Genomic DNA, 115,343 nt, shown 5'->3' with positions numbered 1-115,343 from the left:
CGGTCGCCTGCTAGACCTCGCCAATCAACGTGCTATCGACCTTTCGCACGTAGAAATTTTGGTGCTGGACGAAGCCGACCGCATGCTCGACATGGGCTTTATCCATGACGTGAAAAAGGTTCTGGCCAAGCTGCCTACGCAGCGCCAGAACCTGCTGTTCTCAGCGACTTTTTCGAAAGACATTACCGACCTGGCCGGCAAGCTGCTGCACAACCCAGAGCGCATCGAAGTCACGCCACCGAACACCACGGTCGAGCGTATCGAACAGCGTGTGTTCCGCCTGCAGGCCAGCCACAAGCGCGCCCTGCTCGCTCACCTGATCACCGCGGGCGCATGGGAACAGGTTCTGGTCTTCACCCGGACCAAGCACGGCGCCAACCGCCTGGCCGAGTACCTGGACAAACACGGCCTGCCTGCCGTGGCGATTCATGGCAACAAGAGCCAGAACGCCCGCACCAAGGCCCTGGCCGACTTCAAGGCGAACAAGGTTCGCATCCTGGTTGCCACCGACATCGCCGCGCGTGGTCTGGACATCGACCAACTGCCTCACGTGGTCAACTTCGAGCTGCCCAACGTCGAAGAAGATTACGTGCACCGTATCGGCCGTACTGGCCGTGCCGGTCGTAGCGGTGAGGCTATCTCCCTGGTCGCCCCGGACGAAGAGAAACTGCTCAAGGGCATCGAGCGGATGACCAAGCAGAAGATCGCCGACGGTGATCAACTGGGCTTCGACGCCAGCAAGGTCGAGGCAGAACGCCCGGAAGTGCGTGAACCACAGAAACCACGCCCACCCCGTGGCGCCAAACCGGAAGGTGGCGGCCGCAAGGACAAGGGCAAGGACGGCGGCAAAACCAAGACTCAAAGCAAAGCCAGGCCTGCTCGCGAACAACAACCACGTGGCACGGCCCGCGCCAGCGCACCGGCCGTGCCTGCGTTGCCTCCGGATCGCGCCCCTGATGAGTTCCGCGATGACGAGATCGACAATTTCGGTAACCGTGCCGACTACGTAAGCCCGAACCAGAACAATGGTCAGGGCCGTGGCCGTCGCCCCGGTGCTGCCGCCAGTGGCCCAAGTGCCAGCAATGGCGTTGGCCAGGGGCCACGTGGTCAGGGCAAGGGCCCGCGCAGCACTGGCGGCGGTGCCGGTGCCGGTGCCGGTGCTGGCAAACGCCAGGGCCAAGGCCAGGGGCAAGGCGCCAACAAGGGTCGTAGTGGCGCGGGTAACCGCGGCCGCGGCCAGCAGCGCGATACCACCACCTCGCTGAACCGCGATGAATTGCCGCGTCAAGAGCCTGCCGTGCGCAGTAGCCGTGACAAGCAACCGGTCATCGTGCACAAGAGCTCGCGCAGCGATCGCCTACCGACGCCCGAGCAGCTCGACCAGCTACAAAGCAGCCGTCCACGCGGCGAGAAGCCTGCCCTGCTGACCCGCAATCGCGACAGCTGAGTATTGGCTCATTGAAAACGCCGGCCTAGTGCCGGCGTTTTCATTGGTGCAGCACGTTTAACCTCGCGGGTGATGACCCGCAGCGGCGCGCCAAGAATGCGGGGCAAAAAAACGCCGACCCAAGGGTCGGCGTTTTTCATGCAGCGCTCAAGCTTACTTGCGTACGCCTTCCACGGAGATGATCAGCTCGACTTCCTGCGAAGCCGGGCCCAGATCCTTCTCGATGTTGAAGTCTTTCAGCTTCAGCTTGGTGCTGCCTTCAAAACCAGCGCGGTAGCCGCCCCATGGATCGTCGCCCTGCCCCAGGAACTTGGCAGCAATCACCACCGGCTTGGTCACGCCATTGAGGGTCAGGTTGCCGGTGATATCAGCGGTATCCTTGCCAGTCGACTTGACGGCGGTGGACGCGAAGGTTGCAGTCGGGTTCTTGCTGACGTTGAGGAAATCGGCGCTGCGGATGTGCTTATCGCGCTCGGCATGGTTGGTGTCGACGCTTTCGGTCTTCAGGGTAACGTTGACCTTGCTGGCTTCCGGGTTCTTCTCATCGAAGCTGAAGCTGCCGTCGAAATCCTTGAAGGTACCGTACAGCCAGCTGTAGCCCAGGTGGCTGATCTTGAAATTGACGAAGGCGTGCTGACCTTGCTTGTCGATAGCGTAGTCAGCAGCCATTGCATGGCCAGCGCCCAACAGTGCGGTGCCCAGTGCCAGTGCAGCGAAAGTCTTCTTCAACATGGGAATTCCTTGAGAGATGAAATGAACGGCATTGCGGTGCAATGCCGAAACAGCTGAAGGATCAACGTCCGAAGATACGCAACAACGTGCGATCACGGTCGATGAAGTGGTGTTTAAGTGCAGCCAGACCATGCAGGACAGCAAAAATCACGATAGTCCAGGCCAGGTACTCGTGGATCAAACCGGCGACATCCCCCTGATTGGGGATGCTGGTCACGCTTGCCGGTACATCGAACAGCCCGAACACACTGATCGGACGGCCATCGGCCGTGGAGATCAGGTAGCCGGAAATCATCAGCACGAACAAGCCGAGATAGAGAAAGCTATGGCCCAGCTTGCTGGCCACTCGCGTCAGCCGACCATGCTCAGGGAGCGCCGGTGGCGGCGGGCTGATCCAGCGCCATAGCAGCCGGGCAGCCATGACCATGAACAGCAGGATGCCGATGCTCTTATGGATGTTCGGCGCGGTCTGGTACCAACCGCTGTAATAGCTAAGCCCGACCATCCAGAAGCCAAGCGCGAACAGGCCGAATACGGCAATGGCGACCAGCCAATGCAGGGAGACGCTGACAAGACCGTAACGAAACGTTGAATTACGCCACTGCATGGCCTGATTCCAAAAGGTGAGAGAACAGAGATTAGCAACAAACCTATCGACTTAAAGCAGAAATTGTTGCTTTGAAATATCGATAAAGGCGATATCTCCATGCGAATAAGCGGCGCAACCAGATTAGTGAAATTCCCCATGACGGAGTTCAACACCACCTACGCGAGCGGTTGATTTGCGGTGATCAACGGCCGACGACCTGCATCTGGTAGGCTTGCCCGCTGATGATTGGGAGAGCACGTCGATGAGTAACCAACACTGGATGCAGCGTGACCTGGAAGTTCTCTGGCACCCCTGTACGCAGATGAAGGATCACGAGCGGCTGCCGCTTATTCCCATCCGCCGTGGTGAAGGCGTCTGGCTGGAAGACTTCGAGGGCAAGCGTTACCTGGATGCCGTCAGTTCCTGGTGGGTAAACGTCTTCGGCCATGGCAATCCGCGTATCGGCGAACGCATCAAGGCGCAAGTCGATACGCTTGAACACGTGATGCTTGCGGGCTTCAGCCATCAACCCGTGATCGAGCTATCCGAGCGTCTGGTGCGCATTACGCCCGAAGGCCTGAACCGCGTGTTCTACGCTGACAACGGCTCCTCGGGGATCGAAGTGGCGCTGAAGATGAGCTTCCATTACTGGCTCAACAGCGGCAAGCCGGCGAAGAAGCGCTTCATCACCCTGAGCAACAGCTATCACGGCGAAACCGTGGCGGCGATGTCGGTCGGCGACGTGGCGTTGTTCACCGATACCTACAAGGCGCTGCTGCTCGATACTCTCAAGGTGCCCAGCCCGGACTGTTACCTGCGCCCGGACGGCGTGAGCTGGGAAGACCACTCGCGGACGATGTTCGCGGCGATGGAGCAAACCCTGGCCGATCATCACCACGAAGTCGCGGCGGTGATCGTCGAGCCGCTGATCCAGGGCGCGGGCGGTATGCGCATGTATCACCCCATCTACCTGACTCTGCTGCGCGAAGCCTGCGATCGTTATGGCGTGCACCTGATCCATGACGAGATCGCCGTCGGCTTCGGCCGCACCGGCACCATGTTCGCCTGCGAGCAGGCCGGCATCACGCCGGACTTCCTGGTGTTGTCCAAGGCCCTCACGGGCGGCTACCTGCCGATGGCGGCCGTGTTGACCACCGATGATGTCTACAGCGCCTTCTACGACGATTACGCCACCCTGCGCGCCTTCCTCCACTCGCACACCTACACCGGCAACCCGCTGGCTTGTGCGGCGGCCCTGGCGACGCTGGATATCTTTGAAGAGGACGGCGTGATCGAGGCCAACAAGGCGCTGGCCACACGTATGGCCAGCGCCACTGCACATTTGGTCGATCATCCCCATGTGGCTGAGGTACGCCAGACCGGTATGGCCCTGGCCATCGAAATGGTTCAAGACAAGGCTGGCAAGGTTGCCTACCCCTGGCAAGAGCGACGCGGCCTGCAGGTGTATCAGCACGCCCTGACCCGCGGTGCGTTGTTAAGGCCGCTGGGCAGCGTGGTGTATTTCCTGCCGCCCTACGTGATCACCGAAGAGCAGATCGACTTTCTTGCCGAAGTGGCCAGTGAAGGTATCGATCTGGCTACCCGTACCTCGGTCAGCGTGGCCACCGGCGATACCCGCTACCCGGGCTTTCGCGACCCGGGCTGAGCGATACGGCAGGCGGGCTTGCCCCTCCTGCCGTAATGCTGCGTTTAGAGCACGCTAAGCGGATACTCGACGATGAAGCGTACCTGGTCGGAGTCCACGTCCGAGGTTCCGGAGATGCGGTGCGTGGCCTGACGCAGACGGAACTTCAGATCCTTGGCCGCGCCACTCTGCACCACGTACTGCACGTTCACGTCACGCTCCCAGTGCTTCTCGCTGTCCGCATAGAGACCTGCATAGGCGCTGGTGGCGTCCATCTTGCTGCCATCGACATTGTCGCCGCGGATGTAGGACACGTAGAACGACAGCCCCGGCACGCCGTAACTGGCCAGATCCATGGCGTAAGTGGCGCGCCAAGAGCGCTCGCCCGGCCCGTTGAAGTCCACCAACTGCGAAGAGTTGGCCAGGTAGATGGAATCCTGAAAACCGCCGCCGCCCAGGGTCAGGTAATCGAACGGCTGATCGCCATGCACCCGCTGATGGGCGACGGTGAAGGTATGCGCGCCGACCGAGTAGGCGGTTGCCAGCGACCAGGCAGTGACATCGATGTCGCCAGCCAGGGACTTGCCGTTATCCCGGGTGTGGTAGATGTTGAAATCGAAATTCAGCGCCTGCTCGTCGGTGAGCGGCAAGTTATAGATGGCGTTGCCGTAGTACTGACGCCACAGATCCTCGTAACGCGAGGCATAGGCGCTGAAACTCAGGGCGTCGCTGGCCACCCAGTTGGCCCCCAGATAATCCACATTGCCGCCTTCGACGCCTGCGTAACCGGCATAGAAACCGTCACGACTGCCGGCCTGGTTGAAGTCCTTGGAAGCGGTGAAATGGCCAGCGTCGATGACCAACCCCTCGATCTCGGCGCTGGTCAGCTGGAAACCGGTGGCGGTGGCGGGTACCAGGCGGGCATCGGCAACCGCGATGACCGGGTTGTAGGGGCGCAGTTGGCCGTACTTGAGTTCCGAATTGGAGAGACGCATTTTCACCGCGCCGCCCAGGGTGCCGAATTCGTCATCGGCACGCCCGGTAGACGAGTCCACCGGCAGCAGCCCGGATCCCGAGCGCCCGCGACCGCTGTCCAGCTTGATGCCCATGTAGGCATTCAGATCGACACCGAAGCCGACGGTGCCCTGCGTGTAGCCCGAGCTGTAATTCAGATGAAACCCCTGACCCCATTCACGATTGTCCTGGGCGCCCGTGGCGTGACGATCCATGTGCCAGTAGACGTTGCGGGCCAGCAGATCCAGCGTGCTGTCTTCGAGAAACCCTTTGGATTCGGCCTGGCTTGCCTGAGCGGTGGAAATGGCCAGAACGCTGGCGCTCAGCGCCATCAACGATAATCCGGTACGTTGCACTTTCATTATTATTCCCTATGCGTGGAATGTGTCGGCGGATACTCCGCCCTTGGAACGGGGCAGGCTGCAGCGCCCACGACGATGCACGGCAACAGGTCTCCCCAGCCTGACGTGCATGTGTAAGCCACCCGCCCCTTAATCAGCCCTGCCGTGTTGAAGCGCCCCGGGAATGCAGCCCGGGAGCAGAGCCGTTCTTTTTTTACCCTATGGCTTATGGGCGTATAACCGCAACCCTTGATGACAGACAGCTCGCCCATATTGGCGCACGACGAACACCCCACGACTGTTCGCAGCGCGACCTGCAGCGATGTGCAAACATCCCTGACGGCCTGCAGAAAAAACGCCACCCGGTTATGCTTGCCCACCCTTAGCCCATACCCGTTACCGCCATGCGCCTTTCCCGTTTCTTCATCGACGCCCCTCTTTCCCTCGGCCAGCACGAGCTGCCGGAAGCCCAGGCCCACTACATCGGCCGTGTGCTGCGCCATGCAGCGGGCGATGCGGTGCAGCTGTTCGATGGCAGCGGCCAGGAGTTTCGCGGCGAGTTGATAGAGGTTGGCAAGAAAACCGTACGTGTCGAGCTGCGTGAACAGTTCGACGGGCAGGCCGAGTCGCCCCTGCACATTCACCTGGGTCAGGGTCTGTCGCGCGGCGAGCGCATGGATTGGGCGATCCAGAAAGCCACCGAGCTGGGTGCCCAGGTGATCAGCCCGATCGTCAGCGCCCGCTGCGAAGTGCGCCTGAAGGATGAACGGGCCGACAAACGCATGGCGCACTGGCGGCAGGTGGCGATCAGCGCCTGTGAGCAGTGTGGGCGCTCGGCGATCCCGCTGATCAATGCGCCCATTGCCCTGGACGAGTGGCTGCAGCAAAGCCAGGCCGACCTGAAGCTGGTGCTGCACCCGGTCGCCGAACCGCTGACCAGCCATGCCAGACCACAATCCCTGGCGTTTCTGATCGGCCCGGAAGGCGGCCTGAGCGATGCCGAGGTGGAACAGGCAAAGGGCGCCGGCTTCCATGCTGCGCGCCTCGGCCCGCGAGTGCTGCGCACGGAAACCGCGCCGGTGGCAGCGCTAGCGGTTGCCCAGCACCTCTGGGGCGATTTCTGAGCCCGGGATGGGCCGAGACCTTCCTTGAAAACTCATCGAAACCCGGGCTGTTTCTTTGACAGCACCCGGTTACAGCCGCTATGAATCAATGGAGACAAAACCACAAAAAACGTCTGGCCAAATGGGTATGATCGCGCGGTGAAAGCCGGCACGCAGCGGTGCCTGATGAGAGGCGAAACCATGAAAGATCGCTATTCGCGTGCCCAGATCGGCCTGCACTGGCTCACTGCCCTGCTGGTGCTCTGCACGCTGTTCCTTCCCTATGGCCAGGATCTGGTCGCCGACTTGCTCGGCGGCACGGGGGGTGTATTCACCCTGCATAAATCCCTGGGGCTGACCATTCTGCTGCTCACCGTGCTGCGCCTACTGGTGCGCGCCAAGCACGGCACACCGGATCTGCTGCTCGAGAGCGCAGTCTGGCAGCGCCGCGCAGCCAAGGCTGGTCACGTCGCGCTCTACTTGCTGTTACTGCTGATGCCATTGAGCGGCCTACTGTTCGGCAGACGGCCAGTAGAGCTGTTCTGGCTGGTACAAATTGACCCGTTGCCGCTTTCCGATGGCGCAAGAGCACTTGCCCGCCAGTTCCACTTGACGGCCAAGTACCTGCTATTCGCCCTGATACTCGGCCACACCGCTATCGCGCTCTGGCACCACTATCGGCTGCGCGATGGCGTGCTCAAGTCGATGCTACCGCGCCGCAGTTGAGCCCGCCCTGCGCCTCTATCAACAGCAGGCTACGGAAAAATCCTAGCCCTGTTTTTAGCGGCTACCGAAAGGCCGCGAGTCAGCCTGATTAGATCAGCTCGGCATCGGCGAGCAGCTGTTCCAGTCCTTCCAGATCCGGGATGCGCAGCACCATGTCGTCCACCTTGACAGCGGCTAGCTCTAGAGGAGCCAACGTGACATCTGCCCGCGGCAGATCCTCGGCAACCCGCAGCGAACGCGGAATACCCTGAACCAACAAGGCGATGAACTTGACGTTCGCACGCCCGCCCAACGCATTGAGAATAGCGATCCGTGGGCTATCACCGACGACCGCCTGGCCACCGGATGCCGCCTCGAACGACAGCAGTGGCAAGCTCAGGTCACGCCAGGCCACCTGACCGAGAAACCAACTGGGCAGGCCATGCATGGCTGGCGGGGCGCGGTAGGGGATCAGCTCGGCTACGGCCACGTTGGGCAGCAGCAGCGTGCGATCGGCCAGCGGCACGACCAGACCGGTCAGGCTGCTGACACTGTTCTGGGTAACGACGGCTTGGCTCATGAAGAAATCCTGTTATGCAGCGAAATTCAATGAAAGGAAGCCGCAGCCTATCAACGGCACTGTTCGGCGAGATAATCGACCAACGCAACGGCTAGCTCTCGCGGGTCAGCACTGAAGCTGCTGTAGCCGCCCTCGCGCAGGCTATCGGGCATGCTCGAACACACGCAGCTGTCCGCACGCTGCGTCCAGATCACTCCACCCTGGCGTTTCACGTAGGCAGCTGCCTCGCTGCCATCACTGCCCATGCCGCTGAAGGCGATCACGCCGCTGCACGCCGCGTAGTGCTGTGCCAGGTTGAGCATCATCTGGTCGATCGACGGGCTGTAGGGATCTGGCCAGGGGCGGGCGGTGACCTGCATGACGCCGTCATCGCTGAAGGTCAGCTCGTTACTGACCGGCACCACGACCACCTCACCACAGCGAACGCTGTCGCCATCGCGCACCGTACCGACACGCCATTGGCTGTGGCGGCCGACGGCCTGGGGCAGCGTCGTCTCAAAGCTGGGGTCGATATGCTGGGCATAAATGAAACCCACGGGCAGGCCGCCAGGCAGCGCATCGAGAAAGGCTTTTACCGCCGCCGGGCCGCCAAGGGACGCCGCCAGCAACCAGACCTGTTTAGCTGGCTCGCCGGCTTGCAGTGGCGTATTGGCCAGTACCGATGGAAGCTCTACGCGCCCAGGACGCTGCGCCTCAGCGAGCAGACCATCCAGACCTGCGCCCGCTGATAAAGCGGGATCACCCACCAGTTTTTTCAGTTTCCCGACCAGACGTCGCTCCCAGCGCGGATAGTGCTCGGAGCTGCGCTCAGGCGCATGGCCCTCGCCGAACAGTACCGGCACGGAGGAATCCGCCAGCAAGGCGTCGATCAGTGGCAGATCATCGGACTGCGCCAGGTCGACCACCCACAGCTCGGCATCGCACGCCCGCAGCGCAGCATCGTCGAGGCGCGCCGGATCACTATTGAGCACCACCTGATAACCATTGCTGCTCAGCGCCTGCTGCAACACATGACGCTGCAACGATGTATCGGCAATCACGGCGATACGTGCCGCGCTGCGCTCGCTCATGAACGCTTAGTCCATTTTTCGATAGCGCCCAGCAGCAGCGACTCCTGATAAGGCTTGCCGAGATATTCGTTGACGCCGATGCTCATCGCGCGCTCGCGGTGCTTCTCACCGGTACGCGAGGTAATCATGATGATGGGCAGATCCTTCAGCCCGTCGTCGTGGCGAATCAGGTTGGCAACCTCGAAGCCATCCATCCGCGGCATCTCGATGTCCAGCAGCATGATATCGGGGCGATGCTCCTGAAGCTGAGCGAGAGCGTCGACGCCGTCCTTGGCGGTCAGGACGTTCATGCCGTTACGCTCCAGCAAGCGGCTGGTCACCTTGCGTACAGTCACCGAGTCATCCACCACCATGACCAACGTTGGGCGCTCCACCTCGACCTCAGGCGCGGCACCAAAGTCGGCCGACAGCCGCGGCCGAACCAGATGCTGCAGATGCGCATGCAATTCGCGGATGGTCGCCAGCAGATCGAGAATGACCACTACGCGACCGTCGCCGAGAATGGTCGCGCCGGAAATGCCATGCACGGCGGCGAACTGCGGCCCCATGCTCTTCACCACGATTTCTCGCGAACCGGCCAGGGAGTCGACCTGAACGGCCACCGCGTGCTCACTGGAACGCACCAGAATCACCGGCAATGGCAAGCTCTGACCAACCAATTTTGGATGCTGCCCGTTATTGAGCAGGTCACCCAGATAACGCAGCTCGTAGGCCTGGCCGGCATACTCGAAGCGCGGAGCATCCGGCCCGTAATAGGCCTCCAGCTCGTAAGGCGATACCCGCACGATACCTTCGATGGTGTTCAGCGGAATGGCGTACAGATCCTCACCGGACAGCACCATCAACGCGCGGTTGACCGACACGGTGAACGGTAGGCGGATGCGGAATGTAGTGCCCTGGCCTACTGCAGAGTCGATGCTCATGGAGCCACCGAGCTGCTTGACCTCGGCATTGACGACGTCCATGCCGACACCACGCCCGGAAATCTGCGTGACTTTCTCAGCCGTGGAGAAACCGGCCTCGAGGATGAACTGCAGAATCTCGTGCTCGCTGAGGTCGGAACCGACGTCCATCAGGCCCCGCTCGATGGCCTTGCGGCGTACCGCGTCGAGGTTGATGCCGGCGCCGTCGTCGCTGAGCGTCAGTACGATGTCGCCGCCTTCGCGGGCCAAACCCAGGCGAATACGGCCCTGCTCCGGCTTGCCGGCCTCAAGGCGAGCGGCGGCGCTTTCGATACCATGGTCGACGGCGTTGCGCAGCATGTGCTCGAGTGGCGCAACGATGCGTTCAAGTACCGTACGATCCATTTCGCCATCAGCGTTGCCGACGATGAACTCGACCTGCTTACCCAGCTCGCTGGCGACCTGGCGGACGATACGCCGCAGGCGCGGCACCAGACGGTCGAAAGGCACCATGCGCGTACGCATCAGGCCTTCCTGCAGCTCGGTGTTGACCCGCGCCTGTTGCAGCAGCAGGGTTTCCGCATCGCGGTTACGCGAGGCCAGGGTTTCCTTCAGATCCAGCAAGTCGGAAGCCGACTCGAAGAGTGCACGCGACAGTTGCTGCAACTGCGAATGGCGATCCATTTCCAGCGGGTCGAAATCTTCGTAACCCGCCCGCTCGGCCTCGGCCTGATAGCGGCTGAGAATCTGCGCCTGAGTTTCAGTATCGAGGCGGCGCAACTGATCGCGCACCCGGTCGATGGTGGCTTCCATCTCGCTCAGGGTGAAACCGAAGTCGCTGACTTGCTGCTCGACACGACCACGGAAGATCGAGGTTTCACCGGCCAAGTTGACCAGGCCTTCGAGCAGATCCGCTGGCACCTTGACCAGCTCCTGCGGGGCACGTCGGGAGGCTGCCTCTTCAGCGGCCACCTCGGCACGCTGTACGAAGGGCAACACACGGCGCTGCGACGGCGCCACGGGCTGTTCGCTGGCGGCGACGATGGAGGTCAGCGCGCGAGCGGCAACGGGCTCCGGCTCGGCCGGGCGCTCGGCCAACGGCTGTTGCTGCAAACGCAGACGCAACTCGTCCAGGTTCTTCTGCAAGCCTTCGAAGCCGGACTGCACATCGAGGTACAAGCTTTCCGGCCAGGGCGCTCCCTGCGCCTGAGCTTCAGTGAGGTGCTGCTCAAGATCATGGCTCAGGTCACCCAGATGCTTCTGGCCCGCCAACCGTGCGCCGCCCTTCAGGGTGTGCAACACGCGCAGCAGGTCATCAATGGCGCTGACGTCATCACGACGCTCTTCCCAGCGGCCGATGCCCGCTTCCATGGCTTCGAGCAGCTCGTCGGCTTCCTCCAGGAAAATATCGAGAATGTCCTCCTCGGCATCGAACGCTTCGTCGTGGGCGGCACGCAGCGGCACCGCGGTCGGCATGCTCAGCTGTTCATCAGGGTTGGCGCGCAGCCGGCGAATGGTTTCGATCAGCTCATCGCCACCGGGTATCGGGCGATGGGCACGTACAGCATCGAGCATCTCCGCCAAGCGGTCGTGGCAAGCCTGAAGCAACTCGAACAGCACCGGGCTGGCGCGCAGGCGGCCATTGCCAAGATCCTCATAGAGGAACTCCAGCTCATGCGCCAAGTCGCCAATCTCGCGAATTTCAGCCATCCGCGCACCACCTTTGAGGGTGTGCAGATCGCGCTGCAGAGATTCCAGGTCAAGGCTGTTGTCGACGTCGTCCATCCAGTGCGACAGCGCCGCACCGGCACTGTCGATGATGTCGAAACCTTCTTCGAGGAAAATTTCCACCAGTTCTGGATCACGGTCGTCGTCCACCGCAGCCTGTTGTACAGGCTGAAGCTGCAGCGGTTCTGCGGGCTGGATGTTGCCAGCTGTGTTCAGTGGTTCGATGACGGGCTCTTCGAGCGGCAACTCATCCGGCCCGATCTGCGCAACGCTGTCCGGCTGCGTATCTTGCGCGTCGGTCAGCTCTGGCAACAGCGGCGCATCCGCCTCCACGGCCTGCTCGTCCTGCCCGCCGCGCTGACGGAACTGGCGAATCGCCGCGACCAGCTCATCCGCATGTTGCGCGGGCTGGCGCTGCTGCAGGCTGTTGAGCATGCTGACCAGCGAGGCATGGCCCTGCTGCAGGCTGTCGGTGACGAAGGGCGATACGCTGTAACGGCGATCTACCAGCCCCTCGTAAAGCGCTTCGAGCTCATGAGCCAGCTCGCCGATCGGGGCAACTCCGGCCATGTTCGCACCGCCCTTGAGGGTGTGCAGGTCACGTTGCAGCGAAGACAGTGCAGTGCGGTTGTCCGGCTCCGCCAACCAGCGTTCCAGGGCCCGACCGGCGCTGTCGAGAATGTCCACGGCTTCTTCGAGGAAGATGGACACCAGCTCGTCATCGGCGGCATCCACTGGCTGTGCCGATTCGCTGTTCTCGTCATTGGCCGCATCGACGACCAGCGACTCCTCAAGAGCGCGAGTAGCGTCTTCGAGTTCGACCACTTGCAAGCCGGGTATGTCACCCGACAGCAGTGCCAATTTGGCGGGATCGAGCGCCTCATTGAGTAGTGCCCGCAACGCGGCGACGCGCTCGGGGCTGGCACTGACCTCCAGACCGGCAGCGACCTGATCCATCATGCTGACCAGCGCTTCGTGGGCCTGCTCGGCTTCATCGAAGAAGCGCTCACTGACGGCCAGGCTACCCTCTTCCACGGCGCCGTAAAGATCGAGCAATGCTTCGCACAGCTCGTCGATCTGCGGCAGTTCGGCCATCTCCGCACCGCGGCCAAGGGTGGTCAGCTCCTCCAGTAGAGCGCTGAGTTCCTGGCGCTCGGACGGATGCTCGCGCCAACGGCGCAGCAGATCCTCGGCGTCCAACAGGATGTCCATACCTTCGGCGAGGAAGATGCTGATCAACTGAGGGTCGCGGCTTTCGCCTTGCATGTCCTGACGCTGGCTCTCGGCGTGCTCAAGGCGTTTATTGTGCAGCTGCCGCACGCGCTCCAGGTAGTCATCGATACCAGGAAGCGGTTGCAGCGGGTCGCTTTCCAGCTGTGCCAGGCCCTGACCGAACAGCCCCTGCGCCTCGACCAGCACTTCGGCCTCGGCGAGATCCAGCGGCAGTAGGTTGGCCTTGAACTCCTTGACCATCTTCTCCAGCGGCGCGGCGACTTCCGCCATCGGCAGGATTCCGGCCATGTAGGCGCTGCCTTTGAGCGTGTGCAGGGCACGCTGCAGATCATCGGTTACCGGCTGCGGGAGTTCCCGAGCGCAGTCATCGAGAAACGCAGACAGGGTTTCGAGGTGGGCTTGCGCCTCGTTGCGGAAAATCTCCAGCAACTGCGGATCCAGCACCTCGATCTCTTCGATTACTGGTGCGGCAGCCTCAATCTCGCCCGCGGGCTCGGCTACCGCGGCAGCCGGGGCGTCATGCTTTGGGAGGCTCAGCCCTTTGGCCAGCGCATGGGCGTTGGCGGCAAGGCGGTCGACATCATCACGCTGGCGCTGTGCCTGGGCGGCAAACTCGTCAACCAGTTCCGGCATCAGGGCAACAACCTGGCCAATCACCTGCTGTACCTCGGCACCCGGCTGGATGCTGCGGTCGAGCACACGATTGAGCAGATTCTCGATCGACCAGCCCAGCTCGCCGATCACCAGTGCACGCACCATGCGACCACTGCCCTTGAGGGTGTGGAAAGCGCGGCGCACTTCGATCAGCGCGTCCTTGTCCTCGGTATTGGCGCACCAGCGCGGCAGGAACTCGGCGATGGTTTCCAGCACCTCGCCCGCCTCTTCGATAAAGACTTCACGCAGCTCTTCATCGATAGGTTCTTCGTCGGCAGGTGGCGGCAGCAGGCTTGGCGGCACGTCCAGGGCAGGCGGGTTGATGGCCTGCACCGGAGCGGCCATCACGTCGGCCATGGAAATGGCCTTATCTGCGACTGGCTCTTCGAGTGCGACAGGGTCAGGCATGCCAGGCAATTCGACTTCCGGCAGCTGCATATCGGCCAGATCGACTTCGTCCCACTGCACGTCGCCGTCGGCGTTGAGCTCCAGCGATTCGAGATCGAGCGGCTGGTCTTCGAAGCCCTCGGCGGGCAGATCCAGAAGTGGCAATTCATTGGCAGGAGGGTCGATATCGACCAGATCCAACCGGGTCTCCAATTCCTCGAGCGACCACAGCGTATCGTCTGCAGCGCCTTGTGGCTGTTGCAGATCAGGTGTTTGCGATTGGGTTGTCGATTGTTCTTCGAGATCGAACGACCAGTCGTCATCAGCCAACGACGGCTTGCGATCCGCGGCAGGCAGAGCGTCAAGCTCGCCAAGATCCACAGGCTCGGCTGCAGACAGCTGCGCGTCATCCAGGGTCAAGGGCGCGCGAGCAGTCTCGTCGACGAGCAGATCACTGTCGTCCAGTGACCAGCTGTCGGCGGCGACCGACGCCTTCGCGTCGGCGTAAGGGTCTTCCTCCCGTTCGCCAAACTCGATGGCCTGCAGAGCAGCGTCGGGATCTACAGAGAGCGCTGCCTGAGGCAGCTCGTCGCTGTCCTGCGGCCAACTGCTGTCGGCCACCGATGCCTGCGCGTCAGCGTACGGATAATCAGCTTGCTGGTCAGATTCGGTGAGTTGCGTAGCGGGCGACTGCGCCGCCTCGGGCTCAACGGATAGAGGCGCCTGGGGCTGTGCGTCATCGCTCTGCGGCCAGCTGTCGTCGGCCACCGATGGGCTGTCGTCAGCAGGCGAAGCTGTGTTGGGCTCGCCAAACTCGAGCGATTGGTCATCGGCTACAGGCGCCTCGGCGCTCTGCAGCTCTTCGTAATGGGGTGAGGATTGATCTGCGGCAGCGCTATCGAGAGCTGGTGCGGCTAGCACGTCGATGTCGTGCAGCGGGTCATCCAGTGGCGCGGGCTCTTCCTCAACCGGCGCGGCATCGAGAATCGATGGTTTTTCCTGCAGCGGGTAGCCAAGAGCAGCGAGGCTTTCTTCGGCGACATCAAGAATAAGGTCGCCCTGGGTAGCGTGATCCTCAGAGAGGCGCTCCAGGTAGTACTCGACGCTGGTGATAGCGTCGGCCAGGGTATCGAGGTTCTGCCAGTTCGGCACGGCTTTGCGGGCCAGCAGTTGCTCCTGGATATAACGGTTGCAGGCATTGAGCAGTGCGGCGGCACGCGCCAGCGGGATCATGGCTAACCCGCCACGCACCTGGGTCAACAGCTCCGGCACACGGGCCAAGTGCTCGTGATTCCATTGCGAGGCGATGAATTCGATGATCGCGTCCTTGGCCTGTTCCAGGCCATTGCGCGCTTCCTTGATCACCAGTTGGTGAATCTGCCCCACATCGGTGGTGGGCAGATGACTTTCTTCACGCTTGGCGCTGTCGTTCTGACCGACCATGCCGGTCAGCGTGGCCTCGACATACAACAGCGCGCCAGCCACATCCATCAGCACCGCATCGCTGGGTTCCTGTGCTCCCTGAGCCAGGGCACGAACCACATCAAGCTGGTCGACGATCACCTTGCGTGGCTGGGCGAAACCCAGCACGGCGAGGGTATCGGCAATCTGCTTGAGCGGTACGAGCAGGGCTTCCAGATCCGCGACCTGTGCGCGATCACTGCGCACGAACAAATCGAGGCTGTCCTTGACCCGCACCAATTCTTCGCAGAGCGCCCCCACCACCGAACGCATGGCATCACGGTCAGGACCGGCCAGACGGGCACGTTCCTCATCGACGACGTCGTGGTCAGGCAGCGCGTCATCAAGGCTGTAGCGGTCACGCAGCACGCGATTGCGCGGCGATTGCGCGGAGGCCTTGGCTACATAAAACAGCAAATTCTTGGTGAGTTCGTCCGGCGCGGGTTGATTGATACCGTCAGCGCCCTGCTCGGCCAGACGTTTGAGTTCTTTGTCTACCTGACGCAACAGGGTGCGCACGGACGTACCGTTGGCCACGCTGCCATTGGAAAGCCCCTCGACCACGCCCGAGGCGATCTGCCAAAGCGACTCTTGGGGCGAGTCCTTGCACAAGGTCTCCAGGCGCGCGAAAACCCGTGCCATATAGCCAAGGTTGGTGGGTAGATCCTGCTGACGAATAACGCCAACCAGTGCGACCTGAAGCATCTGCCGCAACTTGCGCAGCAAGGCTGGCAGCTCGGCGGTGCGCAATTGAGTCAGCGACTCCGGCGACAGAGCGGCAGTTCGGGCGGACAGATCGGGAGAGAACAGGCTGGTTTCCGACAGCAGCTTCTCGCCCCGCGCAGCGCGCAGGTCGTTGAGCAGCGGCAGCACGACCATCGGCAGGTCGCGACGGGCAGTCTGGATACGATCCAGATAAACCGGCAGTTGCAGAATCGCCTGCATCAGCACTTCCAGGGCCTCGCCCTGGTTGGTCACACGACCGTCGATCAGTGCCTGGGACAGGTGCTCCATTTCTTCGGCGAGCAATGCCGCGCCGAAGAATTCGACCATCTGCAGGGTGCCGTGAACCTGATGCACATAGGTCTGGCAGAAGCGCATGCGCGTCGAATCCTGCGGATTCTCGACGAACGCCTCCAGAGCCTGTCGCGCCTGCTTCAGGGTTTCTGCGATTTCGCCCTTGACCCACTCCAGGGCGACATAGTCGTGCCGATCACCCATACACACTCCGTCTCTTAGCCCTTGCGGGTATACGCCAGCACTCGCTCATCGGCCACCGGAAGCATGTCCGGGTGCTGCCAACCGACCACCTCGCCCACTCCGACCACCAGCAAGCCACCAGGCGCCAGGCACTCGGCCAGGCGGTTGAGGATCTCGCGGCGCCGCCAGCGGCGAAAATAAATCAGCAAGTTCTGGCAAAAAATAACGTCCATGCCGGTCATTGGCGCTTTGTCCAACTCCAGCACATTGAGCTTGGCGCAGCACACTCGTGCGGCCAGCCCTGGTACTACCTTGAAACGCCCATCGACCTGCTGCTGGAAGTAACGCTCGCGCAGGCTCTCATCCATCTGTTGCAACCGGCGCACGTCGTACAGACCGTCTCGCGCCTTGCTCAGAGCACTGCGACTGATGTCAGTGCCGGTGACACCGAACAGCCCTTCAGCGCCCAGTACCTCACTGGCACCAATGGCCAGCGAGTAAGGTTCTTCACCACTGGAGCAACCCACACTCCAGATCGCCAGCGGTGCATCCAGCCCCTGCTCGTCGCGGCGGGCGATATAGGCCTCGTACACCTCGAACGACGGTGGATGACGGTAGAAGCGGGTTTCCTGAACGGTCAGCCGATCCAGCAGATTCGCCCACTCCACCGCACCGCGCGGGCCGTCCGTGACTTGCCGGTAATAGCTGGCGTAATCACTGATGCCCAGTTCGCGCATGCGGGTGCTGAGGTTGGTCTGCAGGAAAATCCGGCGCTGCTCGTTGAGCACCATGCCGAGCCGCGATTCCAGCAACTGTTGCCAGTCACGGAACTCCGTGGCGGACATGTCCGCCAGCGGTTGCAGAACCCAGACGCCTGGCTGCATGTCGTGCACCTCGCTCATGCCAACGCCCGCCGAACAGCGCATCGTTCAATGCGCCGCCCGTACAGTCGATCAGGCCTGCTCGCCGTCTTGTGGCAGGGTGAAGCCGGATACCGAGTTACGCATCTCACTGGCCATTTTGGCCAGGTTACCAATGCTCTTGGCGGTGGCCGTGGTACCGGACGACGTCTGCGAGGTGATCTCCTGAATCACGTTCATGGTGTTGGAGATGTGGCCGGCGGACGAAGCCTGCTGACGCGCAGCGTTGGAAATGTTCTGGATGAGCGCCGCGAGGGTCTTGGATACCTTCTCGATCTCTTCCAGTGCCACACCCGCATCCTGTGCCAGTCGCGCACCACGTACCACCTCGGAAGTGGTTTGCTCCATGGAGATAACCGCTTCGTTGGTGTCGGTCTGAATGGTTTTTACCAGTGCCTCGATCTGCTTGGTCGCGCCCGAGGAACGTTCTGCGAGGCGTTGTACCTCGTCCGCTACCACGGCGAAGCCTCGGCCTGCATCACCGGCCATGGAGGCCTGGATGGCGGCGTTCAGTGCGAGGATGTTGGTCTGGTCGGCGATGTCGTTGATGAGGCTTACGATGTCACCGATCTCCTGGGACGATTCACCGAGGCGTTTGATCCGCTTCGAGGTGTCCTGGATCTGCTCACGGATGTTATCCATGCCGGTGATGGTGTTGTGTACGACTTCGTTGCCTTTGTTGGCGATGGCTACGGAACGTTCCGCTACCGCGGAGGATTCCGAGGCGTTCGCCGATACCTGGTCAATCGACACGGCCATTTCGTTGATCGCCGCAGAAGCACCGGCGATTTCCTGGGCCTGGTGCTCGGAAGCCTCGGCCAGGTGCATCGCTGTAGCCTGGGTTTCCTGGGCAGCGCCCGCAACCTGAACGGCGGTCAGGTTGATCGTGGCTACCAGGTCACGCAGTTGGTCGATGGAGTAGTTGATGGAGTCGGCGATGGCACCGGTGAAGTCTTCGGTTACCGTCGCAGCTACCGTCAAGTCACCGTCGGCGAGGTCGGCGATCTCATCGAGCAGACGCAAGATCGCAGTCTGGTTACGTTCGTTCTTCTCAGCGGTTTCAGCAAGACGGCGGTTGGTCTCACGCACCATAACCAGGCCGATGATGAGAATCGAACCCAGCGCCAGTGCACCCAGCACGTAACCAGCGACAGTGTTCAGTGAACGACCGTCAGCCAGGCCTTCGAAACCTTCGGATAGAGTGGATGCCTTGTCCAGCAGGGTTTGCGACAGGGTGAAGATGGTGTTGGCCGATTCACGAACCTGGAACAATTCTGGCGACGTTTCGAGGATTTCATCCACCGAGCCGGAAATGAACTCGAACAGCTCGGAAATTTCCGCCAGACGCTCGAGGGCTTCCTGGTCGCTCACCTTGGCGATTTCCATCGCCGCGTTGCCTTCCTGCATGGCGCTCAGTACACGACCGAACAGGCTGGCGTCACGGCCGAACATGTCAGCGGCCTGAACCGAGTCCTGGTCACCGGCGAGAACCTTGTTCACCGAGCCGAGAATCCGTTCGGCGAGCAGCGACTGACGCTGAGCAACCGAAACCTGCGCAGCCGGCGCGCCACTTTCCAGCAGAATGTCGACAACCTCTTCGTACTCGACCTGCAATTGCGGGATGGTTTCCGCCAGAGTGGCGGCAACCTGGTGCAGCGACAGAACGGTCTGCTCGCTGGTCAGGATGGCGTCGGCGTTTTGCCGCAGGCCGTCCCAGTCCTGCTGCACAGCAGCCATTTGTTCCTGAACCGCCGCAGGCGCTGCTGGCAGACCGCTTTGTGCGTTGCCATCGGTCAGGTAAGACCAACGCTGTTCGAAGTCATTACGCGCATCGCGCAGCAATGCGAAAGCAGCGGGGGTACCCGCGGCAGCTTCGGTGGCGTTCTTGGCGATACGCTGAGACAGTACGCGCAACTCACCCGCGTGACCGATGTACTCGGTGTCATAGTTACTCTGCGTATTAACGTACGCAAAGTTGGCGAACAGCATCACGATCGAAATGATCAGGACGACGAACAGCCCTGCCACGAGTGCGCCAACACGTGTCCCCGCCAGCACATTGTTTGAGGTTTCTCTTTTCATCTTCTGGCCCCCGCCTGGGCCCTACCGCACTACGAATTCCATATAACATCAGAAGGCTGGCTACGCCGCCCCCACCGAAAAGCTCTCAAAACGCAACGTCGATAAACTCTGGAGCCTGTGCCAGCGCGTGAGGGCTGAACACCAACCAGGGCTGCTCGCGCTGGAACACCCCATGAATGAAGGGCTGAATGGACGCCTCGAGCGGTGGCAGCTGCTCGGAGAAGGTATCCACCGCAAAATGCTGCATCCCGAACACCTCGTCGACCGTCAGGCCAGCGAAGATATCCTGGTGGTCGACCACCAATACCCGTCTTTGCTTGCGCAGCGGTGACAGTTCACTGCCGAAGAAGCCACACAGATCCATTACTGGCAGCAATCGTCCACGGACGTTGGCCACGCCCTTGACCCAGCTCTTCACGCCCGGTAACAAGGTATGTCGCGGCTCGTGTAGCACCTCACCGACCTCTCCCATCGGTGCGACGAACAATCGTTCGCCCATACGAAAACCAATACCGCTCCAGGTCTGCACCGCAATTTTTTGCGATGGAAGACCAGCAGCCACCGCACGGCAGCGCTGCTCGATACCGAGAAGAATCTGAAAAGGAGTGCGTGTCTCTGACATGCCTGCCATGACCTTCTTCTTATGCCGCCCGCTGTCCGGCCTCAGCCGGCCAGCACCGCGTTCAGGGTTTTCAGCAGAGTAGCTTCGTCTACCGGCTTGGTCAGGTAATCCTTGGCGCCCTGGCGTTTGCCCCAGACCTTGTCGGTTTCCTGATCTTTCGTGGTGATGATGACCACCGGAATGTGGCTAGTCTCGGCATCCTTGGTCAATTGCCGAGTCGCTTGGAAGCCGTTGAGGCCAGGCATGACGATATCCATCAGCACGGCATCAGGCTTTTCCTGGCGCGCCAAGGCAACACCATCGGCGCCGTTCTCGGCCTTGAGTACCTGATGCCCGTGTTTTTCCAGCATGGCGGTCAGCTTGTACATTTCGGTCGGCGAGTCATCAACAATCAGAATTCGAGCCATGATGTTTTCCAATACATGAAGAAGGGGCGTTTTGGCGTCAGCCGGGCATCACGATGCTTGTTCGACCGGTGAGAAATTCGGCACATGGGTCTTGATCGCGCCGAGCAGCTCTTCCTTGCTGAAGGGCTTGGTCAAATATTGATCAGACCCAACAATGCGCCCCTTGGCCTTGTCGAACAGGCCATCCTTGGACGACAGCATGATAACTGGCGTGGATTTGAAGGCACTGTTGTTCTTGATCAAGGCACAGGTCTGATAGCCATCGAGACGCGGCATCATGATGTCGACGAAAATGATGTTCGGATGGGTGTCGGCGATCTTCGCCAAGGCATCGAAGCCGTCCACCGCCGTGATCACTTCACAACCCACCTTTTTCAGCAAGGTCTCCGCTGTACGACGAATCGTTTTCGAGTCGTCGATCACCATCACCCTCAAACCTTCGGAATGCTGTTCCATGTCTGCCCTGCCACCACTTCGGTGAGTCGTTGTGTTACGCCATATACAGTGTGCCCGAGGCCCTGAAACCAATGGGCCCGGCCTATCGCAGGGCCTTTTTAGCACACTCTCCCCATGCAAGCTATCAGCCCGGTTTTCCTTGACCGCCGGGCCCGGTCAGCGCCAACCTTGGCGCCATCCCTTTACCTCTGCGGCTGCTTTTTCACCGCCCTTCACGGAGACACCTCAATGAGCGTTCGCCTCGGCATCGTCATGGATCCCATCACGCAGATCGCCTACAAGAAAGACAGCTCGCTAGCCATGCTGCTGGCTGCCCAGGCGCGCGGCTGGAGCCTCTTCTATATGGAGCAGAAGGATCTCTATCAGGCCGCTGGTATTGCCCGGGGCCGCACGCGCGCCCTTCAGGTATTCGCCGATCCGCAGCGCTGGTTCGAGCTCGGTGAGGAGCAGGATCTACCGCTGGCCGAACTGGATGTGATCCTGATGCGCAAGGATCCGCCCTTTGATAACGAATTCGTTTATTCCACCTACCTGCTCGAGCAGGCCGAAGAAGCCGGCACGCTGATCGTCAACCGACCTCAGAGCCTGCGCGACTGCAACGAGAAATACTTCGCCACTCGGTTTCCGACGCTCACGCCGGAAACAATTGTCAGCCGAAGACCCGACATTATCCGCGATTTTGCGCAGCAGCACCGTGACATCATTCTCAAACCCCTCGATGGAATGGGTGGTTCGATGATCTTTCGTCACCGTGAAGGCGATCCAAACCTGTCGGTGATCCTCGAAGCGCTCACCGCCCACGGCAGCCAGCAAATCATGGCGCAGCGATACCTGCCGGCCATTCTCGACGGTGACAAACGTATTTTGATGATAGACGGTGAACCGGTGCCTTATTGCTTGGCGCGCATTCCTGCCAGCGGCGAAACCCGCGGCAACCTGGCCGCAGGCGGCCGCGGCGAAGCTCGCCCACTCACCGACCGGGATCGCGAGATCGCTGCCACAGTCGGTCCTAGCCTGCGCGAACGCGGCCTGCTGTTCGTCGGCCTTGATGTGATCGGCGACCGTCTTACTGAAATCAACGTCACCAGCCCAACCTGCATTCGCGAGATCGATGCCGCCTTCGGCACGCGCATCGGCGAACAGTTGATGGACAAGATTGCCGAAAAGCTCAATGCGCGGAGTGCTTCATAGACTTTTGCAAATCGCCTCGGCAGACTGCGCGGCAACCTAGGGTCTGCTGACGTTTCAGCACGGCCGTGCCAAAACGTTGATAGACCCTGACGATCGAATAGATGAACGCAGCAGCCACCCCACCCGATCTCACCGCCTCCGGCGTTCGCCCGGCGGATCGCCTGGGGTTCACCCTGTTCCTCGCGGCCGTGCTGCATGCAGCGCTGATCCTCGGCGTGGGTTTCACCTTCATCGAACCCGGGCAGATCAGCAAAACCCTGGAAATCACCCTGTCCACCTTCAAAAGCGATGAAAAGCCCAAGGAAGCGGACTTCCTCGCCCAGGACAACCAGCAGGGCAGCGGCACCCTGGAGAAAAAGGCAGCGCCCACCACCACCGAACAGGCGCAGTTCCAGGACACCGAAGTACGCAAAGTGACGCCTGCGGCGGCTCCACCACCGCCGGCTGTCGAACCGCAAGCGCCAAAGGCAGCCGTAACCACCAAAGCACCTCAGGCCCAAAAAGCGCCCGCCAAACGTGAGGAAAGCAAACCCACGCCGCCGGCACCTACGGCCCCCGCCTTCGACAGCGCTCAGCTTTCTGCCGAAATCGCCAGCCTGGAGGCAGAGCTATCCAACGAAGTGCAGCAGTATGCCAAACGGCCGAAGATCCACCGCATCAACGCCGCCTCGACCATGCGCGACAAGGGCGCCTGGTACAAGGACGAATGGCGCAAGAAGGTCGAGCGTGTCGGCAACCTCAATTACCCGGACGATGCGCGGCGCCAGCAGATCCACGGCAGCCTGAGGCTGCTGGTATCGATAAACCGCGACGGTAGTTTGTATGAGGTGCTGGTGCTGGAGTCATCAGGCCAGCAGGTGCTCGACCAGGCTGCCATGCGCATCGTTCGCCTGGCTGCGCCTTACGCGCCATTTACCGGCGACCTGGCCGACATCGATCGCCTGGAAATCATCCGTACCTGGCGCTTCGAGCGCGGCGACCGCCTGTCGAGCAACTGACTGCGCACGCCTATTACCCTGGAGCGCTTTTTGGCTATGCGCCTCCGGCCGCAGGCTTTAAGCTAGCGGCCATGAAAGACGCCAGCCCGAGCATCCTAAAACATCACTTTCTGATCGCCATGCCACACATGGCCGATCCGAATTTCGCGCAAACCGTCATCTATCTGATCGAGCACAACGACCAGGGTGCCATGGGACTGGTGATCAACCGCCCCAATGGCCTGAACCTGGCTGACGTGCTCGAGCAGTTGCGCCCCGATAGCGAGCCTTCCGTGCTCTGCCAGAGCCTGCCGATCTTCCGTGGCGGCCCGGTGCAGACCGACCGCGGTTTCGTGCTGCACCCCAGCGGCCCGCAGTTTCAGGCGACCCTCGATCTGGGCGATCTAGGCCTATCGACGTCTCAGGATGTGCTGTTCGCCATCTCCCAGGGGGAAGGCCCTACTCGGCACCTGATCGCCCTCGGCTATGCGGGCTGGGGCGCAGGACAACTGGAAGAGGAATTGGCCGACAATGCCTGGCTGACCTGCCCGGCGGATCAGGCGATCCTTTTCGAAACGCCCTATGACAAACGCCTGGGCGCTGCCGCCGCACTGCTCGGCGTCGATCTCAATCTGCTCACCGCCCAGGCGGGGCACGCCTGATGGCCGAGGCGAGCAGCAAACCGCTGCGCCTGCTGCTCGGTTTCGATTACGGCAGCAAGCAGATTGGCGTCGCCGTGGGCCAGCCGATTACCGGCTCGGCTCGCGAGTTGTGCATCCTCAAAGCGCAGAATGGCGTGCCAGACTGGCAGAAGGTCGAAGCACTGATGCGCGAATGGCAGCCTGACGCGCTGGTCGTCGGCCTGCCGCTGAACATGGATGGCACGCCCAGCGAGATGAGCGAGCGTGCGGAGAAATTCGCCCGCCGCCTGAACGGTCGTTTCAACCTGCCGGTTTTCACCCACGACGAACGCCTGACCACTTATGCCGCCAAGGGCGAACGCCTGCAACAGGGCCAGACTGGCGGTTATAGCCAGCGCCCGGTAGACGCCCTGGCCGCAGCCCTGCTGCTGCAGGGCTGGCTGGAAGAAAACAGCCCGGGCTGAATCAGCCACGGCCACAAGGAGCTTTTCGATGAGTCTACCCAACCCCGCCGAACTGCTACCGCAGATGGCGTCCTCGCTGATCAGTCACCTGAATCGACGGCAGATCGCCACGCCGCGCTTCATCGGCATCCGTACCGGCGGCGTGTGGGTCGCCCAGGCGTTGCTGGATCAACTGGGCCGCGATGAGCCTCTGGGCATCCTCGACGTTTCCTTCTACCGTGATGATTTCACCCAGAACGGCCTGCACCCGCAGGTGCAGCCTTCCGAACTGCCCTTCGAGATCGAAGGCCAGCACTTGGTGCTGATCGACGACGTACTGATGAGCGGCCGCACTATTCGTGCGGCTCTCAACGAGCTGTTCGACTACGGCCGCCCGGCCAGCGTGACCCTGGTCAGCCTGCTCGACCTGGATGCCCGTGAGCTGCCGATCCGCCCGGATGTGGTCGGTGCGACGCTGTCACTGGCAGCCGATCAGCGGGTAAAATTGTCCGGCCCCGCGCCCTTCACCCTCGAACTCCAGACGCTTTCCGACCAAGGCCGTCCGCAATGACCCCAATCGACGCCAAGCGCCCGCTGCAACTGAACGACCAAGGCCAACTGCGCCACTTTCTGTCCCTCGACGGCCTGCCTCGCGAGCTGCTGACGGAAATCCTCGATACCGCCGACTCCTTTCTCGAGGTCGGCGCCCGCGCGGTGAAGAAAGTACCGCTGCTGCGCGGCAAGACCGTGTGCAACGTGTTCTTCGAAAACTCCACGCGCACCCGCACCACCTTCGAACTGGCCGCCCAGCGCCTGTCCGCCGACGTGATCAGCCTCAACGTGTCGACCAGCTCGACCAGCAAGGGCGAAACGCTGTTCGACACCCTGCGTAACCTGGAAGCCATGGCCGCCGACATCTTCGTTGTGCGCCACGCCGATTCGGGCGCTGCGCACTTCATCGCCGAGCACGTGTGCCCCAACCTGGCGATCATCAACGGCGGCGACGGGCGCCACGCGCACCCGACCCAGGGCATGCTCGACATGCTGACCATCCGCCGTCACAAGGGCGGCTTCGAGAATCTCTCGGTGGCCATCGTCGGCGACATCCTGCATTCGCGGGTGGCCCGCTCCAACATGCTGGCGCTGAAGACCCTCGGCTGCCCGGACATCCGCGTGATCGCGCCGAAAACCCTGCTGCCCGTGGGTATTGAGCAATACGGCGTGAAGGTCTACAGCGACATGACCGAAGGCCTCAAGGATGTCGATGTGGTGATCATGCTGCGCCTGCAGCGCGAGCGCATGACCGGCGGCCTGCTGCCCAGCGAAGGTGAGTTCTATCGCCTGTTCGGCCTGACCGAGCAACGCCTAAAACTGGCCAAACCGGATGCCATCGTCATGCACCCGGGGCCGATCAACCGCGGCGTGGAGATCGAATCCGCAGTGGCCGACGGCGAACACTCGGTAATCCTCAATCAGGTCACCTACGGCATCGCTATCCGCATGGCCGTGCTGTCCATGGCCATGAGCGGCCAGAACACGCAACGACAACTCGACTCCGAGGAGCACAACTGATGCGTACCCGTATCCTCGGCGCCCGCGTCATCGACCCAAGCAGTGGCCTCGATCAGGTCGCCGATATCTATGTAGAAGGCGGCAAGCTGAGCGCCATCGGCCAGGCACCTGGCGGCTTCGAAGCCGATCAGACACTCGATGCCCAGGGCCTGATCGCCGCGCCCGGCCTGGTCGATCTGTCCGTCGCCCTGCGCGAGCCCGGCTATAGCCGCAAAGGCAGCATCGCCAGCGAAACCCTGGCGGCCGCTGCCGGCGGCGTCACCAGCCTGTGCTGCCCGCCCATCACCAAGCCGGTGCTGGATACCTCGGCGGTTGCCGAGCTGATTCTCGACCGCGCCCGCGAAGCGGGCCACACCAAGGTGTTTCCCATCGGCGCCCTGAGCAAAGGACTCGATGGCGAACAACTCGCTGAACTGGTCGCCCTGCGCGATGCGGGTTGCGTGGCGTTCGGCAACGGCCTGAACAATTTCCGCAACGCACGCACCCTGCGCCGCGCGCTGGAATATGCGGCGACGTTCGACCTTACAGTGATCATCCACTCTCAGGATCATGACCTCGCCGAAGGCGGTCTGGCCCACGAAGGTGCCACCGCCAGCTTTCTCGGTCTGTCGGGGATTCCGGAAACCGCCGAAACCGTAGCCCTGGCTCGAGACCTGCTGCTGGTCGAGCAGAGCGGCGTGCGTGCGCACTTCAGCCAGCTGACCAGCGCCCGTGGCGCACAGCTGATCGCCGACGCTCAGGCACGCGGCCTGCCGGTCACTGCCGACGTAGCGCTTTATCAACTGATCCTTACCGATGAAGCGCTGATCGACTTCTCCAGCCTCTACCACGTGCAACCGCCACTGCGCACCCGCGCCGACCGCGACGGCCTGCGTGAAGCGGTGAAGAGTGGAGTAATCAGCGCTATCTCCAGCCATCACCAGCCCCATGAGCGTGACGCCAAGCTGGCGCCTTTCGGCGAGACAGAGCCTGGTATGAGTGGCGTTCAGTTGCTGCTGCCGCTGGCGATGACACTGGTGCAGGACGGCCTGCTCGATCTGCCCACCCTGCTCGCCCGCCTGAGCAGTGGCCCGGCCGAGGCGCTGCGCCTGCCAGCTGGAAAACTGCAGGTCGGTGGTGCGGCGGATATCCTGCTGTTCGACCCACAGGCTTCAACCGTGGCTGGCGAGAGTTGGTATTCGAAGGGCCGCAATAGCCCCTTCCTTGGCCACTGCCTGCCTGGCCAGGTGCGTTATACGTTGGTGGATGGACATATCAGTTACGAGGGCTGAACCCCATGCGCCTGACGCCTACCGAGTCGCCATCACGAACGACAACTTCAAGGCAGAAGCGGACGTTCGCGTAACTTGTAGGAGGGGCTTTAGCCGCGAGCTTTTTATCAAGGCAAACAAAGAGCTCGCGGCTAAAGCCCCTCCCACAAAAGCAGCAGCGCCCGATGTCCGCTAGCGCCTTATTGCGGCCCCTGATCTAGCCCTCCCGCGCATTCTTGATCGACACCTGGTTATTCAGCGTCCAGAAATCGTAAAGCACACCGACCAGAAATAGCCCGCCGGTGAATAGATACAGGATGCCGGTGATCCACTTGCCTTGGTACATGCGGTGCACGCCGAAGATGCCGAGGAACGTCAGTAAAATCCAGGCGACATTGAAGTCGGTCTTTCCGGCGGTGAAACGCAGATCCGCTTCACGATCCATGGCGGGGATCAGGAACAGGTCGATGATCCAGCCAACGAACAACAAACCCAGGGTGAAAAACCAGATGGTGCCGGTGACCGGCTTGCCGTAATAAAAACGGTGAGCGCCGAGGAAACCGAAAATCCATAACAGATAACCGATGATCTTGCTGTGGGTGTCAGGACGCTGCATCGAGGTCTCCAGGAATAATGTCTCAAGCGCTTTGATCAATAACCACGCCGCAGGTTCTCCCCATGCGGCGACGAGACGATCTTGCATGTCAGGTAAGCTTATCCAATACTGTATATAAATACAGTTACCGAGCATGACCCATGGAACTGATCGACAAGCTTACGGTACTCGCCGACGCCGCCAAATACGATGTCTCCTGCGCCAGCAGCGGCGCCCCCAAGCGCAGTTCCAAAGGCCAGAGCGGCATGGGGGCCACCAACGGCATGGGCATTTGTCACAGTTTCACGCCAGACGGCCGATGCGTCGCATTGCTGAAGGTGCTGCTGACCAACTTCTGCCTGTACGACTGCCAGTACTGCGTCAATCGCCGTTCCAGCGACGTGCCCCGCGCGCGCTTCACACCCGAAGAAGTGGTCACGCTGACCCTCGATTTCTACCGGCGCAACTGCATCAGCGGGCTGTTTCTCAGCTCCGGAATCATCCGCTCAGCCGACTACACCATGGAGCAGTTGGTGCGGGTCGCCAAGCTACTGCGCGAAGAACACGAATTTCGCGGCTATATCCATCTCAAGACCATTCCCGATGCATCACCGGAGTTGATAGCCGAGGCCGGACGCTATGCCGATCGTCTGAGCGTCAATATCGAGCTGCCTACCGAAAGCAGCCTGATCCGCCTCGCGCCGGAGAAAAGCGTGGCTCCGATCAAGCTGGCCATGGGCACTATTCGTGATGGCGTCGAAGAAGCGAGCAGTGAAAAGCGCGCGCCAGCCTTCGCCCCCGCCGGGCAGAGCACGCAGATGATCGTGGGGGCCGATGCCACCGACGACAGCACCATCCTGCACACTGCCCAGTCGCTGTATGGCGACTTTCGCCTTAAACGCGTTTATTACTCGGCGTTCAGCCCGATCCCGCAAAGCCCCAAGAGCGTGCCCCTCGAGGCACCGCCGCTGCTGCGCGAGCACCGTTTGTATCAGGCGGACTTCCTGATGCGTGGTTATGGCTTCAAAGCCGCCGAACTGCTCGATGGCCCCGGCAACCTGGCCTTGGACATCGACCCCAAGCTGGCCTGGGCGCTGAACAACCGCCAGCACTTTCCCGTCGACCTGAATCGTGCCGACGTGACCATGATCGCCCGCATACCTGGCATCGGCGTGCTCAGTGCCCAACGTCTGATCGCCCTGCGTCAGCAAAAACGTATTCGCTTCGAGGATGTTGGCCGCCTGCGCTGTGCTCTGGAGAAAGCCAAACCCTTCATCGTCACCCAGGATTACCGCCCCGCTCAGGCCACCCGCGACTCCTTGCTGCTACGTCAGCAACTGAGCGAAGCGCCCCGGCAGATGGGACTGTGGTAATGCACCAGGTTCGCTTCGATGGCAGCTTTGCCGGCTGGCGTGAAGCCGCCAGAACACAGCTACGCCGCGGCCTGGCCCCGCATCAGTTGAGCTGGGTGCAGGACAGCCAGGAGAATCAGGATCTGTTCGGCCAACTGGATGAGCCACAACAGGCCGTGGCCTGTAATAGCCCGGTGCGCGTACCCCGCACTCTGCTCGATCAGTTGGAAAGCGCCGCACGCTTTCGCTGCGCCCAACGCTGGGCACTGCTGTATCGCATTCTCTGGCGCGTCGCCCAGGGTGATCAGGCCGCTATGCTGGCGGGCGATATCGATGGCAGCGAGCTGCATGCGCGCCTCAAGGCGGTGCGTCGTGAAGCTCACCATCTGCATGCGTTTCTACGTTTCAAACCACGCGATGCAGCGGCCGGGGGCCCGCAGCTGGTGGCATGGCACGAGCCAGCGCACGACATCCTGGCCAGCGCCAGCGGGCACTTCGCCGAGCGCCTGGGTCGACAGACCTGGATGATCGCGACACCCGACGATGGCGTGTTCTGGGATGGTGAACACCTGCATTACGCGAACCCTTGCCCGCCTGAATGGCAGCAGCTGGCGCAGGGTACCGATGACCGTAACGAAGCGATGTGGCTGGCGTATTACGGCAGCACCTTCAATCCGGCGCGGCTCAATCGCAGCGTACTGGAAACCAATATGCCGGTACGCTTCTGGCGCAATCTGCCAGAAGGCCCGTTGATTCCAAGACTGATGAGCCTGGCCCGGGCAGGCGCCCAAGCGGATGGCCAGGCGCAGGCAGTGGCAGCGAAAAGCGGTAAGCGCATACAGCGCCCGCCGCTTCGCCAGACGGCAATCAGCGAAAACGCTGCCCGGGATTCTCGTCCGTGACTTCCAGGGACAGCCCCTGGGACATAGTGGTCAGGTGCTCGCCATCGGTTTCCGAACCAAGCTTGATCATCAGGCGCAGATCATTCGCCGAGTCGGCGTATAGCAAGGCATCTTCGTAGGTGATCTCGCCCTGACTGTAGAGGTTGTACAGCGCCTGGTCGAAGGTTTGCATACCCTGCTCAGTAGAACGTTTCATCAGCGCTTTGAGCTCGTGCACATCGCCCTTGCGGATCAGGTCGGCGGCCAGCGGGGTATTGATCAACACCTCGATGACAGCACGACGCCCCTTGCCATCCGGCGTTGGAATCAATTGCTGGGCGACGATGGCCTTGAGGTTCAGCGACAGATCCATCCATACCTGATTCTGCCGATCCGCCGGGAAGAAGTTGATGATCCGATCCAGAGCCTGGTTGGCGTTGTTGGCGTGCAGAGTGGCCAGGCACAGGTGACCAGTCTCGGCGAAGGCCACGGCGTGATCCATGGTTTCCCGAGTTCGTACCTCACCGATCAATATCACGTCCGGCGCCTGGCGCAGGGTGTTCTTCAGCGCCACTTCGAAGGAATCGGTATCGATACCTACTTCACGCTGGGTAACGATGCAGTTCTGGTGCTGGTGAATGTACTCGATCGGGTCTTCGATGGAGATGATATGACCACTGCTGTTCTTGTTGCGGTAGCCGATCATCGCTGCCAGCGAGGTGGACTTACCCGTACCGGTGGCGCCGACGAACAGCACCAGACCGCGCTTGGTCAAAGCCAGCTTCTTGAGGATTTCCGGCAGTTTGAGGTCATCCAATGTCGGGATGTTGGTCTCGATACGGCGCAGCACCATGCCAGCCAGGTTGCGCTGGTAAAAGGCACTGACGCGGAAACGACCGACGCCTCGGGCACTGATGGCGAAGTTGCACTCGTGGTTCTCGGCGAAATCCCGGCGTTGCTGCTCGGTCATCACCGAGTGGACGGTCTCGCGGGTCATTTCCGGCGTTAGCGGCGTCTTGGTCACGGGCATGATCTTGCCATTGACCTTCATCGATGGCGGCACGCCAGCGGTGATGAACAGATCGGAGCCGCCTTTTTCGACCATCAGGCGCAACAGTTTTTCGAATTCCATGGAAGCCTACCTAGTATGCACTGGAGCGACGTTCAGCTACCGGTCGTGTGCATCGCCGGTGACCAGGAGCGGGGCGACCTAACATCGCCCGGCATGACCAATATGGTCTTAGAAGTTTTCAGGTGTCTTGGCTTTTTCCCGCGCACTCTCGCGGCTGACCAGCCCTTTGGAGACGAGGGTTTTCAGGCACGCATCCAGGGTTTGCATGCCCAGCGCACCGCCAGTCTGGATGGCCGAGTACATCTGCGCCACCTTGTCTTCGCGGATCAGGTTACGGATCGCTGGGGTGCCAATCATGATTTCGTGGGCGGCCACACGACCGCCGCCGATCTTCTTCAGCAGGGTCTGGGAAATCACCGCCTGCAGCGATTCGGAAAGCATCGAACGCACCATGGACTTCTCTTCCGCCGGGAACACGTCGACCACCCGGTCGATGGTCTTGGCCGCAGAGGTGGTGTGCAGGGTGCCGAACACCAGGTGACCGGTTTCTGCAGCGGTCAGCGCCAGGCGGATGGTTTCCAGGTCGCGCATCTCGCCGACCAGGATGATGTCCGGGTCTTCGCGCAGTGCCGAGCGCAGGGCTTCGGAGAAGCCGTGGGTGTCGCGGTGCACCTCACGCTGGTTGATCAGGCACTTCTTCGACTCGTGAACGAATTCGATCGGGTCTTCGACGGTGAGGATGTGGTGGTACTTGTTGCTGTTGATGTAATCGAGCATCGCCGCCAGGGTAGTGGACTTGCCCGAACCGGTTGGCCCGGTTACCAACACCAGCCCGCGCGGCACGTCGGAGACCTTCTTGAAGATCTCACCCATGCCGAGGTCTTCCATGCTCAGCACCTTGGAAGGAATGGTACGGAATACCGCACCGCTGCCACGGTTCTGGTTGAAGGCGTTGACCCGGAAGCGCGCTACACCCGGCACTTCGAACGAGAAGTCGGTCTCGAGGAATTCCTCGAAATCCTTGCGCTGCTTGTCGTTCATGATGTCGTAGATCAGCGCGTGCACCTGTTTATGATCCAGGGCTGGCAGATTGATCCGACGCACGTCGCCATCGACCCGAATCATCGGTGGCAGACCTGCAGAGAGGTGCAGATCCGACGCGCCTTGCTTGGCGCTGAAGGCAAGCAGCTCGGTGATATCCATGGAACTCCCTAATGACGGTAGAATGCCGCGTAACTCAGGATAGGGGGCCTTGGGGGATCGCCATGCGGCTGCGCGAGCACGCCCTTCGGAGACCACCACCAAGCCCGCAAAAACGCTCAGGCGGCAGGCACAGGTAATGTCCACGATAGCAAAGAATATTGCAAAGGTCGGTGTGCGTATCCGTGAGGCAGCGCAAGCCTCACAGCGAGATTTCGCCACTATTGGCCTATTAGCGGTGAGCAAGACCAAACCTGCTGACGCCATTCGCGAGGCTAACGCGGCCGGTCTGCACGATTTTGGCGAGAACTACCTGCAGGAAGCCCTCGACAAGCAAGTGCAACTGGCCGACCTGGCGCTGAGCTGGCACTTCATCGGCCCTATCCAGTCGAACAAGACCCGTCCGATCGCCGAACACTTTGCCTGGGTACACTCGGTGGATCGCCTGAAGATCGCCGAGCGCCTGAGCGACCAGCGCCCGCCTGAACTGCCGCCACTGAACATCTGCCTGCAGGTCAATGTCAGCGGTGAGGACAGCAAATCCGGCTGCCAGCCCGACGAGCTCGCGGCGCTGGCACAGGCGGTTACACAACTGCCCAACCTGCGCCTGCGCGGATTGATGACAATTCCCCAGCCCACCGACGACGTCGCCATGCAACGTGCGGCCTTCGCCCGCCTGCGTGAGCTGCGGGACGGCCTGAACCTCGACCTCGACACCCTGTCCATGGGCATGAGCCACGACCTCGAAGCAGCCATCGCCGAAGGCGCGACCTGGGTGCGCATCGGTACGGCGCTGTTCGGTGAGCGTGACTACAGCAAGACCTGAATAACCCGATCTCGACTCTATATAGATAGGAAACTCACCATGACCACTCCCCGCATTGCCTTTATCGGTGCTGGCAACATGGCTGCCAGCCTGATCGGCGGGATGCTCGCCCAAGGGCTGCCGGCCAGCGCGATCCGCGCCAGCGACCGCGGCGCCGAGCAACGCGAGAAGATCAATCGGGAACACGGCATCGAGGTACTGGCCAGCAATGCCGAGGCGTGCCGCGATGCCGACGTGATAGTCCTGGCGGTCAAACCCCAGGTGATGAAGGACGTATGCCTCGACCTGGCGCCACACCTGCAGGCCGGCCAGCTGATCGTGTCCATCGCCGCCGGTATCACCAGCGCCAGCCTGGAAAACTGGCTCGGCCCGCGCGCGGTGGTGCGCTGCATGCCCAATACGCCGTCGCTGCTGCGCTTGGGCGCCAGCGGCCTGTACGCCAACGCCCGAGTCAGCGCCGAACAGCGCCAGCAGGCTGAACAGCTGCTCAACGCCGTCGGCCTGGCCGTGTGGCTGGACGAGGAGAAACTGATCGACGCAGTTACGGCCGTCTCCGGCAGCGGCCCGGCCTATTTCTTCCTGCTGATCGAAGCGATGACCGCCAGCGGCGAAAAGCTCGGCCTGCCCCGTGACGTCGCCGCCAAGCTCACCCTGCAGACCGCCCTGGGCGCCGCGCAGATGGCACTGAACAGTGATGTGGATGCCGCCGAGCTGCGTCGCCGCGTGACCTCACCGGCCGGCACCACCGAAGCGGCCATCAAGACATTCCAGGCAGGCGGCTTCGACGCGCTGGTCGAGCAGGCCGTCAAGGCCGCCGATCACCGCTCGGCCGAGCTGGCCGAACAACTGGGTCAATAAGGAGACAATCAATGATCGGTCTGAACACCGCAGCCGTTTACATCCTGCAGACCATCGGCAGCTTCTACCTGCTGATCGTGCTGCTGCGCTTCGTCCTGCAACTGGTGCGAGCGGACTTCTACAACCCGCTCAGCCAGTTCATCGTGCGCGCCACCCACCCGCTGCTCAAGCCGCTGCGTCGCATCATCCCCAGCCTCGGCGGGCTCGACCTGGCATCCCTGGTACTGGCGCTGATCGTGCAGTTCGTGCTGATGGCGCTGACCCTGATGCTGATGGGCGTCGGCGTCGGCGATCCGCTGCTGATTCTGGTCTGGTCGATCATTGGCGTCACCGCCCTGCTGCTCAAGGTGTTCTTCTTCGCCCTGATCATCAGCGTGATCCTCTCCTGGGTCGCCCAGGGCTCGCACAACCCGGCTGCACTGCTGGTCAATCAGATCTGCGAGCCGCTGCTGACGCCGATCCGCCGCATCCTGCCTAATCTGGGCGGCCTGGATCTGTCGCCCATCGTGGCGTTCCTGCTCCTCAACCTGATCGACATGCTGGTGATTCGCAACCTGGCCGTCAGCACCGGCATGTTCAGCGGGCTGAGCCTGGCGATCTGAGCCCATGGATTTCCACCGCTGGGACGGTGATGCACTGATCCTCGACTGCCACCTGCAGCCCAAAGCCAGCAATGATGCATTCGCCGGGCTGCATGGTGAGCGCTTGAAGATCCGCCTCACCGCACCGCCGGTGGACGGCAAGGCCAACGCGCACCTGCTGGCCTTCCTGGCCGATGCCTTCGGCGTCGCCAAGAGCCAGGTCACTCTGGAAAGTGGCCAGCAGAGCCGCCAGAAACGCGTGCGCATCCAGGCCCCCAGACTGCTGCCAGCCGATCTCGGCCTGACCGTTCGCCCTACCTGAACAACCATCAGCGCCATTGCTGCGCGCCGCCCCATTGACGTCGCCGCCACCCGTCGCATAATGCTCGGCAGCCGGCATCGTCGCCCGATGCCCCGTCAGGGAATCCCTATGAGCATGGAACGCCTCAGTGAACAGGTAGATGCCTACGTTGCCTGGAAGCGCGAACTGGTTCGCGAGATCACCCGCTACCGCAGTTGGCTCGCCCACAACCGGCTGAGCAGCGAAGGCGTCGAAGCGCGCCTGGAGCGGGCACTGCGCCTGCTGCGTACCGATCACATCACCCTGGCCTTCGTCGGCGAATTCTCCCGCGGTAAAACCGAGCTGATCAACAGCCTGTTCTTCTCCGAATACGGCCAGCGCTTACTGCCCTCTCAAGCTGGGCGTACGACCATGTGCCCGACGGAAATTCTCTACGACCCAGGCGCTGAGCGCCCTTATATCCGCCTGCTGCCGATCGAGACGCGCATCGCCGAAGCCAGCGTCGCGCAGTTCAAGCGCACGCCCCGTCACTGGGTGAACATCCCGCTAGACACCAGCGACCCGGACAACATGGCCAAGGCCTTCGCCCAGGTGGCGGCCAGCAAGGTCATGCCTGTCGAACAGGCTATCGGACTCGGCTTTCATCCAGACAACCTGGAAACCACCAACACCCCCGGCCAGGTACTGGTACCGGCCTGGCGCCACGCCATCGTCAACTTCGATCATCCACTGCTGCGTCAGGGTCTGCGCATCCTCGACACGCCGGGCCTGAACGCTCTGGGCTGTGAACCGGAACTGACCCTGTCGATGCTACCCAACGCCCAGGCGATCATCTTTCTGCTGTCCGCCGATACGGGGGTTACCGCCAGCGACCTGGACATCTGGCAGCAGCACGTCCAGCCCCTCGACGAAGAAACCCAGAGCTGCCTGTTCGCCGTCCTGAACAAGATCGATGTGCTCTGGGATGACCTCGCCGGTGATGCGTTTGTCACCCACGCCATCGAGCGGGTACGTCTGCAGGCGGCGCGTCATCTGGGCATCGCCCCTCAAGACATCCTGCCGCTTTCGGCCAAGCAGGCACTACTCGCCAAGGTGCGCAAGGATCCTGCGCTGCTCGCCCGCAGCCAGATGGCCAGCCTGGAGACGCTGCTTTGCGAACGCATCGTGGCGCAGAAGGAGCGCCTGCTTGAAGAGCGCGTGGTGCGCCAGGTGCTGGCCATGCTCAATAACAGCCAGCATGTGCTCGGGCTGCGCATGGGTAAGGTCAACGAGCAGTTGGGCTTGCTCGATGAGCGCCGTCAGGACAATGGGCAAATGTTGCTGGAACTGACCGCCCGTACCAAGGACGACCACACCCTGCACCACAAGCGCCTGGTTGCCTTGAAAACCAACCAGCGCCTGCTGCGCAATCAGGGCGAGCGACTGAAAGCATCCGCACAGCCGGAAAAACTCGACGTTCACCTTAACCTGCTGCGCCGCCAGCTCACAGGCAGCTGGACGACGCTGGGGATCAATCAATCCATCCAGCACTTCTTCACCGCCGTCGAGAATGACCTGCACAGCCTGTCCCATGATGCCGAGATGGCCAACCGCATGGTCGATGCCATCTACCACCGGCACAATGTGGAGAACCCATTGCAGGCCGTTGATGCACCGACTTTCGAGCTGACGCGCTACGTACGCGAGTTGCGCCACCTACAGAAAAAGGCCGACCGTTTCCGCCTGCGTCTCAAGACGCTACTGACCGAGCAACGCAGCCTCAGCCGGCGCTTCTTCGCCACTCTGGTGCAAGAGGTCATTGGCCTACACCGCCGCCTGCGCCGTGACGCCGAGCAGTGGGCCGATGAAGCGCTGATGCCGCTGATGCAGCACACCCTGGAACACAAGCAGTTGCTGGAAGGCCACATGCTGCGCCTCAAGGCGCTGGCGCAAGACACCCAAAACGGCCGCCAACGCCGCCAGCAACTGGCGCAGTATGGCGATGAGTTGAAACAGCAACTGGCTCAGGCCGGCGAGATGCTACGCATCATGCGTCGCCCCGCGCCAATCCAGCGCCAGGGCAAAGTGGTGACGTTGCCCGGCATGCTGCGCCCTCAAGCCAGCGCCGAATAAACCTCGCGGGCCGCTACTCGGCTCGCCAGGTTCCTTTAGCGATCCCCTCGCGATGCCCAACCCGGGTATTGGCTACGTGCGCTTTCCTTGCCGCTGACAGGCGCGCTCTTTAGACTGCTGCACTTTCCTATGTACCTTTCATTATCCGAGCAGGATCGATGCCGACTGTTTTTCCTCAAGACTCCGTTGGCCTGGTCACGCCGCAGATCGCCCATTTCGCCGAGCCCCTGGCCCTGGCCTGCGGGCGCAGCCTGGCCGACTACCAACTGACTTATGAAACCTATGGCGAGCTGAACGCCAGCGCCAGCAACGCTGTGCTGATTTGCCACGCGCTGTCGGGGCACCACCACGCCGCCGGTTACCACAGCGTGGACGACCGCAAACCGGGCTGGTGGGATAGCTGCATCGGCCCCGGCAAACCGCTGGACACCAACCGCTTCTTCGTCGTCAGCCTCAATAACCTCGGCGGCTGCAACGGCTCGACCGGCCCGTCCGACATCAACCCGGCGACCGGTAAGCCCTTCGGCGCCGACTTCCCAGTGATGACCGTGGAAGACTGGGTCAATAGTCAGGCTCGCCTCGCCGACCTGCTCGGCATCGGCCAATGGGCCGCCGTGGTCGGCGGCAGCCTGGGCGGCATGCAGGCCATGCAGTGGACAATCAGCTACCCGGATCGCGTGCGGCATTGCCTGGCCATCGCTTCGGCGCCCAAACTGTCGGCGCAGAACATCGCCTTCAACGAGGTCGCCCGCCAGGCCATCCTCACCGACCCGCAATTCCACGGTGGCCACTTTCAGGAACAGGGCGTGATCCCCAAGCGCGGCCTGATGCTGGCGCGCATGGTCGGCCACATCACCTACCTGTCCGATGACGCCATGGGTGAGAAATTCGGCCGCGGCCTGAAGAACGAAAAGCTCAACTACGACTTCCACAGCGTGGAGTTCCAGGTCGAAAGCTACCTGCGCTATCAAGGTGAGGAGTTCTCCGGGCGTTTCGATGCCAATACCTACCTGCTGATGACCAAGGCGCTGGACTATTTCGACCCGGCCGCCGAGCACAATGGTGATCTGGCCAAGACCCTTGGTCAGGCCAAGGCCGACTTCTGCGTGATCTCGTTCACCACCGACTGGCGCTTCTCGCCGGCCCGCTCGCGAGAAATCGTCGATGCGCTGATCGCCGCACGCAAGAACGTCTGTTACCTGGAGATCGATGCACCCCAAGGCCACGACGCCTTTCTCATGCCCATTGCGCGCTACCTGCAGGGCTTTGGCAGCTACATGCAACGGATCGAGGTGTAAGCATGCGAGCCGACCTAGAGATCATCCAGAAATGGATTCCCGCTGGCAGCCGCGTGCTCGACCTTGGCTGCGGCGATGGCGACCTGCTCGCCTGGCTGAGCGCCAATAAGCAGGTCAGTGGCTACGGCCTGGAGATCGACCCGGAAAAGATCGCCCAGTGCATCGGCAAGGGCGTCAACGTCATCGAGCAGAACCTCGACGAAGGCCTCGGCAACTTCGCCAACGACAGCTTCGACGTCGTGGTCATGACCCAATCCCTGCAGGCGCTGCACTTCCCGGACAAGGTACTGGCGGAGATGTTGCGCGTCGGCAAGACCTGCATCATCACCTTCCCCAACTTCGCCCACTGGCGCTGCCGCTGGTATTTGGCGAGCAAGGGCCGCATGCCGGTGTCGGATTTCCTGCCGTACACCTGGTACAACACGCCGAACATCCACTTCTGCACCTTCGAGGACTTCGAGCGCCTGTGCCATCAGCAGGACGCTCGAGTACTCCAGCGCCTGGCGGTCGACCATCAACACCAACACGGCTGGGCTAGCCGCGCGTGGCCCAACCTGCTGGGCGAAATCGGCATTTATCGCATCAGCGGGCGTAATGCACGCGATGTGCACATTGCCAACTGAGCAGCGGAACCGCCCATGCGCCTAGCCCTCCTGCTGATTACCCTGTGCTTGAGCCTGCCGGCCAGCGCCGCCGAGCGCATGCAGCGCCTGGGTGATCTCGAGGTGCATTACAGCGCCTTCAACGCCAGTTACCTGCAACCGCAAATAGCACAGGCCAGCGGCCTGCTGCGCAGCGGCAAGCAGGCTGTGCTGAACATCAGCGTGTTGCGGGCAGGAAAATCCAGCCCGGCCACGATCAGCGGTGAAGTGAAGAACGTACTTGGCCACGGCCAGACGCTGACCTTCGTCGAGCAGCGCGAGGGCGAATTCGTCTCGTACCTAGCACAGTTTCCAATCACCTCGCGCGAGGTGCTGCTGTTCAACCTGCAGGTGAACGGCCAGCGCCTGGACTTCAACCAGGAACTCTTTCCGGAGCCATGATGCCTTTCCCAGAACTCGTCCTCGCCAGCCACAACGCTGGCAAACTCAAGGAACTGCAAGCCATGCTCGGCGACAACGTACGCCTGCGCTCGGTCGGTGAGTTCAGCCAGGTTGAGCCGGAGGAAACCGGCCTGTCGTTCGTCGAGAACGCCATCCTCAAGGCCCGCAATGCCTCGCGCCTGTCCGGGCTGCCCGCCCTGGCCGACGACTCGGGCCTGGCAGTCGATCATCTGGGCGGCGCGCCGGGCATCTACTCCGCCCGCTACGCCGACGGCCTGGGCGACGCCGCCAACAACGCCAAACTGCTGGCCGCCCTCAAGGACGTGCCGGATGCCGAGCGCGGCGCCCAGTTCGTCTGCTGCCTGGCCCTGGTGCGCCACGCCGACGACCCGCTGCCAATTCTCTGCGAAGGCCTGTGGCACGGCAGCATCCTGCATGAAGCCCGTGGCGAACATGGCTTTGGCTACGACCCGCTGTTCTGGGTGCAAGAGCGCCAGTGCTCCAGCGCCGAACTGTCCCCCGCAGACAAGAACAGCCTCAGCCACCGCGCCATCGCCATGCGCCTGCTCAAGCAGCGTCTGGGCCTGTAAACAGCGCCACCAGAGGGGCGTTTCGTCCGCGAACATTGGAGCTTTGCCCAAGTCGTGCCACGATAGCGCCCCGCAATCACCCTGCCGTGACCCAACGCCTGTGTTCCAGCTGCCTCCCCTGGCCCTGTACGTCCATATTCCCTGGTGCGTGCGCAAGTGCCCCTACTGTGATTTCAACTCCCACGCCGCCGGCCCAAACCTGCCGGAAGAGGCTTACGTCGACGCGTTGCTCGCCGATCTCGACAGCGACCTGCCGCAGGTCCACGGCCGACCGCTAACGTCGATTTTCTTCGGCGGCGGCACACCCAGCCTGTTTTCCGCCAAGGCCCTCGGGCGCCTGCTGGAAGGCGTGGAGCGGCGCATTCCGTTCGCCAGCGACATCGAAATCACCCTGGAAGCCAACCCGGGTACCTTCGAGCAGGAGAAATTCGCCGCCTACCGACGCCTGGGCATCAATCGGCTGTCGATCGGCGTGCAGAGTTTCCAGGCAGAGAAACTCAAGGCTCTGGGGCGCATCCACGATGGCGATGAGGCAATTCGCGCCGCCGACATGGCCCGCGCGGCCGGCTTCGATAACTTCAACCTGGATCTGATGCACGGCCTGCCGGATCAGTCCCTCGATGACGCGCTGGGCGACCTGCGCATCGCCATCGCCCAGGCACCGACCCACCTGTCCTGGTATCAGCTCACGGTGGAGCCGAACACGGTGTTCTGGAACCAGCCGCCGGTGCTGCCGGAAGACGACACCCTCTGGGACATTCAGGAAGCTGGCCAGGCGCTGCTCGCCGAACAGGGTTACGGCCAGTATGAAGTATCGGCCTATGCACAGCCCGGCCGTGCCGCCCGGCATAACCTGAATTACTGGACGTTCGGCGACTTCCTCGGCATTGGCGCTGGCGCCCACGGCAAGCTGAGTACACCAGAGGGCCGAATCAGCCGCACCTGGAAAACCCGCCTCCCCAAGGACTACCTCGACCCCGCCAAGCAGTACAGCGCTGGCGAACGCATCCTTAGCGCCGACGAGTTGCCGTTCGAGTTTCTGATGAACGTGCTGCGCCTGAGCGATGGCTGTAGCGCCGAGCTGTTCAGCCAACGAACCGGCCTACCGCTGCAGCAACTGGCCAGCGCCCGCGAACAGGCGGAGCGCCGTGGTCTGCTGCAAAAAGATCCCGCTCGTCTGACGGCGACGCGCGAAGGCCAGCTGTTTCTCAATGACCTGCTGCAGTATTTTTTGCCGTAAGCGCAGTCAACGTGCGCACCAACAAGGAGCCCCTATGGATTTGCTGCTGGATATGATCGCTACCGTTTCGCGCTGGAGCCGCGGTCACCTCTACGAGATCTCCCTGGCACTGATGGCCACCCTGCTCGTGCTGTTCGGCCCGGGCATCAATGCCTGGGTACAGGGCCGGATCGGCAGCCTCAACTTCATCCTGCGCACGCTGATCTTCGTCCTGATATGCGCCATCGGCTACGGTCTGGCGATGGTCTACCTGACGCCCTTGCTGACGCAAATCCTCGGACATTTCAACAATTACACCCTGGCACCGGTGCTGCTGTTGGTGTTCTTCCTGATCGGTGTGCTGGCGGATCGCAGCTGAAATAGCGCCAGGACACCAGCAAGAACTTCAAAGAAAAAGCCAGCAATCTCAGGCTGTGTGAAAACTACTGCGCTCGGTCATGCTGCGTTAAAAACCGGCTCAAAATGCTCATTTACAACTAGTAAACTGCGCTTTTTCGCCGGTTTTTGCCTTGCCTGACCTTCGCTCGCTACGTTTTCACACGGCCTGAATCTGCTGGCTTTTTCGTCGATCCGCTGGCGATCATTTAACCAGACGCAAACAGAACGGGTAACGGTATGGTCGCCCCTCGCCTGCCTTGATGCCGGCGATGATGGTCAGCACGATAGTGCCGATGCACAGCAGGCCCATCAGCAGAAAGCCAATCAACACCAGCATCAACAACAGGCAAACAATGCCGGCAATGGCCACGGTCAGCTGAAAGTTGAGGGCTTCCTTGCCTTGCTCGTCGATGAACGCGTCTTGGTCTTTCTTGATTTGCCAGACGATCAGCGGGCCGATCAGATTGCCAAAGGGGAAGATGAAACCGAGGGCCGCGGCGAAGTGACAGATCATCGCCCACTGGCGCGCTTCCTTGCTGGGCTCGGGCGCAGGCGTCAACAGGTTGCTGTCATTCATCGCAGTTCTCCTCGGTCAGCGACCGGTCACTCGGCCAGGGCAGCCTGCTGCAGGGCGAACAGCTCGGTCATGCCTTGCTGCGCCAGGGCCAGCATGGCATTCAGTTCGGCGGGCTGGAAGGGCGCACCTTCAGCGGTACCCTGAACTTCGATGAAGCCACCGGTGCTGGTCATCACCACGTTCAGGTCGGTTTCGGCAGCGGAATCTTCCAGGTAATCCAGATCGAGCACCGGCTCGCCCTGATAGATGCCCACGGAAACGGCTGCGATCATTTGCTTGAGCGGGTCACCGCCTTTCAGGCCACCACGCTTCTTCATCACCTTGAGCGCATCGACCAGCGCGACCATGGCGCCGGTGATCGAAGCGGTGCGGGTACCACCATCGGCCTGGATCACGTCGCAGTCGACGTACAGGGTATTTTCACCGAGCTTGCTCATGTCCAGCGCGGCGCGCAGGGAGCGGCCGATAAGGCGCTGGATTTCCAGGGTACGACCGCCCTGCTTGCCCTTGCTGGCCTCACGCTGATTACGGTCACCGGTAGCACGCGGCAGCATGCCGTACTCGGCGGTCACCCAGCCCTGGCCTTGGCCCTTGAGGAAGCGCGGGACGCCCTGCTCGACGCTGACGGTGCAAATCACCTTGGTATCGCCGAACTCCACCAGCACCGAACCTTCGGCGTGCTTGGTGTAGTTGCGGGTGATGCGGATCGAGCGCAACTGATCGGCCGCGCGGCCACTGGGACGTTTCATCAAGGAATACCTGCTCGTGCTCTATATGGAATCGGAAATCTGTCGCGCATTATAGGGGCTGTTGCCATCTGGCCGCGACCGCGCCCGTCCGACAGGCGCGGTCGCGATTGGGAGCCGTCGCTGCACTGCGCTACAATCGCCGCCTTTGGCCAACGCCAAACCGGCAGAACTTCACGAGGTAAGCAGTATGATCCACAGCATGACGGCCTTCGCCCGCACCGAGCAGGCAGGTGCCAACGGCACCCTGAGCTGGGAGCTGCGCTCGGTCAACCACCGCTACCTCGAGCCCCATCTGCGCCTGCCGGAAGCCTTTCGCGACCTCGAAGGCGCGGTACGCGAAGCACTGCGCCAGGGGCTGTCGCGCGGCAAGGTGGAATGCACCCTGCGCTTTACTGAAGACAGCGCCGGCAAACCTTTGCAGGTCGACCGCGACAAAGCCACGCAACTGATTGCCGCCGCGGAAAGCGTGGCCGCACTGATCAAGCAGCCGGCCCCGCTCAATCCACTGGAAGTACTCAGTTGGCCCGGCGTGCTGGTGGCTGATAGCAGCGACCCTCAAGCACTCAACAAGGCCGCACTGAAGCTGTTCGGCAGTGCACTGGATGAATTGAAGGCCGGGCGCAGCCGCGAAGGCGCCGAGCTGGCCAAGCTGCTCAACGAACGCCTCGACAGCATGCTCGATGAAGTGGCCGCCCTGCGCGAGTTGGTGCCGCAGATGCTCGACGTGCAGCGCCAGAAGATCCTCGAGCGCTGCCGCGAGATGCAGGCCGATCTCGACCCGCAGCGCCTCGAGCAGGAATTGGTGATGCTTGCGCAAAAGAGCGACGTCGCCGAAGAACTGGATCGCCTGAACACCCACGTTACCGAGGTGCGCCGCGTGCTCAAGGCGGGCGGTGCGGCAGGCCGACGCCTGGATTTCCTGATGCAGGAACTCAACCGCGAAGCCAACACCCTGGGCTCCAAGGCCTTCGACCCACGCAGCACTCAGGCGGCGGTCAACCTCAAGGTATTGATCGAGCAGATGCGCGAACAGGTTCAGAACATCGAATAATCGACGCCCGGCCACAGCTGCGCGACCTCCCGACCTCCCCGTTTCAGGACAGATCCATGAGCACCACCGGCACGCTCTACATTATTTCCGCCCCCTCGGGCGCTGGCAAAAGCAGCCTGGTCAAGGCGCTGATCGAAAGCGAACCGCATGTTCGCGTGTCGGTGTCGCACACCACCCGCGCCATGCGCCCGGGTGAAAGTGACGGCGTGCACTATCACTTTGTGGATCACGCGCAGTTCACCGCCATGCTCGAGCAGAACGAATTCCTCGAGCACGCCCAAGTGTTCGGCAACTACTACGGCACCTCACAGCGCTCGCTGGAGAAGACCCTGGCCGAGGGCATCGATCTGATTCTGGAGATCGACTGGCAAGGCGCTCAACAGGTACGCCGCCTGATGCCGCAATCGAAATCGATCTTCATCCTGCCACCGACCCTCGAAGCGCTGCGCCACCGTCTGACCAGCCGAGGCCAGGACAGCGGTGAAGTGATCGAGCAGCGCATGCGCGAAGCGGTCAGCGAAATGAGCCACTACGTCGAGTACGACTACATCGTGATCAACGATGACTTCTCGCACGCACTCAGCGACCTGAAAGCGATCTTCCGAGCCAATCAGCTGCTGCAGCCGGCCCAGCAGGAGCGTCATCTGGGCTTGCTGAACGAACTGCTGGCGTGAAGTAAAGCGGGACTGGCTCGCCCTGCGAGGGTCGCTCGAGCACCGAAAATCGCGCCCTGCGTTGCGATCTCGTGCCTTCCAGCGACTTTCTCTTCCCTTAATGCTGGCGTTTTTCTAGACTATCCAGTCCGCTCGCCCATTTGGGCCCAGCTTATTTTTGCATTTGCTACGAGGAACACCATGGCTCGCGTTACCGTTGAAGATTGCCTGGACAACGTCGATAACCGCTTCGAGCTGGTCATGCTTGCCACCAAGCGCGCACGCCAACTCGCTACCGGCGGCAAAGAGCCTAAAGTGGCGTGGGAAAACGACAAGCCAACCGTGGTCGCGCTGCGTGAAATCGCCAGCGGCCTGGTAGACGCCGACGTCATCGCCCAAGAAGACATCATCGAAGAAGAGCCGCTGTTCGCTGCCTTCGACGAAGAGGCCAACGAGCCTCTGTAAGCCTATGCCTGGTCGAAAACGTAGGTCGCGGGTGCACAAGGCCTGGCAAGGGAGCCTCCCATGCCGAGCATAGACGCCCTCGCCGATCGACTTTCGACCTATCTGGGTGACGACCAGGTCAACCTGGTTCGTCGCGCTTACTTCTACGCCGAACAGGCGCATGACGGGCAACGTCGCCGCAGTGGCGAAGCCTACGTCACCCATCCGTTGGCCGTGGCCAGCATCCTCGCCGACATGCACATGGATCATCAGAGTCTGATGGCCGCGATGCTGCATGACGTGATCGAGGACACCGGGATCGCCAAGGAAGCCCTGCACGCGCAGTTCGGCGAGTCAGTGGCGGAGTTGGTGGACGGGGTCAGCAAGCTGACCCAGATGAATTTCGAGACCAAGGCCGAGGCCCAGGCCGAAAACTTCCAGAAGATGGCCATGGCCATGGCGCGCGATATTCGCGTGATCCTGGTCAAGCTGGCCGACCGCCTGCACAACATGCGAACTTTGGAAGTGCTGTCCGGCGAAAAACGTCGACGCATCGCCAAGGAAACCCTGGAAATCTACGCCCCCATCGCCAATCGGCTGGGCATGCACAGCATGCGCGTGGAATTCGAGGATCTTGGCTTCAAAGCCATGCACCCGATGCGCTCCGAGCGCATCCGCGCCGCCGTGCGCCGTGCCCGTGGCAACCGCAAGGAAATCGTCACCCGCATCGAAGAGTCGCTGCTGCATTGCCTCGAACGCGAAGGCATGACGGGCGAGGTGATGGGCCGCGAGAAGCACCTGTACAGCATCTACCAGAAGATGCGCGGTAAACGCCGGGCCTTCAACGAGATCATGGACGTCTACGCCTTCCGCATTGTGGTCGATAAGGTCGACACCTGCTACCGGGTACTGGGCGCCGTGCACAATCTCTACAAGCCGCTGCCGGGCCGCTTCAAGGATTACATCGCGATCCCCAAGGCCAACGGCTATCAGTCGCTGCATACCACCCTGTTCGGCATGCATGGCGTGCCCATCGAGATCCAGATTCGCACCCGCGAAATGGAAGAGATGGCCAACAACGGCATCGCCGCGCACTGGCTGTACAAATCCAACGAAGATGAAACGCCAAAGGGCAACCATGCTCGCGCGCGCCAATGGGTCAAGGGCGTGCTGGAGATGCAGCAACGCGCCGGCAACTCACTGGAATTCATCGAGAGCGTGAAGATCGACCTGTTCCCGGACGAGGTCTACGTGTTCACGCCCAAGGGCCGCATCATGGAGCTGCCGAAAGGCTCCACGGCGGTGGACTTCGCCTACGCGGTACACACCGACGTCGGCAACACCTGCATCGCCTGCCGCATCAACCGCCGCCTGGCACCGCTGTCCCAGGCCCTGGAGAGCGGCTCCACGGTGGAGATCGTCAGCGCGCCTGGCGCACGCCCCAACCCGGCCTGGCTGAACTTCGTGGTCACCGGCAAGGCGCGCACCCATATTCGCCACGCCCTCAAGCAACAGCGACGCTCGGAGTCCGTCAACCTTGGCGAACGCCTGCTCAACAAGGTACTGACCAGTTTCGAAAGTCATCTCGACAAGCTGCAGCCCGAGCGCCAGCAGGCGGTGCTCAACGAATACCGCCTGGAGACCTTCGACGACTTGCTCGAAGATATCGGCCTGGGCAATCGCATGGCCTATGTCGTCGCCCGCCGCTTGCTAGCTGGCGAAGGTGAAGAATTGCCCAATGCCGAAAGCCCACTGGCCATTCGCGGCACCGAAGGCCTGGTACTCAGCTACGCCAAATGTTGCACGCCGATTCCGGGCGACCCGATCGTCGGCCACCTGTCGGCGGGCAAGGGCATGGTGGTGCACATGGACACCTGCCGGAACATCAGCGAAGTGCGCCACAACCCGGAAAAATGCATCCAGCTGTCCTGGGCCAAGGATGTCACAGGCGAGTTCAATGTCGAACTGCGCGTCGAACTGGAGCACCAGCGCGGCCTCATCGCGCTGCTGGCCGGCAGCGTCAATGCCGCCGATGGCAACATCGAAAAGATCAGCATGGACGAACGCGACGGGCGCGTCAGCGTGGTACAACTGGTGGTCAGCGTACACGACCGCGTACACCTGGCCCGAGTGATCAAGAAGCTACGCACCCTGCCCGGCGTCATGCGCATCACCCGCGTCAAGGCCTGACCGACTCGTTCAGGCCGCCCATGACCGATGCGCCTCGCGCATCTCCACCAAGGAGCCTCTATGAGCAAAACCGTCATCAACAGCGACAAAGCCCCGGCCGCTATCGGCACTTATTCCCAAGCCATCAAGGCCGGCAATACCGTTTACCTGTCCGGACAGATCCCCCTGGATCCCAAGACGATGGAGCTGGTGGAAGGCTTCGAAGCGCAGACCGTACAGGTGTTCGAGAACCTCAAGTCGGTCATCGAGGCTGCTGGCGGCTCGTTCAAGGACGTGGTCAAGCTGAACATCTTCCTCACCGACCTCTCCCACTTCGCCACCGTCAACGAAGTCATGGGCCGTTACTTCCAGCAGCCCTATCCTGCCCGCGCCGCCATTGGCGTGGCCGCCCTGCCAAAGGGCGCGCAGGTTGAGATGGATGGCATCCTGGTCATCGACTGACCAATGCCCACGCCCGGAGCGTTCGCTCCGGGCGCCCCGCCTTACCCCTCGCGCAATACCGCGGCATAACCCTCGCGATAGCTGGGGTACTGCGGCGACCAGCCCAACGCCCGGGCACGCGCATTGCTGCAGCGCTTGCTGCCGGAACGCCGCACGGTCGACTCCTCCGACCAATGCTCGACACCCAATTGCTGACGCAACCAGCCCATAACCTCGTGCAGCGGCGCCGGCTCGTCATCCACACCGATATAGCAATCATCCAGCGGCTTGCCTGCCGAATCCGCCTGCAGCAAAAAGGCCAACAGCCCCGCGGCGTCATCGGCATGAATGCGGTTGCCATAGAGCGGCGGCTCCACGGATACCCGATAGCCCATGCGCACTTGCTTGAGCAGCCACTCGCGACCGGGGCCGTAGATGCCGGTAAGACGCACCACCGTGGCCGGCACCTCAGCGCTCCACGCCACCTGCTCCGCCTCGCGCATCACACGACCTGAATAGCTCTGCGCCTCTGCCGGCGAGGTTTCGTCGATCCACTCGCCATCCGCCTGGGCGTATACGCCACTGCTGGAAACGAAGAGCAGACGCTTCGGGCGCTGTCCTCGCGATTTCAGCCAGTTCAGCACATGGCGTAGGCCGTCGACGTACGCCTGCCGATAGCCCGGCTCATCGTGCTGGGTAGCGGCTGCGCTATACACCAGATAATCCAGCTCACCCTGCGGCCATTGCTCGGGGCAGCCAGGCTGGTGCAGGTCGCCCGCTACCGGCAGGATGCCTGCGGGCAATTCGGATACCGTTCGGCGCATGCCATAGACCTGCCAGCCCGCGTCATGCAGACGCACCGCAAGACGGCCTCCGACATCCCCGCACCCGGCGATCATCACGCTTGCAACTCTACTCATCACTGCCCTCTCTCAGCCCCGCGAACGCTCTAACACGACGGACTGAATGTAATATAGTTACATTATCGCTTTCATAAACAAGAATTACTTGCAATAATGTTCAGCCTTTTTTGCCGCGCAGCGTTTCGCCTGCGCAGATCACCGTCATCACACTTAGGTCCGGCAAGCATGAACTCTACCGCCCATAGCGCTAAGCCAACCACTGTCGCCGCTCGGCCGCAACGCCTCGGCGCGCTCCTCGCTCTGCTGCTCAGCCTGACGCTGGCTCCGACCGCGAGCTTCGCCGATCAGTCGGCTCCTGCGCCAGCCGAACCAGCCACTGCTACGCAGCAGGCCCCCGCCAACACCGATCCGGCTGCCACTGCACCACAACTGCAGGCTGCACCGCTGTCGCCGGAAGCCACCGCTCAGGTCGATGCGCTGGGTGACAAACTCGAGGCGCTGGGCCCGCAGGCTACCCCAGAGCAGCTCAACGAAGCACGTCAGCAGTTCTTCAGCGAAAACAATATCGCTCCTGAAGATGCCGCAAAACTGCAGCAGGCCCTCGCCGCCGAGCAGAGCGCGGACGCACAGGCAATAGGCGAAGATTCCGCTGCCGAAGCAGAAGTGATCTTCCACGACCTGTCCCCGTGGGGCATGTACCAGGGCGCCGACGTAGTGGTCAAAACGGTGATGATCGGTCTGGTACTGGCGTCGATCCTGACCTGGACCATCTGGATTGCCAAGACCATCGAACTGGTCGGTGCACGTCGCCGTCTGCGCCGCGAAATCCTCGAGTTGAAAGGTGCTCGCAACCTGGCCCAGGCCAGCGATCAGGCTCGCGCCAAGCACAGCTTCAGCGAAATCCTCATTGAAGACGCCCGCGAAGAACTGAAACTTTCGGCTACCAGCCGCGAGAAGGAAGGTATCAAGGAGCGTGTCAGCTTCCGCCTCGAGCGTCTGGTCGGTGCTTGCGGTCGCGACATGAGCAAAGGTACCGGGGTACTCGCCACCATCGGTTCCACCGCACCCTTCGTCGGCCTGTTCGGCACCGTGTGGGGCATCATGAACAGCTTCATCGGTATCGCCAAAACCCAGACCACCAACCTTGCCGTGGTCGCTCCCGGTATCGCCGAAGCACTGCTGGCGACCGCTCTGGGTCTGGTTGCTGCGATTCCTGCGGTGATCATCTACAACGCCTTCTCGCGCTCGATCAGCGCCTACAAGGCGCAGGTCGCCGACGCATCCGCTCAGGTGCTGCTGCTGGTCAGCCGTGACCTGGACATGCTGCCGAGCGGCGATCGCTCCCAACAGCCTCACATGGTCAAGGCGGGTTAAGGCCATGGGTCTTCATCTCAACGAAAACGGCGGCGACGATCTCCAGGAAAACCACGAGATCAACGTAACGCCCTTCATCGACGTGATGCTGGTGCTGCTGATCATCTTCATGGTCGCCGCACCGCTGGCCACCGTCGACGTGAAGATCGACCTGCCCGCGTCCAGCGCCAAGCCGGCGCCCCGCCCGGACAAGCCGATCTACCTGAGCATCAAGGACGACAAGAAGCTGTTCATCGATAACGACGAAGTACAGCCGGCCATGCTCGGCGCGGCGCTGGACAAGCTGACGCAGAATGACAAGGACAAGACCATCTTCGTACGCGGCGACAAGGGCGTCGAATATGGCGACCTGATGGAAGTCATGGACACCCTGCGTGGCACCGGCTATCTGAAGATCGGCCTGGTAGGCCTGGAGACGGTCGGCGCGCAATGAAGAAATCCAGCCGCACGTTCTCCTGGTTCGCTAGCCTGGTCATCGTGGTTGGGCTGCACATCGGTCTGTTCCTCTGGGCCATGTACTGGCAGCCCCAAGCGACGCCCATCGAGCTGCCACCCGCAGCCATGATCGTCGAACTGGAACCACTGCCCCCAGCCGCGCCCAAGCCTGCTCCGCCGCCGCCACCGGAAGTCGTTCCGGAGGAGCCCGAGCCTCAGCCGAAACTGGTCGAAGCGCCCAAGCCGACGCTGGCAGTAACGCCGCCGAAACCCAAGCCGAAGCCAAAACCCAAGCCGCCGAAGCCCAAGCCGCCCGAGCCGAAGCCGCCAGAGCCTCAGGACGAGCCGCCAGAAGACGCCCCACCCGCGCCTCCTGCACCGGCTGAAGCCAAACCGGCAGCGCCACAACAGGCACCGGTCAGCTCGCCGAGCAAGGCTGAAGTCACCTGGCAAAGTCAGCTGCTGACCCACCTGGCCAAGTACAAGCGTTACCCGGAAGACGCGCGCCGCCGCGGCCTCGAGGGCGTCAATCGCTTGCGCTTCGTGGTCGACGCCAATGGCATGGTGTTGTCGTACACGCTGGTCGGCAAATCCAGTAGCGCATCCCTGGACAGGGCCACGCTGCAGATGATCCGTCGCGCACAACCGCTACCCAAACCGCCACCTGAAATGCTCAAGGATGGCAGTGTGGAAATCGTCGCGCCCTTCATCTACTCGCTGGAGCGCGGCCGCGGTCGCTGATGCACTTATCCGCCCCAGGCCAAAAAGCCGGGGCGGATGCATTTCCCCCGGTAATATCCCCCTCACAGACACACCTCAGTGGTTGGTTACATAGAAGACAGCGGCTATGCTTGGCTCCATCTCAATGGACTAAGACTATGACCCTCACTGAACTGCGCTACATCGTGACGCTCGCTCAGGAACAACACTTTGGCCGAGCCGCCGAGCGCTGCCATGTTAGCCAGCCCACCCTGTCGGTCGGCGTAAAGAAACTTGAAGACGAACTCGGCGTGCTGATCTTCGAGCGCAGCAAGAGCGCAGTGCGCCTGACGCCGGTCGGTGAAGGCATAGTCACCCAGGCACAAAAGGTACTGGAGCAGGCTCAAGGCATCCGCGAGCTGGCCCAAGCCGGCAAGAACCAGTTGGCAGCACCGTTGAAAATCGGCGCCATCTATACGGTCGGCCCTTATCTGTTCCCCCATCTGATCCCGCAGCTGCATCGCGTGGCCACCCAGATGCCGTTGTACATTGAAGAAAACTTCACCCACGTGCTGCGTGACAAGCTGCGCACCGGCGAGCTGGACGCGATCATTGTCGCGCTGCCGTTCCAGGAAGCCGACGTGCTGACCCTGCCGCTGTACGACGAGCCCTTCTACGCCCTGCTGCCGGCAGATCACCCGTGGACGGCGATGAAGACCATCGACACCAAACTGCTCAATGACAAGAGCCTGTTGCTGCTCGGCGAGGGCCATTGTTTCCGCGATCAGGTTCTGGAAGCCTGCCCGACCCTGCGCAAGGGCGAGGAACAAGCCCGGCACACCACGGTGGAATCCAGCTCGCTGGAAACCATCCGTCATATGGTTGCCTCGGGCCTCGGCGTTTCCATCCTGCCGTTCTCGGCAGTCGACAGCCACCACTATGCCCCGGGCGTGATCGAAGTACGCCCGCTCAGCCCGCCGGCGCCGTTCCGTACCGTAGCCATCGCCTGGCGCGCCAGCTTCCCTCGGCCGAAGGCCATCGAGGTGCTGGCTGACTCCATTCGCCTGTGCTCGGTCGCCAAACCCCTGCCGCGTAGCGTCTGAGGGCAACGATGAGCGAGCTGTCGACGGTTTCCGTTACCGACCTCAAAGGTGTCGGCGCGGCCCTGGCGGAGAAACTCGCCAAGGTCGGCCTGGAAACCCTGCAGGACATCCTTTTCCATCTGCCCCTGCGCTATCAGGATCGCACCCGGATCGTTCCCATCGGCGCCTTGCGACCCGGCCAGGACGCGGTGGTCGAGGGCACCGTTTCCGGCGCAGATGTAGTGATGGGCAAGCGCCGCAGCCTGCTGGTGCGTCTGAATGATGGCAGCGGCACACTCAGCCTGCGCTTCTACCATTTCAGCAATGCGCAGAAAGAAGGCCTCAAGCGTGGCACCCAGGTGCGCTGCTACGGTGAAATCCGCCCTGGTTCGTCTGGCCTGGAAATCTACCACCCCGAATACCGCGCCCTGTCCGGCGATGAACCACCGGCCGTTGAACAAACCCTGACGCCGATCTACCCGACCACCGAAGGGCTTACCCAACAGCGCCTGCGTCAGCTCAGCGAACAGGCCCTGGCTCGCCTCGGCCCGCACAGCCTGCCGGACTGGTTACCCCGCGAATTGGCCAACGATTACCAGCTAGCGGCGCTGGATCAGGCGATTCGCTACCTGCACCGGCCACCACCGGATGCCGACCTCGAGGAACTCGCCGAAGGTCGCCACTGGGCTCAGCATCGGCTGGCCTTCGAAGAGCTGCTCACCCATCAGCTATCGATGCAGCGCTTGCGAGAAAGCGCGCGCGCTCAGCACGCGCCTGCGCTGCCTGTCGCACGAAAGCTGCCGAAGCAGTTTCTCGATAACCTTGGCTTCAAGCCCACCGGCGCGCAGCAGCGGGTCGGCGCGGAAATAGCCTATGACCTGAGCCAAAGCGAGCCGATGCTGCGCCTGGTGCAGGGCGATGTTGGCGCTGGCAAGACCGTGGTCGCGGCCTTCGCCGCGCTGCAGGCAATCGAAGCCGGTTACCAGGTCGCGCTGATGGCGCCCACAGAGATCCTTGCCGAACAGCATTACCTGAACTTCACCCGCTGGCTGCAGCCACTAGGTCTGGAAACCGCATGGCTGGCCGGAAAGTTGAAGGGCAAGGCGCGCGTCGCCGCCCTGGAGCAGATCGCGGCCGGCGCGCCCATGGTGGTCGGAACCCACGCGCTGTTTCAGGAAGAGGTGCGCTTTCGCAATCTGGCCCTGGCGATCATCGACGAACAGCATCGCTTCGGCGTGCAACAGCGTCTGGCGCTGCGCCAGAAAGGCGTGGGCGGCCGGCTCAGCCCACACCAGTTGATCATGACCGCGACGCCGATTCCACGCACGCTGGCGATGAGCGCTTATGCGGATCTGGATACCTCGATCCTCGACGAGCTGCCTCCCGGCCGTACTCCAGTGAACACCGTATTGGTCGCCGACAGTCGCCGCTTCGAAGTGGTCGAGCGGGTACGTTCGGCCTGCAACGAAGGGCGTCAGGCCTACTGGGTCTGCACGCTGATCGAGGAATCCGAAGAGCTGACCTGCCAGGCAGCGGAGACGACTTATGAGGATCTGTCTGCCGCCCTCGTTGGCCAGCAGGTCGGGCTGATCCACGGGCGCATGAAGCCTGCCGAAAAAGCCGCAGTGATGGATCAGTTCAAACAGGGTCAACTACAGTTGCTGGTAGCCACCACGGTGATCGAGGTGGGGGTCGATGTACCCAATGCCAGCCTGATGATCATCGAGAACCCCGAGCGCCTCGGCCTGGCGCAACTGCATCAATTACGAGGCCGGGTCGGCCGTGGCAGCGCTGCCAGCCATTGCGTGCTGCTCTACCACCCGCCGCTCTCACAGATCGGTCGTGAGCGGCTAGGCATCATGCGCGAAACCTCTGATGGCTTCATCATCGCGGAAAAGGATCTCGAGCTGCGCGGCCCTGGAGAAATGCTCGGCACTCGACAAACCGGACTGCTGCAGTTCAAGGTAGCGGATCTGATGCGTGATGCCGACCTGCTGCCGGCGGTTCGCGATGCGGCTCAGGAACTGCTTGAGCACTGGCCTCAACATGTCAGCCCGCTGCTGGAGCGCTGGCTGCGTCATGGTCAACAATATGGGCAAGTTTGAGCGTTACACAGGACGATGGTCGACTCACGAGGTCGCATTGTCAGCTTGCTGGTTATACTTGGGGAGCTGCGTCCCCCTTTACGACGGAACACGTCATGACTGAAGTAGCCATCGCCTCCGACACCTCGCCCCAACCGCCGTTGGTGATTCGCCAACTGCTGGATAAGCTCGGGCTGAATTATCAAGTGCGCATCGAGCAGCCCAGCCTGGCTGCCGCTCAGCGAGTGCAAACCGCGCTACTCGACGACGCGGTGGGGGCTCTGCTGGTGCTGTTTCCGCAAAGTCAGTTGCTTGACCTCAACCGCCTGGCAGAACTGACCGGACGAAAGCTGACGGCGGTCAAACCCGAACGCCTGGAGCGCATGCTCAGCAAGCATGATCTGAAGCTGTTGCCTGGCATCCCGGCGCTAACCAGTTCGCCTTGCCTGTACGATGAACGGTTGCTCGATGTGCCGAGCCTGTTCATCCAGTCCGGTGAGCCCGGTGTGTTACTGGAGTTGAATAACGAGACCTTCAAAAGCTTATTGGCCAAGGCTAGCGCCGCGCGTTTCGGCGAGCCTCTGAGTAAGGTCAGGCCCAACCTCAATCGCCCAGACGACGATCGAAACGAGATCAGCCACGCGGTGCAGGCCTTTACCGCGCGGCGTATCCAGCAACGCCTGGAAGAAACCATTGAAATTCCACCGCTGCCGGAAACCGCACAGAAAATCATCAAACTGCGGGTCGACCCCAATGCCACGGTGGACGACATCACTGGGGTGGTCGAAACCGATCCAGCGCTCGCTGCACAAGTAGTGAGTTGGGCGGCATCGCCCTACTACGCCGCTCCCGGCAAGATCCGCTCGGTGGAAGACGCCATCGTCCGCGTACTGGGCTTCGATCTGGTGATCAACCTGGCCCTGGGCCTGGCATTGGGCAAGACTCTCAGCCTACCCAAGGATCAGCCGCAGCAGACTACGCCCTACTGGCAGCAGGCGATTTACACCGCCGCCGTGATCGAAGGACTGACTCGCGCCATGCCGCGTGCGCAGCGCCCGGAAGCGGGGCTGACCTACCTGGCTGGCTTGCTGCACAACTTCGGCAACCTGGTGCTGGCTCACGTGTTCCCGCCGCACTTCTCGCTGATCTGCCGCCACCTGGAGGTCAACCAGCACCTGCCGCACAGCTATATCGAGCAGCACCTGCTCGGTATCAGCCGCGAGCAGATCGGCTCCTGGCTGATGCGCTACTGGGACATGCCCGAGGAACTGGCGGTGGCGCTGCGCTTCCAGCACGACGCGACCTACAGTGGTAACCACGCCACTTACCCGAACCTGGTGTACCTGGCCGTCAGCCTGCTGCGCAACCGCGGCATTGGTACCGGCCCCGAGCGCGAAGTTCCGCAGAGCCTGCTCGACAACCTGGGAATCACGCGGGACAAAGCCGAAGAAGCGCTGAACAAGGTGCTGGCTGCAGAAGTAGCCCTACGCGATTTGGCTTCGCAGTTCGGCTCGCCTAACTGACGACTTACCCGTGGCCACTCACTTAGCGAGTGGCCACGGATACTTATCGCTGAATCAGGCTGCTTTCTTGTCGGTCTTGCGTTTGGGGCGCAGGTACTTGTTCAGGCCCTGGAACCACATCACCAAAGCCGTATTGCCCTGGATCTGAATGTCCTTGTTCTGGATACCCTGCATAAAAGCCAGTTGCTTGTTTTTCGCCGTCAGGGTGGCGAAACCGTAGGACGCATCTTTGAAACCGATGGCGAAGGCTGGCTCGTTGGCCGTGCCACGCTTGCTGCTGACGCGTTGCTCGTTGACGATGAAGTGACGGGCAATCCTGCCGTCCAGCGTGTGCAGTTGAAACACCAGGTCACGCCCTTCCAGCTGCTGGCGAAACGCTGGGTTATCACGGCTTGCCTTGGCCATAAGACGGCCCAACATCCACAGAAGAAAACGAAATTTCATGGCATGGCCTGTTGGCGAGTAAAGGAGGCCGCGCATTGTAGCGCCTTGCGATAGGCCTCACAGCCAGCCCGATGGAGTGCGGCTAGCAGGGGCTCTGGGGAGGTGGGTCTGCTGACATCTCACACGACTGCCAAAAACAGTCGCGCTGATTACCGGCGGGTTGCGCTAAAACGTCAACAGACCCCGTGGCTCAGTTGACCGAGTCCTTGAGGGCTTTGCCTGGTTTGAAGGCGACGGTGTTGCTGGCCTTGATGGTGACGGGCTGCCCAGTCTGCGGGTTCTTCCCGGTACGAGCGCCACGGTGGCGCTGCACGAAGGTGCCGAAGCCGACCAACGTCACACTGTCCTTGCGGTTCAGTGCACCGGTGATTTCTTCAAGGACGGCGTTGAGTACACGATTAGCCTGATCCTTGGTCAGATCAGCCTTTTCCGCGATAGCAGCGGCGAGTTCCGGTTTGCGCATAAATGCCTCATTTACGGTTTGTTGTTGTTGTGTTCCGTGCCGAGCAGCGCCAAGGCGCCGCGACAGCTCTACGCTGCGGCAGGCTCGGGGAGAATGGCACGCTCCAGAGGGCTTCGCCAGCCCCGTTTCAGGCTAAATCGGGCAATTTTGTCGAGCAGGCGACAGAACGCTCAGGGCAGCAAGGGCGGTAGTTGACGATTGAGCGCCAGTTTTTCCTGTACTGCCGCGCCCGTCAGCGCATACCCCAGCAGGGCGCCAGAGGCATCGTGACAAAGCGCCCTGATATCGGCACCGCTACCTTCGACCGTCCAGTTGCCCTGGCTTGCGCGCGGCGGCGGCGACACGATCAACGGGCAAGCGGGGGTCTTCACAGTTACCGGCATGGCGCCGTACGCCACTTGCACTGGCGTGCCGCTGAGGGTTTTCGCCAGCGCGCGGGCGCAGGCCATGAGCGGCATCACGTAGAGCAGATTGAGGCCATCGACTTCGGCGCAGTCCCCCAGCGCATAGATATTGGCGTGCGAGGTGCGCAGCTCGCGGTCGACCATGACGCCGCGGTTAATGGCCAGGCCGGCGGCTGCCGCCAGGTCGATGCGCGGGCGCAGGCCAATAGCTGAAATAACCAGATCACAGGCGATTACCTGACCATCGGACAGACGCGCCTCTAGCCCGTCATCCGCATGCTCCAGCCGGCTGAGCACCGGCCCCAGATGCAGACGCACCCCCAACGCTTCCAGCCCAGCTTGCACGGCAGCGGCCGCCTCGACCGGCAACAGGGCCGGCATCAACTGTTCGCAGGGCGCAACCAGATCGACTTCGTAGCCACCGAGCGACAGGTCGTTGGCGAACTCGCAGCCGATCAGCCCGGCACCGAGAATCAGTACGCGGCGCTTGCCCTGCGCCGCCTGGCGGAAACGCGCGTAACTCTCGAGATCGTTAACCGTGAACAACTCGTCGCCGTCGCCCTCGATGGGCACGCTCAGTACCTCGGCACCCCAGGCAAGCACCAGGTCACGATACGGTACCGCCTCTTCGCCGATCCACAGACGCTTGTGCCCAGGGTCGATGCCGGTAACCCGCGTGTGCGTCCACACCTCGGCAGCCAACTGCTCGGCCATCGTCCCTGGCTCGGCCATGCACAGACCGTCGGCATCCTTGCTCTTGGCGAAGCCGGTGGACAGCATCGGCTTGGAGTACGAGCGACCGTCATCGGCGGTGATCAGCAGCAGCGGCGTTTCGCTGTCCAGCTTGCGAAATTCACGGGCCAGGTTGTAGCCGGCCAGGCCGGTGCCGACGATTACCACGGGATCGCTCATTGCTCGTTCCTGTTAGGTTGGTCGCTCGGGAGGGCTTAGTTTATTTCGATCATCTCGAAATCCATCTTGCCCACGCCACAGTCGGGGCATAGCCAGTCTTCGGGCACATCTTCCCAGCGGGTGCCGGGCTCGATGCCGTCATCGGGCCAGCCATCACGTTCGTCGTAGATCAGTCCGCAGACCACACATTGCCACTTCTTCATAAACGCTCTCCGGCGTAATCACGGTCATTGCGCGGGCACGCTACCGCAAATGCCGGGGAGCGCCAAGCAGACGCGACGAATGCCGCGGGCAGGCCAGAATCCGCTTCAATGCCCATGGTAGACTCCGCGCATCGTCATATCGCGAATCCGCACCGTGTCCTTTCCTGCCTCCCAGACGCCTGATTGGCTGTCCCGCGATCAACTGCAGCCTGTTCCATCAGCAGCCGCTTGTGACTGGTTGTTCGACGAGCGCTCGCTGACCCGCCGGTTGACCGAACTCTCCGACGATGGCTTCAGCGTCACCCCGCTGCGTGAAGGCTGGCTCGAACTGCGCGACGACGAGTGCGCCGCCCTCGACGTGCCGCCCGGCAGCCTTGGCTGGGTTCGCGAGGTTTATCTGCGTGGCAACGGCCAGCCCTGGGTATTCGCTCGCAGCGTGGCGGCCCGTGAGGCGTTGGCCGATTCCGGCCTCGACCTGCAGCAATTGGGTAGCCGCTCCCTTGGCGAGCTGCTGTTCAGCGACCGGGCCTTCGCACGAGGTGCCTTGCAGGTGTGCCATTACCCAGCTAACTGGCTACCGGTGGATAGTCAGCATTCACAGCTGTGGGCGCGCCGCTCGTGCTTTCGCCGTGAGCGCCTGGCCGTACTGGTCGCCGAAGTCTTCCTGCCCGCTTTCTGGCACGCCGCAGCCCAGGCTAACTGAGCTGCGTCGGCAAGCATGGCGCACCGTCACGGTGCCCGTATAATCCGCGCACCCCGCCAGGAGAAGCTCATGATGTACACCCGCCTGCTGCAATCACTCAATCGCCTGCACCCTCGCGCGTGGGACTTCGTGCAGTTGACGCGCATGGACAAGCCCATCGGCATCTACCTGCTGCTGTGGCCGACCCTGTGGGCGCTGTGGATCGCTGCTGAAGGTGTGCCGAGTCTCAAGAGCCTGGTGATCTTCGTGGTCGGGGTGATTCTGATGCGCGCGGCGGGCTGCGTGATCAACGATTACGCGGATCGCAATTTCGACGGCCATGTCAGCCGCACCAAGGCCCGCCCGCTGGCCAGCGGACGGGTCAGCGCCCGCGAAGCGCTGATCCTGTTCGCCGTGTTGATCGCCCTCAGCTTCGGCCTGGTGCTGCTGACCAATGCCACCACCGTCTGGCTGTCGTTCGGCGCGCTGGGCGTGGCCGCGCTCTACCCGTTCATGAAGCGCTACACCTATTACCCGCAGGTGGTGCTGGGCACCGCGTTCTCCTGGGGCATGCCGATGGCGTTCACCGCCGAGACCGGCAGCCTGCCGGTGGCCGCCTGGCTGCTGCTGCTCGCCAACGTGATCTGGACCGTTGCCTACGACACCTACTACGCCATGGCCGACCGTGAGGACGACCTGAAGATCGGCGTGAAATCCACGGCGATCCTGTTCGGCGACGCCGACCGGGTGATCATCCTTGGCCTGCAGGGCCTGGCGCTGCTGTGCCTGGCGCTGGCCGGTGCACGCTTCGAGCTGGGGCTGTATTTCTACCTTGGCCTGCTGGTTGCCGCCGCCTGCTTCGCCTGGGAATTCCACATGACCCACGAGCGCGAGCCGCTGGTCTGTTTCCAGGCATTCCTGCATAACCACTGGGCCGGCCTGGCGATCTTCATCGGCATCGTGCTGGATTACGCGTTGCGCTAAACCCCGCTTAAAAGCCTGCTGAGCGGCGACCCAACGCACAGCTGTCATATCGCTGCAATAATTCCGTTATCTAATGCGCCGCATGACAGTTGAATGAACCGAGGCTCGACCCATGGTTGGCAAGAACATCCTGATCGTCGATGACGAAGCGCCGATCCGCGAAATGATCGTGGTGGCGCTGGAAATGGCCGGATACGAGTGCCTGGAAGCGGAAAATACCCAGCAGGCCCACGCCATCATCGTCGATCGCAAACCCGATCTGATCCTGCTCGACTGGATGCTGCCCGGCACCTCCGGCATCGAGTTGGCCCGCCGCCTCAAGCGCGACGAGCTGACCGGCGACATCCCGATCATCATGCTCACCGCCAAAGGCGAAGAGGACAACAAGATCCAGGGCCTTGAAGTCGGTGCCGATGATTACATCACCAAGCCCTTCTCGCCCCGCGAGCTGGTCGCCCGCCTCAAGGCAGTGCTGCGCCGCGCCGGCCCGGCCGACAACGAGGGCCCGATCGAAGTCGGCGGCCTGCTGCTCGACCCGATCAGCCACCGCGTGACCATCGACGGCAAGCCGGCAGAAATGGGCCCCACCGAATATCGCCTGCTGCAGTTCTTCATGACGCACCAGGAACGCGCGTACACTCGCGGCCAATTGCTTGACCAGGTATGGGGCGGTAACGTCTACGTCGAAGAACGTACCGTCGACGTGCATATCCGCCGCCTGCGCAAAGCGCTCGGCGAAGCCTACGAAAATCTGGTGCAGACGGTGCGCGGCACCGGTTACCGTTTCTCCACCAAGGGCTGACCGGCAGCCTGGAGCGCAACATGACAGGGACATGCAGGCGGATGAGCGCAACGTGACGAGCCACTGGCGCGGCGCCATAACCCGCCGTTTGCTGCTACTGGTCGCCGCCTGCCTGGTGCTGGGCGTGATCACCGGCCACTACGCCTGGGCGCTGGCCCTGGGACTGGCCATCCACCTGGCATGGACGCTCAGCCAACTGCTGCGCCTGCATGCCTGGCTCAAGGATCACCAGCCTGACGAACCACCACCCGACGGCTACGGCCTGTGGGGTGAGGTGTTCGACAGCATCTACCACCTGCAGCGTCGCAACCAGCGCGCCCGCGGGCGCCTGCAAGCGGTGATCGACCGGGTTCAGGAGTCCACCGCGGCGCTGCGCGATGCGGTGATCATGCTCGACAGCCACGGCAATCTGGAATGGTGGAACAAGGCCTCGGAAACCCTGCTGGGCCTGAAGACGCCCCAGGACAGCGGCCAGTCCATCACCAATCTAGTGCGCGACCCACGCTTCAAGGAATACTTCGAGCGCGGCAAATACCTCGAGCCGCTCGAACTGCCCTCGCCGATCAATCCGCGCAAACAACTTCAGTTGAACATCACGCGCTATGGCAATCAGGAACACCTGATGCTGGTACGCGACGTGACCCGCCTGCACCAATTGGAGCAGATGCGTAAGGATTTCGTCGCCAACGTGTCCCACGAGCTGCGTACGCCACTCACGGTGATTTCCGGCTACGTGGAAACCCTGCAGGACAATGTCGACGAGATCAATCCGCGCTGGCGCCGTGCCCTGCAACAGATGCAGCAGCAAGGCTCGCGCATGCAGTGCCTGCTCAACGATTTGCTCCTGCTGGCCAAGCTGGAGGCCACCGACTATCCGTCCGACAACCAGCCCGTGCCGGTCGAGCAATTGCTACAAACGATCAAGAACGATGCCCTGGCGCTGTCCGCCGAGCACAAGCACCGCATCAGCCTTGAGGCCGACGCGGGGCTGAGACTCAAGGGCAGCGAGTCGGAACTGCGCAGCGCCTTTTCCAATCTGGTGTTCAACGCGGTGAAATACACACCGGCCGAGGGCGAGATCCGCATTCGCTGGTGGCAGGACGAACAGGGCGCGCACCTGTCCGTACAGGACACCGGGCCCGGCATCGAAGCCAAGCATCTGCCGCGCCTGACCGAGCGTTTCTATCGGGTGGACTCCAGCCGCGCCAGCAACACCGGCGGCACCGGTTTGGGCCTGGCCATCGTCAAGCACGTGCTGCTGCGCCACCGCGGTCAACTGGATATCACCAGCGTCGTCGGCAAGGGCAGCCTGTTCACCTGTCATTTCCAGGCGACTCAGATAGCGCAACGCGATCGCGTACTGCTATAGACCTATTGCAAAGCACCGTCCCAGGCCCCACCCTTTAGCAATATTTGGTCACACGAACTCCCCATGGATCCCTCTACGAGCGTCTCCTTCTCTTCCTATTTCGCCGATTTCGGCCTCGTGCTGTTCGCCCTGTTTCTGGTGCTGCTCAACGGCTTCTTCGTTGCTGCCGAGTTCGCCATGGTCAAGCTGCGGGCCACCAAGGTCGAAGCCCTGGCCCAGGAGAATGGCTGGCGCGGGCACATCCTGCGTACCGTGCACAACCAGCTCGACGCCTACCTGTCGGCCTGTCAGCTGGGTATCACCCTGGCGTCTCTCGGCCTTGGCTGGGTCGGCGAACCGGCCTTCGCCCACCTGCTCGAACCCGTGCTGACTTCCATCGGTATCGAGTCGCAGAAGCTGATTCACGGCATCGCCTTCTTCACCGCGTTCTTCATCATTTCCTACCTGCACATCGTGGTCGGCGAGCTGGCGCCCAAGTCCTGGGCGATCCGCAAGCCTGAACTGCTGTCCTTGTGGACGGCAGTCCCGCTGTACCTGTTCTACTGGGCGATGTACCCGGCTATTTTCCTGCTCAATGCCAGCGCCAACGCCATTCTGCGGATCGCCGGCCAAGGCGAGCCGGGGGCGCACCACGACCATCACTACAGCCGCGATGAGCTCAAGCTGATCCTGCACTCCAGCCGTGCCAGCGACCCGACTGACCAGGACATGCGCGTACTTGCCTCGGCCGTGGAGCTGGGCGAACTGGACGTGGTGGACTGGGCCAATTCCCGTGAAGACCTGGTCTATCTGGAACTCAATGCCTCGCTGGATGAAGTGTTCAGCGTGTTCCGCCGCCACAAGTACAGCCGCTATCCAATCTATGACGAAGCGGCTAGCGAGTTCGTCGGCGTACTGCATATCAAGGATCTGCTGCTGCACCTGTCGCTGCTGGAGATGCTGCCCTCGACGCTGCGTCTCGGCGAGCTGATGCACCCGCTGGAGAAGGTCAATCGAAACCTGCCGCTCTCGGAATTGCTGGAGCAGTTTCGCAAAGGCGGCGCCCACTTCGCCTTGGTCGAAGAAGCCGACGGCAAAGTGATTGGTTACCTGACCATGGAAGACGTACTTGAGGCACTGGTAGGCGATATCCAGGACGAACACCGCAAAACCGAACGCGGCATCCTCGCCTACCAGCCCGGCAAACTGCTGGTACGCGGCGACACGCCGCTGTTCAAGCTGGAACGCCTGCTCAGCGTCGACCTCGATCATATCGAAGCAGAAACCCTCGCGGGCCTGATCTACGAAACCCTCAAGCGGGTGCCCGAGGAAGAGGAGTCACTCGAAGTTGCCGGCCTTCGACTGATCGTCAAGAAAATGAAAGGCCCTAAGATCCTTCTAGCCAAGGTCATCAAGCTGGATTGAGGGCATGCCATCCCGCTGATTTGGCGGCCTATAGCTGATGGCGCAGGGTGTCTTTATTAAACTGATCGATCGGTCATATATTGCAACAACCCTGAACGAATCACCCTTTCGAAACAATCACTTACGACCGCTTGTCGGGATACTCGAATAAGCTTCGCAAGTGGGCAGTCCATCGGCGTGCACCTATGCAAAGGGTGTACGCCATCACATGAACAGACTGCCAAGGATTCAGCCATGCAACTCAATGGAATCACTTCGAAAACCGCACTCGCCCTCTGCCTGGCCGGCGCTTCTCACGCTTACGCCGACTCCATCACCGACCCGATCTCCACCATCGGTGTCATCGGCTCGCACAACCAGTACAAACTGACCGTGAACGATGACAGCGACAAGGAACGCCTCAACCAGGGCGGCCTGTTCTATACCTTCGGCAACAAGCTGACCGGTCAGGAAGGCCTCATCTATCAGGCGGGTATCGAAGCTCAGTACCGCGACAAGGATGATGTCGAATACAAATCGGCGCGTGCGGATATCGACCTGGGTCTGCGCGCAGCGCTGAGCAGCAACCAGTATGTCGATGTGATCGTGGGTGGCGGTTACGATTGGGGCCGTATCGAGCAGGACGACGTCGGCCCGTTCGACTCCAACGTCAAGCTGACCAGCAAATCGCCATTCGCCAAAGCGGGCCTGGGCTACAACTACCTGACCAACGACTACACCGTGCGCCTGGAAGTGGGTGCGCGCTACTCGATCGAGGCAGAGTCGCGCCTGAAGGTCGACGGTGAAAGCGAATCCGTTGACCTGAAAGACAAGGTCAACCCGTACGGCGAACTGAGCGTGCTGTGGAACAAAGGCATCAACAACCTGCCGATCAGCACCAGCCTGTACTACACCCAAACCCGTTATGAGCTGGACAGCAACTCCGAGCTGGCTCAGCGCAGCAAGCTCAAGCAAGAGCAAATTGGCCTGAAAGTCGGCCTGGCGTTCTAAGCTTCCTGCACAAGCGAGTGCCTGGTCGTCAGACTGGGTACCTCGCTGCTCAGGATGAAATCCGCCGCACGCTCGCCGATCATGATGCACACCGCGTTGGTGTTACCGCTGATCAGCGTCGGCATGATCGAAGCATCGGCAACCCGCAAGTTCTCCATACCGCGTACCTTCAGTGTGGGTGTCACCACCGCCATCTCGTCAGTGCCCATCTTGCAGGTACCAACCGGGTGAAACACGGTGGCCGCGCACTCGCGCAAATGCGCCAGCAACTGCTCATCCGTCTGCACCTCTGATCCTGGCAACATCTCGACGCCACGCGAACTATCGAAGGCTGGCTGGGCAAGAATCCTGCGCGCCAGTTTCACACCCTCGATCAATACGCGCGCGTCCGCTTCGTCGCTGAAGAAGTTGAAGTCGACAAGCAGGCTGCGTCCCGCCCCCAGACGCACCTCACCGATGCTCTTCGGGCGCAGCACGCAGGTATGGATGGCGTAGCCATGGCCCCACTCGAACAGCCGGCCACGGTGGCTGCGATAACCGGGCACGAAATGCATCTGCACATCGGGCAACGCTTCGGCCAGGGGCGTACGGGCAAAGCCGCCGGCCTCGACGTAGTTGGTGGTCAGCCAGCCCATCTTCTGCGCCAGGTACTTGAACGGCGACACCAGCACCTTGGGCAGCGAACCGAGGGAGAAGCCCAGCGATAGCGGGCTCTTCGAGCGCACGGTAACCAGGCCATCAACATGATCCTGGAGGTTCTTGCCAACACCGGCCAGATTAACCCGGCAAGCCACACCGGCGGCCTCCAGCTCGGCCTTGGGGCCGATGCCAGACTTCAGCAGCAGATGCGCTGAACCAAGGGAGCCGGCACACAGAATGGTCTCACGACGGCAGCGCAAGGTACGCCACTGTTCGCCCTGCTGAAGCTCTACGCCGGTGACGCGGTCGTCCTCAAGGATCAGCCGCTCCACCTGGCAGCCCGTGAGCACAGTGAGGTTACTGCGTTCACGCACCGGATGGACGAAGGCCCGATAGCTGGACAGGCGCTTGGCGTTCTTCTGGGTCACGTTGTAGATACCCACGCCCTCCAGGGTACCGCCATTGAAATCGTCGTTTTGACGCAGGCCCAACTGCTCCGCTGCGCGGATATAAACCCTGGACAGCGGGTTGGGATCGCGCGGCTTGTCCACCAGCAACTCGCCTTGAGTGCCGTGATACAGCAACGACTGACCGAGACGGTTACCTTCCGAGCGCTTGAAATACGGCAGCACGTCCTGCCAGCTCCAGCCGGGGCAGCCCGCCGCATGCCAACGCTGGTAATCGCTGGCATCGCCGCGGATGTAGATCATGCTGTTCATCGAGCTGGAGCCGCCGAGCACCTTGCCGCGCGGCGTGTGCAGGCTGCGCCCGGCCAGATGCTGCTGCGGTGTGGAAAAGTAGTTCCAGCTGAACACGCGGCTCTTGTACAGGGTGATGGTGCCGGCCGGTACCTGTACGCGCGGGCTGGCGTCGCTGCCGCCCGCTTCGATCAGGCACACGCGCACGCTAGGGTCGGCGCTGAGGCGGTTGGCCAATACACAGCCGGCGGAACCGGCACCAATGATCAGGTAGTCGAAGCTGTCATCCATTTCAGTGCACCGCCTCCATGTCATCGTGCAGCAGGCCGAGGATATGCCGCTTCATGCGGATGAACTCCGGCTCCATGACCACGTCCAGATTGCGCGGCCGGTCGATGGGCACGTCGAGAATTTCCTTGATCCGCCCAGGGCGCGCGCCCATCACGTAGATGCGGTCGGCGAGCAGGATGGCTTCGTCGATATCGTGGGTGACGAACACCACGGTCTTCTTGCTGTTGCCCCACACCTGCAGCAGCAATTGCTGCATCTGCAGACGCGTCTGGCTGTCGAGCGCACCGAAGGGCTCGTCCATCAGCAGGATCTGCGGGTCGTTGGCCAAGGCGCGGGCAATCGCCACGCGCTGCATCATGCCGCCGGACAATTGCTTGGGGTAATGCCCGGCGAACTTGGCCAGCCCCACCTCACCCAGATAGTAATCGACGATGGTATTGATCTCGCCACTGGCGAGCCCACGGCGTTTGAGGCCGAATTCGATGTTCTGGCGTACCGTCAACCAGGGGAACAACGTATAGCCCTGGAACACCATGCCGCGGTCGGCGCCGGGGCCCTCGACCTTCTTGCCACCGACGTAGATGTCGCCATCGCTGGGCTCGTTGAGGCCAGCGGTGAGGTAGAGCAGGCTCGACTTGCCACAGCCGGACGGATAGACGATCACCGCGAACTGTTGATCCGGTACCTCGAAGGAAACCCGATCCAGGGCGGTGAAGGTATCGCCGTTGGGCGACTGATAGCGCAGGCTGACGTTGTCCACACGCAGGCGTGCGGTGACCTCGGCGTACTCGCTGAGCGCGGGCATCACGTAGGGTTTCTTGGCTACTGCGCCCATGCGGTAATCCTCAGTCGAAGCAAGCGGAACAGTTGATCGGTGAGCAGCCCGAGCAGGCCGATGATGGCGATGGCCAGGAAAATCACGTCCACCTGGAAGCCGCGCATGGCCTTGAGGCTGATGTAGCCGAGGCCACTCGAGGCCGCGACCAGCTCGGCCACCACCAGGTAGGTCCAGGCCCAGCCCATGGTGACTCGCAGGGTATCGAGTATGCCCGGCAGTGAGGCCGGGCCAAGTACGTGCAGCACGACGTCGCGGCGACTAGCACCGAGGGTGTAGCTGGCGTTGATCAGATCTCGCGGCACGCCCTTGGACACGTCGGCAATCATCACCAACTGCTGGAAGAACACACCAAAGATGATGACCGCCACGCGCTGCTCCAGACCGATGCCGATCCACAGGATGAACAGCGGCACGAAAGAGGTCACCGGCAGGTAGCGGATGAAGTTGACCAGGGGCTCGAGGAACGCCTGGACGATGCGAAAGCTGCCCATCAACAGGCCCAATGGCACCGAGACCAGAGACGACACGGCAAAGCCGATCAGCACCACTTCCAGGCTGGCCAGCACATGCTTGCTCAGGGTGCCGTCACCGGCCAGGCGCACGCCGGCTTCGACGACCTGACCAGGGTTTGGCAGAAACATCGACGGCACCAAGCCGCCGTAGGACAGAACGGCCCACAGGCCGAGCACCAGTAGCCAGCACAGGGCGCCAGTGCCGAGCACCAGCTTGCGTGGCAGCTCTACTTTCGGCGTCAGACAGCGCTGCGCCCAGGTTTTTTGCGTGGCCATGAACCACCTCGTGTTGCAGGTATTTGAGAAGCCCGTGGCTGCCACACCTCACACCGCGCGCGAATACCGGGAGGCATCGCGACAGTGGCGTGAACAGCCAGCGGGCGGAACGCTTACGGGGTAACGAACGAGGTATCCACCAAGTCCTCGTAGCTCACTGCGTAAGGCTTGCCCTGCAGGCTGGTCCAGGTTTCGTTGGCCAGGCTGATAACGCCGGCGATGTCGCCCGGTTTGCCCGGGGTACCGAGCAGTTTCTCGCTCATGGCCTGGTCATAGAACTTCACGCCCTTGGCTGCCTCGGCCAGATCCTTCGGATCGGACAGGTAGCCGCCGACGCCCTTGGCCATGATTTCGTAAGCCTCCTGCGGGTGGGTCTTGGTGTACTCGACCGCCTTGTACAGGCCAGCGACCAGCGCCTTCACATCGTCTGGCTGCTTCTCGATCACGTCGCAGGACAACGCCACCACGTCGACGATCACCCCGGGCGTCTCGCTGCTGTCGATCAGCACCTTGCCCTGCCCTTTCGCCTTGACCAGCGACAGGTGCGGCTCCCAGGTCACAGCCGCCGGTATGCGGCCGGCGATGAATGCGGTGGCGGCATCGTCAGCCGTCATGTTCTGGATTTCCAGATCGCTCATGCTCATGCCCTTCTGCTTGAGCAGGTAGGACAGCCAGAACTGCGATACCGAACCTTCGTTGACCGCCACCGCCTTGCCTTTCAGCTGCTCCAGGCTGGTCACTTCGTTACCCACCAGTACACCGTCGCCACCGTGACTTTCGTCCAGCGCGGCAACCGCCTTGAAGCAGAAGTTCTTCGAACGATACTTGAGGATTTCATCGATGGTCGACGCCGAGCCCGACAACTTGCCCGAGGCCTGAGCCGCCATGTACATGGCCGACTCCTCGATCACGGTGAACTCGACATCCAGCCCCTGCTCCTTGAAGTAACCGAGGTCACGGGCCAGATAAAGCGTGCCGTAACCGACCCAGGTGGTGTGCCCGAGGGTCAGGGTTCCGGCCTGGGCGCTGGCGGCCATGCCAGCGGCTACGGCGGTGCATGCAAAAGAGCGGACGATACGGTGGCGCAAGGACTTGTTCATGAAGCACTCCCACAGCCTGTTGGCTTGTTTTTGGTTTTCATGGGGCAGGGACAGGCCAAGGGCCAAGGGCGTATCGCAGGCCGGCCTCGTGGGGCCGGCACAGTAGTCTTCAGCGCTCTCTACGGAACACTTGGGTTTACAGCAGATTCAGTTCACGCCCGGTTCGATCCACCGCGCGGCGGGTCTTCTCCACCAGCTCATCCAGCTCGGCATGAGTGGCGACCAGCGCTGGCGCCATGATCATCCGGCCGAGGGTCGAGCGAATGATCAGGCCCTCATCGAAACCAACGGTGCGGCAGTGCCAGGCGATATCGTTCTCGTTGGCGAAACGTTTGCGCGTGCCTTTGTCTTCGGCAAACTGCAACGCGGCAACCAGGCCGACACCCTGGATATCGCCGATCAGCGAATGCCCGCCAAATGTCTCTCGCAGCAGTTTGTGCAGGTAGGGGCCGGTGTCGGTTTTCACCGTTTCAACGATCTTCTCGTCACGCAGCGCGGTGAGGTTGGCGATGGCCACTGCCGCCGCCACCGGGTGCCCGGCATAGGTCAGGCCGTGAGCGAACAGGCCACCCTGCTGCACCAGTACCTCAGCCATCCGCGCACTGAACACCAGACCACCCATGGGGATGTAGCCACTGGTCAGGCCCTTGGCGATGGTCAGCGTGTCCGGCTCGAAACCGAAATGCTGATGGGAGAACCACTCGCCCGTGCGGCCAAAGCCACCGATCACTTCATCGGCACACAGCAATACGTCGTACTGACGGCAGATGCGCTGTACCTCGGCCCAGTAACTGGCCGGCGGGAAGATCATGCCGCCGGCACCCTGGAAGGGCTCGGCCACGAAGGCGGCGACGTTTTCCGCACCCAGTTCGAGGATCTTCGCCTCGAGCTCGCGGGCGGCCTTGAGGCCAAACGCCTCCTCGCTCAACTCGCCACCTTCGACGAAATAGTGCGGCTCACCGATATGGGCGAAGTCCGGCAGCATGCCGCCCATCTCGTGCATGAAGCCCATGCCGCCAAGCGCGGTGCTGCCCAGGGTCGAACCGTGGTAACCGTTCCAGCGGCCGATCATCACCTTCTTCTGCGGCTTGCCGAGAATCTGCCAGTAACGGCGCACACTGCGAATCAATACCTCATTGGCCTCGGAACCGGAGTTGGTATAGATGGCGTGGCTGTAGTGCTCTGGCAGCAGGCTGAAGAGCAGCTCGGAGAGTTCCACGACCCGCGGGTGCGTGGTGTGAAAGAACAGGTTGTAGTACGGCAGTTCTTCGAGCTGCCGACTGGCAGCGGCATTCAGGTCGGCACGCCCATAACCGAGCGCAGTGCACCATAGCCCGGACATGCCATCCAGATAGCGTTTGCCATCGGTATCCCACAGGTTCAGGCCCTGCCCCTTGGCGATCACCAGCGCACCCTTCTCGTTCAGCGCTTTCTGGTCGAGGAAGGCATGGATGTGGTGGGCCGCATCCAGCGCCTGGTATTGCTGCGTGCTGTGTTTCGGGGCAGTCATGGCAAGGCTCCTGTGATCGGGTTCGGCGCGACTGGCATTGCTCAACGCAGCTGGAACCACGTGGTCTTCAAATGGGTGTATTTGTCGAACGAGTGCAGTGACAGGTCGCGACCGAAACCGGATTGCTTGCCGCCGCCAAACGGTACGCTCACGTCCAGGGCATCAACCGTGTTGACCGACACGGTGCCTGCCTTGAGGCGACGCGCCACGCGATGGGCACGATTGAGGTCGTCGCTCCACAGCGAGGCGGCAAGGCCATAGATGCTGTCGTTGGCCAGTTGCACGGCTTCGTCTTCGCTGTCGAAGGGCATTACCGCCAGTACCGGGCCGAACACTTCTTCGCGGGCCAGCCGGCTGGTGGGTGAAACCTTGGTGAACACCGTCGGCTCGATGAAATTGTCCGAGCCATTGAAGCTGAGCTGGCGCCCGCCACAGACCAGCTGCGCACCCTCACGCCGGGCGTCGTCGATAAAGGCCATGATCCGAGCGGCCTGCCGCGTCTCGACGATGGCGCCGGCGCGGCTATTCGGACTCAGAGGATCACCCGGCTGCCAGTCGCGGGCCTTGCTCAGCAGGCGCTCGACGAATTGGTCATGGATCGAGCGCTCAACCAGCAAGCGCGAGTTGGCCGAGCAGACTTCGCCCTGATTGAAGAAAATGCCGAAGGCAGCTTTCTCTGCAGCCAGATCCAGATCCTGGCAGTCGGCGAACACCAGATTGGCGCTCTTGCCACCGCACTCCAGCCAGACTTGCTTGAGGTTGGACTGCGCCGAGTAAGCCATAAAGAACTTGCCGACCTCGGTGGAGCCGGTGAAGGCCAGGCAGTCGACATCCATGTGCAGACCGAGGGCCTTGCCGGCGCTTTCGCCGAAGCCGGGCACGACGTTGAACACGCCTGGAGGAATGCCCGCCTCCAGCGCCAGCTCGGCCAGGCGCAAGGCGGAAAACGGCGATTGCTCGGCGGGTTTGAGGATCACCGAGTTACCGGCGGCAAGGGCCGGCGCGAGTTTCCAGGCGGCCATGTCCAAAGGGAAATTCCACGGCACCACTGCCGCAACCACGCCCAACGCCTCACGCGTTACCGTGGCGAGCACGTTGCGGGCCGTCGGCGCGACTTCGTCGTACAGCTTGTCGAGGCTCTCCGCGTACCAGCGGAACACACCAGCGGCGCCGGGCACGTCGATGTTCCAGGCATCCATTACCGGCTTGCCCATGTTCAGCGAGTCGAGCAGCGCCAGTTCATCTCGATTGGCCAGAATCAACTCAGCGAGCTTGAGCAGCACCTGCTTGCGCTCGACCGGCGCACGTTGCGACCAGTCTCCCGCCTCGAAGGATTGCCGTGCGGCGCGCACTGCCAGGTCCACATCGGCAGCATCACAGGCCGCGACGTTGGCAAGCAGTTGGCCGGTGGCCGGGTTGATTGAAGCGAAGGTGGCACCGGACTGCGCTGCAACTCGGCGGCCTCCAATGATCGCCTGGCTGATGAAAGGTTGCTGCCGAGCACGTTGCTGCCAATCGCCGAGTCCGTACACCACCATCCCCTTTTTTCGCCACTTGATTGCTGCTGCGAACCGATAGTGGCGTAAAGGATGGGCAATAGAAAAATATTAAAAATGTCATCGGGACATACGAAAAAGCTGGCTTACAGAGCACCAACAGAGAGCGACGAGCACTACTTTCGCGCACTTTTCACGCATTTCTGCGGCACAGATGATCACTGTCAGTCGCAGCCCCTGATTCGGTTATAAAAACAGAGCATTAATGAGGCGCGAGCCAGCAGGCCAGGCGACAAGGGATAGGCAGATCGCACCACTATGGAGCGCCAAATATTCTATTGGAGCCTCTTTGATGCCGTTAAGAGACCTTGCTGTCGCAATGAACCTGGCTCAGAGACTCGTGTTCGTGACGGCAGGCGACAGCGTATTGAATCGTCTCAGTTTGAAATCCAAGAGCGCTGCTGCCAGAAGCTTGCGCTAAGCCATTCGCTACCCACGGCGACGTGCGGATGGCGCGAGAGGCACGCTTGAAACCATCTCGATAGTGAGGGCGCAGGCCTTCTGCAACAGGCGTCTGGTATACTTCAGCATCCCTCGCGTAGATGTGTTTCATCGCGAAGCGCCTCATGCGTTCCCCTCGCTACCTTCCATGCCGTAATCGCCTACTGATCACATGTCACTCAACATCGCTTCCATCAATATCGAACGCTCCAGACACCTGCCGCGAGTCGAGGCTTTCGTTAATCGTGAACGCCCGGATCTGCTCTGCCTGCAGGAACTCTGCGAGCGCGACATTCCATTCTTCGAAGCCCTGATGGGTGGCCGCATGTCGTTCGCGCCCATGGTGCGCTATCCGGGGGAAGGCCCTTCGGATGTGGTCGGCATCGGTATGATCGCCCACGACGAAGCGTTGACGGACGTGGTCGCCGACTACTATTCAGGCAGCGCGCAAGGCATTCGCGAAATAACCTTTTTCAGCACGCAAGGCCAGCGCACCGCTGATCCGCTAAGCATCGCCGAAGTCATGCTGACGGGCACCGTCCGGGGCCTGCGCATCGCAGTGACCCATCTCAACGTGACCCCACTCGGCACCTCCACGGCGTACCAGCGAGAAAGCGCTGGCAAGCTGATCCAGCTGGCTCAGGCGCAGGCACAACAGGCTGGCGACCTGCTGCTGGTAGGCGACTTCAACGCCCCGCGCGGCCGCGCTACCTTCGACTTGATCGCCGAGCACTTCATCGATGGCATACCGGCGCACTACACCAGCAGCATCGACGGTTCGCTGCACCGCGCTGGAGATATTCCGTTCATGGTCGATGGGCTGTTCCACACGGCGGGCTACCGGCTGGAAAACGCCAGCATGAGTACCGGCGTCTCCGACCACTGCGCACTCAGTTGCCGCCTCAGCAAAGCCTGACACGGCGCATACCTGCAGGACACTGGAAAACGGATTGAAGGCTGGGTGTCTAGCGCCTCAATCGCCGCCCACGGCGAAGTTGGGCAGGCTGTCCACCGGCTGGCTGAACTCGAAGGGAATCGATTCCAGCGCCATGCCGACGTTGCGCTGCACCACGAAGTGCAGGTGCGGGCCGGTACTGTTGCCGGTATTGCCAGAACGGGCGATGGATGCGCCGGCGGCGAGGCGCTGGCCTTCACGAACGCTCACTGAGCCCTGCATCAGGTGCAGGTAGACGCCCATGGTGCCGTCGTCGTGGAGGATGCGTACGAAGTTGCCGGAGGGGTTGTCTCCACGCCCGCTCTGGGCGTTCTCGGTCTTCACCACGATCCCGCTACGCGCGGCGACAATCGGCGTGCCCTCGGGCATGGCGATGTCCAGGGCGTAGCGACCTTTGGGGGTGAAATGGCTGTACTGGCCATTGGCACCTTGAGTCAGGCGAAACGGTCCACCCTGCCACGGCAGTGGGTAGCTATTCTTGGTCGGCAGCAGCCGCGGGTCACCCAGGGCGTAACTCAGCTTCGGCGTATAGCGCAACGGCTTGGAGGGATCGAGCGGCGCCAGGGTGGCCAGACGTATCTCGCTACGCGGCGGCAGCACCCAGCTGATCGGTTTTGCCGGTACGCCACTGGCGTTGGCGACCTTCTCGAGTTTGAGCTCCACCTGAACGGGCGCGTACAGATCGTTACGCACCAACAGAGTCTCGCCGGCAGCGTGCTTGCGGGTTTCCAGCTTCACCTGGTTATCGAGTTTCTCGACCATGCGGTCGCTGAACACGAACACCTTCGCACCGGGCGCAGCCTGATCACTGTAGGTGACCACGCCATTGGCATCGGTGTACTTGTAGACGGTCAGCGCACTTGCCTGACAGGCAAACGCACAGAGTCCCAGGAAAAGAGAGAAGCGCCCTAGCATAACGACTCGAGTCGATTTGATTATGTGTAAGTGTTCGGCGAAGCAAGACTAGCAGCGTCTCGCTGGCCGGGCGACAGGCACCTGCGCGCTTTGCGACAACCGGCACAAGCCTACCGTGCCTGCTGCACAGAACGCGCTTCAAGGGGATAAATACCAGAGGGGTGAATAGTCAGTGACCGCGTTGCCGGCCTAGCCTTGCTCGATACGGTTGCGGCCGCCCCGCTTGGCCCGATAGAGCGCCTGGTCGGCACGCTCGAACACCTGCTCGCTACGCTCCGCAGCACTGAACGAGCTGATGCCGCCGGACAGGGTGATGGTCACGCGCTCACCCTTGAAGTGGAACGGGCAGTTCTCGATCGCCGTACGCAGGGTATCGAGCAGTTTCAGGCCACCGTCCATGGGCGTAGAGGGGATCAACAAAACGAACTCCTCACCACCGAAACGGGCAATGAAGTCGGTCTTGCGCAGCCGTTTGAACAGTTCGCCGGCGATGATCTTCAACACCTTGTCGCCGGCCAGGTGACCGAAGTCGTCGTTGATGCGCTTGAAGTGATCGATATCTACCACCGCCAGCAGCAGATCGCCGCCATAGCGCTGCCAGCGCGACAATTCGAGCTCCAGCCGCTCCGTCCAGGCAGCGCGATTGGGCAATCCGGTAAGTGGGTCGAGTAGCGCTTTCTGCCGCTGCTCTTCGAGGTGATCGCGAAAGCCCTTGGCTTCAAGCTCCATGCTTGCCACACGCTCGACCAGGGTCTGCAGGCGCTCACCCACCTGTTGTTCACGGTCGTCACGCTGCTGCTGATACTGCTCCATGGTGCCGAGCAGACCGCTGAGGCGGTTTTCCACCAGGTTCTTGAGGCTGTCCAGATCGGTGGCTTCAAGCACACTGCTGTGCAAGCCATCGACCTGCTGACGCAGTTCGCTGTCCAGGCTGCGGGCAGCCTGGGTCGAGTCGGCATAATCGGCGTGCACGTCACGCAGGCTGCCCTGGAACGCCGCAAGGCGCTGATTGAGCTGCTTGAGATAACCTTCGAACTCGCGCTGGCCGACGTCGGCGATCGCCAGCATCAGCACGCCCAGATCGTCCAACACCGGTACCAGCTCGTACATATTGAGACCGGCGGTGATGCGCTGACGCAGCACGTCGGCCTGGGCCTGATGACGCTCAGGCAACGGCAACTCGTCGAGCAAGCCAAGCAAACTGCTTTCGACATGGCTGGCGATGGCGCTGTAACCAGGCTCAGGTGCAGCCGGCAGCGCATAGGCAGGGTCGGCCAGGGGGGCCTCTTCTGGCAGCGCCGCGTCGAGCGTGGCGGCTTCTGGCACTTCAGCGACCGGCTCGCGAACTGGCTGGGCAGCAGGCGTCGGCATCAGCAGCGAGGACAGCAGCGGCAGGCTGTCGAGCAATACCGCGCTGTTGGCAGCGGACGCATTGACCGCTACGACCGCGGGCTTAGCAACCTCAGGCTGTGGCAGCGGCTCGGCCGCCAACGCAAGCGCGGGCTCAGGTGCTGGTGCTGGTGCTGGTGCAACAGGCTGCTCGGCCAACGCAACAGCGACAGGCGCGTTTTGCACCGGCAAGGGCAGCGCAACCAGCGCAGGCTCTACCGCGGCGTCAGGTGACGTAGGCGGGGTCGTCCCATCACGGTTGCCAAACAGACGCTCGATAAAGCCCGGTCGCTCGACCTGTTCCGCTCCCAAAGTACCCAACGCCTGCTGCTGCAGTTGGCTCAGTTCAGCCAGTAGCGCAGGCAGCTCACGGGATTGCCGCGCTCGCTCGGCAACCTGCTTGGCATAACGCTTGAGCGGTTTGCGCACGTCGCTCGGCAGATCCATCTTCAGCAACTGCGCGACCAGGTTCGACAGCCCACTGGCGACCTGCTCGATCCGTTGCTGACGGCGCTGCTCGGAGTCCAGTACGGTCTTTTCCAGACGCGGGATCAGTGCACTGAGCCCTGCGTCCATATCGTCACGCCGAAGGATCTCGCGCAGATCCTGCATACATTGGTCGACTAACTTGTCAGAGCCTTCAGCCGCCAGGCTGCTACGCACCAGTCCGCGCCGCAGCAGGTCGACGCGCGAATCCCAACGGCGCTCGAGTTTTTCCTGCTGTTCAAGGTTGGACAGGTACTTTTCGCGCCAACGCTGGGCGTCGTCAGACATGCTAAGCCTCCCGTATCGCGGGAGGCAGCGGCCCCAGTGCATCGGGAAGGCGGATTTCCACGGCCACCGGCAGGTGATCGGAAATCGGCTGAGCCAGCACTTCAAAACGCTCCAGGTGCAGACCCGGACTGAGCAGGATGTGATCCAAACAACGCTGCGGGCGCCAACTCGGGAAGGTCGCCTCGATCTGCGGCGCGATCAGGCCAAGGTCGCGCAGTGGCGAATGCTCAAGCAGATCGGCAGCGTGGGTGTTCATGTCGCCCATCAGGATCTGATGGCGGTACCCGCTGATCAGCTCGCGGATATAGGCCAGTTGCCGAGTGCGGGTACGCGGCCCCAGCGCCAGGTGCATCATGACCACCGCAATGGCGTCGTCACCTTCGCCGATACGCAGCAGAATCGCACCACGACCGGCTGGGCCGGGCAGCGGGTGATCTTCCAGGATCGAGGGGCGCAAGCGGCTGAGCAGCCCATTGCTGTGCTGACCAAAGCGGCCAAGATTGCGGTTGAGCTGCTGATACCAGTAGGGGAACGCGCCCAGACGGGCCAGGTGTTCGATCTGGTTGACGAAGCCGGAGCGCACGCTGCCGCCGTCGGCTTCCTGCAGCGCCACGATATCGTAGTCACCGAGCAGATCACCGATACGCTGCAGATTGCCAGCGCGCCCCCGATGCGGCAGCAAGTGCTGCCAGCCGCGGGTCAGGTAATGGTGATAACGCTCGGTGCTGATACCGACCTGAATGTTGAAGCTGAGCAGACGCAAGCGCCCGTTCTGCGGCCAATCGCCGTCGGGGGTGCAGTCAGGGTTGACCTGTGGATCACACAGGCCAGCCTGACGGGGCATCGAACGGCGGCGCAACATGGCAGGCGCTCCGAATAGGCCGATTACTTGGCAGCGCGCTCTTTGGCGATCAGGTGATCAGCGACCTGCAGAGTCTGCTCCGGGCCACCCGAGCTGGAGATATCGAAACGGTATTTGCCGTTGACGATCATCACCGGTACGCCATTGATCTGGTAAGCCATGGCCAGTTTCTTGGCCTTTTCCATCTGGCTCTTCACACCGAAGGAGTTGAATGCCTTCAGGAAAGCGTCACGGTCGATGCCCTGAGTGACCAGGAAATCCGCCATTTCTTCAGGGGTAGCCAGCTTGCGGCCTTCCTGGTGAATCGCACGGAACACTTCGTTGTGCACCTTGTGCTCGACTTTCATGCTTTCCAGGGTCAGGAACATCTGCCCGTGGGCGTTCCATACGCCACCGAACAGAGCGGGGATACGGATGAAGTTGACGTCTTCCGGAAGTTTTTCGACCCACGGGTTGAGCGTCGGCTCGAACTGGTAGCAGTGCGGGCAGCCATACCAGAACAGTTCCACGACTTCGATCTTGCCGGGTTTGGAGATCGGTACCGGGTTGCTGAGCTCGACATACTGCTTGCCAGCTTCGATATCGGCGGCATGAGCAGCAACGCCGAACAGGCTGGCACCAGCCAGAACCGCGGAAAGGATCAGATTACGCATGCATGACTCCTTGCTATGAGGGTACTGCGGACAGCTTCGCTTCGACTGGATAGCCACCCGGCAGGTTCCGTCCATTGTAGCCGCCTCGCAAACGGAAAAGGGCGGTCAAGACCACCCTTTTTCGTTACCGGTATGTAAACGCAGATCAATGCCTCAGTGCAGGCCCTGGACGTAGCTCGAGATGGCCTGAATGTCCTTGTTACTGAGCTTGGCGGCGATGTCGCGCATGATCATGCTATCGCCATCGTTGCTGCGCTCGCCCTCACGGAAGGCGGTCAACTGCTTGGCGATATAGTCAGCGTGCTGCCCACCCAGATGAGGGTAGCCGGCAGTACTGATGCCGCTGCCATCCGGCGAGTGGCAGCCGATACAGGCCGGCATGCCCTCCGCCAGCTTGCCACCACGAAAAAGATCCTGACCGCGCTCCAGCAACGCTGGATCAGCGGCGCCGACGGAGATTTTCTGGCTGGCGTAATAGGCCGACACATCGGCCATGTCTTGGTCACTGAGCGGCTCGAGCATGCCGGTCATCTCGACCACTGGCCGGGCGCCTGACTTGATGTCCTGCATCTGCTTGAGCAGATAGCGCTCGCCCTGGCCGGCCAGTTTCGGGAAATTCGCCAGAGGGCTGTTACCATCCTGCCCATGGCAGGCACCGCAGACGATGGTCTTCGCCTGCCCCGCAACCGGATCGCCTGCAGCCTGAACAGCACCGACCAGACCCAGCGCCACCAGCAGACTCACTATCATCTTGTTCATCAGCTAATCCAAAACGGCTAAGAGAGAAGTGTTATGAACCGGGGCGATTCGCCCGCCGCGTGATGCACGGCAGTGCGCGGAGACTCAAACCGTGCGTTTCTGCACGAACTCTGGGGCGGCATGCATTCACCGGGAAACGCCTCCATCAGCACGTCGCCCCTACCCCCAACAGACCGGTCACTCACTCGGCACCCGCCATGATTGCCCAGTGCCGCGCAGCCGATAGTGACCGGCATCAATCTCCCGTGCACATTCATGACGAGGGAGCCGTCAACGGTGTGCTGTTGTCGTGCTGTCGAAGCAGTCTATACGAACGCCGTTGCAGGCCAGGGCCGTGGGTCGCTCGGCAGGGGAGCTACAGACAAACGAAATTTTCTGCCTGGCAGCTAGCCGGCAGGCATAAAAAAACCGCGCCAGGCGCGGTTTTTCATACAGCCAGGTGTCAGGCCTTGCAGCTGGCCGGCGCCCAGTCACCCATATCCGGGTTGTTGCACACATCGCTCACCAGCGTGCGGCCTCGGCTGGCCACCTGCTGGCTTTCCTTCTGCTTGGCCTGGGCCTTCTGCAGGGATTGCTCGGTGTTGATGACTTCCTTGGTGACCTTGGTGGTCGCCTTAGGCTGCTTGGCAGTGGCCACCTTGGTCACTTCCTTGCGCTCGACGCCAACGGTCTGCAGATCCTTCTCGTATGCCTGGGTGTAGGTGCTGACGTTCTCGCCAGTACGGCCGTCCACCTTGGCCAGCAGCGCATTGGTTTCGTTCAGACCACTGACGATTTCCGCCAGGCGCGTACGACCATCGGCGTCGCTGATCTTGTTCGCCTTGCGATCGGCACGCAGTTGAGTGAACGCCTGCTGATAGCAGCTCTGTGCAGCGCTGGCGTAACGGATGTTGCGGTCGATGTTCTGGTTGTTGGTGTCGATGTCGGCGGCATAGGAAGCCAAGCGCGCGTTGTCGTCGGTGATCTGCTGCTGACGCTGGCTATAGTAGGCCACCGCACCACCGGCCAGGGCACCACCGGCTGCGCCGATGGCGGCGTTGCGACCACGCTTCTCATCGTCGACCAGAGCACCGCCGAGGGCGCCCATCAGGCCGCCGGTCACGGCGCCGATGGCGACACTGCGACTCATCGCGTCTTCCGAGCTGCGCAGTTGCTTCACAGGCTCGTAGCATTGCGGAAAGAACTCCGCCTTGGTGGTCGCGGCGACCTGGGAGCTCGGCGAGCCAGCGCAACCGACCAGCAGCACACTGGCGCAGGTGACGGCGGAAAGCAGCGCAGTGCGTATCGAGGAAAAAGCGGGGGCCTTGTTGGGATTTTGCATCGTCGTCGATCTCGTACTTGAGTGAGTGTTTATTCCATTCAGGCTGCGTCGCATGACAACCGCCTGCTTGATCACGGCAAAAGCCGTCAGAGTTACTTTCAAAACTCGCTAGGTCAATAACCCATATCGGCTATCCCTCGCTGCACGCTGGTGTCGTCAGGGTGCCAATAGCTGTTTCAGAATCACGTCCGCGTCGGCCTTGCGGTTCTTGCGGTATTCGCCGACATGTCGCACGAACAGCGTAGCCCGGTTCACCAGACTTTTACCCAGTACCGGCTTGCGCGCCAGCTCCTCCTTGGTGCGCTGGAACTGCGCCTGGATGACCGCATTGCTGTAACGCGTGCCGTTGTCCAGGTTGTCGATGTAGATCGCCAGCGCACCGTCCAGCGCACTGCGCCCATTGGCCATCGCCGCTTCGAACAGTTTCGCCGAGGCTTCATCCTTGGCACTGCGAGCTTCGTCACGGCTCTTGCGTAAATTGGTCAGGCGAATGTTGTAGTTGTTGATCGTCTCGGCTACCAGCGCCGCCGACTGGATCAGGTTGCCTGCCGCATCCTCGCGCTGCTTGGCAATCAGCGACACGCTGCGCTTGAGCTCCTCATTGACGATCGCCAGGCGATCACGCAGCTGCGGATCGTCGCTGTTGGCGATCAGGCCATCGAGTAGTTTGGTGGCGTCCTGTTCTTCGTCGATCTCGTCGGTGAGCGTACTCACTCGTCCTTCGTCCTTCCATTGCGCAAACAGTTCCTTGTAACGCGAACGTGGTGCCGACAAGGCACCGATGGAGACACGGAAGCCGGTGGTTTCGTTACGTTGCTCGGTACCGTCGGCAGCGAATAGTGGGTACTCGCGGCGCATGCCGGTAAAGAGGGTCATCTCCCCCTCCAGGTAGTTGCCGCCCTTGACCACGAAGCCGCCGTAAGTGCCCTGACGGCGCCCCGCGTGCACCAGCTGGAACGACTCCTGAACCATCTCCGCAGCGTTGCCGACCACGTCGAACAGGCCGACCGGGTTGGGCTTTTTCAGGCCAATGGGCAACAGCCGCGCGTTCTGCCCGGTGCCGCCGGATACCTGGTTGAACACCGCCCAGTCGCCAAGCGGCCCGTCGCTGTCGCTGCCCTCCACCGGACGTGGAAACAGGCGCGCCTCGAGTTGCTGGCGGCTGACCGCATGACCGCCTCGGGCCGCGTATTCCCACTCCACTTCGGTCGGCAGGCGCACGAAGCCCTGGCCACCGTCTTCGCGATTGCCGCTACGACCACTGACCGGCAGCAAGTCACGGTGATGCTTGAGCAACCAGGCACTGTAGACCGCCGCGAAACGCTCGGCGTCGAATCGCGACAGATTGACCTTGGGCAGCCGCCCCGCCATTCCGGCAGGCGCCTCGCAGGCTGGGGCCTCGCCCTCCCCAGCCAGCGCAGAGGCCTGGGCCATGACCAGATCGTACTGCCGCTGGGTCACTTCGTACTTGCCGATGAAGTACAGCATCGGCTTGAGCGGCGTCACCCCGTCGGCCTTGGGCAGCTCACCGCGGACGTTGGCCTGCCAGTCCTTGGATAGGTCGCTGAGGGTGAACTGGCCATTGATGTAATCGCGTCGGTAGCCGGAGATGAAGGACTGTTGATAGCCCGGTTCACCTTCGCTGAAGGGGTAGCCGAGGGTCACCTCACGGTCGTCCAGCGAGCCCTTGGCGAGCACGTAGACATGCCGGAAGACCATCTGCCCCTCGCAGGGCAGCGGCAGACTGACGTCGCCTTTCAGCGGCTTGGGATTGTAGAGCGGATCGGCATCCGCCTCCGCCCGGGCGACACCGGTGAAGCAGCACAGAACCAGCGCGGCACTCAGCACCTTATACATGACGCAATCCTTCCGAGGCTTCCAGGTAGGCCGCCCGCCAGCCACCAGCGGCTGCCGCAAGCATGCAGCACAGCAGCGTTGCCAGTGCCGCCAGCAGGTAATGAGAGAACAACAGTCGGCAAGCATATTCGCCGGACGCCGACTGGAACAGCAGATTCAGGCCGCTCGCCGCGATGCCGTACAACAGCGCCGACAGCAGCAGGCTGGCAATCCCGGTGTACAGCGCCTGCAGAACCACGAAAGCGACCAGCGCTGCTGCGGGGAAACCCAGCAGGCGCAGCACCGCCAATTCATGACGCTTGCGCTCCACTGCGCCCAAGGTACTGGCGGTAAGTGCGGCGAAAGCTCCGGCGAGGGACAGGCAGGCCACCGACCAGAAAATCCACGCCAGGTTGCGGCTCAGGGTGCGAACCTGAGCCACTGCCTCGGCCTGGGTCACCACGGCCTGCCGCGCCTGCTGGAAATGCAGGCGCAGGCTTTCCACACCATCGAGATCACGGGCATACAGGCGAAAGCCGGGGTAAACCCGCTCCGACCGCGCCGTGGACTGCGCTCCCGGCCAGCCGAAATCAGTGACCGCCAGGCCATCACGATAATCCTCCACCGCCTCCAGCAGCGGCAACGAGGCGAACAGTGCGTCGCGCGAGAATGCTGCCAACGGCAGTACCGCCTGCACCTGCAGGCGGGCACGCGCGTATTGCGGCACGCCCTGCACGGTACGCCCGAAGCCTGCCTCGAGGGTGTCCCCCGGCGTGACGCCGAGCTTCTCCGCCGCGCTCTGGCTGAGCAGCACGGCGTCTCTGCCGGCCGGCGCAGGCACGGTGCCGAGCAGCGGATCGCCAAATGCAGTGGGCAGCATTTCCACGGTGATGGCCCGCCCCGCGCCCTGCAACTCGGCGGTGGCGGCTATCTGCCGGGTTCGCGGGATCACGAACGCCACGTCGTCACGCAGGGCCAGTGCCTCGATGGCCTGCAGGCTGTAGCGGGCACCGCCGAGCGGAATGACTTCGCGAACGCCGGGGTCACGCTCCAGGCGCTCGGTAAGCGTCGTCACCAGGCCGAACTTGAGGCCGAACAGCACCAGCAACGGGGCGATGACGGCCGCCAGCGCGAGGATCGCGCACCAGGACAGGCGCGCATCGCAGCGATAATCCTGCCATGCGAGCCGCGCGAACAGACCCAGACGCATCACCCCGCCTCCCCCAGCCGTGCAGCCACCACGCCGTCGCTGCGCTGCTCCACCGTCAGGCGCATGGGTGTCAGCCCGTAGCGTACGGCCAGCGCTTCGTCGTGGGTGGAGATCACCAGGCACAAGTCGCGCACCGCCGCCTGCTCGACCAGCAGTTGCATCACCCGCTCGGCGTTCAGAGGGTCGAGCGATGCGGTCGGCTCGTCGGCCAACACGATGGCGGGACGATGAGCCAGGGCACGGGCGATACTGACACGCTGCCGTTGACCGACTGAAAGCCGTCCTGGCTGCCGGTCGAGCAGATCGGCAATTCCCAGTTGCTCGGCCAGTTGCTCGACCGCACCGTCCATTGGCAGCCCCAGGAGTTCGCGGGGTAGCTGAATATTGCCGCGTACATTCAGAAAGCCGAGCAGTCCACCGGTCTGCAGCACATAGCCGAAGGCGCGAGCGCGCAGCTTTGCCAGCTCGTCATGCCGGCCAAGACGCCACAGCTCAGCGAGATCGAGAGACTGCACGCTGTCGTCCCAGTGCAGGCTGCCGCCCGAGTCAGGCGACAAGGCCAGCGCCAGCAGATCGAGCACCGTGCTCTTGCCGCTGCCGCTGGGGCCGATCAGGGCGACCCGCTGTCCGGCGCGCAACGCCAGGCCGGGAATTTCCAGGCGATAGCGCTGCCCTTCGGCCCCACGGGTCTTGCTGATCGCGCCAAGGGTGAGCATCAGGGCAGAGTCGACAGGGGCACGCGATACAGCGCGTCTCCCGGAGCCGCATCGCCGAAACGCACCCAGTTGGCGGTATCGTTGTGGAAGGTCTCGTAGAGCTGGATCTTCGAATCCAGCTCGTCGATGAAATCTTCCTGCTCGGCCACGCTGAGCGACAACCACAGATCCTGGCTCATGTTCAGCACCTTGCTGCGGTAGGGCAAACCATCCAGATACTCACCCAGCACACCGCTCTGGGCCAGGTTGGCGCCCTTGACCATGGCCGACGGATCGCGACTCATATGGGCACTGGCACTGGCGATTTCCTGAAAGAAATCCTTAGGCGAGCTCTGCGTACGCCGCGCCGCATCGACCACCATGCGCAGCGACTGCTGCAGATCGTTGAGCTGCAGCTTGGTCAGCAGCACGCAGACCTGGAACGCCGGCAAGGCAGGATCGGTGATATCACGATCGCTGGTCCACGCAGTGACCACCTGGGGCGCCCGCGCCTCGGATTGATGGCCGAGGAAGTCCATGTGCATGGCGTAGCCGACCGCAGCGGACTTGTCGGCGATGCTGGCGCCGCCCTTGGGCTCGGGCAGACTGTTGTCGCTGCGCACCTGATGCACCAGATCGGCGAAGGCGCTGCCGATCTCCGTCACGCGACTGCCGAAGGCATTCACATCACCGCCGGCCACCGGAACGTAAAGGTCGCCGATACGCGGGTTGGGGTCGGCGGTGAGGCTGCGGTACTGCTGCTCGGCGAAGCCGTGATTGCGCTTGCCGGTGGCGGTCTTCAGGTGCAGGGCATAGATCTTGATCTGCTTGCGTAGCGCCGCCTCGCGTACCTCCGCCTCGTTCATTTTGGTCAGCCCCAGCGGATCGCTCTTGCGCAACGCGCCGGCATCGCTGACCAGCAAGATCAGACGACCGCCGTAGCCATTCCAGTCCATGCCGTCGACGGCCTGCATGACGCCGGCGAAGGCATCCTCGTTGAAGTCATGGCTGGACACGTCGGTGGCTTTGATCTGCTGCGCCAGCTGCAGAAAACGCTCGGGATCACGCCCCTGTTGCAGAGACACGAGTGTCTTGGCGGTGTACTCCAGGCCCGGCGTCTTGGCGGTATTGCTGCGGAAGCCGACCATGCCGAAGCTGACGCTGTCCAGATCGCCACGATTGGCGATCTGGCCCTGTAGTTCGTGGACGACGTCGCGTACTCGGTCGATATAGGGCTGCATCGACACCGAGGTGTCGACCACCAGCACGATGGCCGTTCTGAACCCCTCCGGCATTGCCGCTGGCGCGCTTTCACCCTGGCTCTGCGGGGCATTGCCCGGGTCGATGGAGGCCACATTGAGCAGTTGCAGCGGCTGGCCGTTGGCGTCGAAGGTTTCTTCCGAATCGAAGATCGGCAGCAGGTAGAACTGATCCTGCGGCACCGCACTGCCGCCGGGCTCGACCGCCACCACGTTGTGGCCGGTACCCTTCAGCGCTTCACGCAGCGCCTCGCGAGCGCGGGCCGGTTCGGCCAGCAACTGTTCCAAGGCCGATGCATCGCGCACGAACATCACCGGAGCGCGACCGGAGCGTTCGGTGAACTTGAGCACCAGACTCTGCTTCCAGTCGCTCACCGCCGTGGCAGGCAGCCAGCCATCGCGGCGCCCGTCGCTGGAGGCCCCGATCTGCAGCCACGGCTGGCCGTCGATGTCCTGCCGGGCATACACGTAGAACACCGAAAACGCCGGCGTATCCTTGCCGCTGCTGGCACCGGCCGTGTCGGCCAGCTTGGCGCCAGGCTTGCTCAGCACGCGCTGGAACAGGGTCTTCTTACCCGGCATGAGCAGCGGGCGATCGCCACCATCACTGTCCGCCATCGCCGAGATCGGCCCGGCCTCGCCACTTGACTGTGCCTGGGGCTGAGCTGGCTCGCCGGCTACCGGCGGCGAGGCTGGCGGCGTGCTGTCAGAGCCGAACAGCCAGTAACCACAACCGGCCAGCAACAGCACGCTGGCCAGGGAGGCGCCGAGGATCAGCGGCCTCCTGCTGGAGCCTACGTTGCCTTCACGTACCGATGACGCCAGCGGCGAGGGCTGTGGACGCGGCGGCGGTGGCGGTGGCGGTGGCGGCACAGCAGTATCCACCGCCGGTGCGTGGGTCGGTATTTCCACGGAAACCGCTGCCAGCGGCGGCACACTGGTGTCGCCCTTGACCTCGGCGACGGGTGGCAGCACCAGTGGCTGGAACAAGGTGGCATCGTCGGCGGCAGCGGCTGGCACCTGCAGGCGATCGAGCGCGGCAATCAACTGCGCCGCATCGGCGAAGCGCTCGCTGGGATCCTTGGCCAGCAGGCGCTCGAGAATCGGCTGGTAGCGGCCATGCACCATGGGCAGCGCCGGCAAAGGCTCGGTCAGATGCGCCAGGGCCGTGGACAGCGAATCACTGCCGATGTAAGGCAGCTTGCCGGTGAGTATTTCGTACAACACCACGCCGAGGGCGTAGAGATCGGCACGGCCATCGATATCCAGACCACGTGCCTGTTCAGGGCTCATGTAGCTGGGCGTACCGACGGCGAAACCGGCCTGGGTGAACTGGGTGCGGTCGTCCAGCGCCTTGGCGATCCCGAAGTCGCTGAGTACCGCCGTACCGTCAGCGCGAAACAGGATGTTGGCCGGTTTGACGTCACGGTGAACCATGCCCTGGGCATGAGCGTAGCCAAGGGCCGAGGCGATCTGGCGAATCCACACCAGCCCCTGATCGATACTCAGACCCGCGCTAATGCGCTCCTTGAGGGTACCGTTGGGCAGGTATTCCATGGCCATGTAGTAGAGGCTACCGACATTGCCGATGTCGTGGATGGTCACGGTATTCGGGTGCGACAGCCGCGCCAGGGTCTTGCCCTCGCGCAGGAAGCGCTCGCAGAAGGTCGGGTCGGCCGCCAGCGAGGCCGCCATGATCTTCAGCGCGACCTTGCGGTCGAGGGAACGCTGTGTAGCCAGGTAGACCACGGCCATCGCACCATCGCCCAGCTCGCGTTCGATGTCGTAACCCGGTATTTGCATGTCCATGCTATTGGTCTTCCGAGGCCATCCCGAGATGATCGGGCGCGGCAGCAATTGAGTATTTGGCAGATCGATGTGCAACAGTTGGCCGCCTAAGCGGCCTTGATCACCACGGCGGTAATATTATCCGGAGCGCCTCGAGTCAAGCCAAGGTGTACCAGGCTGCGCACCATCTGGTACGGATCCTCGTGCCCCAGCACCTCGCGCAGTTCGTAATCCTCGACCGTCTTGTTCAAGCCATCGCTGCAGAGCAGGAAGGTGTCGCCAGGTCGCACGTCCAGGCGTGCACTTTCCAGTTGCAGGTCATCCTGCACGCCCAGGGCACGGGTGACGATATTGCCCATGGGGTGGATGCGCGCAGCCTCTTCGTCGAGCAGGCCGCTGTCGACCAGTTCCTGAACGTAGCTGTGATCACGGCTGATCGGTTGCAGGCCACCGTTGCGCAGCCGATACAGGCGGCTGTCCCCGGCCCACAGGCACAGCGCTTCGGCACCCCGTGCGGCGAGCACCACCACGGTGCTGCCCATGGTCGCCCCGCCACGCTTCTCGGCCTCGATACGCACCTGTTGATTGACGTGATCGAGCGTGTCGATCAGCGCCCCTTCATACGTGCTCAGCACGGCACTGGGCGGCAACGCACGCAGGCTGTCGATGATCAGGCTGCTGACGTAGTCACCGCTGGCGTGCCCGCCCATGCCGTCGGCGACAGCCCACAGGCCGTTGTCCGGGGCATCCAGACAGGCATCTTCATTGACCTTGCGCACCATGCCGACATGGGTATGGCTGGAAGAGTGGTACCGGGTAACGCTCGACGGACTCATGCCTCGCCTCCAGCAGACTCGCTGAGCAGCCGACAGAACGCCTCGGCCGGGGGCAGCCCGGCGAAACGTACCAGGCCGGGCGCGACACGCTCGGAACCGCGTCCCCACCACAGGCTGGCGCCACTGCAGGCCTGCTGCATCAGGGCCAGACCACGATCCCGTGGGTTATCCACAGACCAGATCGCCGCGCCGCTGGCATCCAAACGCTGGGCGCTGCCAGTTGCCAGCAGCGGGCTGCCCAGGGCGCCGACAGCGCGCTCGAAGGCTTCAGCATCGGCATCGGCTTCCAGAGTCGAGAGCAACAGGGCCTCGGCACGCTCGAACCAGTCATCGCTGTCGCTGAGCAGGTGACCGATATCGGTCTGCGCCGGCAGCAGCAGGGCGATGGTCAGAGGAAAGTAACGACCAACCCGGTCGACGCTGGGCATCATCACCCCGCAAACGGCTTCCTGACAGAGCAGGCCCGGCGCGATCGCGAAGCGCCAGAGCGGGCTGACCAGATAGGCATCCAGCCAGGCTTCGCCCAGGGTCTGCCGACTGGCGGTGAGGCCTGCCGTCAGCCAGTTGTCCCAGGCCTCGATGAAGCCTGGCGCAAGACCGCGATGAATGAAATCGCCGCGTACGGCCATTTTGCCGTAGAAACCCGGGTTACTCACAGACGCTCCGGCAGGCTGAAACCGCTGACGACCTGGCGGCGGAATGGATTGAACGCACTGCTGGCGCGCAGCTCGCTGGAAATGCTGGCGTTGTCGACACGCATGCGCAGGGTGAAACGATCAGGTGAATTGCCCTGGGCGAGATCCGACTGATCGAGCAGTCGGAACCAGGCCCACGGCCCTTCCAGGGTGATCCCCGAACGCCCGGTGACCGAGGCCGGTGAAATGTTCAGACGTACCACGCCGGTGCCATTGCTGCTCGGCCACTGCATGGCGACCGGTCGCGCCGGGCCGTGGTCGTAGCTGAACTGCTGGCCATCGAGATCAAGCTGGAACTGCTCGATGCTGGAGTCCATCGCCACCGGCCGCAGCTCGAAACGCACCATCGGCTGGGTACCGCCAGAGCGGAAGAACGCCTCGCGAATGGTTGCGGCACGCTGGAAGGTCTGCAGCACACCGCTGCCGATACCGAGCTTCTGCGCAGCACCCGGCTGCCAGCGCCAGGTGCTCGCCGAGGTATCCACGTAGGGCTGCAAGTACTTGCGGAAGTAGCTGTCGAGCACCCCGCCCTGGCCGAAGAAATGGCCAAAGTCGTCCAGGGTCGCATCCCGGCTGCTGCCACGATCCAGCGGGTAGCGCCCAGCCAGCGACTGGCGGTACACCGACACCACCTCGCTCATCCAGGCGGCATTCAGCTGGTTGCGGATGCCGCCCATCATGGTACCGGTGGTCGAGCCGACCACCGACTTGAGGAATCCCTGTACCAGCGGCGGCTGGCGCTCGGCACTCAGGCGCACCTGATCGGCAGCAGCCGTGGTCTGGTTGCGCGACTCGCCCAGCAGTGCCTCGCCGCTGGCGCCACTCATGGCACTGACCTGCACATAGAGTGCATTGAGATCCTGCAGCAGGGCATCGATGGCCCGGAGTCTGGCCATCGGCGTCTGCGACCAGACCGTTGAGTTCGGCGAAGTGAGCGGTGATCGGATCCATCTCGGTGGCCAGGGCATTGACCACGCCCTCCTCCGACTGGCCGACCAGAGAACCGAGCTGCTGCTTGAGGCGGTCGACGGTATCGTCGCCACGCTCCTTGAGCTTCTCGGCGACCAGTCGCTCCTCCTTCTGCAGGTCGGTCTCCTTGGCGACCGCCTGAAGCAGCTTCTTCAGCGGCGACGCCGGCCCCGACAGCACGCGCAGCACGTCCGCGGCCTGGGCCACACTGGTCACCGGCACGAAGTCGATATCGGCGAGCAGCGCATCCCATTGAGCCATGTAGTCCTGCACATAAAGGCGCCGGACTTCCAGCGCGAGGGCGGCGGCATTCTGTCCATCGTCCAGGCTGCGACCGAGTACCCACTGCTCCTCGGCCAGGGTACCGGCCTGGCTGACGCTGCCGACCAGAAAGGCCTCACGGTAGCCGCGCTGGGTATAGAAGCCGCTGAGCGGCTCGTTGAGCGGTTTGCCACTTTTGCGGGTGAACACCAGCGCGGCATCACGGCCGGCAGCATCGCTGAGGCGGAAGTCCGGGATGCCCTCGGGCAGCTTCTGGCGCTTCACCCGGTCATAGGCGCGCTGCGCCACGGACAGCCGCTGCAGACGCCGGCGCACGTCTTCGACCAGGTTCTCGTCGAGGCGTACCACCGGTGGCTGGCGGTCATACAACGCGACCAGATGCTGATTCAGCGCCTCACGCTGTTCCGGCAGCAGATCCCGCGGCAGGCTGCGATCCCAGTCGAGGGCAATCCAGGCCTTGATGAAGTCCGCATCGTAATGCTCCGACTCACCAAGCATCAGGTAGGCCTTGAGACCTTCGTAGAGGAAGTCCGAGTTGCCCCCGGTACGCAACTGCTCTTCCAGACGCGCCAGCACCCGCGGCGCCATGACCGCGATCAGCAGCTTGCGGTAGACACTGGAGGCTTCGCTGTCGAGCATGTCGCCCTGGTAGAGGCCAAAGCCCTCGGCCCAGCCCGGCGCATCGCCACTGACAGTGCGGATGGCATTGAGCAGCGGCTGCACCGCCAGAACGTCGCGCTGCGCCGGGCTGAGCGCCTGCAGCTCGCCACGCAGCGGCTGCACGCGGGCATCCACGGCGGCGATGTAGGCCTGGTTGGCACGGAAGCTGGCGAACCATACCGCAGCCGTGCCGAGTACCAGAATCACAGTTGCGGCAATCACTCCCCGTGCCAGCCAGCGCTTCTGCCGTTCCACCTTGGGGTTGGCACCGACCAGGCCGCGTTCGCCGAACACCACGTCACGCAGCAGGCGCTCGATGAAGTAGCTACGCCCTGTTCCGGTCTGGCGGGCCAGGTGCTGACGGTCGAGGCTCATGCTCTGCGCCATGGCACCGATCAGACGGTCGATCGGGCTGCCTTCCTGGGTGCCGCTGGTCAGGTAGACGCCGCGTAGTAACACCCGTTCCTCATAAGGGTTGGGCTTGAACACGCCGTCGAGGAAGCCGGCCAGCGCTTCACGCAGCGCGGCGAACTGTTGCGGGAAGCCATAGATCAGGTCGCGCCGCGCAGGGTCTCGCTCCTGCTGCAGACGCTCGACCAGGCGCTCGTTAAGGCGCAGCTCCAACGCATCGAACTCACTGCGAAATACCTGCAGCGGGCCCTCGACACTCTTGCCATCGTCGAGGCTGAAGGTCATGCCCCAGACCTGAGCACGCTCTTCCTTGCTCAGGCCGTCGAAGAACTCCATGAAGCCGGGCACCAGATCCAGCTTGGTGAGCATCACGTACACCGGGAAGCGTACGCCGAGCTGGGTATACAGCTCCTGCACACGGGCGCGAATGGCCACGGCATGGGCCGCTCGCTCGCTGTCGCTGCCGAGCAGCAGATCGGACAGGCTGATGGCGACGAAGGCACCATCGATGGGCCGCCGCGAGCGCTGCTTTTTCAGCAGGTCGAGGAAACCCAGCCAGGCGGCCTTGTCGACCGCGGCATGGCTGTCCTGAGTGGTATAACGCCCGGCAGTATCGAGCAGCACGGCCTCGTCGGCGAACCACCAGTCGCAGTTGCGTGTGCCGCCAACGCCGCGTACCGCCCCGGCGCCCATCTGCTCGGCCAGCGGGAAACGCAGCCCGGAGTTAGCCAGCGCGGTGGTCTTGCCGGAACCGGGCGGGCCGATGATCACGTACCACGGCAACTCGTACAGATTGCGCCGCTCACCGCCGCCCAGCTTGGCGCGCTTGAGCAGGCCCAAAGCCTCGTCCATACGCTGGCGCAGGGTGGCCAGTTCTTCCGCGGTGGCCACGCTGGTCGGATCCGGTGCAACTTCCACCAGGCCCTGCATGACCCTGGCCGCATTGCGCCGCGCCTGAATGATGCGCATCACCCGCCAGGCCGCCCACAGGACGAACAGCAGGATGATCAGCGTCCAGCGCACCGTGCTGCTGGCCAGCGGCTCGAAACCGCCGATGGCGATCAGTGGGCCCACGAACCAGATCACCAGGCTCAGCGCCAGCAACCCCAAAACCGGCATGACCCAGCGGGCCATGAAACCGAACAACGCCTTCACTCGACGCCCTCCGCAAAGACTGTGATTTCGACCCGGCGGTTACGCGCGCGGCCTTCCGCCGTATCGTTCGAAGCCTTGGCTTCGGTGTCGCTGCGCCCCTCGGCACGGAAGCGCGCGGGCTGGCCCGTCTTGGCCGCCAGCACGTCCATCACCTGTTGGGCGCGATCCTGGGAGAGCTTCCAGTTGGACGGATAACGCAACGTCGCGATAGGGCGGTTGTCGCTGTGCCCGGTGACCAGCACCTGGCCGTTGACCTTGCGAATGGCTTCGGCGATGCGCAGTAGCAGCGGTTGGAAGTCGTCGGCAATCGACGCACTGCCGGAGGCGAACAGCTGATCCCCGCGAATGGTCACCACGGAACGGTCGACAGCGTCTTCCACCGCGACCTTCTGCGCACGAATTTCCTCTGCCAGGAAGCCAGCCAGGCGTGGACGCTCAACGACGCGCGGCTGCTGCGCCGGACGGTCGATGGTCTGCACCGGCACGTCGCCAAGGGCATGCAGGTTACGGAATACCGGTTCGGCTTCGGCGGCCAGCTTCATGCGCAGGCCGAACAGCAGCAAGAGCAGGATCGCCAAGCCAATGGCCACCGCCACCCACGGCGGCAGGAACTGACGCAGGCGGTCACGGGCGACCACCAAACCACGCCAGTGTGGCGACAACTCGCGCTCGATCTCGCCCCGTGTGCTGCGAATGGTCGCACTGACCCGCTCGCGCAGCGCATCGAGCTGGCTGCGGCCATCCTGCATGACCCGGTAACGCCCTTCCAGGCCGAGGCTGATGCACAGGTACAACAGCTCCAGCAGATTCAGACGTTGCCGGGGGTTCTGCAGGCAGTGGTCGAGCAGCTGGAACACCTTCTCGCCGCCCCAGGCCTCGTTGTGCAAGGTGATCAGCAGACTCTGCTTGCTCCAGTCACTGGCGCTGCCCCAGGGCGTGCTGAGCACCGCCTCGTCCAGCGCGGTGCAGAGCACGTAACGCGCCAGCATTACTTCATCCTGAGCGACGCCGGCGGCACGCGCCTTGTCCTCGAACTGGCGCAGGTAGCCGAGCAGCTGCGCACGCAGGCTGGCCGGCGCGGGATGGGAGATGGTGCTGCGCAAGCGGGTCAGCAGCGCCAGCATCGGCCCGGCGGCGGCCTCGATAGGATTCAGGCCAAGCCCCCGTGCAGCCAGTGGCGGCGCACTGGGCATGGCAGGCGGTGGCGAACCGGCGGAGGTCGGCCGCGAGGGTTCGGCGGCGCGGCCACCGGGGCGCGGCATGATCATGGTGCGGTCGTTGCCCGCCTGGTCGTGTCCCTTGCCGGGCTGACCGGGCAAGGCGCCAAATGGATCGTCGATGGTCATCGCGCGTCAGCCTCGGATGGCCCAGAAGGCCAGGTTCAGACCAGGGAACTGGCCAGCGATATGGAAAGCGAAGCCGCCTGAATGGATCAGTTGCTTCCAGTGGTCGCTGCCCCGGTCCAGTTCGAAATAATTGGAGCCAGCGTGATATGGCAACTGCCGTGGTGCGACCGGCAGTGGCAGCAGGCCGATGCCCGGCAACTGCAGGTTGACCAGATCGCGGATGTGTTCCACCGAACCAATTTTGGCCTGCTGCGGGAAGTGCCCACGCAGGCTCTCACCCGGAACGTCCGCACGTACCACCAGGATGAAGCTGGCGGAATCGATCAGTGACTTGTCCGCCAGCATCGCCACGTGCACGCCGAAGGACTTTTCAACGATAGGAATAGGGATCGCGCGGCTGTCGATGACCATCGACAGCGCCTGACGCAGTGCCAGCATCACGGGCGCGAAGGTGGCGGTCAGGTCGTCGTGCTCATAGACCGGATACTCACCCGGCCGCCGTTCGCTGGCCGTGAAGGTGGCGAACTCACCAGCCAGCGCCACCAACTCGCGGTACAGCACTTCCGGATGCAGCGGCGTGATACGCGCCAGGTGCGCCACCAGCGGCTGGGCCCGGTTGACCAGTTGTAGCAGCAGGAAATCGGCGATTTCCGAGGCCCCACCGGCACCGGAGGCGACCACCCGCCCCGCCAGGGCCTCGCCACGCTGATGCAGCAGACCGAGCAGTTCGTTGCGAAACGCCGAGAGCGGACGCGAGGCGCTGACGTCGAGCAGCGGCGGGATGTAGTTGTCGTCCAGTAGCAGGCTGCGGTCTTCGCGCTTTTCCACCACGCGCACGACACCGATGGCCGCGTGCTCGTCGAGGCCGTCACGCTCGGTGATCAGCCGCAGGGCCAGGGAGCCGATGGCCACCGGCGCACGGCTCTCCAGTGAGGCATTGTCGTCACGCACCTCGTGCACGCTGCTCTGATAACGGGCCGAGCCCAGGCTCTCGCCGCTTTCCACGGTATCGCGCACACCGGCACGCCGCAGTGGCAGGGCCAGATAGACGATGCCATCACGCAGACTGTCATCGATGTTCAGCGGAGCAGGCGCCGCATCGTTCTCGGGAATGTTGAACGGTGTGCCATCAGGCAACAGGCCCCGCGCGGACAGAATCGCCAGTTTGCCCTGAGTCAGCAACGCGCTGTCGATAAGCACGTGCGAAAAGCCCCAGGCGCCAGGCTGCGAGGCATGGTTGCGGCCTTCGACCAGGGTTTCGATATAGCGATCCTGCTGCTGGAAGTGCTGCGGGCGCAGGAACATTCCCTCCGACCAAACCACACGGTTGTTCCAGGACATGAACGGGTCTCCAGTCACTCAAGAGGGGTCAGCGGCGTGGCGCTGATGGCATAGGCGTCCAGCTGCAGGCGCAAGGCGCTTGCCTGATGGGCAGGAATTTCGATGACCTGGCGCCAGATCGAACGGTCGAGGGCGCGATAGGCCACGACCACGCCAAGGTGGCGAGTAGCATCGTCCAGGGTCAGCGACTTGCGCTGGGTTTCGCCAGGGCGCACCACAAAACGGTCATGCTCGATCAGTTCGCTGGCCAGGGTCGCGTCAGCGCGATCAACCAGCGAGAAGAAGTCGGCACGGGAAAAGGCCGAGGCATTGCGCAACTGATAGACATGCACCCAGACCGGCGCCGCCCCGCCCGCGAGCGCCGGGTTGAGATCGCGGCTGGCCTGCAATTGCAGCTCGACGGTAGTGGGTTCCGGCTTTTCCGGGCCGGACGCACAGGCGCCGAGCAACAGAAAAACCAGCAGGGTCAGAATCCTTGGCATAACGCTTCCTCAATGATTGCAGCAGGCCCGCGAGCGCGCGGGCCAAATGATCTCAACGGCCTCGCAAGCGTGCGATGTGCTCCTCATAGGCACGACTGAACTCACGGCCGAACAGCTCCTGAAAACCGTCTTCGGCCTCCTGGGAAATGGTCGCGTAGAGTTCGGTGAATAGCTCCCAGTAGTGTGCACGACGACCATTGGGCAACAGCGCCGAGAGCCCGCTCGGCTTGTTCAGACGTCCTTCCAGCTCGCGCGGTTCAAACCGTGCCAGCAAATATTTGATCGCCGCCTGAACGCCAGCCATCAGCGCCAACTGATGGGCACGCAGGTCGTCGAAACTCTCGCCAACCGCCTGATCGGGCGCCATGAAAGCCTGATTGTCGTGACGCAGCAACATCAGCAGCGCCTCATCGACGTTGGGCGCGAACTTCAGCGGATTGTTCTGTACGGGCTGGATCATGGTCTGCGCCATGCGGAACTCGCCCTTGAGGCTGGCACGCGCACGCAGCACGTCGATCAGCCCTTCGACCATCAGCCGATAACTGCGCCCGATGGACTCCATCTGTGCGGCCGCCGCCGCCCTGTCGAGGCGCAGATGCTGCAGGCCGGCACCACGCAGGAAAGCCTCCATCAGCTCGCCATCATCAACGGCCGTGTGCGCTGCAAGTACAGGTGCAGGCGCCACGACCGGCTCGACAACCGGCAACGGCTGAACCTGCTGCACCGGCGACTCGTCCACGAAGAACGGGGGGATTTCCACTGCCGGCATCGGTGGCGATTCGGCGAACGGATCCGGTACCTCCACGGCTTCGACACTGGGCGGTTCGGCGAATGGATCGGGAATCGGTTGAGGTGCCGATGCGGCCCGAAGATCGGCGAAAGGATCCCAGTCCGCCGGGATCACCGAAGCCGGCGCAGTCACGGGCGCAGCGGTAGCCGTGACCACGGCAGGTGGCGGCTGTGACGGCCGTGGCGGGCGGAAATCATGCTGCTGGGCCGGCACGTGATCGGAGACCGATGGCGCCACGGCTGCCGGAGGGCTGAGGAAGTCGAACAGATCCGGCTTGGTGTCGAATGGCGAATCGCGCCGTGGCGCTGAAGGCGCGGGCGCTGCCTGAGCATTCACCGGCGGCATCTCGAGCGGCTGCGCACTGCGGTTCAGCAACGCCTCGAAGCTGTTGAACGGATCGTCCGTCGCGCCACTGGTCGTTGCCGGCGCTGCGGTCAGGGCAATACCGCTGATCTGCACACGGATCTCGTATTCGCCGATCTTCAGCACTTCACCATCTGCCAGAGGCTCACTGCTGCCGCGGCGCAAACGCGTACCTGCGGTCTGCAGAATCACCCCGTTGGTGCTGGTATCGGTGATGTAGTAGATACCGTCGCGGTACTGAATCACGCAGTGCTGGCTGGACACCAGCCGCTCGGGATCGGGCAGCACCCAATCGTTACCGGCGCTGCGCCCGATTTTCAGCTCACCCCGATCGAGCTCGACCTCGGCCCGTTGCCCGGGCGTCAGTTTGTGATAGGTGGTGATGACCAAACGCAGCGGCATTGCGGCTCCTTGCAGTGCGGTAAAAAAACCATGTTCTTCGAGGGGTGTCGATATGCCAAACGCACTATTTTTTGCCCTTGGCCAATACTGTTCAATGCCCAAGCGGGCATATATTTCCAAGCGGTTGTGAGTCACTGCACAGAAGAAGGAAATACTGTGCCTCACAACAGTTTCTACCGCCTTGCCCTCGCTTGACAATGATCTGAGAGCACTCGGAGAATGATCCGGATTAGCATCGAACCAAGCCTGAATAGTGGCATTGTGCCGCTTCACGTGATGAATCCAGTTTGACCGGCAGCTCGCCGTCACTGCTTCATTTCGACTTTCAGGCCTGACATGGAGAGCACCTGACGTGGTGGATGTGTCGCACTTGCTCAACGCAGTATCCGACGAAAGCCCATGTGGGGAAGACCTCGAATACGATGCCGATTTTCTCGAACTGGAGCGCCTGGCGCTGGGCCAGCCAGAGCGCCAGATGGGCCAGTCGGTCATCGCCGCCGAGCCCCCGGATTGGCGCCAGGTACGCGAACGCGCCAGCGAACTGTTCGCCCGCAGCAAGGATCTGCGTCTCGCCAACCTGTATCTGCAGAGCGCCATCGCCCTCGAAGGCCTGAGCGGCCTGGCACAGAGCCTGACGCTGGTTCGCGAATTGCTCACCCAGTATTGGGACGGTGTGTATCCGCAACTGGATGCTGACGACGATAACGACCCGACCATTCGCATCAACGCGCTCAACGCCCTGAGCGCCGAGCCAGTGATCGTCCTGCTGCGTGAAGCCAGCATCACCCGCTCGCGCGCCTTCGGCTCGGTGAGCATTCGTGCAGCCCTGAACGCCGTGGATCTGCAGCGATTCTCCAGCGAGACGCTCTCCGCCGATCAGCTGCGCGGCGCCTTCCTCGACACCGATGCCGAGCTGCTCGACAGCACCCGCATTGCCCTCGACGAGGCCAGCGCGGCACTGGCCGATATCGAAGGTCTGCTCAGCGAGCGGGTCGGTTCAGCGCAAAGTGCCAACCTCGAAGTGCTCAAGCAGGTACTGCGCCACACCCGGCAGATTTTCAACGACCAGGCACCAACCGCAGGCAATGACTCATCGCCTGCCGCCGACACCGACCAGCAGGCCGACGAACAACCGTCGCTAGGTGCAGCAGAATACACAGCGCGCCAGGCGCCGGTAGCACCGGGACGCATCGCCAGCCGCGACGACGTGCTGCGTACGCTCGATCGTCTGCTGGAATATTACGCCCAGCACGAACCTTCCAGCCCGGTGCCGGTCTTATTGACGCGCGCGCAGAAGCTGGTCACCGCAGACTTCGCGGAAATCGTGCGCAACCTGATTCCCGACGGTATGTCGCAGTTCGAAAACCTGCGTGGCCCCGAATACGACTAACGTGCGGCGGATCTTCAGGGAAGCCCCACGCACATCGCTACCGGCCTATGGCCGACGAAGCCAGTGCACATGCACAGGAGGAGCAACATGAGCAGCAATACCAGCAGCCAGAAATTCATCGCGCGCAACCGCGCCCCGCGGGTACAGATCGAATATGACGTAGAGCTGTACGGTGCCGAGAAAAAGGTGCAGCTGCCCTTCGTCATGGGCGTGATGGCCGACCTGGCCGGCAAACCCGCCGAGCCCCAGGCCGCCGTAGCCGACCGCAAGTTCCTGGAAATCGACGCCGACAACTTCGACTCGCGCCTCAAGGCCATGAAGCCGCGTGCGGCGTTCCACGTGCCCAACGCATTGACCGGTGAAGGCAACCTGAGCCTCGACATCACGTTCGAGAGCATGGACGACTTCAGCCCGGCCGCCATCGCCCGCAAGGTCGATTCGCTGAACCAGCTGCTCGAAGCGCGCACCCAACTGGCCAACCTGCTGACCTACATGGACGGCAAGACCGGCGCAGAAGAGCTGATCATCAAGGCGATCAAGGATCCGGCGCTGTTGCAGGCACTGGCTAGCGCGCCCAAGCCCCAAGACAACGAGCCGCAAGCTTAAGAGGATGTCCCGATGGCCCAGTTGATTCAGGATTCCGCGCAAGCGGCCGCCACTACCGAACAGACCAGCGAATTCGCTTCGCTGCTGCTGCAAGAATTCAAACCCAAGACCGAGCGCGCCCGCGAAGCGGTGGAAACCGCAGTACGCACCCTGGCCGAACAGGCACTGGGCAAGACCGACCTGATCTCCGATGACGCGATCAAGTCCATCGAGTCGATCATCGCGGCGATCGATGCCAAGCTGACCGCTCAGGTCAACCTGATCATGCACCACCCGGACTTCCAGCAGCTGGAAAGCGCCTGGCGTGGCCTGCACTACCTGGTCAACAACACCGAGACCGATGAGCAGCTGAAGATTCGCGTGCTCAACATCTCCAAGCCCGAACTGCACAAGACCCTGAAGAAATTCAAGGGTACCGCCTGGGATCAGAGCCCGATCTTCAAGAAGCTCTACGAAGAGGAATACGGTCAGTTCGGCGGCGAGCCTTACGGCTGCCTGGTGGGCGACTACTACTTCGATCAGTCACCACCCGACGTCGAACTGCTCGGCGAAATCGCCAAGATCTCCGCGGCCATGCACTCGCCGTTCATCTCTGCGGCCTCGCCGACGGTCATGGGCATGGGTTCCTGGCAGGAACTGTCCAACCCGCGCGACCTGACCAAGATCTTCACCACCCCCGAGTACGCTGGCTGGCGCTCGCTGCGTGACTCCGAGGACTCGCGCTATATCGGCCTTACCATGCCGCGTTTCCTGGCGCGTCAGCCGTACGGTGCGAAGACCGATCCCGTCGAAGAGTTCGCCTTCGAGGAAGAAACCGACGGCGCCGACAGCAGCAAGTACACCTGGGCCAACTCGGCGTACGCCATGGCGGTCAACATCAACCGTTCGTTCAAGCTCTACGGCTGGTGCTCGCGCATCCGCGGTGTGGAATCGGGCGGTGAAGTACCGAACCTGCCGGCGCACACCTTCCCCACCGACGACGGTGGTGTGGACATGAAGTGCCCGACCGAAATCGCCATCTCCGACCGCCGCGAAGCGGAACTGGCGAAGAACGGTTTCATGCCGCTGCTGCACAAGAAGAACACCGACCTGGCTGCCTTCATCGGCGCCCAGTCGCTGCACAAGCCTGCTGAGTACGACGATCCGGACGCCACCGCCAACGCCAACCTGGCCGCGCGCCTGCCGTACCTGTTCGCTACCTGCCGCTTCGCTCACTACCTGAAGTGCATCGTGCGCGACAAGATCGGTTCGTTCAAAGAGCGCGACGAGATGCAGCGCTGGCTGCAGGACTGGATCCTCAACTACGTCGACGGTGATCCGGCGCACTCCACCGAAACCACCAAGGCCCAGCACCCGCTGGCCGAAGCCGAAGTGGTGGTCGAGGAAATCGAGGGCAACCCCGGTTACTACAGCTCCAAGTTCTATCTGCGCCCGCACTACCAGCTCGAAGGGCTGACCGTGTCGCTGCGCCTGGTATCCAAACTGCCTTCGGCCAAGGGGGCCTGAGGTTCGTCACTGTGGCGTCCGCTCTCACGGACGCAGTTGAAACAGAGTGGCAAAAGCCACGAAAGGAGCAATGATGGCTGTTGATATGTTCATCAAGATTGGCGACGTCAAAGGCGAATCCAAAGACAAGACCCACGCCGACGAAGTCGACGTACTGGCCTGGAGCTGGGGCATGAGCCAATCCGGCTCGATGCATGTGGGCGGCGGCGGCGGTGCCGGCAAGGTCAACATTCAGGATCTGTCGCTGACCAAGTATGTCGACAAATCCAGCCCCAACCTGATGATGGCCTGCTCCAGCGGCAAGCATTATCCGGAAGCCAAGCTGACCATCCGCAAGGCCGGTGGCGATTCTCAGGTCGAGTACCTGATCATCACCCTGAAGGAAGTGCTGGTCTCTTCCATCAGCACTGGCGGTAGCGGTGGCGAAGATCGCCTCACCGAAAACGTCACCCTGAACTTCGCTCAGGTGCTGGTCGACTATCAGCCGCAGAAAGCTGACGGCGCCAAAGAGGGCGGTCCGGTCAAGTACGGTTGGAATATCCGCCAGAACGTCAAGGTGTAACCCCCGCCCGAGCTTCGGGCGTACATCAATGCCCGGCACCACGCCGGGCATTGATGGTTTTGACCATAGCGAATTTTCAATGGCCCGCAACGCACCTCGCTCCACAGCGAGCCCGGCGGGCCTTATGGCCAGCGCATTGCAGCGGTGGCCGCGCCAGTACAGGGAACGACGATGACTGCCGAAGAACACCTGCGTAACGCACGGCTCGACGAGGCACTGAAGGCGCTGCAGGATCAGGTTCGGGCGCTGCCTGGCAAGGCTGAGCTCCGGGTATTCCTGTTCCAGTTGCTGGCCGTAATGGGCCAGTGGAGCCGCGCCCAGAATCAGCTGAAGGTAGCCGGCGAACTAGATGCCGCCTGCCTCCCCATGGTGCAGACCTACAGCACCGCGCTGAACTGCGAAGCACTGCGCGAGCAGGTTTTCGCCGGTAAAACCACCCCCGTCGTTCTCGGCGAACCCGCTGAGTGGGTGGCACCGCTGATCCTGGCCCTCGAGCAGGACGCCCAGGGCAACAGCGAAGCAGCCCAGAGCCTGCGCGACCAGGCCTTCGAAGCCGCTGCCGCGGTACCGGGCCAGCTCGGCGATGCCCCCTTCGCCTGGCTGGCCGATGCCGACCCACGCCTGGGCCCGGTGCTCGAACTGATCGTCAATGGCCGCTACGTCTGGCTGCCTATGGAAAACATAGCCAGCCTCAGCCTGGAAGCCCCCAGCGATCTGCGTGATCTGGTCTGGCTGCCGGCTCAGGTGACCCTGACCAATGGCGGCAGCACCGTGGCGCTGATCCCCAGCCGTTATCCCGGCAGCCACACCAGTACCGACGGTGCGCTGCGCCTGGCGCGTAAGACCGAATGGCAGGACAACGGCCTGCCGCTCGGCCAGCGTCTGTTCGCCTTTGATGGGGGCGAACAGGCCCTGTTCGATGTCCGTACGCTGAACTTCGATCATGGGAATGCAGCGGCATGGCCGACCTGAAACGTCAGGAACGCCTGCAGCCCGCCCTGCTCGATCGTCTGCTCGACGACGATCCGAGCAGCCAGGTGGAAAGCGTCGACAAGCGCGTGCTGACCCTCAACCAGTTGCGCGCCTCGGTGCTGCGCGACCTGGCCTGGTTGTTCAACACCGTCGCACCGCTGACCAGCGATGACGAGGCGCTGACCCGGGCTGGCAGTTCGGTGGTGAATTTCGGCCTGCCGCCGCTGGCGGGTCACAGTGCCTCGAGTATCGATATCCAGGCGGTGGAACGCCTGCTGACCAAGGCCATCGCCGACTTCGAGCCACGCATCGTACGCTCCTCGCTGCGCGTGCGCGCGCGTCAGGAAGCCGAAGAGATGAGCCACAACTCCCTGAGCTTCGAGATCGAAGGCGACCTTTGGGCGCACCCCATGCCGCTTCGCCTGCTGCTCACCACCGAGCTGGATCTGGAAACCGGCCACGTTCAGGTACTACCTGCCGACGCATCACGGAGACGACGATGAACCCGCGCCTGCTCGGCTACTACAATCAGGAACTGCAACACATCCGCGAGAGCGCCGAAGAGTTCGCTGGCGAATTCCCGAAGATCGCCAGCCGCCTGACGCTGTCGGGCGTGGAATGCGCCGATCCCTATGTGGAACGCCTACTCGAGGGCTTCGCCTACCTGACCGCACGGGTGCAGCTCAAGCTCGACGCCGAGTACCCGACTTTCACCCACAACCTGCTGGAGATCGCCTACCCGCACTACCTGGCACCGACCCCGTCGATGACCGTGGTGCAACTGTGCGCCGATCCCAACGAAGGCTCTCTGAGTAGCGGCTTCACCCTCGAACGCGGCGCATCGCTACGTGGCCTGCTCGGCAGCGAAGCCCAGACCGCCTGCGAATACCGCACTTGCCAGCCAGTGACGCTCTGGCCGCTGGAAGTGACCCAGGCCAGCTATTTCGGCAACCCGACGACGCAGCTCGGCCGCCTCGCCGCCAGCGAGCCCGGCGCCAAGGCCGGTTTGAAACTGCGCCTGCGCACTGGCGCCGGCCTGCCCTTCAATGCCCTGGATCTGGATACCCTGACGTTCTTCCTACACGGCGCCGACGAGCAACCCTTCCGTCTTTACGAACAATTGCTCGGCAATGCCTGTGCCCTGTTCGTGCGGGCGGTGGATGGTTCGTGGGTCGAGCGTCTGCCACCAGACAGCCTGCGCCCACGCGGCTTCGACGACCAGGACGCCGCGCTACCAGTGGTGCCCCGCGCGTTCCAGGGTTATCGCCTGCTGCAGGAATACTTCGCCCTGCCGAACCGTTTCCTGTTCGTCGAACTGACCGGGCTCAAGCGCGCCGTGCAACGTAATGCCAGCCAGGAACTGGAGATCGTGGTGCTGTTCAATCGCCTCGACAACAGCCTGGAAAACAGCATCGGCGCCGAGCAATTCCGCCTGTTCTGCACCCCGGCGATCAACCTGTTCGCCCGGCGTGCCGACCGCATTCACCTCAGCGACCGAGTTCACGAACACCAGATCATCGCCGACCGCACACGCCCGCAGGATTTCGAGATCCATTCAATCACCGAAGTCAGTGGCCATGGCAGCGGCCCAGAGCAACCATTTCAGCCGTTCTATGCGGTGCGCGACCCTTCGCGCTACGGCCGCGAACAGGCCTGGTACAGCCTGCGCCGCGAGCCTCGCGTGCTATCGAGCAAGCAGCGGCGCAACGGCCCGCGCTCCACCTACATCGGCAGCGAGACCTTCATCTCCCTGGTCGACGCCAATCAGGCGCCTTATCGCCACGACCTGCGCCAACTCGGTATCGCTGCACTGTGCACCAATCGCGATCTGCCGCTGTCGATGCCGATCGGCGGAACGCGCAGCGATTTCACCCTGGAGGACAGTGCTCCGGTGGTCGCGGTGCGCTGCCTAGCCGGCCCCAGCCGCCCGCGCGCCAGCCGCGCCCATGACGCCAGTGCCTGGCGCCTGATCAGCCAGCTGTCACTCAATTACCTTTCGCTCAGCGAACAGGGCCAGGGCGCCGCCGCACTGCGTGAGTTGATGCGCCTGTACGGCGACGCTGGCGACAATGCCCTGCAGTTGCAGATCGACGGCCTGCGCCAAGTCAGCAGCAAGGCCTGCACGCGGCGCCTACCGATGCCCGGACCAATCGTCTTCGGTCGCGGCCTGGAAATCAGCCTGGAGTTCGACGAGAACGCCTTCCGCGGTACCGGAGTGTTCCTGCTCGGCTCGGTGCTGGAGCACTTCCTGACACGTTACGTATCGATCAACAGCTTCACCGAAACGGTGCTGCGCACCACCGAACGAGGCGAAGTGATGCGCTGGAGGGCCAAGCCCGGATGTCGGCCGACCCTGTAAACACCCTGGCGGCAATGGCCGAAGCGCCCTGGAACTATGACTTCTTCCAGGCCATGCGGCGCATCGAGTGCGAGTACCCCAAACACCCGCGCCTCGGCCATTCCGTGCGCATGGTCGATGACCCACTGCGTCTCGGCCAGAAGCCGGATTGCGGTTTCGCACCCTCAACCCTGGCCAGCGTCATCCACGACAGCACCGGCACACCGCGCATCGAGCAGTTCTTCTTCGGACTCACCGGCCCCAACGGCCCGCTGCCGCTGCACCTGACCGAACACGCCCGCGAGCGCCAGCGGCACCATGGCGACGCCACCTTCAAGCGCTTTCTTGACGTTTTCAATCATCGCCTGCTGACCCTGTTCTACCGCGCCTGGGCCGAAGCACGACCCACCGTCAGCCAGGATCGGGCGGACGACGACTACTGGTCACCACGCCTCGGCGCCCTGTCCGGCCGCGGTATGCAAAGTCTCATGGGCCAGGGCCCGATCGACGACGCCGCACGCTATTACTTCACCGGTCACCTGGCCGCGCAGACCCGCTATCCGGATGGCCTGCAGGCGATCCTAAGCGAGTACTTCGGGGTGCCGGTGGCCCTCGAGGAATATGTCGGTCAATGGCTGCAACTCCCGGAATACAGCCGCCTGGGCGCCTCGACCTGCACCCTCGGCGTGGACCTGTGCCTGGGTACCCACGTGTGGGATCGGCAACACAAGTTTCGCCTGCGCATGGGCCCATTGAGCCTGGCGCAGTACCGACGTTTTCTGCCGGATCAGCCACTGCTCGCCGAGCTGGCGGCCTGGGTTGCCGAATACGTCGGTGAAGAACTGGACTGGGACACCAACCTGGTGCTCAAACAGGAGGAAGTACCGCAGGCCAACCTGGCCGGCGGTTACCGACTCGGCTTCGACATCTGGCTCGGGCAACCGAGTGAGGACGCCGATGACCTCTACCTCAGCAGTGGCCACTGCACATCCGCGGAGGCGTGCTGATGGCCAATCAGGTCTTTGCCAACAGCATGGAGATTTCCTGCAAGTCGGCCAGCGGAAAATCCGTCGCCGCCTTTCCGGACGTTTGCTTCACACCGCCGCAGGCACCGCCCACACCTATGGGCGTACCGATTCCCTACCCCAATACCGGGCTGGCGAAAGACACCAGCCTCGGTACGCGCAGCGTGAAGATCACCCGCAAGGAAGTGATGCGCAAGAACAAGAGCTTCTTCAAGACCAGCTATGGCGACGAGCCTGGCTGCGCACCGAAGAAAGGCATTCTTACCGGCAAGATCAAGGGCAAGGTGTACTTCACCAGTTGGTCGATGAACGTCAAGGTCGAAGGCCTCAACGTCGTCCGCCATATGGATCTGACCACTCACAACCATGGATCCATGCCCGGCAATACGCCGCCATGGCCTTACATGGATGAAATGGCCATGGCCGTCATGAACTGTGACGAGGCCCTGGAGCGAACACCGGTTAAAAATCATAGCGAGCAACAGAAGCGCTGCCAGGCCATCAAGCAGGAGACTGGAGTGGAATACCAATCCCACCATGTCATCCAGAATTCGCACTTCTGCTATCCGCGCGGCACCACGCTCAAGGAAATCTGCCCAGGGTATGACGAAGCGCTGGCGCCCTGCATCGCGCTAGAGGACGGTACCGATCCGAGTACCGGCCACGGCCGGGTGTCGCAGATGCAGAAGGCGGATGCCAAGCGCTATCGGGATGCCTATCAGGACAAGCAGACCAGCCCGACCTATCAGGACGCACGAGCCGACGCCAAGCGTCAGTTGATCGAGCCGGAGCCCGGCCCGGGTCTCAGCGAAAACGATGCCGAATGCGTGCTGCGTGAGGTCGACAAGCAATTTCACCAGATGTGCAAGAGCGGCATGCAGAAGCCCAAGCAATTCGAGCTGAGAGCGCCCGGCACTCGTGGAACAGCGTTGCCGCAGAAAGTCGTTGCGAAGAAAGCCCAAAAATCAAAACTGTTCTGATAAGGACGTTTTCAATGAGCGATTCACGTCAAGTCAGCATCGTCGCCGTATATGGCAACGGCCAAGGACAGGCCGATGTTCTGTTGAACGTCTACGAACCACCTCTGGAACCCGAGGCAATCATTTCCTGCATCCATAGCGTTGCCTATGACGACGAGGGGCTGAGTGCTACCTCGTTGTTCGACGTCGATCACTGGCTGACCCATATGCATCGGCGGGATGACTGGATCGCCACCTGCTCCATGGATGGCCATATCCACTATTTCGATGGCATCCACTGGCAGACGCTACAGACCACGGCAGAAGATGGCTTCAACGCCGTGTTCGTCGCAAGCCCGGGGAGCATTTATGCCGCCGCGCTGGACGGTTCCATACGTCTGATCGAGAACCATCACGAGCAGATCGTTTCAGCGGCGGGCGGCAAGCGCCTCAATGCACTGCACGGCTGTGCCAGCGATTGCCTGTATGCCGTCGGCGATGGTGGGCGCGTGGTTCACTTCGACGGCAGTCGCTGGAGCGAAATCGAGCCGTTCACCAACATCAACCTGCTGGATGTGCTGTGGATAGCCGACGATCAGATTGTCATTGCCGGGGCCAAAGGAGGTCTCTGGATCGGCCATGGCGATATCTGGCAGCAACTCGATGCCTTTGACTACACCATCACCAGCCTTGCAGTGCAGCAGGGTCAGATCTGGCTTGCTGCAGGAGCCAACGGCGTATTCAAACTGGACGGCGATCAATTGCAGGAAAGCAAACAGGCCCCCCTGTATCGACTGGCGGCCAATGACGCGCACCTGATGGCAGTTGGCGGAGAGATCTTCGCCTGGTGGGACGGACATCAGTGGCAAGGTTGGCGTTATGAAATTGACTGACCGACCTGCTGTCACCGCAAGCACACCAGATGCAGCAAGCAATGGACATAAGTCATTAGGTAAAGGAGCACACCATGAGTGAAATCAGTCGCGCCGCGCTATTCGGCAAGTTGAACAGCGTCGCCTACAAGGCCATCGAAGCCGCCACCGTATTCTGCAAGCTGCGTGGCAACCCCTACGTCGAGCTGAGCCACTGGCTGCATCAGATCCTGCAATTGCAGGACTCCGACCTGCACCAGATCGTGCGTCAGTTCAGCATCGAGCCGGGCCGCCTGGCCAAGGACATCACCGAAGCCCTGGATCGCCTGCCGCGCGGCTCCACATCGATCACCGACCTGTCCTCCCACGTCGAGGAAGCGGTCGAGCGCGGCTGGGTCTACGGCAGCCTGATGTTCGGCGAAAACCAGATTCGCACCGGCTATCTGGTGGTCGGCATTCTCAAGACACCGAGCCTGCGCAATGCCTTGTTGGCCATCTCCCGCGAGTTCGACAAGGTCAAGGTCGAGACCCTCACCGAGCGTTTCGACGAGATCGTCGGCGCCTCACCGGAGAACGCCCTGAGCGCCACCGACGGTTTCGATGCCGGTGCGGTGCCGGGCGAAGCCAGTGGCGCCATCGCGCCAAGCGCGATGGGCAAGCAGGAGGCGCTCAAGCGCTTCACCGTCGACCTCACCGAACAGGCGCGCAGCGGCAAGCTCGACCCCATCGTCGGGCGCGACGACGAGATTCGCCAACTGGTCGACATCCTCATGCGTCGCCGTCAGAACAACCCGATCCTCACTGGCGAGGCCGGGGTGGGCAAGACCGCGGTGGTCGAAGGTTTCGCCTTGCGTATCGTCGCCGGCGACGTACCGCCAAGCCTCAAGGACGTCGAGCTGCGTAGCCTGGACGTCGGTCTGCTGCAGGCGGGCGCAAGCATGAAGGGCGAGTTCGAACAGCGCCTGCGGCAGGTCATCGAGGACGTACAGAGCTCGCCCAAGCCGATCATCCTGTTCATCGACGAAGCCCACACCCTGGTCGGCGCCGGTGGCGCGGCCGGCACCGGCGATGCCGCCAACCTGCTCAAGCCCGCGCTGGCCCGCGGCACCCTGCGTACCGTGGCCGCCACTACCTGGGCGGAATACAAGAAACACATCGAGAAAGACCCTGCGCTGACTCGCCGCTTCCAGGTCGTGCAGGTGGACGAGCCCTCCGAGCACCGCGCGATCCTGATGATGCGCGGCGTCGCCTCGACCATGGAAAAACACCATCAGGTGCAGATCCTCGACGAAGCCCTGGAGGCCGCCGTCAAGCTGTCGCACCGCTACATTCCGGCCCGTCAGTTGCCGGACAAGTCGGTCAGCCTGCTCGACACCGCCTGCGCCCGCGTAGCCATCAGCCTGCACGCCGTGCCCGCCGAAGTGGACGACAGCCGTCGGCGCATCGAGTCCCTGGAGACCGAGCGAGCGATCATCGGCCGCGAACAGGCCATTGGCGTCACCATCGGCAGCCGCCTGCTGGACGTCGATACCGCGCTGGCCGAAGAACGCCTGCGCCTGGTCACCCTGGAAACCCGCTGGGCCGACGAGAAGGCCCTGGTGGACGAACTGCTGGCCACCCGTGCCCGCTTGCGCGCCGCCGCCGAGCCGGTGGACGACACCAGCCGGGAGGCAGGCGCCGAACAGCCGGCCCTGAACGACGAGCAACGCGCTGCACTGCGCGATACCCTCGTCGATCTGCAGCAGCGTCTCAGTGCCCTGCAGGGCGAGACGCCCCTGATTCTGCCGACCGTGGATTACCAGGCGGTCGCCTCGGTGGTCGCCGACTGGACGGGCATTCCGGTCGGGCGTATGGCACGCAACGAGCTGGAAACCATCCTCAAGCTCGATCAGCACCTGAAGAAGCGCATCATCGGCCAGGATCACGCCCTGGAGATGATCGCCAAGCGTATCCAGACCTCCCGTGCCGGCCTGGATAACCCCAACAAGCCGATCGGCGTGTTCATGCTCGCGGGCACCTCCGGCGTGGGCAAGACCGAAACCGCCCTGGCCCTGGCCGAAGCCCTCTACGGCGGCGAGCAGAACGTCATCACCATCAACATGAGCGAGTTCCAGGAAGCGCACACCGTTTCCACCCTCAAGGGCGCGCCACCGGGCTACATCGGCTACGGTGAAGGGGGCGTGCTGACCGAAGCAGTACGCCGCAAGCCCTACAGCGTGGTACTGCTCGACGAGGTGGAGAAAGCTCACCCGGATGTGCACGAGATCTTCTTCCAGGTGTTCGACAAGGGCGTGATGGAAGACGGCGAAGGCCGTCAGATCGACTTCAAGAACACCCTGATCCTGCTCACCACCAACGCCGGTACCGAGATGATCGCCGGGCTGTGCAGCGACCCGGAGCTGATGCCCGAACCCGAAGGCATCGCCAAGGCACTGCGCGAACCCCTGTTGCAGATCTTCCCGCCAGCCCTGCTCGGCCGCCTGGTGACCATCCCCTACTACCCACTTTCCGATGACATGCTCAAGGCCATCACCCGCCTGCAACTCGAGCGCATCAAGAAACGCATCGAAAGCACCCACAAGGTGCCGTTCGATTACGACGACAGCGTGATCGATCTGGTGGTTTCGCGCTGCACCGAGAACGAGAGTGGCGGTCGGCAGATCGACGCCATCCTGACCAACAGCATGCTGCCGGACATGAGCCGCGAGTTCCTGACCCGTCTGCTCGAAGGCAAACCGCTGAGCGGGGTGCAGGTAACGCAGCAGAACAACGAGCTGCATTACAGCTTCGAACAGACGCCGTGAGCCCCACGATGCTGACTGCGACAGAGGACGCTAGATGGCAATAACCCAGAGCGCACGCATGGCCGTCGTCACTAGCCCCTTGGGTGGCGACGTGCTGGTGCTGCGAAGAATGGAGGGCCGGGACGAACTCAGCCGCCCCTTCGCCTACGAACTGGCGCTGATTTCCGAAGATCATGCGCTGCCACTCGATGCCCTGCTGGGCAAGCCGATGGGGCTGACCCTGCAACTGGCCGACGGTAGCGACCGCTACTTCCACGGCATCGCTGCGCGCTGCAGCCAGGCGGCTGGTAGCGGCCAGTTCGCCAGCTACCGGGTCAGCCTCAAGCCCTGGTTATGGCTGCTGTCGCGTACGTCAGACTGCCGCATCTTCCAGAACAAGACGGTGCCGGATATCGTCAAGCAGGTCTTCCGCGACCTGGGTTTCTCCGACTTCGAAGACGCCCTCACCCGCTCCTATCGGGAATGGGAATACTGCGTGCAGTACCGCGAAACCAGTCTCGACTTCGTCAGCCGGCTGCTCGAGCAGGAAGGCATCTACTACTACTTCCGCCACGAGCAGGCCCGCCACGTGCTGGTGCTGTGCGACGCCTATGGCGCACACCGGGCGGCCCCTGGCTACGCCAGCGTGCCCTACTTCCCGCTGGAAGATCAGATGCGCGAACGCGACCACATCTACGACTGGCATCTCAATCACGAAGTGCAGTCAGGTTCGCTGGAACTCAACGATTACGACTTTCAACGCCCCAGCGCGCGTCTGGAAGTGCGCTCAATCGTCTCGCGCCCGCATAGCAACGCCGGGCACCCACTGTTCGACTATCCCGGTGAATACGTACAGAGCAAGGACGGCGAGCAATACGCGCGCAATCGTATCGAGGCCATCCATACCCAGTACGAGCGCGTGCAGTTGCGCAGCAACGCGCGGGGGATCGGCGCCGGTCACCTGTTCAGCATGACCGGCTACCCACGCGCCGATCAGAACCGCGAATACCTGACGGTCAGTGCCGACTACCAGATCGTTCAGGAAGCCTTCGAGAACAATACCAGTGACGAACCGCTGCAGTTCGACAGCCGCCTCGACTGCATCGATGCCAGCCAGGTTTTCCGCCCCCTGCCACTGACCGTCCAGCCGATCGTGCAGGGGCCGCAGACGGCCATGGTGGTAGGCCCGCAAGGGGAGGAAATCTGGACCGATCAGTTCGGCCGGGTGAAGGTGCACTTCTACTGGGATCGTCACGACCAGTCCAACGAGAACAGCTCCTGCTGGATCCGCGTATCGCAGAACTGGGCCGGCAAGAACTGGGGCTCTATCCAGATTCCGCGTATCGGTCAGGAAGTCATCGTCAGCTTCCTCGAGGGCGACCCCGATCGGCCCATCATCACCGGCCGCGTCTACAACGCCGAACAAACCGTGCCTTACGACCTGCCTGCCAACGCCACGCAGAGCGGTGTCAAGAGCCGCTCCAGCAAGGGTGGCACGCCTGCTCAGTTCAATGAAATCCGCATGGAGGACAAGAAGGGCGAAGAGCAGCTGTACATCCATGCCGAACGCAATCAGGACATCGTCGTCGAGCTGGATGAGACCCACGCCATCGGCCGCGACCGCAGCAAGTCCATCGGCCGCAACGAGACCGTCGATGTCGGCGCCAACCGCACCAAGAAGATCGCCCGCAACGAGCGCTACAGCATTGGCCACAACAAGACGGTGAACATCGGCCGCTTCAAGGTCGAGAGCATCGGCATGGCCAAGATGACCAACGTCGGCCTGGGCTACAACCGCAACATCGGCATGGCGATGTTCTCGGCAGTGGGCATGAACCGCACCGATTTCGTCGGCAAGACCTGGGCCGTCTCGGCCGGCGACAAGATCGAGTTCAAGGTAGGCAGCTCGCAACTGACCCTGACGCCGGATGCCATCTACCTCAGTGCCAAGGACATCCACTTCAAGGCGCAGGATTATCTGCACGCCGATGCCCCGTCCGACATCCTGCTCAACTCGGGTACCGCACAGCCAGCGCCAGAACACAGCGGCAAGGCGGAGCCCGGCTCGCAGGTGGGCGCGCTCGCAGCGGTCGCCGGCGTCCTGCGCGGCCTCGGTTCGCAGGCCGCATCGAGCGCCCAGGGTAATGACAACCGCCCGGGCGCCGAAGCACAGGGCAGCCTCTCGTTGAGAAGCAATGCACCCGCGGCGGCCGATACGCCTGCCGCCGTTACCACCGGCCTCGGCAGCGCAGTGGATCGCATTGCCGCCCAGTCACCCGCGCTGCAGGAAGATCTGCGCTCGCTGCAGGAGCAAGGCTGGGATATCGAATACGGCCCTGCAGGCGCAGGGACATACGTGAGTCAGGAAGGTGACGTGAGCCGGATCGTCATCGACGGCGACATGCGTGGCTCGCCCGCCACAGTGACCCAACTGTTGGCTCACGAGGTGGGCCATGCCACCCACCCCTACGAGGAAAACCTTTCCTCCAAGGCTGCCTACGTCAGCGGTGCCCTGCAAGACGAAGGCGCTGCGGTGCTGAACAACATCAAGGTCCAACGGGAGATCATCGCCAACGGCGGCCCGGACATCAGCATCAATGGTTCGGCAGCCAACCATGCGGCCTACAACGCAGCCTACGACCAGCTCGTCGGCAGCGGCGATAACGCTGCAGCACGCAAGGCCGTCGGGCAGGTGTGGGGCAGCGAAACCTCATCGGTCAAGGTCGACGGCCAGTTCGTCACGTACAACGATTACTACGGCAGCTGGTATGACGATAACGTCGACGATTAAGCGACCCTTTTTCAGGCTCTTTGCCTACCTGCTCGTGGCGAGCACGGCAGCCTGTTCAACAGCGAACGAGAACCAACGGATGAACCAAGCCTCTTTCACGCTCTGGCAAACCATCGAGCAACTGGCGCAGCAAGGGCCGCTGACCAAGGCCAAGATCGAGCAGACGCTGGGCAGCACCTTGCAGCTGGACAAGCAGGATGAGCACCGCACCCGCTGGATTGGCGGAGAGGTTGTCCTGCAAGGCAACGTGCGCATCGCGCAGACGGGTTTCACGGTGCTCAACAAGGAGCATGCGGCGCGCCAGAGCACCATCGGCCTATTTCTGACCGGTGCCTGCATAGGCCGCCATGACATAGAAGCGCAGTATGGTGAACTGCTTCTGGTCTCGGCCCCGCGTGGCCGCTCACCGCACGAGACGAGCGTTTGGGAAAGCGCACGCCCCTGGGGCCAACTGCGCTTCGCGTTCAAGCAGAACAACCCCGAGTGCCTGCACAGCGTGTCGATCATTCCAGCCGCGCAATCGATACCTGGCGAAGCTTGATTCATAGCGAACGGACATAGCGTGCAGATCGATAATCGCAGTGGTTTCCCCCATGCCTGGTTCGAGAAAACGGGCCCAGGCGGCGTCGTTTACGACGTACTGGTGCTGCGCGGCACCTTCGCGCTGACCGGTAGCTATCTTCCACTGCCGCGGGCCGATGTGCAGGCACCCATCGTCTATGCCGATGAGTACGATGGCCATCCCGAAGCCAACCCCCTGCAAAGCGTGCTGCGCCGCGAAGGCGACCTGACGCTGCTCAAATCGGCCAGTGATATCTACGTCACGGGTACCGCCCGTAGCGAAGGCGGTGTCGCCCTACCTGGCTGGCTCGCCGGCATTCGCGTCGGCACACGGCGCAAGCTGCTGCAACTGCACGGCCCGCGGCGCTTCGAACGCCACGGGCAGGAGTGGCGCCTGAGCAGCGCTGAACCCGTCAACCAGGTGCCCCTCGACTACCGCTATGCCTTCGGTGGCTGCTACAGCGTGATGGCGAGCGAACAGAGCCCGGTAGAGCGGGTGTACAACCCCGATAATCCCGCCGGGTGCGGCTGGCTTCCCGGCGAGGCCGACCTGCAAACCGTGTCCCCCGAGGCCCAGGCGCAGATACGCCAATGGCTGGAGGGCGTAAGCGAGCTGCCGGCGCCACTGATCGAGGACGTCGATGCGCCAATCACCAGCCCCCATGACGCGCTGCCGCCACAAGGCTTTGCCCCCCTCGCCCGCTGGAGCCAGGCACGCCTGCAATACGCCGGCACCTACGACGAACACTGGCAGCGCGAGCGCTATCCCCTGCTGCCCGACGACTTCGACGAACGCTTCTACCAGGCTGCGCCGCCTAAGCTGATCCAGCCCGGCTACCTGGCCGGCGACGAATTCATCTCCCTGCTCGGCATGCTGCCTGAGGGCCTGACGCATTTCCGTCTGCCCGGGATCCTGGCGCTGGTATCGCTGACCCCGTTCCACGGCCGTACCCGACAAGGGCCGCTGGTGCTCGACACCGTGGCCATCGACCTGGATGCCCGGCACGTCTCGCTGATCTGGCGCGGCACCTTCGAGCGCGGCGAGCCCTGGCGGCGGCTGGCGATCGGCACGCTGGACGTCTCATCAGGACGAGATGACCGGACATGAGCGACTTTACCGTCCTGGATCCGATAGTCGTCAACTCCACCGACCTGTTCCGGTCGGACTATGGCATCGACAGCCTGGCTCAAGCGAACCAGGTAATCGACAACGCGGACGCGTTGTTCGCCCGGGACAGCCACGAGTGGGACGGTAACCGCCAGGCCTTCGACGAGACCGCGCAACGCGTCAAGCAGCGTTTCGAGGATGGTACCTACAAGGAAGGGGAACTGGCGCAGTCGCGAGCGGCCGAGGAAGGCGATGACCTGTGGGGCAACGCCCGCCACGCCGCCAACGACAGCCATGAATGGAAAGCCGTCTGCTCGGTACCGGACTTCTGCAAGGTCGGCAATGCCGTGGTGCCCTTCGACAGCTTCGCCACCATCGGCAACCAGACCCAGTCCTCACCGGACGTGAAAGCTCAGGGCGTGCCGGTGTATCGCGTCGGCGACCTGCACAAGGGCGTCCAGGGCGATGCCGGTTCCCACGTGGTCGCCGGTACTTCGCTCGGCGGCGGCTACGTCAAGTTTCTCAGCGGCCAGAACGACGTCAAGGTCAACGGTATCCCGCTGGTACGCCAGGACAGCACCTGCCTGGTCAATTGCAATGGCGCAGGTATCGGCGGTGCGCTGGGCAAGGTCGTCACTACACAGCGCGGCGCAGATACCCAGGCCGAAAAAACCGCTGAGGAGGCCAATCCGGAACTGCAGGCGCTGCTCGACGCCGAAGCCGACGAGCGCTCGCTGTGGGAGAAGACCAAAGACTTCGGTTCCGGCGCCTGGAGCAGCACCAAGCGTATCGCCGGGGCGAGCGTTGATGACCCGCTGGATACCGGCGTTGGTGTACTCAAGGGCATTGGTAACCTGCCTACCGATCTCTGGAACCTCGGCGTGATGGCCAGCAAATACAGCTCGGCGGCGGGCATCCCCCCCATTGCACTGCGCGCCCAGGTCATGGAAAAAGCCGCCCTTGCCGCCCACCAGGCCGGCGACCTGACCAAGGCCAACGAACTGGCCAGCCAGGCCAGCAAGATGATGAACGCGGGCTACGCCGATGATCTGTTCGAGCTGACCAGCGATGCACAGACCGGTGGCTCTGTACTGTCGATGTTCATACCCGGCAGCGTGGTGGTGAAGGGGGCGAGTAGAGCGGGCAAGGCAGCACGTGTACTGGATACTGCAGCGGATGCAACAAGGGGGGCCGACGTAGCATCGGATGCGGGTGGTTTGGGGCGGCGCCTGCCGGAGTCCGCCAAGGAAGCAGAAAAAGCCGCGGATGCAGCCGTGACCGGTGTGCATGTAGCCAAATTGTCAAACGCTCAACAATACGCAAAGCTAGTGAACTCAAACAAACGCTGGTCATGGGAAAAAGATTTCCCTGGTGGTGAGAA

At 62.5% G+C, this 115,343-nt stretch carries 99 protein-coding genes and 3 pseudogenes (2 of these 102 only partly in view); 57 read left to right on the top strand and 45 right to left on the bottom strand.

Annotated elements, in window-relative coordinates:
* On the top strand, window positions 1-1,447 hold the 3' portion of the coding sequence (locus K5Q02_RS06425) for a DEAD/DEAH box helicase (RefSeq protein WP_225837513.1). The gene continues 410 nt to the left of window position 1, outside the view; only the last 1,447 of its 1,857 coding nucleotides appear in the window; its start codon lies beyond the left edge, outside the window; it ends in the stop codon at window positions 1,445-1,447.
* An 8-nt stretch (window positions 1,448-1,455) separates the two neighbouring features.
* On the opposite strand, the gene K5Q02_RS24335 is transcribed toward K5Q02_RS06425, so the two are convergent.
* From K5Q02_RS24335 to K5Q02_RS06415, 3 genes are all read right to left on the bottom strand, one after another.
* Window positions 1,456-1,587, bottom strand: a complete 132-nt coding sequence (locus tag K5Q02_RS24335) for a hypothetical protein (RefSeq protein ID WP_268945251.1) — start codon at window positions 1,585-1,587, stop codon at window positions 1,456-1,458.
* 13 nt (window positions 1,588-1,600) lie between these two features.
* Window positions 1,601-2,179: a YceI family protein gene (locus tag K5Q02_RS06420; protein WP_225837511.1), complete on the bottom strand. Its 579-nt coding sequence runs from the start codon at window positions 2,177-2,179 to the stop codon at window positions 1,601-1,603.
* Between the two features lie 61 nt (window positions 2,180-2,240).
* Window positions 2,241-2,786 carry a cytochrome b gene (locus K5Q02_RS06415; protein WP_225837509.1) on the bottom strand — a complete coding sequence of 182 codons (546 nt, stop codon included), beginning with the start codon at window positions 2,784-2,786 and terminating at the stop codon, window positions 2,241-2,243.
* 244 nt (window positions 2,787-3,030) lie between these two features.
* Here K5Q02_RS06415 and K5Q02_RS06410 point away from each other — a divergent pair, with 244 nt between their 5' ends.
* Window positions 3,031-4,434, top strand: coding sequence for an adenosylmethionine--8-amino-7-oxononanoate transaminase (locus tag K5Q02_RS06410; protein WP_225837508.1), 1,404 nt, complete (start codon window positions 3,031-3,033; stop codon window positions 4,432-4,434).
* Between the two features lie 44 nt (window positions 4,435-4,478).
* On the opposite strand, the gene K5Q02_RS06405 is transcribed toward K5Q02_RS06410, so the two are convergent.
* Window positions 4,479-5,789 carry an OprD family porin gene (locus K5Q02_RS06405; protein ID WP_225837506.1) on the bottom strand — a complete coding sequence of 437 codons (1,311 nt, stop codon included), beginning with the start codon at window positions 5,787-5,789 and terminating at the stop codon, window positions 4,479-4,481.
* Between the two features lie 383 nt (window positions 5,790-6,172).
* On the opposite strand from K5Q02_RS06405, the gene K5Q02_RS06400 reads away from it, so the two are divergent.
* Together K5Q02_RS06400 and K5Q02_RS06395 are read left to right on the top strand one after the other, a co-directional pair.
* On the top strand, window positions 6,173-6,892 hold the full coding sequence (locus K5Q02_RS06400; RefSeq protein ID WP_225837504.1) for a 16S rRNA (uracil(1498)-N(3))-methyltransferase: 720 nt from the start codon (window positions 6,173-6,175) through the stop codon (window positions 6,890-6,892).
* A gap of 180 nt (window positions 6,893-7,072) precedes the next feature.
* On the top strand, window positions 7,073-7,597 hold the full coding sequence (locus tag K5Q02_RS06395; protein ID WP_225837502.1) for a cytochrome b: 525 nt from the start codon (window positions 7,073-7,075) through the stop codon (window positions 7,595-7,597).
* Window positions 7,598-7,685: 88 nt separating this feature from the next.
* Here K5Q02_RS06395 and K5Q02_RS06390 read toward each other — a convergent pair whose 3' ends face one another.
* From K5Q02_RS06390 to pilG, 8 genes are all read right to left on the bottom strand, one after another.
* Complete coding sequence (locus K5Q02_RS06390) at window positions 7,686-8,156, bottom strand: chemotaxis protein CheW (protein WP_225837501.1); 471 nt, start codon at window positions 8,154-8,156, stop codon at window positions 7,686-7,688.
* 50 nt (window positions 8,157-8,206) lie between these two features.
* Entirely contained in the window at window positions 8,207-9,226 is a 1,020-nt protein-coding gene (locus K5Q02_RS06385) for a chemotaxis protein CheB (protein ID WP_225837499.1), read from the bottom strand.
* Complete coding sequence (locus tag K5Q02_RS06380) at window positions 9,223-16,812, bottom strand: Hpt domain-containing protein (protein ID WP_225837497.1); 7,590 nt, start codon at window positions 16,810-16,812, stop codon at window positions 9,223-9,225. The genes K5Q02_RS06385 and K5Q02_RS06380 overlap by 4 nt, the downstream gene beginning before the upstream one ends.
* A gap of 14 nt (window positions 16,813-16,826) precedes the next feature.
* Window positions 16,827-17,675, bottom strand: a complete 849-nt coding sequence (locus K5Q02_RS06375) for a CheR family methyltransferase (protein WP_225839604.1) — start codon at window positions 17,673-17,675, stop codon at window positions 16,827-16,829.
* Window positions 17,676-17,744: 69 nt separating this feature from the next.
* Window positions 17,745-19,793, bottom strand: coding sequence for a methyl-accepting chemotaxis protein (locus K5Q02_RS06370; RefSeq protein ID WP_225837496.1), 2,049 nt, complete (start codon window positions 19,791-19,793; stop codon window positions 17,745-17,747).
* 85 nt (window positions 19,794-19,878) lie between these two features.
* Window positions 19,879-20,415 (bottom strand): chemotaxis protein CheW, encoded by a 537-nt coding sequence (locus K5Q02_RS06365; RefSeq protein WP_225837494.1) that lies wholly within the window; start codon window positions 20,413-20,415, stop codon window positions 19,879-19,881.
* Window positions 20,416-20,456: 41 nt separating this feature from the next.
* Window positions 20,457-20,822: a twitching motility response regulator PilH gene (gene pilH, locus K5Q02_RS06360; RefSeq protein ID WP_225837492.1), complete on the bottom strand. Its 366-nt coding sequence runs from the start codon at window positions 20,820-20,822 to the stop codon at window positions 20,457-20,459.
* 48 nt (window positions 20,823-20,870) lie between these two features.
* Window positions 20,871-21,278 (bottom strand): twitching motility response regulator PilG, encoded by a 408-nt coding sequence (pilG, locus tag K5Q02_RS06355; protein ID WP_225837490.1) that lies wholly within the window; start codon window positions 21,276-21,278, stop codon window positions 20,871-20,873.
* Between the two features lie 228 nt (window positions 21,279-21,506).
* On the opposite strand from pilG, the gene gshB reads away from it, so the two are divergent.
* The 7 genes from gshB to K5Q02_RS06320 all read left to right on the top strand — a co-directional run bounded on the left by gshB (window position 21,507) and on the right by K5Q02_RS06320 (window position 27,373).
* Window positions 21,507-22,469: a glutathione synthase gene (gene gshB, locus K5Q02_RS06350; protein ID WP_225839602.1), complete on the top strand. Its 963-nt coding sequence runs from the start codon at window positions 21,507-21,509 to the stop codon at window positions 22,467-22,469.
* 101 nt (window positions 22,470-22,570) lie between these two features.
* Entirely contained in the window at window positions 22,571-23,467 is an 897-nt protein-coding gene (locus K5Q02_RS06345; RefSeq protein ID WP_225837488.1) for an energy transducer TonB, read from the top strand.
* Window positions 23,468-23,538: 71 nt separating this feature from the next.
* The gene (locus K5Q02_RS06340) at window positions 23,539-24,108 is read left to right on the top strand and encodes a YqgE/AlgH family protein (RefSeq protein WP_225837487.1); all 570 of its coding nucleotides are present in this window, start codon (window positions 23,539-23,541) and stop codon (window positions 24,106-24,108) included.
* The gene (gene ruvX, locus K5Q02_RS06335; protein ID WP_225837485.1) at window positions 24,108-24,551 is read left to right on the top strand and encodes a Holliday junction resolvase RuvX; all 444 of its coding nucleotides are present in this window, start codon (window positions 24,108-24,110) and stop codon (window positions 24,549-24,551) included. Before K5Q02_RS06340 ends, ruvX begins: the two co-directional genes overlap by 1 nt.
* A 28-nt stretch (window positions 24,552-24,579) precedes the next feature.
* The gene (gene pyrR, locus K5Q02_RS06330) at window positions 24,580-25,101 is read left to right on the top strand and encodes a bifunctional pyr operon transcriptional regulator/uracil phosphoribosyltransferase PyrR (protein ID WP_225837483.1); all 522 of its coding nucleotides are present in this window, start codon (window positions 24,580-24,582) and stop codon (window positions 25,099-25,101) included.
* The gene (locus K5Q02_RS06325) at window positions 25,098-26,102 is read left to right on the top strand and encodes an aspartate carbamoyltransferase catalytic subunit (protein ID WP_225837481.1); all 1,005 of its coding nucleotides are present in this window, start codon (window positions 25,098-25,100) and stop codon (window positions 26,100-26,102) included. The genes pyrR and K5Q02_RS06325 overlap by 4 nt, the downstream gene beginning before the upstream one ends.
* Window positions 26,102-27,373: a dihydroorotase gene (locus tag K5Q02_RS06320; protein WP_225837479.1), complete on the top strand. Its 1,272-nt coding sequence runs from the start codon at window positions 26,102-26,104 to the stop codon at window positions 27,371-27,373. The genes K5Q02_RS06325 and K5Q02_RS06320 overlap by 1 nt, the downstream gene beginning before the upstream one ends.
* Window positions 27,374-27,569: 196 nt before the next feature.
* Here K5Q02_RS06320 and K5Q02_RS06315 read toward each other — a convergent pair whose 3' ends face one another.
* A complete protein-coding gene (locus K5Q02_RS06315) occupies window positions 27,570-27,968 on the bottom strand; it encodes an NINE protein (RefSeq protein WP_225837477.1) in 399 nt (132 codons plus the stop codon).
* Between the two features lie 140 nt (window positions 27,969-28,108).
* Between K5Q02_RS06315 and K5Q02_RS06310 the strand changes: the two genes are divergently transcribed.
* A complete protein-coding gene (locus K5Q02_RS06310) occupies window positions 28,109-29,320 on the top strand; it encodes a putative DNA modification/repair radical SAM protein (RefSeq protein ID WP_225837475.1) in 1,212 nt (403 codons plus the stop codon).
* Window positions 29,320-30,201, top strand: a complete 882-nt coding sequence (locus K5Q02_RS06305) for a TIGR03915 family putative DNA repair protein (protein WP_225837473.1) — start codon at window positions 29,320-29,322, stop codon at window positions 30,199-30,201. The genes K5Q02_RS06310 and K5Q02_RS06305 overlap by 1 nt, the downstream gene beginning before the upstream one ends.
* Here the strand turns inward: K5Q02_RS06305 and K5Q02_RS06300 are convergent.
* Entirely contained in the window at window positions 30,167-31,312 is a 1,146-nt protein-coding gene (locus tag K5Q02_RS06300) for a PilT/PilU family type 4a pilus ATPase (protein WP_225837471.1), read from the bottom strand. The two genes, K5Q02_RS06305 and K5Q02_RS06300, sit on opposite strands and share 35 nt — an antisense overlap.
* Window positions 31,313-31,420: 108 nt before the next feature.
* On the bottom strand, window positions 31,421-32,455 hold the full coding sequence (locus K5Q02_RS06295; protein ID WP_225837470.1) for a type IV pilus twitching motility protein PilT: 1,035 nt from the start codon (window positions 32,453-32,455) through the stop codon (window positions 31,421-31,423).
* Window positions 32,456-32,591: 136 nt separating this feature from the next.
* Here K5Q02_RS06295 and K5Q02_RS06290 point away from each other — a divergent pair, with 136 nt between their 5' ends.
* The 11 genes from K5Q02_RS06290 to K5Q02_RS06240 all read left to right on the top strand — a co-directional run bounded on the left by K5Q02_RS06290 (window position 32,592) and on the right by K5Q02_RS06240 (window position 41,659).
* Window positions 32,592-33,278, top strand: coding sequence for a YggS family pyridoxal phosphate-dependent enzyme (locus tag K5Q02_RS06290; protein WP_225837468.1), 687 nt, complete (start codon window positions 32,592-32,594; stop codon window positions 33,276-33,278).
* 39 nt (window positions 33,279-33,317) lie between these two features.
* Complete coding sequence (gene proC / locus K5Q02_RS06285; RefSeq protein ID WP_225837466.1) at window positions 33,318-34,136, top strand: pyrroline-5-carboxylate reductase; 819 nt, start codon at window positions 33,318-33,320, stop codon at window positions 34,134-34,136.
* An 11-nt stretch (window positions 34,137-34,147) separates the two neighbouring features.
* On the top strand, window positions 34,148-34,738 hold the full coding sequence (locus K5Q02_RS06280) for a YggT family protein (RefSeq protein ID WP_225837464.1): 591 nt from the start codon (window positions 34,148-34,150) through the stop codon (window positions 34,736-34,738).
* Window positions 34,739-34,742: 4 nt separating this feature from the next.
* The gene (locus tag K5Q02_RS06275) at window positions 34,743-35,039 is read left to right on the top strand and encodes a DUF167 domain-containing protein (protein WP_225837462.1); all 297 of its coding nucleotides are present in this window, start codon (window positions 34,743-34,745) and stop codon (window positions 35,037-35,039) included.
* Between the two features lie 108 nt (window positions 35,040-35,147).
* Window positions 35,148-37,130 (top strand): dynamin-like GTPase family protein, encoded by a 1,983-nt coding sequence (locus tag K5Q02_RS06270; RefSeq protein ID WP_225837460.1) that lies wholly within the window; start codon window positions 35,148-35,150, stop codon window positions 37,128-37,130.
* 158 nt (window positions 37,131-37,288) lie between these two features.
* Entirely contained in the window at window positions 37,289-38,428 is a 1,140-nt protein-coding gene (metX, locus tag K5Q02_RS06265) for a homoserine O-succinyltransferase MetX (RefSeq protein ID WP_225837458.1), read from the top strand.
* Between the two features lie 2 nt (window positions 38,429-38,430).
* A complete protein-coding gene (gene metW / locus K5Q02_RS06260; RefSeq protein ID WP_225837456.1) occupies window positions 38,431-39,051 on the top strand; it encodes a methionine biosynthesis protein MetW in 621 nt (206 codons plus the stop codon).
* A gap of 15 nt (window positions 39,052-39,066) precedes the next feature.
* Window positions 39,067-39,471: a DUF4426 domain-containing protein gene (locus tag K5Q02_RS06255; protein ID WP_225837454.1), complete on the top strand. Its 405-nt coding sequence runs from the start codon at window positions 39,067-39,069 to the stop codon at window positions 39,469-39,471.
* Entirely contained in the window at window positions 39,468-40,061 is a 594-nt protein-coding gene (rdgB, locus tag K5Q02_RS06250) for an RdgB/HAM1 family non-canonical purine NTP pyrophosphatase (RefSeq protein ID WP_225837452.1), read from the top strand. Before K5Q02_RS06255 ends, rdgB begins: the two co-directional genes overlap by 4 nt.
* 100 nt (window positions 40,062-40,161) lie before the next feature.
* Window positions 40,162-41,301: a radical SAM family heme chaperone HemW gene (gene hemW / locus K5Q02_RS06245; protein WP_225837450.1), complete on the top strand. Its 1,140-nt coding sequence runs from the start codon at window positions 40,162-40,164 to the stop codon at window positions 41,299-41,301.
* A 34-nt stretch (window positions 41,302-41,335) separates the two neighbouring features.
* Window positions 41,336-41,659, top strand: coding sequence for a DUF3392 domain-containing protein (locus K5Q02_RS06240; RefSeq protein WP_225837447.1), 324 nt, complete (start codon window positions 41,336-41,338; stop codon window positions 41,657-41,659).
* A 222-nt stretch (window positions 41,660-41,881) separates the two neighbouring features.
* Here K5Q02_RS06240 and K5Q02_RS06235 read toward each other — a convergent pair whose 3' ends face one another.
* Both K5Q02_RS06235 and rph read right to left on the bottom strand, forming a co-directional pair.
* The gene (locus K5Q02_RS06235; protein WP_225837445.1) at window positions 41,882-42,256 is read right to left on the bottom strand and encodes a DUF4870 domain-containing protein; all 375 of its coding nucleotides are present in this window, start codon (window positions 42,254-42,256) and stop codon (window positions 41,882-41,884) included.
* A 26-nt stretch (window positions 42,257-42,282) separates the two neighbouring features.
* Entirely contained in the window at window positions 42,283-43,005 is a 723-nt protein-coding gene (rph, locus tag K5Q02_RS06230) for a ribonuclease PH (protein ID WP_225837442.1), read from the bottom strand.
* A 187-nt stretch (window positions 43,006-43,192) separates the two neighbouring features.
* Here rph and K5Q02_RS06225 point away from each other — a divergent pair, with 187 nt between their 5' ends.
* The 5 genes from K5Q02_RS06225 to K5Q02_RS06205 all read left to right on the top strand — a co-directional run bounded on the left by K5Q02_RS06225 (window position 43,193) and on the right by K5Q02_RS06205 (window position 47,784).
* Entirely contained in the window at window positions 43,193-44,056 is an 864-nt protein-coding gene (locus tag K5Q02_RS06225; protein WP_225837440.1) for a YicC/YloC family endoribonuclease, read from the top strand.
* Between the two features lie 56 nt (window positions 44,057-44,112).
* A complete protein-coding gene (gene gmk / locus K5Q02_RS06220; protein WP_225837438.1) occupies window positions 44,113-44,730 on the top strand; it encodes a guanylate kinase in 618 nt (205 codons plus the stop codon).
* Between the two features lie 180 nt (window positions 44,731-44,910).
* The gene (gene rpoZ / locus K5Q02_RS06215) at window positions 44,911-45,174 is read left to right on the top strand and encodes a DNA-directed RNA polymerase subunit omega (RefSeq protein ID WP_225837436.1); all 264 of its coding nucleotides are present in this window, start codon (window positions 44,911-44,913) and stop codon (window positions 45,172-45,174) included.
* 60 nt (window positions 45,175-45,234) lie between these two features.
* Window positions 45,235-47,343 (top strand): bifunctional GTP diphosphokinase/guanosine-3',5'-bis pyrophosphate 3'-pyrophosphohydrolase, encoded by a 2,109-nt coding sequence (gene spoT / locus K5Q02_RS06210; RefSeq protein WP_225837434.1) that lies wholly within the window; start codon window positions 45,235-45,237, stop codon window positions 47,341-47,343.
* A gap of 60 nt (window positions 47,344-47,403) precedes the next feature.
* The gene (locus K5Q02_RS06205; protein ID WP_225837422.1) at window positions 47,404-47,784 is read left to right on the top strand and encodes a RidA family protein; all 381 of its coding nucleotides are present in this window, start codon (window positions 47,404-47,406) and stop codon (window positions 47,782-47,784) included.
* A 41-nt stretch (window positions 47,785-47,825) separates the two neighbouring features.
* Here K5Q02_RS06205 and K5Q02_RS06200 read toward each other — a convergent pair whose 3' ends face one another.
* Complete coding sequence (locus tag K5Q02_RS06200) at window positions 47,826-48,683, bottom strand: SDR family oxidoreductase (protein WP_225837421.1); 858 nt, start codon at window positions 48,681-48,683, stop codon at window positions 47,826-47,828.
* A 96-nt stretch (window positions 48,684-48,779) separates the two neighbouring features.
* On the opposite strand from K5Q02_RS06200, the gene exbB reads away from it, so the two are divergent.
* From exbB to K5Q02_RS06170, 6 genes are all read left to right on the top strand, one after another.
* A complete protein-coding gene (exbB, locus tag K5Q02_RS06195) occupies window positions 48,780-50,000 on the top strand; it encodes a tonB-system energizer ExbB (RefSeq protein WP_442963971.1) in 1,221 nt (406 codons plus the stop codon).
* A gap of 4 nt (window positions 50,001-50,004) precedes the next feature.
* On the top strand, window positions 50,005-50,433 hold the full coding sequence (gene exbD / locus K5Q02_RS06190; RefSeq protein ID WP_225837417.1) for a TonB system transport protein ExbD: 429 nt from the start codon (window positions 50,005-50,007) through the stop codon (window positions 50,431-50,433).
* A complete protein-coding gene (locus K5Q02_RS06185; RefSeq protein ID WP_225837415.1) occupies window positions 50,430-51,176 on the top strand; it encodes an energy transducer TonB in 747 nt (248 codons plus the stop codon). The genes exbD and K5Q02_RS06185 overlap by 4 nt, the downstream gene beginning before the upstream one ends.
* Before the next feature lie 137 nt (window positions 51,177-51,313).
* Window positions 51,314-52,237, top strand: a complete 924-nt coding sequence (locus K5Q02_RS06180) for a hydrogen peroxide-inducible genes activator (RefSeq protein WP_225837413.1) — start codon at window positions 51,314-51,316, stop codon at window positions 52,235-52,237.
* A gap of 8 nt (window positions 52,238-52,245) precedes the next feature.
* A complete protein-coding gene (recG, locus tag K5Q02_RS06175) occupies window positions 52,246-54,321 on the top strand; it encodes an ATP-dependent DNA helicase RecG (RefSeq protein ID WP_225837401.1) in 2,076 nt (691 codons plus the stop codon).
* Window positions 54,322-54,416: 95 nt separating this feature from the next.
* Window positions 54,417-55,823: an aminoacyl-tRNA deacylase and HDOD domain-containing protein gene (locus tag K5Q02_RS06170; RefSeq protein WP_225837400.1), complete on the top strand. Its 1,407-nt coding sequence runs from the start codon at window positions 54,417-54,419 to the stop codon at window positions 55,821-55,823.
* Window positions 55,824-55,877: 54 nt separating this feature from the next.
* On the opposite strand, the gene K5Q02_RS06165 is transcribed toward K5Q02_RS06170, so the two are convergent.
* The 4 genes from K5Q02_RS06165 to K5Q02_RS06150 form a co-directional block, all read right to left on the bottom strand.
* Entirely contained in the window at window positions 55,878-56,267 is a 390-nt protein-coding gene (locus K5Q02_RS06165) for a helicase (RefSeq protein ID WP_225837398.1), read from the bottom strand.
* A 190-nt stretch (window positions 56,268-56,457) separates the two neighbouring features.
* Window positions 56,458-56,730 carry an HU family DNA-binding protein gene (locus K5Q02_RS06160; RefSeq protein ID WP_225837397.1) on the bottom strand — a complete coding sequence of 91 codons (273 nt, stop codon included), beginning with the start codon at window positions 56,728-56,730 and terminating at the stop codon, window positions 56,458-56,460.
* 170 nt (window positions 56,731-56,900) lie between these two features.
* A complete protein-coding gene (locus tag K5Q02_RS06155; RefSeq protein WP_225837395.1) occupies window positions 56,901-58,046 on the bottom strand; it encodes an FAD-dependent oxidoreductase in 1,146 nt (381 codons plus the stop codon).
* Window positions 58,047-58,081: 35 nt separating this feature from the next.
* Window positions 58,082-58,249, bottom strand: coding sequence for a rubredoxin (locus K5Q02_RS06150; protein WP_225837393.1), 168 nt, complete (start codon window positions 58,247-58,249; stop codon window positions 58,082-58,084).
* A gap of 154 nt (window positions 58,250-58,403) precedes the next feature.
* On the opposite strand from K5Q02_RS06150, the gene K5Q02_RS06145 reads away from it, so the two are divergent.
* The 6 genes from K5Q02_RS06145 to K5Q02_RS06120 all read left to right on the top strand — a co-directional run bounded on the left by K5Q02_RS06145 (window position 58,404) and on the right by K5Q02_RS06120 (window position 64,480).
* Window positions 58,404-58,952, top strand: a complete 549-nt coding sequence (locus K5Q02_RS06145) for a chorismate--pyruvate lyase family protein (protein WP_225837391.1) — start codon at window positions 58,404-58,406, stop codon at window positions 58,950-58,952.
* A 72-nt stretch (window positions 58,953-59,024) separates the two neighbouring features.
* Window positions 59,025-59,915: a 4-hydroxybenzoate octaprenyltransferase gene (ubiA, locus tag K5Q02_RS06140; protein WP_225839600.1), complete on the top strand. Its 891-nt coding sequence runs from the start codon at window positions 59,025-59,027 to the stop codon at window positions 59,913-59,915.
* A gap of 112 nt (window positions 59,916-60,027) precedes the next feature.
* Window positions 60,028-60,717 (top strand): phosphate regulon transcriptional regulator PhoB, encoded by a 690-nt coding sequence (gene phoB / locus K5Q02_RS06135; protein WP_225837389.1) that lies wholly within the window; start codon window positions 60,028-60,030, stop codon window positions 60,715-60,717.
* A gap of 52 nt (window positions 60,718-60,769) precedes the next feature.
* Complete coding sequence (gene phoR / locus K5Q02_RS06130) at window positions 60,770-62,086, top strand: phosphate regulon sensor histidine kinase PhoR (protein WP_442963970.1); 1,317 nt, start codon at window positions 60,770-60,772, stop codon at window positions 62,084-62,086.
* Between the two features lie 63 nt (window positions 62,087-62,149).
* On the top strand, window positions 62,150-63,490 hold the full coding sequence (locus K5Q02_RS06125) for a hemolysin family protein (protein ID WP_225837386.1): 1,341 nt from the start codon (window positions 62,150-62,152) through the stop codon (window positions 63,488-63,490).
* Between the two features lie 234 nt (window positions 63,491-63,724).
* A complete protein-coding gene (locus K5Q02_RS06120) occupies window positions 63,725-64,480 on the top strand; it encodes an outer membrane beta-barrel protein (RefSeq protein WP_225837384.1) in 756 nt (251 codons plus the stop codon).
* On the opposite strand, the gene K5Q02_RS06115 is transcribed toward K5Q02_RS06120, so the two are convergent.
* From K5Q02_RS06115 to K5Q02_RS06090, 6 genes are all read right to left on the bottom strand, one after another.
* A complete protein-coding gene (locus tag K5Q02_RS06115) occupies window positions 64,477-66,108 on the bottom strand; it encodes a GMC family oxidoreductase (RefSeq protein ID WP_225837382.1) in 1,632 nt (543 codons plus the stop codon). The genes K5Q02_RS06120 and K5Q02_RS06115 overlap by 4 nt on opposite strands.
* Window position 66,109: 1 nt before the next feature.
* Entirely contained in the window at window positions 66,110-66,913 is an 804-nt protein-coding gene (locus K5Q02_RS06110; RefSeq protein ID WP_442963990.1) for an ABC transporter ATP-binding protein, read from the bottom strand.
* Between the two features lie 17 nt (window positions 66,914-66,930).
* Window positions 66,931-67,734 carry an ABC transporter permease gene (locus tag K5Q02_RS06105; protein WP_225837378.1) on the bottom strand — a complete coding sequence of 268 codons (804 nt, stop codon included), beginning with the start codon at window positions 67,732-67,734 and terminating at the stop codon, window positions 66,931-66,933.
* 113 nt (window positions 67,735-67,847) lie between these two features.
* Window positions 67,848-68,834, bottom strand: coding sequence for an ABC transporter substrate-binding protein (locus tag K5Q02_RS06100; protein WP_225837376.1), 987 nt, complete (start codon window positions 68,832-68,834; stop codon window positions 67,848-67,850).
* A gap of 136 nt (window positions 68,835-68,970) precedes the next feature.
* A complete protein-coding gene (locus K5Q02_RS06095; RefSeq protein WP_225837374.1) occupies window positions 68,971-70,344 on the bottom strand; it encodes an aspartate aminotransferase family protein in 1,374 nt (457 codons plus the stop codon).
* 41 nt (window positions 70,345-70,385) lie between these two features.
* Window positions 70,386-71,876 carry an aldehyde dehydrogenase gene (locus tag K5Q02_RS06090; RefSeq protein WP_225837372.1) on the bottom strand — a complete coding sequence of 497 codons (1,491 nt, stop codon included), beginning with the start codon at window positions 71,874-71,876 and terminating at the stop codon, window positions 70,386-70,388.
* A gap of 637 nt (window positions 71,877-72,513) precedes the next feature.
* Between K5Q02_RS06090 and K5Q02_RS06085 the strand changes: the two genes are divergently transcribed.
* Window positions 72,514-73,257 (top strand): endonuclease/exonuclease/phosphatase family protein, encoded by a 744-nt coding sequence (locus tag K5Q02_RS06085; protein ID WP_225837370.1) that lies wholly within the window; start codon window positions 72,514-72,516, stop codon window positions 73,255-73,257.
* A gap of 57 nt (window positions 73,258-73,314) precedes the next feature.
* Here the strand turns inward: K5Q02_RS06085 and K5Q02_RS06080 are convergent, their stop codons facing one another.
* The 17 genes and pseudogenes from K5Q02_RS06080 to tagH all read right to left on the bottom strand — a co-directional run bounded on the left by K5Q02_RS06080 (window position 73,315) and on the right by tagH (window position 96,489).
* Window positions 73,315-74,211: a peptidoglycan DD-metalloendopeptidase family protein gene (locus K5Q02_RS06080; protein WP_225837369.1), complete on the bottom strand. Its 897-nt coding sequence runs from the start codon at window positions 74,209-74,211 to the stop codon at window positions 73,315-73,317.
* Between the two features lie 189 nt (window positions 74,212-74,400).
* Window positions 74,401-76,374 (bottom strand): GGDEF domain-containing protein, encoded by a 1,974-nt coding sequence (locus tag K5Q02_RS06075; protein WP_225837367.1) that lies wholly within the window; start codon window positions 76,372-76,374, stop codon window positions 74,401-74,403.
* A 1-nt stretch (window position 76,375) separates the two neighbouring features.
* Entirely contained in the window at window positions 76,376-77,236 is an 861-nt protein-coding gene (locus tag K5Q02_RS06070; RefSeq protein ID WP_225837366.1) for an endonuclease/exonuclease/phosphatase family protein, read from the bottom strand.
* Between the two features lie 23 nt (window positions 77,237-77,259).
* Window positions 77,260-77,889, bottom strand: coding sequence for a thiol:disulfide interchange protein DsbA/DsbL (locus K5Q02_RS06065; RefSeq protein ID WP_225837364.1), 630 nt, complete (start codon window positions 77,887-77,889; stop codon window positions 77,260-77,262).
* Window positions 77,890-78,042: 153 nt separating this feature from the next.
* Entirely contained in the window at window positions 78,043-78,648 is a 606-nt protein-coding gene (locus K5Q02_RS06060; protein ID WP_225837362.1) for a c-type cytochrome, read from the bottom strand.
* A 442-nt stretch (window positions 78,649-79,090) separates the two neighbouring features.
* Window positions 79,091-79,969, bottom strand: a complete 879-nt coding sequence (gene tagQ / locus K5Q02_RS06055) for a type VI secretion system-associated lipoprotein TagQ (protein WP_225837360.1) — start codon at window positions 79,967-79,969, stop codon at window positions 79,091-79,093.
* Between the two features lie 156 nt (window positions 79,970-80,125).
* Window positions 80,126-81,826 (bottom strand): formylglycine-generating enzyme family protein, encoded by a 1,701-nt coding sequence (locus tag K5Q02_RS06050; RefSeq protein ID WP_225837359.1) that lies wholly within the window; start codon window positions 81,824-81,826, stop codon window positions 80,126-80,128.
* Complete coding sequence (locus K5Q02_RS06045) at window positions 81,819-83,015, bottom strand: ABC transporter permease (protein ID WP_225837357.1); 1,197 nt, start codon at window positions 83,013-83,015, stop codon at window positions 81,819-81,821. Before K5Q02_RS06045 ends, K5Q02_RS06050 begins: the two co-directional genes overlap by 8 nt.
* Entirely contained in the window at window positions 83,015-83,731 is a 717-nt protein-coding gene (locus K5Q02_RS06040; protein WP_329959555.1) for an ABC transporter ATP-binding protein, read from the bottom strand. The genes K5Q02_RS06045 and K5Q02_RS06040 overlap by 1 nt, the downstream gene beginning before the upstream one ends.
* Entirely contained in the window at window positions 83,731-86,778 is a 3,048-nt protein-coding gene (locus K5Q02_RS06035) for a serine/threonine-protein kinase (RefSeq protein ID WP_225837355.1), read from the bottom strand. The genes K5Q02_RS06040 and K5Q02_RS06035 overlap by 1 nt, the downstream gene beginning before the upstream one ends.
* Before the next feature lie 86 nt (window positions 86,779-86,864).
* Window positions 86,865-87,593, bottom strand: coding sequence for a PP2C family protein-serine/threonine phosphatase (locus tag K5Q02_RS06030; protein ID WP_225837354.1), 729 nt, complete (start codon window positions 87,591-87,593; stop codon window positions 86,865-86,867).
* The gene (tagF, locus tag K5Q02_RS06025) at window positions 87,590-88,249 is read right to left on the bottom strand and encodes a type VI secretion system-associated protein TagF (RefSeq protein WP_225837352.1); all 660 of its coding nucleotides are present in this window, start codon (window positions 88,247-88,249) and stop codon (window positions 87,590-87,592) included. The genes K5Q02_RS06030 and tagF overlap by 4 nt, the downstream gene beginning before the upstream one ends.
* Window positions 88,246-91,765: pseudogene (gene tssM / locus K5Q02_RS06020) on the bottom strand (type VI secretion system membrane subunit TssM). Before tssM ends, tagF begins: the two are co-directional and overlap by 4 nt.
* The gene (locus K5Q02_RS06015) at window positions 91,762-93,111 is read right to left on the bottom strand and encodes a DotU family type VI secretion system protein (RefSeq protein ID WP_442963969.1); all 1,350 of its coding nucleotides are present in this window, start codon (window positions 93,109-93,111) and stop codon (window positions 91,762-91,764) included. Before K5Q02_RS06015 ends, tssM begins: the two are co-directional and overlap by 4 nt.
* A 6-nt stretch (window positions 93,112-93,117) precedes the next feature.
* Window positions 93,118-94,452 (bottom strand): type VI secretion system baseplate subunit TssK, encoded by a 1,335-nt coding sequence (gene tssK / locus K5Q02_RS06010; protein WP_225837351.1) that lies wholly within the window; start codon window positions 94,450-94,452, stop codon window positions 93,118-93,120.
* Between the two features lie 14 nt (window positions 94,453-94,466).
* Window positions 94,467-94,934 carry a type VI secretion system lipoprotein TssJ gene (tssJ, locus tag K5Q02_RS06005; protein ID WP_225837350.1) on the bottom strand — a complete coding sequence of 156 codons (468 nt, stop codon included), beginning with the start codon at window positions 94,932-94,934 and terminating at the stop codon, window positions 94,467-94,469.
* A gap of 52 nt (window positions 94,935-94,986) precedes the next feature.
* Complete coding sequence (gene tagH / locus K5Q02_RS06000) at window positions 94,987-96,489, bottom strand: type VI secretion system-associated FHA domain protein TagH (RefSeq protein ID WP_225837348.1); 1,503 nt, start codon at window positions 96,487-96,489, stop codon at window positions 94,987-94,989.
* Window positions 96,490-96,841: 352 nt separating this feature from the next.
* Here tagH and tssA point away from each other — a divergent pair, with 352 nt between their 5' ends.
* The 15 genes and pseudogenes from tssA to K5Q02_RS05925 form a co-directional block, all read left to right on the top strand.
* On the top strand, window positions 96,842-97,879 hold the full coding sequence (gene tssA / locus K5Q02_RS05995; RefSeq protein ID WP_225837346.1) for a type VI secretion system protein TssA: 1,038 nt from the start codon (window positions 96,842-96,844) through the stop codon (window positions 97,877-97,879).
* An 87-nt stretch (window positions 97,880-97,966) separates the two neighbouring features.
* On the top strand, window positions 97,967-98,485 hold the full coding sequence (gene tssB / locus K5Q02_RS05990; protein WP_042553512.1) for a type VI secretion system contractile sheath small subunit: 519 nt from the start codon (window positions 97,967-97,969) through the stop codon (window positions 98,483-98,485).
* A 12-nt stretch (window positions 98,486-98,497) separates the two neighbouring features.
* Window positions 98,498-99,991, top strand: coding sequence for a type VI secretion system contractile sheath large subunit (gene tssC, locus K5Q02_RS05985; RefSeq protein ID WP_225837344.1), 1,494 nt, complete (start codon window positions 98,498-98,500; stop codon window positions 99,989-99,991).
* A 73-nt stretch (window positions 99,992-100,064) separates the two neighbouring features.
* On the top strand, window positions 100,065-100,553 hold the full coding sequence (locus tag K5Q02_RS05980; protein WP_131179927.1) for an Hcp family type VI secretion system effector: 489 nt from the start codon (window positions 100,065-100,067) through the stop codon (window positions 100,551-100,553).
* Window positions 100,554-100,724: 171 nt separating this feature from the next.
* Window positions 100,725-101,525: a type VI secretion system accessory protein TagJ gene (locus K5Q02_RS05975; RefSeq protein WP_225837343.1), complete on the top strand. Its 801-nt coding sequence runs from the start codon at window positions 100,725-100,727 to the stop codon at window positions 101,523-101,525.
* Window positions 101,513-102,028, top strand: a complete 516-nt coding sequence (gene tssE, locus K5Q02_RS05970; RefSeq protein WP_225837341.1) for a type VI secretion system baseplate subunit TssE — start codon at window positions 101,513-101,515, stop codon at window positions 102,026-102,028. The genes K5Q02_RS05975 and tssE overlap by 13 nt, the downstream gene beginning before the upstream one ends.
* Complete coding sequence (tssF, locus tag K5Q02_RS05965) at window positions 102,025-103,884, top strand: type VI secretion system baseplate subunit TssF (protein WP_225837339.1); 1,860 nt, start codon at window positions 102,025-102,027, stop codon at window positions 103,882-103,884. The genes tssE and tssF overlap by 4 nt, the downstream gene beginning before the upstream one ends.
* Entirely contained in the window at window positions 103,866-104,870 is a 1,005-nt protein-coding gene (gene tssG, locus K5Q02_RS05960) for a type VI secretion system baseplate subunit TssG (RefSeq protein WP_442963968.1), read from the top strand. Before tssF ends, tssG begins: the two co-directional genes overlap by 19 nt.
* A pseudogene (locus K5Q02_RS24515) lies at window positions 104,870-105,301 on the top strand (DUF4150 domain-containing protein); the annotation flags it as partial. The gene tssG and the pseudogene K5Q02_RS24515, both read left to right, overlap by 1 nt.
* A gap of 581 nt (window positions 105,302-105,882) precedes the next feature.
* Window positions 105,883-106,740 (top strand): hypothetical protein, encoded by an 858-nt coding sequence (locus K5Q02_RS05950; protein ID WP_225837337.1) that lies wholly within the window; start codon window positions 105,883-105,885, stop codon window positions 106,738-106,740.
* Between the two features lie 74 nt (window positions 106,741-106,814).
* On the top strand, window positions 106,815-109,523 hold the full coding sequence (tssH, locus tag K5Q02_RS05945; RefSeq protein ID WP_225837336.1) for a type VI secretion system ATPase TssH: 2,709 nt from the start codon (window positions 106,815-106,817) through the stop codon (window positions 109,521-109,523).
* A 34-nt stretch (window positions 109,524-109,557) separates the two neighbouring features.
* Window positions 109,558-111,381: pseudogene (locus K5Q02_RS05940) on the top strand (type VI secretion system Vgr family protein); the annotation flags it as partial.
* Window positions 111,382-112,372: 991 nt separating this feature from the next.
* Window positions 112,373-112,834 (top strand): hypothetical protein, encoded by a 462-nt coding sequence (locus tag K5Q02_RS05935; protein ID WP_225837334.1) that lies wholly within the window; start codon window positions 112,373-112,375, stop codon window positions 112,832-112,834.
* Window positions 112,835-112,855: 21 nt separating this feature from the next.
* Window positions 112,856-113,962, top strand: a complete 1,107-nt coding sequence (locus tag K5Q02_RS05930; RefSeq protein WP_225837332.1) for a DUF2169 family type VI secretion system accessory protein — start codon at window positions 112,856-112,858, stop codon at window positions 113,960-113,962.
* Window positions 113,959-115,343, top strand: partial view of an HNH endonuclease gene (locus tag K5Q02_RS05925; RefSeq protein WP_225837330.1) — the 5' portion only. 337 nt of this gene lie beyond the right edge of the window; 1,385 of the gene's 1,722 nt are visible here — the first part of the coding sequence; the start codon lies at window positions 113,959-113,961; the stop codon falls past the right edge of the window. The genes K5Q02_RS05930 and K5Q02_RS05925 overlap by 4 nt, the downstream gene beginning before the upstream one ends.

Source organism: Pseudomonas sp. MM211 (genome assembly GCF_020386635.1).
In the GTDB taxonomy this organism is placed as follows: domain Bacteria; phylum Pseudomonadota; class Gammaproteobacteria; order Pseudomonadales; family Pseudomonadaceae; genus Aquipseudomonas.
Note: the sequence above shows the minus strand (reverse complement) of the source record. Positions and strands in the feature narration are given on the sequence as shown.

What these genes read in the sequence shown, in the direction of transcription:
- K5Q02_RS06390 (WP_225837501.1), bottom strand. Translation starts at nt 8,156, where the DNA reads ATGAGCCAAGCCGTCGTTACCCAGAACAGTGTCAGCAGCCTGACCGGT.
- K5Q02_RS06270 (WP_225837460.1), top strand. Translation starts at nt 35,148, where the DNA reads ATGAGCATGGAACGCCTCAGTGAACAGGTAGATGCCTACGTTGCCTGG.
- exbB (WP_442963971.1), top strand. Translation starts at nt 48,780, where the DNA reads ATGTTCAGCCTTTTTTGCCGCGCAGCGTTTCGCCTGCGCAGATCACCG.
- K5Q02_RS06100 (WP_225837376.1), bottom strand. Translation starts at nt 68,834, where the DNA reads ATGAACAAGTCCTTGCGCCACCGTATCGTCCGCTCTTTTGCATGCACC.
- K5Q02_RS06395 (WP_225837502.1), top strand. Translation starts at nt 7,073, where the DNA reads ATGAAAGATCGCTATTCGCGTGCCCAGATCGGCCTGCACTGGCTCACT.
- ruvX (WP_225837485.1), top strand. Translation starts at nt 24,108, where the DNA reads ATGGCCGAGGCGAGCAGCAAACCGCTGCGCCTGCTGCTCGGTTTCGAT.
- metW (WP_225837456.1), top strand. Translation starts at nt 38,431, where the DNA reads ATGCGAGCCGACCTAGAGATCATCCAGAAATGGATTCCCGCTGGCAGC.
- pilH (WP_225837492.1), bottom strand. Translation starts at nt 20,822, where the DNA reads ATGGCTCGAATTCTGATTGTTGATGACTCGCCGACCGAAATGTACAAG.
- K5Q02_RS06040 (WP_329959555.1), bottom strand. Translation starts at nt 83,731, where the DNA reads ATGCTCACCCTTGGCGCGATCAGCAAGACCCGTGGGGCCGAAGGGCAG.
- K5Q02_RS06275 (WP_225837462.1), top strand. Translation starts at nt 34,743, where the DNA reads ATGGATTTCCACCGCTGGGACGGTGATGCACTGATCCTCGACTGCCAC.
- K5Q02_RS06295 (WP_225837470.1), bottom strand. Translation starts at nt 32,455, where the DNA reads ATGGATATCACCGAGCTGCTTGCCTTCAGCGCCAAGCAAGGCGCGTCG.
- K5Q02_RS06405 (WP_225837506.1), bottom strand. Translation starts at nt 5,789, where the DNA reads ATGAAAGTGCAACGTACCGGATTATCGTTGATGGCGCTGAGCGCCAGC.
- spoT (WP_225837434.1), top strand. Translation starts at nt 45,235, where the DNA reads ATGCCGAGCATAGACGCCCTCGCCGATCGACTTTCGACCTATCTGGGT.
- rpoZ (WP_225837436.1), top strand. Translation starts at nt 44,911, where the DNA reads ATGGCTCGCGTTACCGTTGAAGATTGCCTGGACAACGTCGATAACCGC.
- K5Q02_RS06125 (WP_225837386.1), top strand. Translation starts at nt 62,150, where the DNA reads ATGGATCCCTCTACGAGCGTCTCCTTCTCTTCCTATTTCGCCGATTTC.
- pilG (WP_225837490.1), bottom strand. Translation starts at nt 21,278, where the DNA reads ATGGAACAGCATTCCGAAGGTTTGAGGGTGATGGTGATCGACGACTCG.
- tssC (WP_225837344.1), top strand. Translation starts at nt 98,498, where the DNA reads ATGGCCCAGTTGATTCAGGATTCCGCGCAAGCGGCCGCCACTACCGAA.
- K5Q02_RS06035 (WP_225837355.1), bottom strand. Translation starts at nt 86,778, where the DNA reads ATGGACATGCAAATACCGGGTTACGACATCGAACGCGAGCTGGGCGAT.
- K5Q02_RS06165 (WP_225837398.1), bottom strand. Translation starts at nt 56,267, where the DNA reads ATGAAATTTCGTTTTCTTCTGTGGATGTTGGGCCGTCTTATGGCCAAG.
- K5Q02_RS06235 (WP_225837445.1), bottom strand. Translation starts at nt 42,256, where the DNA reads ATGAATGACAGCAACCTGTTGACGCCTGCGCCCGAGCCCAGCAAGGAA.
- pyrR (WP_225837483.1), top strand. Translation starts at nt 24,580, where the DNA reads ATGAGTCTACCCAACCCCGCCGAACTGCTACCGCAGATGGCGTCCTCG.
- K5Q02_RS06415 (WP_225837509.1), bottom strand. Translation starts at nt 2,786, where the DNA reads ATGCAGTGGCGTAATTCAACGTTTCGTTACGGTCTTGTCAGCGTCTCC.
- K5Q02_RS06170 (WP_225837400.1), top strand. Translation starts at nt 54,417, where the DNA reads ATGACTGAAGTAGCCATCGCCTCCGACACCTCGCCCCAACCGCCGTTG.
- K5Q02_RS06120 (WP_225837384.1), top strand. Translation starts at nt 63,725, where the DNA reads ATGCAACTCAATGGAATCACTTCGAAAACCGCACTCGCCCTCTGCCTG.
- tagH (WP_225837348.1), bottom strand. Translation starts at nt 96,489, where the DNA reads ATGCCGCTGCGTTTGGTCATCACCACCTATCACAAACTGACGCCCGGG.
- tssG (WP_442963968.1), top strand. Translation starts at nt 103,866, where the DNA reads ATGTCGGCCGACCCTGTAAACACCCTGGCGGCAATGGCCGAAGCGCCC.
- K5Q02_RS06160 (WP_225837397.1), bottom strand. Translation starts at nt 56,730, where the DNA reads ATGCGCAAACCGGAACTCGCCGCTGCTATCGCGGAAAAGGCTGATCTG.
- K5Q02_RS05950 (WP_225837337.1), top strand. Translation starts at nt 105,883, where the DNA reads ATGAGCGATTCACGTCAAGTCAGCATCGTCGCCGTATATGGCAACGGC.
- K5Q02_RS06150 (WP_225837393.1), bottom strand. Translation starts at nt 58,249, where the DNA reads ATGAAGAAGTGGCAATGTGTGGTCTGCGGACTGATCTACGACGAACGT.
- K5Q02_RS06345 (WP_225837488.1), top strand. Translation starts at nt 22,571, where the DNA reads ATGAACGCAGCAGCCACCCCACCCGATCTCACCGCCTCCGGCGTTCGC.
- K5Q02_RS06080 (WP_225837369.1), bottom strand. Translation starts at nt 74,211, where the DNA reads ATGCTAGGGCGCTTCTCTCTTTTCCTGGGACTCTGTGCGTTTGCCTGT.
- K5Q02_RS06375 (WP_225839604.1), bottom strand. Translation starts at nt 17,675, where the DNA reads ATGCAGCCAGGCGTCTGGGTTCTGCAACCGCTGGCGGACATGTCCGCC.
- K5Q02_RS06315 (WP_225837477.1), bottom strand. Translation starts at nt 27,968, where the DNA reads ATGCAGCGTCCTGACACCCACAGCAAGATCATCGGTTATCTGTTATGG.
- K5Q02_RS06060 (WP_225837362.1), bottom strand. Translation starts at nt 78,648, where the DNA reads ATGAACAAGATGATAGTGAGTCTGCTGGTGGCGCTGGGTCTGGTCGGT.
- tssH (WP_225837336.1), top strand. Translation starts at nt 106,815, where the DNA reads ATGAGTGAAATCAGTCGCGCCGCGCTATTCGGCAAGTTGAACAGCGTC.
- K5Q02_RS06030 (WP_225837354.1), bottom strand. Translation starts at nt 87,593, where the DNA reads ATGAGTCCGTCGAGCGTTACCCGGTACCACTCTTCCAGCCATACCCAT.
- K5Q02_RS06365 (WP_225837494.1), bottom strand. Translation starts at nt 20,415, where the DNA reads ATGTCAGAGACACGCACTCCTTTTCAGATTCTTCTCGGTATCGAGCAG.
- K5Q02_RS24335 (WP_268945251.1), bottom strand. Translation starts at nt 1,587, where the DNA reads ATGAAAAACGCCGACCCTTGGGTCGGCGTTTTTTTGCCCCGCATTCTT.
- K5Q02_RS06200 (WP_225837421.1), bottom strand. Translation starts at nt 48,683, where the DNA reads ATGAGTAGAGTTGCAAGCGTGATGATCGCCGGGTGCGGGGATGTCGGA.
- K5Q02_RS06310 (WP_225837475.1), top strand. Translation starts at nt 28,109, where the DNA reads ATGGAACTGATCGACAAGCTTACGGTACTCGCCGACGCCGCCAAATAC.
- K5Q02_RS06155 (WP_225837395.1), bottom strand. Translation starts at nt 58,046, where the DNA reads ATGAGCGATCCCGTGGTAATCGTCGGCACCGGCCTGGCCGGCTACAAC.
- rdgB (WP_225837452.1), top strand. Translation starts at nt 39,468, where the DNA reads ATGATGCCTTTCCCAGAACTCGTCCTCGCCAGCCACAACGCTGGCAAA.
- K5Q02_RS06320 (WP_225837479.1), top strand. Translation starts at nt 26,102, where the DNA reads ATGCGTACCCGTATCCTCGGCGCCCGCGTCATCGACCCAAGCAGTGGC.
- K5Q02_RS06115 (WP_225837382.1), bottom strand. Translation starts at nt 66,108, where the DNA reads ATGGATGACAGCTTCGACTACCTGATCATTGGTGCCGGTTCCGCCGGC.
- phoB (WP_225837389.1), top strand. Translation starts at nt 60,028, where the DNA reads ATGGTTGGCAAGAACATCCTGATCGTCGATGACGAAGCGCCGATCCGC.
- K5Q02_RS06280 (WP_225837464.1), top strand. Translation starts at nt 34,148, where the DNA reads ATGATCGGTCTGAACACCGCAGCCGTTTACATCCTGCAGACCATCGGC.
- tssB (WP_042553512.1), top strand. Translation starts at nt 97,967, where the DNA reads ATGAGCAGCAATACCAGCAGCCAGAAATTCATCGCGCGCAACCGCGCC.
- proC (WP_225837466.1), top strand. Translation starts at nt 33,318, where the DNA reads ATGACCACTCCCCGCATTGCCTTTATCGGTGCTGGCAACATGGCTGCC.
- K5Q02_RS06015 (WP_442963969.1), bottom strand. Translation starts at nt 93,111, where the DNA reads ATGACCATCGACGATCCATTTGGCGCCTTGCCCGGTCAGCCCGGCAAG.
- K5Q02_RS06340 (WP_225837487.1), top strand. Translation starts at nt 23,539, where the DNA reads ATGAAAGACGCCAGCCCGAGCATCCTAAAACATCACTTTCTGATCGCC.
- K5Q02_RS06180 (WP_225837413.1), top strand. Translation starts at nt 51,314, where the DNA reads ATGACCCTCACTGAACTGCGCTACATCGTGACGCTCGCTCAGGAACAA.
- K5Q02_RS06410 (WP_225837508.1), top strand. Translation starts at nt 3,031, where the DNA reads ATGAGTAACCAACACTGGATGCAGCGTGACCTGGAAGTTCTCTGGCAC.
- K5Q02_RS06050 (WP_225837359.1), bottom strand. Translation starts at nt 81,826, where the DNA reads ATGTATAAGGTGCTGAGTGCCGCGCTGGTTCTGTGCTGCTTCACCGGT.
- K5Q02_RS06045 (WP_225837357.1), bottom strand. Translation starts at nt 83,015, where the DNA reads ATGCGTCTGGGTCTGTTCGCGCGGCTCGCATGGCAGGATTATCGCTGC.
- recG (WP_225837401.1), top strand. Translation starts at nt 52,246, where the DNA reads ATGAGCGAGCTGTCGACGGTTTCCGTTACCGACCTCAAAGGTGTCGGC.
- K5Q02_RS06105 (WP_225837378.1), bottom strand. Translation starts at nt 67,734, where the DNA reads ATGGCCACGCAAAAAACCTGGGCGCAGCGCTGTCTGACGCCGAAAGTA.
- K5Q02_RS06290 (WP_225837468.1), top strand. Translation starts at nt 32,592, where the DNA reads ATGTCCACGATAGCAAAGAATATTGCAAAGGTCGGTGTGCGTATCCGT.
- K5Q02_RS06400 (WP_225837504.1), top strand. Translation starts at nt 6,173, where the DNA reads ATGCGCCTTTCCCGTTTCTTCATCGACGCCCCTCTTTCCCTCGGCCAG.
- K5Q02_RS06325 (WP_225837481.1), top strand. Translation starts at nt 25,098, where the DNA reads ATGACCCCAATCGACGCCAAGCGCCCGCTGCAACTGAACGACCAAGGC.
- metX (WP_225837458.1), top strand. Translation starts at nt 37,289, where the DNA reads ATGCCGACTGTTTTTCCTCAAGACTCCGTTGGCCTGGTCACGCCGCAG.
- exbD (WP_225837417.1), top strand. Translation starts at nt 50,005, where the DNA reads ATGGGTCTTCATCTCAACGAAAACGGCGGCGACGATCTCCAGGAAAAC.
- K5Q02_RS06065 (WP_225837364.1), bottom strand. Translation starts at nt 77,889, where the DNA reads ATGCGTAATCTGATCCTTTCCGCGGTTCTGGCTGGTGCCAGCCTGTTC.
- tagQ (WP_225837360.1), bottom strand. Translation starts at nt 79,969, where the DNA reads ATGCAAAATCCCAACAAGGCCCCCGCTTTTTCCTCGATACGCACTGCG.
- tssE (WP_225837341.1), top strand. Translation starts at nt 101,513, where the DNA reads ATGGCCGACCTGAAACGTCAGGAACGCCTGCAGCCCGCCCTGCTCGAT.
- K5Q02_RS06095 (WP_225837374.1), bottom strand. Translation starts at nt 70,344, where the DNA reads ATGACTGCCCCGAAACACAGCACGCAGCAATACCAGGCGCTGGATGCG.
- K5Q02_RS05935 (WP_225837334.1), top strand. Translation starts at nt 112,373, where the DNA reads ATGAACCAAGCCTCTTTCACGCTCTGGCAAACCATCGAGCAACTGGCG.
- K5Q02_RS06255 (WP_225837454.1), top strand. Translation starts at nt 39,067, where the DNA reads ATGCGCCTAGCCCTCCTGCTGATTACCCTGTGCTTGAGCCTGCCGGCC.
- K5Q02_RS06070 (WP_225837366.1), bottom strand. Translation starts at nt 77,236, where the DNA reads ATGTTGCGCCGCCGTTCGATGCCCCGTCAGGCTGGCCTGTGTGATCCA.
- K5Q02_RS06420 (WP_225837511.1), bottom strand. Translation starts at nt 2,179, where the DNA reads ATGTTGAAGAAGACTTTCGCTGCACTGGCACTGGGCACCGCACTGTTG.
- rph (WP_225837442.1), bottom strand. Translation starts at nt 43,005, where the DNA reads ATGAAACGTCCCAGTGGCCGCGCGGCCGATCAGTTGCGCTCGATCCGC.
- K5Q02_RS06370 (WP_225837496.1), bottom strand. Translation starts at nt 19,793, where the DNA reads ATGAAAAGAGAAACCTCAAACAATGTGCTGGCGGGGACACGTGTTGGC.
- gshB (WP_225839602.1), top strand. Translation starts at nt 21,507, where the DNA reads ATGAGCGTTCGCCTCGGCATCGTCATGGATCCCATCACGCAGATCGCC.
- K5Q02_RS06225 (WP_225837440.1), top strand. Translation starts at nt 43,193, where the DNA reads ATGATCCACAGCATGACGGCCTTCGCCCGCACCGAGCAGGCAGGTGCC.
- K5Q02_RS06110 (WP_442963990.1), bottom strand. Translation starts at nt 66,913, where the DNA reads ATGCCCGCGCTCAGCGAGTACGCCGAGGTCACCGCACGCCTGCGTGTG.
- tssF (WP_225837339.1), top strand. Translation starts at nt 102,025, where the DNA reads ATGAACCCGCGCCTGCTCGGCTACTACAATCAGGAACTGCAACACATC.
- K5Q02_RS06075 (WP_225837367.1), bottom strand. Translation starts at nt 76,374, where the DNA reads ATGTCTGACGACGCCCAGCGTTGGCGCGAAAAGTACCTGTCCAACCTT.
- K5Q02_RS06085 (WP_225837370.1), top strand. Translation starts at nt 72,514, where the DNA reads ATGTCACTCAACATCGCTTCCATCAATATCGAACGCTCCAGACACCTG.
- K5Q02_RS06305 (WP_225837473.1), top strand. Translation starts at nt 29,320, where the DNA reads ATGCACCAGGTTCGCTTCGATGGCAGCTTTGCCGGCTGGCGTGAAGCC.
- ubiA (WP_225839600.1), top strand. Translation starts at nt 59,025, where the DNA reads ATGTACACCCGCCTGCTGCAATCACTCAATCGCCTGCACCCTCGCGCG.
- tssK (WP_225837351.1), bottom strand. Translation starts at nt 94,452, where the DNA reads ATGTCCTGGAACAACCGTGTGGTTTGGTCGGAGGGAATGTTCCTGCGC.
- K5Q02_RS06385 (WP_225837499.1), bottom strand. Translation starts at nt 9,226, where the DNA reads ATGAGCGAGCGCAGCGCGGCACGTATCGCCGTGATTGCCGATACATCG.
- tssJ (WP_225837350.1), bottom strand. Translation starts at nt 94,934, where the DNA reads ATGCCAAGGATTCTGACCCTGCTGGTTTTTCTGTTGCTCGGCGCCTGT.
- gmk (WP_225837438.1), top strand. Translation starts at nt 44,113, where the DNA reads ATGAGCACCACCGGCACGCTCTACATTATTTCCGCCCCCTCGGGCGCT.
- K5Q02_RS06300 (WP_225837471.1), bottom strand. Translation starts at nt 31,312, where the DNA reads ATGGAATTCGAAAAACTGTTGCGCCTGATGGTCGAAAAAGGCGGCTCC.
- K5Q02_RS06205 (WP_225837422.1), top strand. Translation starts at nt 47,404, where the DNA reads ATGAGCAAAACCGTCATCAACAGCGACAAAGCCCCGGCCGCTATCGGC.
- K5Q02_RS05980 (WP_131179927.1), top strand. Translation starts at nt 100,065, where the DNA reads ATGGCTGTTGATATGTTCATCAAGATTGGCGACGTCAAAGGCGAATCC.
- K5Q02_RS06380 (WP_225837497.1), bottom strand. Translation starts at nt 16,812, where the DNA reads ATGGGTGATCGGCACGACTATGTCGCCCTGGAGTGGGTCAAGGGCGAA.
- K5Q02_RS05975 (WP_225837343.1), top strand. Translation starts at nt 100,725, where the DNA reads ATGACTGCCGAAGAACACCTGCGTAACGCACGGCTCGACGAGGCACTG.
- K5Q02_RS06185 (WP_225837415.1), top strand. Translation starts at nt 50,430, where the DNA reads ATGAAGAAATCCAGCCGCACGTTCTCCTGGTTCGCTAGCCTGGTCATC.
- K5Q02_RS06240 (WP_225837447.1), top strand. Translation starts at nt 41,336, where the DNA reads ATGGATTTGCTGCTGGATATGATCGCTACCGTTTCGCGCTGGAGCCGC.